The organism is Streptomyces cavernicola, from assembly GCF_029968035.1.
In the GTDB taxonomy this organism is placed as follows: Bacteria; Actinomycetota; Actinomycetes; order Streptomycetales; family Streptomycetaceae; genus Streptomyces; species Streptomyces cavernicola.
In genome coordinates, this window is sequence record NZ_JASCIQ010000030.1 from 1 (window position 1) to 115,343 (window position 115,343).

Sequence of the window (115,343 nt, forward strand, 5' to 3'; positions counted from 1 at the left end):
CGGCCTCGGAATTCAATTCGGGCATGCCGAAATTGACCCCGTAGGGAGATCGCGCTGAGTTTGATGTGCCGCCCTCCCCGAGGGAGTCGCTCCTGGCACACGAAGTGCGCCTGTTGCGTTCTGGCGGAGATGCAAAGCTACTGGAGCGGGGCGCCCCGATGCAAATCGAGGCGCCCCGCTCCCAGTTGGCGCTGCCGCAAGCCTCCAGCGAGGCGAAGGAGGTCAGACCTCCACGACGACCGGAAGGATCATCGGGCGCCGGCGGTAGTTGTCGGAGACCCACTTGCCCAGCGTGCGGCGGACCAGCTGCTGCAGCTGGTGCGGCTCCACGACGCCGTCCTGGGCGGAGCGCTCAAGCGCTTCCCCGATCTTCGGAATGACCTCTCCGAATGCCGAGTCCTCGATACCGGAGCCACGCGCCTGGATGTGCGGGCCGCCCGTGATCTTGCCGGTGGTGGAGTCCACCACGACGAAGACCGAGATGATGCCCTCGTCGCCGAGGATGCGGCGGTCCTTGAGGGAGGACTCGGTGACGTCGCCGACCGAGAGGCCGTCGACGTAGACGTATCCCGCCTGGACCTTGCCGACGATCTTGGCCTTGCCCTTGACGAGGTCGACGACCACGCCGTCCTCGGCGATCACGATGTTCTGGTGCGGCACCCCCGTGAGGGCGCCGAGCTCGGCGTTGGCGCGCAGGTGGCGCCATTCGCCGTGGACCGGCATCAGGTTCTTGGGCTTGCAGATGTTGTAGAAGTACAGCAGCTCGCCCGCCGACGCGTGGCCGGAGACGTGGACCTTGGCGTTGCCCTTGTGGACCACGTTGGCGCCCCAGCGCGTCAGGCCGTTGATCACGCGGTAGACCGCGTTCTCGTTGCCGGGGATCAGGGACGACGCGAGGATCACGGTGTCGCCCTGGACGATGCGGATCTGGTGGTCACGGTTGGCCATGCGGGAGAGCGCGGCCATCGGCTCGCCCTGGGAGCCCGTGCAGACGAGGACCACTTCGTCGTCCGGCAGGTCGTCGAGCGTCTTCACGTCGACGACGAGGCCCGGCGGCACCCGCAGGTAGCCGAGGTCGCGGGCGATGCCCATGTTGCGGACCATGGAGCGGCCGACGAAGGCGACCCTGCGGCCGTACTCGTGGGCGGCGTCGAGGATCTGCTGGATGCGGTGCACATGGCTGGCGAAGCTGGCCACGATGATGCGCTTGCGGGCGCTGCCGAAGACCGAGCGGATCACGTTGGAGATGTCGCGCTCGGGCGGCACGAAGCCGGGGACCTCGGCGTTCGTCGAGTCCGAGAGGAGCAGGTCGATGCCCTCCTCGGCCAGACGCGCGAAGGTGTTCAGGTCCGTGAGGCGGCCGTCGAGCGGCAGCTGGTCCATCTTGAAGTCGCCGGTGTGGACGACCATGCCCGCCGGGGTGCGGACGGCGACCGCGAGGGCGTCCGGGATGGAGTGGTTGACCGCCACGAACTCGCAGTCGAAGGGGCCGATCCGCTCGCGGTGCCCCTCCTTGACCTCGAGGGTGTACGGGCGGATGCGGTGCTCCTGGAGCTTGGCCTCGATCAGGGCGAGGGTCAGCTTGGAGCCGATCAGCGGGATGTCCGGCTTCTCGCGCAGCAGGTACGGGACGGCGCCGATGTGGTCCTCGTGCCCGTGGGTGAGGACGATGCCCTCGATGTCGTCGAGGCGGTCCCGGATGCTGCTGAAGTCCGGCAGGATCAGGTCGATTCCGGGCTGCTCCTCCTCGGGGAAGAGCACTCCGCAGTCGACGATCAGCAGGCGTCCGCCGTACTCGAAGACGGTCATGTTGCGGCCGATCTCGCCGAGGCCGCCGAGCGGGGTGACGCGCAGGCCGCCCTCGGGCAGCTTCGGCGGGGAGCCGAGCTCAGGGTGCGGATGACTCAAAAGACTCTCCTAACCACACGCGCCACGTACCCAGAGGCACGTGGCGCGCATGACATTCGTGCAGGTGCAGTTGTCGTCTGCAGTTCTCGTCTGTGCTGTCTGTGTTGCGTGTGTGGTGCTTGTTGAGTTGTGCGGCTGTTCAGTTGTGAAGTCTGTTGATCAGAGCTGTACCCCGCCGGCGGCGAGGTCGATCTTGAGCTGGTGCGCTTCCTCGTCCGAGAGCTCGACCAGCGGCAGGCGCAGCGGTCCGGCGGGGAGGCCCTGCAGGGTGAGGGCGGTCTTCGTGGTGATGACGCCCTGGGTGCGGAACATGCCCGTGAAGACCGGCAGCAGCTTCTGGTGGATCTCGGTCGCCTTGCGTACGTCACCCGAGAGGTGCGCGTCGAGCATGGCACGCAGCTCGGGCGTGACGACGTGGCTGACGACCGAGACGAAGCCGACCGCGCCGACGGAGAGCAGCGGGAGGTTGAGCATGTCGTCGCCGGAGTACCAGGCGAGGCCGCTGCGGGCGATGGCCCAGCTGGCGCGGCCGAGGTCGCCCTTGGCGTCCTTGTTGGCGACGATCCGCGGGTGCTCGGCGAGCGCGACGATCGTCTCGGTGTTGATGGGCACACCGCTGCGGCCGGGGATGTCGTAGAGCATGACGGGCAGCTCGGTGGCGTCCGCGATCGCGGTGAAGTGCCGGTAGAGGCCTTCCTGCGGCGGCTTGTTGTAGTACGGCGTGACGGTGAGGAGGCCGTGTGCGCCGGCCTTCTCGGCGGCGCGGGCGAGTTCGATGCTGTGCCGGGTGTCGTTGGTGCCGACTCCGGCGACGACGTGGGCTCGGTCGCCGACCGCCTCCACCACGGCTCGTACGAGCTCGGTTTTCTCCGCGTCGCTGGTGGTCGGGGACTCGCCGGTGGTGCCGTTGACGATCAGGCCGTCGTTGCCTGCGTCCACCAGGTGAGCGGCGAGTCGCTGCGCGCCGTCGAGGTCGAGTGCGCCGTCCGCCGCGAAGGGCGTGACCATGGCGGTGAGGACCCTCCCGAAGGGGGTTTGCGGAGTCGAGGTCGGAGCCATGGGTAACACGCTACTCGCTGCTCAGTGCGAGGTCCCCCCTCGGGGCACGTGAGCGGCCCTACATAGAGGCGGAAAACAGAGGATCCCGGCACTGCCTGCTCGGGGGTTCAAGCAGTGCCGGGTCCGTTTGATCAGGCTAGATGAACTTCTCGAAATGCCGCAATACGGACACTTCGCACGGCTGACCGTACATCTGTGCCAGCCCCCGAGAGCCCGCACGGAACCGCTGCGGGAAGGACGGCACCTGGGCTGGTCCGTGCCGGGTGCGCAGGCCGAGGAAGTGCGTCAGCGAGCGCGCATCGCACCTCGCGTACGTCGAGGAGAAAGGAGCGACCGGCAGGACCGAGCGGGCGACCTCGCGGGCCACGCCGGCGGCGAGGATCTCCTGTCGGCACGGACACAGGGCCGTTCGGCGGTGCTCTGCAACGTTCTCCGGTGAATTTCCCGATTCGGGGCACCAATGTGGCCTTTTGAACGTCTGAATCGGTAGTAGCGATTCAGTTCGAGACCCGTGTGGTCCCAGAGACAGCAAGGAGCCCCGCCCCTCATGTTCCGTCGGCGCGATTCCGTCCCGTTCGCCTTCATCGCCGAAGCCGACAAGTACCGCAGCAACGTCACTCCCCCGCCCCGTGAACGCGCGACGGCCAGTCAGATCATGGGCCGTTTCCTGATCGGCGCGACGCTGGTCGCAGGCCTCGTGGGCTCGCTGCTCTTCGGGCTGCCCGCGCTCTCCCCGGAGCAGTCGCCCGCGTCCAGCCAGCAGTCCGAAGCAGCAGAGGGACGCTGACCCACCCTCAGCACCTCGCGGCCCGGGGCGGCACGACGCGGCCGAACTCCCCGAGGGTGGCCGCCCGTCCGCCCCTCTGGGTAGCCTCACCGGGCACACAGCCCAACGCGTGCTTCGAGTGAGGACCAGTCGTGCCCCTGCCCTTCCTGACGGCCGACCGCGCTTTTGACGAAGCGCCGGACGACGTCGCGCTGCCGTACGACGACCGCGACATGTGGCGCCGCCCCTACCGGCCCGGCCCATGGCGCGTCGCCGCCGCCGCGCTGCTGCTGCTGCTCGCCTCGTACGTCCTGTTCGCCGCGGTGATCATCGCGTTCGCCGGGGAGACGCCCGGCGCGTTCGGGTGCGGGGTCGGCGGGGCGCTCATCGTCGCCGCGGCGGTGCGGATCCTGCGCATCGGGACGTGGGTCAGCGCGCGCGGGGTGCGCCAGGTCGGGTTCTTCCGTACGCGTACGGTCCCGTGGGCGCAGGTCGTCGCCGTGCGCACCGCGCAGCAGCCGGTGCGGTGGCTCGGCCTGCCGCGGACCGTGCAGGGGCAGGCGCTCCTGCTCGTCTGCCGGGGCGGCGAGACGCTGGCGGCCCCGCTGCTCACCGACCGGAGCGCGGACTTCCTCTCGCGCCGCGAGGCCTTCGACCGGGCCGCGGACTCGGTGGAGGCGTGGGCGGACGAGTACCGCGCCGTCGCGTAGCGCCGTAGAACGACACAACCCCCGCCCCTGCCCGATGAGTTCGGGTCAGGGGCGGGGGTGTTTCACGGCCGGGGCCGGTCACTTCCCGTCGTGCAGGGCGATCGCGCGCTGCATGGCCTTGCGGGCCCGCGGGGTGTCCCGGGCGTCGTGGTAGGCGACCGCCAGACGGAACCAGCAGCGCCAGTCGTCCGGCGAGTCCTCCGTCTCCGCGCGGCGCTTGGCGAAGACCTCGTCCGCCGAGTCGCGGTCGACCCGGCCGCTGGGCAGCCGCTTGAGCTCGTCGACCGGGAGGCCGCCCTCCGCTTCGAGCTCGGCGGCCAGCGCGTCGGCCTTACGGGCGAACTGCGTGGTCTTCCAGAGGAACCACACACCGATCAGCGGCAGGACGAGGACGGCGACGCCGAACGTGACGGTGATCGCCGTGCCTTGGCGTATCAGCAGCACCCCGCGGCTGCCGACCAGGACGAAGTAGACGACCAGGGCGGCGGCCAGGGCGAAGTACGTGATCTTTGCGCGCATCGGAGTATCGACCGGTCCGTCAGCTGTCGAGGTCGAGGAAGTGCTCCAGGCCGAAGGTCAGGCCCGGGGTGTCCACGACGCGGCGCACACCGAGCAGGATGCCCGGCATGAAGCTCTTGTGGTGCAGCGAGTCGTGGCGGATCGTCAGCGTCTCGCCCTCACCGCCGAGCAGCACCTCCTGGTGGGCGAGGAGCCCTCGAAGGCGCACCGAGTGCACCGGCACACCGTCGACGTCCGCGCCGCGGGCGCCGTCGAGGGCCGTGGAAGTGGCGTCGGGCTGCGGCGCGCAGCCTGCCTTCTCCCGGGCCGCGGCGATCAGCTGGGCCGTGCGGTGCGCGGTGCCGCTCGGGGCGTCCGCCTTGTTCGGGTGGTGCAGCTCGATGACCTCGGCCGACTCGAAGAAGCGGGCCGCCTTCTGGGCGAACTGCATGGTCAGGACCGCGCCGATGGAGAAGTTCGGGGCGATCAGGACGCCGGTGGAGGGCGAGGCCTCCAGCCAGCCGCGCAGCTGCGCGAGGCGCTCCTCGGTCCAGCCGGTCGTGCCGACGACGCCGTGGATGCCGTTGGACACGCAGTACTCGAGGTTGCCGAGGACCGCGTCCGGGTGCGTCAGGTCGACGGCGACCTGGGCGCCGGCCTCGGCGAGGGTCTCGATCTTGTCGTCGCGGTCGAGGGCGGCGACCAGTTCCATGTCCTCGGCGGCCTCGACGGACCGGGCCGCCTCGGAGCCGATCCGCCCCTTGGCGCCGAGGACCGCCACGCGCAGCTTGCTCATGTGCTTGATTCCTTACGGGAGTTGAGAGCCTGACGCCCTTACGCGACCGCTTCGCGGAGCCGGGCCGTCTGCTTGTCCTTGAGCGGGCCGATGACGGACAGCGAGGGGCGCTGTCCCAGGATGTCGCGTGCCACCTCCCGCACCTCGTCCGGGGTGACCGCGGCTATCCGGGCCAGCATGTCGTCCACGGACATGTGGTCGCCCCAGCACAGCTCGCTCTTGCCGATGCGGTTCATCAGCGCGCCGGTGTCCTCCAGGCCGAGGACCGTGGAACCGGCGAGCTGGCCGATGGCCCGGCCGATCTCGTCGTCGGAGAGGCCGTGCTCGGCGACCTGGTCCAGCTCGTCGCGGCAGATCCGCAGCACGTCGTGCACCTGGCTCGGGCGGCAGCCCGCGTACACGCCGAACAGGCCGCAGTCGGCATAGCCCGAGGTGTACGAGTACACGCTGTAGGCCAGGCCGCGCTTCTCGCGGACCTCCTGGAAGAGGCGGGACGACATGCCGCCGCCCAGCGCCGTGTTGAGGACGCCGAGGGCCCAGCGGCGCTCGTCGGTGCGGGCCAGGCCGGGCATGCCGAGGACGACGTGCGCCTGCTCGGTCTTGCGGTTGACCACGTCGAGTCCGCCCGCGGTGCGGATGGCGCGGCGGCCGTCGCGGGGCGCGATCGGCGTCGCGTCCAGGTCCTTGAGGGCGCCGGCCTTCTCGAAGGCGGCGCGGACCTGGCGTACGACCTTGTTGTGGTCGACGTTGCCCGCGGCCGCGACCACCAGGTGGCGGGGGTCGTAGTGCTTCTTGTAGAAGCGGCGGATACGGGGCGCGTCCAGGCCGTTGACCGTGTCGACGGTGCCGAGGACCGGGCGGCCGAGCGGGGTGTCGCCGAGCATGGTGTGCGCGAACAGGTCGTGCACGCAGTCGCCCGGGTCGTCCTCGGTCATCGCGATCTCTTCGAGGATGGCGCCGCGCTCGACGTCGACGTCCTCCTGCTCGATCAGCGAGCCGGTGAGCATGTCGCACACCACGTCGATCGCGAGCGGCAGGTCGGTGTCGAGCACGCGCGCGTAGTAGCAGGTGAACTCCTTCGCCGTGAAGGCGTTCATCTCGCCGCCCACCGCGTCGATCGCGGCGGAGATGTCCAGGGCGGTGCGCTTCTTGGTGCCCTTGAAGAGGAGGTGTTCCAGGTAGTGCGTGGCGCCGTTCAGGGACGGCGTCTCGTCGCGCGATCCGACGTTCGCCCAGATCCCGAAGGTCGCGGAGCGCACGGAGGGCAGGGTCTCGGTGACGACGCGCAGGCCGCCCGGCAGGGTCGTGCGGCGCACGGTGCCGATGCCGTCCTTGCCCTTGAGCAGGGTTTGAGTACGGGCGACGGCCCGCCTCTCCGAAGAGGGGCGGGCCGTCGTCGTGGTGCTACGGGACGTCACTTGGCGGCGTCGTCCTTCTTGTCGTCGGCCTTGTCCGCGTCGCCCTCTTCACCCTCGATGACGGGGATCAGGGAGAGCTTGCCGCGGGAGTCGATCTCGGCGATCTCGACCTGGACCTTCTGGCCCACACCGAGGACGTCCTCGACGTTCTCCACGCGCTTGCCGCCGGCGAGCTTGCGGATCTGCGAGATGTGCAGCAGACCGTCCTTGCCCGGCAGCAGGGAGACGAACGCACCGAAGGTCGTCGTCTTCACGACGGTGCCCAGGTAGCGCTCGCCGACCTCCGGCATGGTCGGGTTGGCGATGCCGTTGATCGTGGCGCGGGCGGCCTCGGCGGCCGGACCGTCGGCGGCGCCGATGTAGATCGTGCCGTCGTCCTCGATCGTGATGTCGGCGCCGGTGTCCTCCTGGATCTGGTTGATCATCTTGCCCTTCGGGCCGATGACCTCACCGATCTTGTCCACCGGGATCTTGACGGTGATGATCCGCGGCGCGTTCGGGGACATCTCGTCCGGAACGTCGATCGCCTCGGTCATCACGTCGAGGATGTGCAGACGGGCGTCACGGGCCTGCTTGAGGGCCGCGGCCAGGACGGAGGCCGGGATGCCGTCCAGCTTGGTGTCGAGCTGGAGGGCGGTCACGAACTCCTTCGTACCGGCGACCTTGAAGTCCATGTCGCCGAAGGCGTCCTCCGCACCGAGGATGTCGGTGAGGGTGACGTAGTGCGTCTCGCCGTCGATCTCCTGCGAGATCAGACCCATGGCGATACCGGCGACGGCGGCCTTCAGCGGCACACCGGCGTTCAGCAGCGACATGGTGGAGGCGCAGACCGAGCCCATGGACGTCGAGCCGTTGGAGCCGAGGGCCTCGGACACCTGACGGATCGCGTACGGGAACTCCTCGCGCGTCGGCAGGACCGGCACGAGGGCGCGCTCGGCGAGGGCGCCGTGGCCGATCTCGCGGCGCTTCGGGGAGCCGACGCGGCCGGTCTCACCGGTGGAGTACGGCGGGAAGTTGTAGTTGTGCATGTAGCGCTTGCGGGTCACCGGGGAGAGGGTGTCCAGCTGCTGCTCCATGCGCAGCATGTTCAGCGTGGTGACGCCCAGGATCTGGGTCTCGCCGCGCTCGAACAGGGCGGAGCCGTGCACGCGCGGGATGGCCTCGACCTCGGCGGCCAGGGTGCGGATGTCGGTGACACCGCGGCCGTCGATGCGCTTCTTCTCCTTGATGACGCGCTCACGGACCAGGGTCTTGGTCAGCGAGCGGTACGCGGCGGAGATCTCCTTCTCGCGGCCCTCGAACTCCGGCAGGAGCTTCTCGCCGGCGAGCGCCTTGACGCGGTCCAGCTCGGTCTCGCGCTCCTGCTTGCCGGCGATGGTGAGCGCCTGGGCGAGCTCGGGCTTGACGGCGGCGGTGAGCGCCTCCAGGACGTCGTCCTCGTAGTCGAGGAAGATCGGGAACTCGCCGGTCGGCTTGGCGGCCTTGGCGGCCAGCTCCGACTGGGCCTTGCAGAGCACCTTGATGAAGGGCTTCGCGGCCTCGAGACCGGCGGCGACGATCTCCTCGGTCGGGGCGGCGGCGCCGCCCTTGACGAGCTCGATGGTCTTCTCGGTGGCCTCGGCCTCGACCATCATGATCGCAACGTCGCCGTCCTCCAGGACGCGACCGGCGACGACCATGTCGAAGACGGCGTCCTCGAGCTCGGTGTGCGTCGGGAACGCGACCCACTGGCCCTTGATGAGCGCCACGCGCGTGCCGCCGATCGGGCCCGAGAAGGGCAGGCCGGCCAGCTGCGTGGAGCAGGAGGCGGCGTTGATGGCGACCACGTCGTAGAGGTGGTCGGGGTTGAGGGCCATGACCGTCTCGACGACCTGGATCTCGTTGCGCAGGCCCTTCTTGAAGGACGGGCGCAGCGGGCGGTCGATCAGACGGCAGGTCAGGATCGCGTCCTCGGAGGGACGGCCCTCACGGCGGAAGAACGAGCCGGGGATCTTGCCGGCCGCGTACTGCCGCTCCTCGACGTCCACCGTGAGCGGGAAGAAGTCGAGCTGGTCCTTGGGCTTCTTGGACGCGGTGGTGGCCGAGAGGACCATCGTGTCGTCGTCCAGGTAGGCCACGGCGGAGCCGGCGGCCTGACGGGCCAGGCGGCCGGTCTCGAAGCGGACGGTGCGGGTGCCGAAGGTGCCGTTGTCGATGACGGCCTCGGCGTAGTGGGTCTCGTTCTCCACTAGCGATCTCTCCGTTTGCTTGTCGTTCCGGGGTCTGCTGACTTCCGGAACTGTCGTCTTTTGTCCGCGTCGCCCGTGTGGCGAAGGGACGGGGTGGAGAAGCGCCTTGAGTGCGGGCCGGTCTTCGATCGAAGCACCCGGGGATTGCACTTCGTTTTCCCGGGGGCCACTACCGAGGACCGGCGTCGGCGGAGGTCGCCTCTCCTCGTGCGTATCGTCTTGTTCTGCGTGTTCCGCGGTATTGCGCGGTGTCCGGTACGGGCTGTGCCGCGCGGGACGCTCCGTCATGCGTGACGTACGTCTCGTACGACGTTCCGCGACCAGAGTACAAAGCCGTCGTGCTCTGTGCGCACGTACAGCAAAGGGAGCGGCCCCCTAAGCGTGGGAACCGCTCCCTTCACGGCGTCTTACTTGGCGCCCGCCGCACCGCGGCGGATGCCGAGGCGCTCGACGAGGGCGCGGAAGCGCGTGATGTCCTTCTTGGCCAGGTACTGAAGCAGGCGGCGACGCTGGCCGACCAGGATCAGCAGGCCACGACGGGAGTGGTGGTCGTGCTTGTGGGTCTTCAGGTGCTCGGTCAGGTCCGAGATGCGGCGCGAGAGCAGGGCGACCTGGACCTCGGGGGAGCCGGTGTCACCCTCCTTGGTGGCGAACTCGGCCATGATCTGCTTCTTCGTGGCGGTGTCGAGGGACACGCGAACTCCTCATGTGTCTGGTTGGTGCCACCGAGTGCCCCTGGTCTACATCTCAGGGGAGCTTCCGTGACTCGGGAGGCGGGATCCGCCGGTCGCTGTCTCCAGTGCTTCTGAGGGCTCCGGGGACGCGTACACAAACGGCCGCTACACAGACTAGCAGTCGGTCTGCGGGGGCTTTACCACGGGCGATCGGGGCCGACCGTCATGCGCTTCTTCTGTAGTGCCGGTTTTCTGTCCGCAGTGCCGGTTTTCCTGTCGGGCCCGGATACGCCGCAGGGGCCCGGGAAGTCCCGGGCCCCTGCGGCTCACTCGTTCTGGTGATGCGGCGGCGCTAGATCCCTCCGCGCATCTTCGCGTAGACGTCGAGGACGGCCAGGCAGAGCGGGACGAGGGAGAGCAGGACCAGCGAGTCGGCGAGGTCGAGCATCCGCCCCCAGAACGGGGAGAGGCCCTTCTGCGGAACGATCAGGGCGATCGCGATCAGCAGCAGCGCACCGGCCAGGACGCAGGCGCCGAGCCACAGGGTGCGCAGGTCGACCGGGCCGGAGTCACCGGTGTAGAGGTCCTTCAGCATCTCCAGCGGCGGCGAGATCGCGAGGCCGAGGATCAGCAGGGCGATGGTGACGACGCCGGAGACCAGCAGGCAGGTGACCTGCGCGGTGTAGCGGAACAGCCGGGCGCGGAGCATCGCGGCGAGGCCGACGACCAGGGCGACCAGCTGGGCCCAGCCGCTGTCGCTGAAGCCGAGGACGGCACCGGCGGAGCCGACGATGACGATGGCGCAACCGCCGACCATGCCGAGCAGGAGCTCGTGGCCGCGGCTGGTCTGGGCGACGATGCGCTGGACGTCGACGGCCTCGAGGCTGCCCTCCTGGCCCTCGCGGCGGGCGCGGGCCAGGTCCTCCGGCGAGCGGAAGCCGATCGGCAGCTTGGCGAACCGGGCGGACCAGCCGGGCAGGAAGCCGATCACGGCGACGGCCACGACGGCGGTGCCGGCGGCGATCTCGCGCGGCTCGGCCTTGGTGAGGATGCCGACGAACGCGGCGAGCGTGCCGATGACGGCGGCGAGCGCCGCGGCGACGAACGGTGCGTCACCCTGCGGCAGCAGCATGATCAGCACGATGGAGAAGATCAGTACGACCACGCAGCCGACCAGGAACTGGAGCTTCCCCGGCCCCTCTCCTTCACCCTGCGGAAGGATGCCGGAACCCGCGATCAGTGCGTGTGGAAGTGATGCGATGCCGAGTGCGACCGCGGCGCCCCGGTCGTCGTAGACCCGCCCCCGTACTCCCGCGATGGCGGTCAGCGCGATGGCGACGATGCCCGCGACGATGCCCTGCAGGCCGTTCATGTCGTGGCGCATGGGATCCGCGAACCACAGCACGAAGCCGAGCATCGTCAGGAGCAGTACGCCCGAGACGAGTCCTGCGACGCGCATGAGGTTGTCGTTCCACCCGCGCAGATCCTGCTTGACCGCCGCGGCCACCGCGTCCACCACGTCGTCGTGGACGGCCGGCGGCAGCGAATCGGCGAACGGCCGCAGCAGCAGCACCTCGCCGTCGCGCACGCGGTGCTCGAGGAGCGAACGGCTCGCGTCGAGCACGTCGCCGTCGCGGCGCACCAGGTGGTAGCCGGCGAGGGCGTTGTCGTCGTGGGCCATGCCCGAGAGCCGCACGATCTCCGGATAGATGTCCTGGATCGGCAGGTCCTCGGGCAGCGCCACATCGATACGACTGTCCGGCGCTGCGACGGTGACCCGGCAGAAACCTGTCGATGTGCCCGTGCTCACCTGGTAGTTCCCCCTGTATACAAGGCCCTTGACTTACGTCTTTACGCCGCGCGTAGCACGGCGGAGCGCCACCCTACCCTCAGGCCTGGGGGGTGCCTGCCCCGCCTCCCTCATTTCTCCTCGCACCCTTGCCGCATCTCCACCCCTCCTGGCTGCCTGGGTGTCAGAGCTTGACAGTAGGATCGGCGTTCACGCGGACGAGAAGCACGTCGCCGCTCAACGGGGGGCGTCGGTGCATGGACGTATCAACCACGAAGGATGAGTGCATCGGTGAGCGTCGTCATCATCAAACGGCAGCCGCGGATTCAGCTGCCTGCCGTCCCGGAGGGGGAGGTCAAGCTCGAATCGCCACCCGAGATTCCTCGGGAGGGCGACGACAGCATGTTGATGAACATGCTGCCGATGATGGGCATGCTGGGCTCCGTCGCCTTCTTCTTCACGGCCGGCCAGTCGTACATGAAGGTGGTCGGCGGCCTGATGCTGGCCTCGACCCTGGCCATGCTCGTCGCCCAGTTCGTCAAGGCCCGCCAGCAGGGCGGCGGCGCGGGAATGGCGCAGGACCGGCGTGACTACTTCCGGTACCTGGAGCAGGTCCGCAAGGACGTGCACAAGACCGCCGAACTCCAGCGGCGTACGCAGCTGTTCCAGCACCCGGACCCGGACCAGCTCTGGGCCGTGGCCGCGGACGGCAAGCGGATCTGGGAGCGCCGCCCGACGGACAACGACTTCGCGTCGGTCCGCATGGGCCTGGGCAGCCAGCAGTTGAACACTCCGCTGGTCGCGCCGGAGACGGCGCCCAAGGAGGAGCTGGAGCCGCTGACCGCCGCGGCGATGAAGGCCTTCCTGGACGCCCACGGCTCGATCGCCGACCTGCCGGTCGCCGTCTCGCTGCGCGCCTTCTACCACGTGGCGCTCTGCGGCGACACGGACACGGTCTACGGCAACGCCCGCGCGGCGGTTGCCCAGTTGACCACCCTGCACTCCCCCGAGGACCTGCTCGTCGCCGTGGTGGCGCACCCCTCGGCGGCGAAGGACTGGGACTGGATCAAGTGGCTCCCGCACGTCCAGCACCCGAAGCAGAAGGACGGCGCGGGCTCGGCCCGGCTGCTCTTCGACGACCTCGGCGAGCTGGAGCAGGCGCTCGAGGACCAGCTCGGCGACCGCCCCCGCTGGAACCGTGACGCGAACCCGGTGTACGACCAGCCGCACCTCGTCGTCATCCTCGACGGCGGCACCGTCCCGCCCGACTCCGAACTCGCGGGCGCCGAGGGCCTCCAGGGCGTGACCTTCCTGGAGATCGCCCCCGGCGAGCTGGAGGACGAGCTGCGCGGCGGCCTGACCGCGTACCTGAAGCCGGAGCGGCTGCAGCTCTTCGTCGGCCACGAGTCGGCGTACAGCGGCACGCCCGACGTGCTGAGCCTGGAGCAGGCCGAGGCGCTCGCCCGGCAGCTGGCCGCGTTCCGCGTCGGCAGCGCCGAAGAGGGCGAACCGCTGCTCGCCAACCTGGACTTCACCGACCTCATGGGCATCGGCGACGCCGGTTCGGTGGACGTCTCGCGCACCTGGCGGCCGCGTACGCAGCACGAGCGCCTGCGCGTGCCGATCGGTGTCGGCCAGGCCGGCGAGCCGGTCATGCTCGACCTCAAGGAGGCGGCGCAGGAAGGCATGGGCCCGCACGGCCTGTGCGTCGGCGCCACCGGTTCCGGTAAGTCCGAGGTGCTGCGCACCCTGGTGCTCGGCCTGTCGGTGACGCACTCCTCGGAGACGCTGAACTTCATCCTCGCGGACTTCAAGGGTGGTGCGACCTTCGCCGGTATGGCGGACATGCCGCACACCGCGGCCGTGATCACCAACCTCGCCGACGACCTCACGCTGATCGACCGCATGCGCGACTCGATCACCGGTGAGATGCAGCGCCGCCAGGAACTGCTGCGCACGGCGGGCAACTTCGCCAACCTGACGGACTACGAGAAGGCGCGTGCCGCGGGCGCCGCCCTCGAGCCGATGCCTTCGCTGGTGATCGTGCTCGACGAGTTCTCCGAACTCCTCACGGCGAAGCCGGACTTCATCGACATGTTCATCCAGATCGGCCGCATCGGCCGATCCCTGGGTGTGCACCTGCTGCTCGCCTCGCAGCGCCTCGAAGAGGGCAAGCTGCGCGGTCTCGACACGTACCTCTCGTACCGCATCGGTCTGCGGACCTTCTCGGCCGCCGAGTCGCGTACGGCGATCGGTGTGCCGGACGCGTACCACCTGCCGTCGATCCCGGGTTCGGGTTATCTGCGGTACGACACCGACACCATGGTCCGTTTCAAGGCGGCCTATGTGTCCGGTCCGTACCACGGCGAGGGTCCCTCGCGCGTGCACCGTTCGACGCAGCTGCGGCCCGCGCTGTTCAAGGCCGGGCACGTGGAGCTGCCGCCGCAGCCGGTGATCGAGGAGCCGGAGCCGGACAACCGCGTGGACGACGCCCTCGCGGACACCGTGCTCGACGTGATCGTCAGCAAGATGGTCGGCCAGGGCCCGCCGGCGCACCAGGTGTGGCTGCCGCCGCTGGAGGAGGCGCCGTCCCTGGAGCAGCTGCTTCCGGCCCTGGCGATCACGCCCGAACGCGGCCTGACCGCACCGGAATACACGGCCCTCGGCCGGCTCAACGTCCCGGTCGGCCTCGTCGACAAGCCCTTCGAGCAGCGCCGTGACGTCCTGTACCGGGACTTCTCCGGCGGCGCCGGTCACGGTCTGTTCGTGGGTGGTCCGCAGTCCGGCAAGTCGACGCTGCTGCGCTCGATGATCACCTCGTTCGCGCTCACCCACACCCCCAGCGAAGTGCAGTTCTACTGCCTGGACTTCGGTGGTGGCGGTCTCATCGCGATGGAGGACCTGGTCCACGTCGGCGGTGTCGCCAACCGACTCGACGCCGAGAAGGTGCGGCGTACGGTCAGCGAGGTCGAGGGCATCCTCAACGCCCGCGAAGAGTACTTCCGTACGAACAACATCGACTCGGTCCAGACGTACCGCCAGCGCCGGGCCTCGGGGCAGCTGCCCGACCAGCCCTGGGGCGACGTCTTCCTGATCATCGACGGTTGGGGGACGTTCAAGACGGACTACGAGGCCCTCGAGGCGTCCATCACCGACATGGCGATGCGCGGTCTCGGCTTCGGTGTCCACGTGATCATCACGGCGAGCCGGTACACCGAGGTGCGGCCCGCGCTCAAGGACATGCTGCAGAACCGCATCGAGCTGCGCCTCGGTGACCCCACCGAGTCGGAGATCGATCGCAAGGTCGCGCAGAACGTCCCGGCGGCCGTCCCCGGCCGTGGTCTGAGCCAGGACAAGCTGCACTTCATGACGGCGCTGCCGCGCGTGGACGGCTCCTCGGAGACCGAGGACCTCGCGGACGCCACCTCGGTCGTGATCAACGCGATCAACGAGAACTGGCAGGGCGCCCCCGCCCCCGCGGTGCGGCTGCTTCCGCGCCAGCTGGACGCGGACCGGCTGCCCAAGGGCTTCGAGCACCCGGAGCGCGGCATCGCCTTCGGCATCGACGAGTCCCAACTGGCCCCGGTCTTCGTGGACTTCGAGTCCGACCCGCACTTCGTCATCTTCGGCGAGAGCGAGTCCGGCAAGTCCGCGCTCATCCGGCTGCTCATCAAGCAGATCTGCGAGCGGTACCAGCCGGACCAGGCGAAGATCGTCATCGGTGACTACCGCCGTGCGCACCTCGAGGGTGTGCCGGAGTCGCACCTGTCGCGCTACTGCGCCTCGGCGCCGGCGCTCACCGAGACCCTGGAGGGTCTGGCGGGCTCGCTCAGCCGCCGTATGCCGGGTCCGGACGTCACGCCCGAGCAGCTGCGCAACCGCAGTTGGTACAGCAGCCCGGACGCGTTCGTCATCATCGACGACTACGACCTGGTGGCCACGGGCATGAACCCGCTCCAGCCGCTGCTCGAGTACCTGCCGTTCGCGCGTGACGTCGGTCTGCGCGTGATCATCGCGCGCCAGTCCGGCGGCGCCAGCCGCTCGCTGTACGAGCCGGTGATGCAGCGCATCCGTGAGCTCGGCGCGCAGGGTGTGGTCCTGTCCGGCGACCGCGTCGAGGGCCAGCTCCTCGGCAACATCACGCCGACCCAGCTCCCGCCCGGCCGTGGTTTCTTCCACACGCGCCGTCGTGGTGGGCAGATGGTCCAGACCGGCTGGCTGCCCTCGCGGTTCTGAGGTTCAGTCGTACGACGTCGAAGGGGCGGCACCCATTGCGGGTGCCGCCCCTTCGGGGTTTCCGGCGCCGGGCACCGGGCCGGTCTCAGAAGAGGCCGTGCCACATCTGGTCGACCACCGTGGCCCACCAGTTGTCGGGTTCCACGGCGCGCGCGTCGATCGCGGCGAGCCTCGTCTGGAACTCCTCGACGCCGGCGCCCGCCTGGTACGGGTCCATGCCCACCATGCCGTTGCGGGTGGCGACGAGCAGGGCGAGAGAGCGTACGAACGCCGACACCGAGGTGTTGACCAGGCGGCCCGAGCCGGACTTGGGGCTGGCCGCCCACACCAGGCCCTTCCACTCCTCGGCGCCCAAGCACTGCACGGTGATCTCGGCCCAGCCGTCGGTGCCGATCCGCACATGCCCGGCGAGCGTGGCGAGCACCGCCTCCGGCAACTGCGCCCCGTGGTCGCGCAGATGGCTCGCCGCGTCCTGCACCAGGTCGCTCTCCTTGGGCGCGCCGAAGAAGAACGGCACGTCGGCCGGGAGGCCCGCGACCAGGAGGGTGCTGCGCGTCGCCGCGGGCAGGTCGAGCCCGGCGAGCTCCTCGGGCGTGAACCGCCGTACACCGCCGGTTCGGTCGAAGAGCTTGTCGAGGTGGCGGCCGAGCGCCTCGTCGGCGACGGGCACGGCGGGCCGTACGTGGGCGGGCAGCGGGGTGCGGTGCGGGCGCGGCGGCGGTGCGTGACCGGTGATGGCGTACAACGTCTCCACGTGCTCGACGAGTCGGGCGGCGCCGTCGCTGCGCTCCTGGGCGAAGAGCCCGTACTCGTGCGTCGAGGAGAACTCGGCGCTCGGCAGCGCGCCGGAGAGCAGCAGCTCGCCGGTGTAACCGCCGGGCAGCAGGCTGGGGTTGAGGTCGGTGTGCACGGCGATGACATTCTGCGGCGGGATGTTCAGGCGCAGCAGTTCTGCGTAGCAGCGCGTCTCCGCGGGCGCGAGGCCCGGCCCGGAGGTGCGGAGCAGCGAGGTCTCCTCGCCGGTGGCCGGGTCGACGTACGTGAACACGGCGGTGTTGCCGGGGCCGGTCACGGGGCGCTCGCGCGGGGGTGCGGGGTGGTTCATCTGCGGTGCGTCAGGCTCCGGTTCGTCCTCGGCGTCCGTCTCGGCGTGCTTCTCCTCGTACAGGCGGACCACCTCGTCCACGGGGAGGGCGGGCCAGGTGGAGAGTTCGCCGGTGCGGCGGTCCACGACCGCGGTGGCCGCGTCGACCTCGGCGGGCGGACGGCGCTCGCCGGTCACCGGGTCGCGCTCCTCGGGTGGCGGCGCGGCCCACACGACCCAGCCGAGCGAGAACTCGTGCATACGGACGTCACGGCGCAGCCCGGTCGGCGCATCGCCGTTGAGCCAGCCGTCGGCCGCGGCACGTGCCTGCTCCTGTGTGGTCTCGCGCTGGGGGGTCACGCGGGGGGCTCCTTGGGGCGAAGTCTGTCCGGGAGAGTGCGTTGTGCAGGTTTCTGTGATGCTTCGTACGGTCCTGCCCGCAGCGCGGACGTAAGGCTGCTGTGGGTTGATGTGACGCTTCCGTGTCAACTGCCCGTTGACCTTAATCGACCACTGCGGTCCGGTGCGCACGAGCGATACGCTGGATCGGCGACAGCCAAACGCGAGTCATGGGGGAGCAGTTGTGAGCGGTTTCCGCGCGGATGCCAAGGTCCTCAAGGACGAGGGCTTCAACATGTTCGAGGTCGGACAGGACTGGGGCAAGGCCGCGAAGGCCCTCCAGGACGGCCTCACCGCCCTGGAGAAGGGCGACACTCCCCCGTGGGGCGACGACGACCTGGGCGAGAAGTTCGGCGTGGTCTACGAGGGCCTGCGGGACGGCATGTTCGAGTCGATGAACAGCCTGGCCGAGCGGCTGGCCGGCATCGGTATCAAGTTCACCGAGATGGGCATGCGGCACGAGAAGGGCGAGCAGGCCGAGGAGGAGTCGTACGCCCAGCTCACCTCGCAGCACGACGCTTCCGGTGGAGCAGGCGCCAGGGGCATGCAGTCGGTCTGAGGTGAACCACCCCCGAGGGGGTGGGTTTTGTCCGTGTTGTGGCACATGGACTGGAACAGCCCTCACAGGACGGCCCGTTGGAGCCGTCCTGTGACATTCGGGCCCGGACGGTGTCACTGCTGATGGTTAGGCTTTGACCACCGCTGTACGGCGTGCGACCGGCTTGGCATGTCCAACCGAGGTCCACGGGCGGTCGTCGCGATTCGGGGGTGTGTTGCAGTGTCGATGATGTTGCCGGACGAGCTCGAGTGGGTCCTCGAGATGCTCGGCTTCACCTGGCCCACCGCCGACGAGGACAAACTCGTCCAATGCGCGGAAGTCTGGGAGAAGTTCGCACAGGACGTCACCGACCTCCGCGCCAACGCCACCACCAGCGCCTCCACCGTCATGGCCAACAACGCCGGCGACGCCATCGACAAATTCAAAAAGAACTACGACAAATTCGACAACGGCGGCGACGGCTACCTCCAGGACGCAGCCCAAGCAGCAACCATCATCGGCTTCTGCCTCCGCGGCGCAGCCATGCTCGTCATCACCTGCAAAATCGCCGTCATCGTCCAACTCATCGCCCTCGCCGTACAGATCATCGCCGCCGCCGCAGCATCCGTCGTCACCTTCGGACTCTCCAACGCCGCCAGCATGGCCGCCACCGCCATCACCCGCGTCACCGTCCGACAAATCCTCGACACCCTCAAAGACGCCCTCGTCGAAGCCATCATCGAGTGCATGAAAGAACCGGCGGTCTCCGCACTCGAAGCGATGATCACCGACCTCACCCGCCAATCCGTCAACATCGGCTTCGGCGCCCAGTCCGGCATCGACGTCTCCGCCACCGTCAAAGCCGGCGCCGAAGGCGGCTGGGAAGCCATCAAACAAACCCCCCAGACCTTCCTCGAAAGCGTCCGCGACAGCGTCGGCAGCAAAGCCGGCGGAAGCATCCGCAGTGGCGCGGAGAGCTATGCGAACAGCGGGCCGCTGGGCGACGGGAGTTCCTCGCTGCCGGGCACGGACTCGAACTCCCCGGCAGCTGACGACTCGTCCGACTCTCCGTCGAACCCGTCGGACCCGTCGAATCCGGACTCCTCGAACTCCGACTCGACGAGCAACGACGGCCCCAGCGTCAGCAGCACAGTCTCGGCGGACATCGGCAACGACGGCCCGTCCGGCCCGGACATCGGCAACGGCCCCAACCTCTCCAACGGCCCCTCGCTGGGCGACTTCGACGACAGCTCCGGCTCGGACAACTCCCCGTCGACCGGCCCGTCCTCCGACTCATCGGGCAACGGGGGCCCCACCAACGGCAACTCCAACCCGGGCGGCATCACCTCGCCCAACCCGTCGTCCGGTCCGACCCCGTCGCCGTCCAACACGACTCCGTCCGACGGCAACGGCCGGTCCATCGGCACGCAGGTGGACAGCCTCGCCGCGTCCGCGCCGACCGCCACCAACTCGACTCCCCCGCCCACGACTTCGGACAACCCGGGCCCCTCGCGCGGCGACGGCAATCACTCCATGCCGACGGCCCCGAACTCGCCGTCGAACAACGACCCGGGCGCGCGCAACAACCCCTCACACCAAGGCGGTTCGTCCAACTCCGGCGGTGGTACGGCCACCTCCCCGAACCCGTCGTCCTCGGCCCCGCCGCGCAACAACCCGTCGACGCCCGGCACTTCTCCGGGCGGCCCGCCGCCCTCGTCGCCGAACCCCTCGAACCCCGGTCCGGGCTCGACCCCGCGGCCGAACCCGGGCGAAGGCTCGGGCAGCACGCCGGGCGGGCGGCCCTCCGTACCTCAGCAGGCGGGACCGGTGCATGTCGCGCCGAACCCCTCGACACCGCACCACTCGCAGGGCAACTCACCCGGCCATTCGCCGGGCAATTCCCCCGGCCACTCGCCGAGCAACCCGGGCACACCCAACGCCCCGGGCCAGCAGGCCGCGCCGAACACGCCCCCGCAGAGCCCGGCGAACAACCCGCCGCAGCAGGCCGCCCCGGTGGTCGCGGTGCACACGGTGACGACCACGCCCGCGCCCACCCCCACCCCCACGCCGGACGCCACGAACGCCAGCCAGCAGTCCGGCGCGAACAACAACGACAGCGCGAACAAGGACGAGGCGTCCGAGCCGACGCCCGCCTCGTCGACCCGCGACAACACCCCGCCCGGCGGCGTCAACGACCCGTCCCGCAGGGAGCAGAACGCGCTGGAGAACTCCGTCCCGCGCGACGAGAACGGCGACCCGACGCGTCCGCCGAACCCGAACGACGGCAACTGGGTCGAGCGCATCAACGGCGACGGCAGGGACGCCCCGGGCCGCAACAACAACTGTGTCGACACGGCCCTGTCCACGGTCGACACCTACGCAGGCAACCCGACCGCGGCCGGCGCCCGCACACCCGACCCGGACGCGGACGGCAACCCGTCCGACCGGGGCGAGCGCGGCGGCCGCGACCGCATCGAGAACACCCTCGGCGCCCGCTTCAACGACATGGGCAACGGGCGGGACGCGTACAACCGCCTGGAGAACACCCTCCGCAACAGCGGCCACGGCTCCCAGGCCGTGATCATCACCCAGGACGCCAACGGCCGCGCCCACGCCTGGAACGCCGTCAACCACAACGGCAAGATCACGTACATCGACTCCCAGACGGGCCAGCGCAGCCCGAACCCGCTGCACAGCGGCAAGAACGGGGTCTTCGCGATCCCGCTGGACTCGGACCGGCGGCCGGTGGCGGCGGGCCAGGACGCCACACGCGGTGGCGCCACCCGCCCGGACCGCGACGGCGCGGCCTCGCCCGCGGCCGGGCGGCAGGCACCCGCGGAGCCGGCGGGCAGCGGCGACAAGAACAAGAAGGACGAGGACAAGAAGGACGAGGGGCAGGGCGAGAAGAAGGCCAAAAAGCCGGCGAAGACGGAGGCCGAGAAGGCCGCCGAACGAGCCAGGGCCAAGGAAGTGGCCGGTACGGCCTACGACCCCGATCGCGCCGAGGGCCAGCCGGGATACGGCGAGCGCCAGCCCGGGGACAACTCGCACACCCACTACGACATGCTCACGGACACGTCGCAGAACCGACTGCGTGTGACGAACGACGTGGAGCAGGTCAGCCTCGGCCCGGTGGTCGAGCGTCTGAAGGAGTGGGCGGAACCGGGCAAGGAGGGGCAGGAGCCGCCGCTGCTGAACGCCATGCGCGAGTCGGCCGACGGACGCATCAGCCAGCAGCGGCTGAACGAGATCCTGAAGCCCGGATTCGCCGAGATGAGCCGGGAGGAGAAGATGGCCACCGTCGCGGCCATCGCGCGTCTGAGCAGCTCCTTCCACGACGCCCATGCGGTCGACGAGTCCGGTGGAGCGGACCTGCACTCCCGGCACAACCCCAAGCGCGGCGATCGCGTCGACCCGGCCTCCCTGGCCCGTGAGTACGCGGCCGTTCAGAACATGCTGGACCGGGACGCGGATCCGGAGGACGCCAAGGAGCTGCGGAAGGAGAAGCGCAAGTTCACCTCCCTCTGGAACGAGCACATCGGCGACCCGAAAATGATCGAGAACCGGGAGAAGGGCAAGACCCCGGAACAGATCGCAGAAATGCAGGAGCACCGCCGGCTCATGCGCCCCGACTTCTCAGGGAAGAATTACGCAGTGTTGGAAGTCGTGGAGCACAAGGAGGACGGCTCCACGGAAACTCACTACGTCATCGACTCCTCGGTCCCGCCCAACAGCGACGATCTGGGCACGGACCATTCCGAACCGGTTCTCGGCGAGGCGTTCCGCCAGCTCGACCAGGACAGGTACTCGACATCCGCGATGTACACCGAGTTCGAGCCCTGCGGGGACAAGACGCACCCGGCCTCGGCCAACTGCTCGGATTATCTGGTCCATGAATTCGAGCGGCCCGCTGACCAGGAGCGGCGGCACTACCACGAGAAGTCCGAGGAGGAGCGCGCCGTCCCCGAGGGCAAGAAGAACAAGACGACGATCTATTACGCCGCCGGGTACCGGCTGGGTGACATGGATCCCGGGGCCCTGCAGAACCTGCCTGAGGACGAGGCCGAGCGGGCCGCGGAAATCGAGCGGCTCAGGCAGGAAGCCAAGGACAAGCGCGACGAAGACATGCACCGGTTCCGCGGGGAGCTGCTGCGGGTCTGGATGAGGGCTGCCGAGAACGCGGGCGTAAGCTGACCCGCCCTCTCGGACTGAACGGAGTGATGAGCAGTGCTCGCTGCAGAGGCAGAGCGTCGGATCATGGAATGGCTGACAGATCCGAGCCCGCAGAGCGCGGTGCTTCCGCTGCGAGGAGCCCTTGGCTCGGGTAAGTCGGCGGTCCTGCACCGGGTGCACGAGCGCCGACAGGCGAGCATCTATCTCGACTGCCGTGGAATTACGGCGGAAGAGGCGGCGCTCCGCATCCTGTCGGAATTGGGCCTCGACATCGCACGCGCCCGGGGCCGCTATCCGCTCTCCGACGCGCTCGCGAAGCTCCGTACGAACACGGTTGTGCTGTTGGCCAATGTGCAGTGGGCCGGCGAGCTGTTCTCCTCCACCGAACCCAGGCAGATCGCCGGGCCGTTGGTGACCGAGCTCGCCGTCCAGAGCCGGGGACGGCTGCGTGTGGTCATCGAGGCGGACGAGCCGCACGGACGGGTGGCCACCGACCGCGCCGGCTCCATCGTTCTGGATCCCGAGCCCGAGGACGGCGCCGCTCTCGGCGCCGACACCGATGCGGGTCTCGCTCAGACCGTCGCGGACCATACGCAGCTCCGCGCTCTGGCAGCGGCCGAGCTGCGCGAGATCCCCCTCTCCGTCTGGGGTTTCCTCGTGGAGAGTCTGGGCGGCCGGCGGAGTGAGGAGGAGCTGCGCCGGAGCCTGGACCTGCTGCCCCGACTGCTGGCCTCGGGTAGCTCGCCCGACGGCGAGCTGCTGGTTCGGTTCAGGTCGGACGCCCAGAAGCAACTCGTCAGGACTGCCGCTCCGTGCACTCCGGCTGAGCAGCGGTCCATGGCCCAGGCGCTGTTGGCCACGGTGGCTGGGCAGCGGGAGCCAGCCGCAGATCCGGCTGCCGACACGGCAGCGGTCGTGTCGTACGCGGAGCAGGCGCTGGCTGTGCATGCCGCCCTCGGCGGTTCCCTGCCGCAGCTCATCGACGATGAGAGCACGCTGGTCGTCCATTCCGCCCGGCGCTCTCTGCTGCAAGGAATCTCGCTCGCCTGGCCGGACGGTGTGCCGCTGGGAGGCACCGCCGCCGACGCGCACTATCTGGACGTCTCCGGGGTCGCACCCGTGTCGAGAGCCGAGTGGCTCGCGTGGCTGCATTGGGCGGCCGTCAACAGGGGGCGCGACGCCTGGGCCGCCGAGCTGTCCGCCGGTGACGTGGACCTGCCGTGGCGCACGGTCTGGTCGCGCTGGCGTCCCTACGGGGTCTTCGGCCCCCGGACCGAGGACGTCGGCGCCGTGGACTATGTGGAGATCGGCCACTACGGCGACACTCCTGTCACGGTGACTCAGCAGGAACTCCCGCCGTACGACGACACCGGTACCACGGACGGCTCGGACTCCGAGGACTCCGAGGACTTCGCGGACTTCGCGGGCTCCGAGGACTCCGAGGACCTGGCACCGGACGAGCGTCATCTCGAGCGGGTGTGGCGTCTGTCCGACGGCGAGGAACTGACAGAGCCCTCGGTCGTGCACGTGTTCCTGGACGACGACGGGGAAGTGGACCGAACCATCGGAAGTCGCGTCTCTCTCGACGAGGACATCGCGCCGGCTTCAGTCGCGGACCGCCTGCGCCCTCGTCTCCCGAAGAGCGTGACGGGCAAGGAGTACGCGGGAGCCGCGCGGTGGGTGGCGAACGGCGCAGGAGGAGTGTTCGCCCTCGACGTCCTTCGCCCGGCGGAACTCTCGGAGAACCCTCCTGGCTGGCCCGCCCCGCTGGTTCCACCGCTCCGCAGAACCGAGGTGTGGCCGCGTCCCGACGCGGTGGCCGAAGGCGGCCCCGCACTGGCCTCCTGGCTGGCCGCCGTCTTCGCTCCCGACGCGCTCCGACGGGTCTCCCCCGATGCCCTGCCCGACGGCCTGACGGACGCCGGGGCCCGTACCGCACTCACCGAGGTGGGCTTCCCTCGGCTCGGTGGGGACCGGCCGGCCTTCCTCTCCACCGTGGCCGTGGACGAAGGCCTGGAGCCGGTCGGCGGGCCCGGCCGCACGGATTCGGCTTATCTGCTGGGGAGTTGGCTGGGCGAGCCGGTCCTTCTGGACGGCGGATCCGGCCGAGTGCTGCTCTCGTCCGTGGCGGGCAAGGACCTGCTGGGAGAGAACCTCGCCGAGTTCACCACTCTGGTCGCGCTGTACCGCGCGCTGCGCCTGAGCTCGTTCCCGACGAGAGCCGAGGAGCGCGACGCACGACGCAGCGTCAAGGCCTGGGCCCTGGAGATCGCGCCGGAAGCAGCGGCCTCGCGCAGCTGGCAGGCGGCACTCGACGGAGACCTGGACGTCCCGGAGTCGCTGTGAGCCCACCGCCGCGGCCGCCCCGGACACGCCGACCATAAGATCAACGCCGACCACATACGCATCCGTACCGGAGCAGAACGGGAAGTCATGACCGGTTCGACCGACGGCCACGCCCCACACCCCTATGTGGGAGGTCGTGCCGCCGCCCTCCGCGCCCTGGCGGCCTGGCGGATGGAGTGGCCGGGCACACCCCGCGTCACTGTGCTCACCGGCGCTGCGGGCAGCGGGCGTTCACGGCTGCTCACCGGCTTCCTCATGCTGTGCGACCCGGACTTCCGCGAGCAGCTGCCGCTGGACGAGATGGATCCGTCCACCGTCCCGCCGAAGATGCCGGCCCCGGTCGTCCCCAGCCCGGCGGGCCGGACGGCGGCACAGCTTCTGTGGCTGCTCGCCGACCACCTGGACATACGCGCCACGGCCACCGCGGAGGTCTTCGCGGAACTGGCCGCCTCCACGGAGACACACACGGTGATCGTGCCGGATGTGGACCGGTCCGGGCCCCTGCGTGCCGTCGACGAAGCCGGCCGGCTCGTCCGCGACGTCCTGAAGCCCCTGGCCGGGGTGGAGAATGTACGCGTCCTCGTCGACCTGCCTCGCCCTCTCGCCCGGGAGCTCGCAGCAGGGCTGGCGCCCGGCGCGGTCAAGGTCATCGACCTGGACGAGCCCCAGTGGGCCGACCCCGAGGGGCTGGCGCTGCATGCCGAGGCCGCCCTGAGCCCGCAGTGCGGCGCCCCGGACCTCCCCTTCACCACGGACCCGGCCGCCCGCCGGGCCCTGGCCTCCGCTCTTGCCCAGCGGGCCGGCAACGCTCTGGTGGTCCAACTCGCCGCCCACTGCATCCTGATGGCGCCCGAGGGCTTCGACCCCGCGGACGAAGAACAGCTGCCGAGCAGCGTGGGCGAGGCCATGGACCTGCACGCCCGTCGGCTCGGTGTGGAACCGGGCACTCTGCGGTCGATGCTGACGCCGCTCGCCCTCGCCGAAGGTCCCGGCCTGCCGGTCGAGTTCTGGGCGCGGCTGGCCGGCTCGGTGGCGGGACAGGACATGACGCAGACCATCGCGCAGGGCATGGCGCTCGCAGGACCGTTCGTGGAGGCCGCCGAGTCCGACGACGTCACCGTGCTGCGGCTGTTCCACCCCGCGATCGGCGAGGAGGTCCGCAGCGGCCTCGCGAACGTCCGCAGTGCGCAGACTCAGATCGCGATGGCGCTGCTCGAATCCGTTCCCGAGCAGAACTGGGGCAAGGCCGGCGCCTACGTCCGCGACCACATCGCGGGGCACACACTGGCGGCCGGACTGCTGCCCCAACTCCTCACGGACCCGGGGCTGTTCGTCCATGCCGATCCGATCGCCCTGCGCGCGGCCGTCGAAGCCGTCCCGTTCGAGGAACTGGGCGCCCCAGCCCGTACGTACCTGCGCATCGCTCCCCTGTTCACTCGTGCCGAGGTGCCGGCTTCGCTGCGGGCCGCTCTGCTCGAGACGGCCTTCGTCGAGGACGGCCTGATCGAATACGCCGCAGCCGTACGCACGCTGGGTTTCGAGCTGCCGTGGCAGACCTTGTGGAGCACGCCGACGGCCGGCGTGCGTTCCGTGGCGGTCGGCAGCGTCCAGTCCGGCGAGACGCCGGTGCCGGTCGCCCTGCTCGGTGTCGCCTCGGACACGGTGGACGGCGACACGGCGGACGGCGGCTCCCCGGTCTCGCAGTCCGACGTGGACACTGCGCGGATTTTGCCTGTTCTGCACCATCTCGAACAGGCGGAACAGCTCACCGAGGTCGCTCCCGAGCTGTTCCGGCGCCCTTCCGAGGAAGCCCTGACCACCGCTCCGCTGGCGCTCAGCCGGGGCGCCGACTATCTACGCGTCTGGGACCGGGAGAGCGAGGAGGTCGTGGCAGCGCTGATCTCCGACGTTCCCTTCACGGCTGCCGACCTCTCCCCCGACGGCGTGCTGGTCCTCGCCACCCGGCGCGGGGTCAAAGCCCTCCGGATCCGTCCCGGCGCCACGGCGATAGTCTCGTAGGCGCTCCCATGACGACGAACGCAGATCTCCCTCCCCCGCACCACCGAGCATCCGAAGGAGCCCCCGTGACCAGCACGGAGCAGGCACTTGCCCTTGCCGACAGTTGGCTGAACCCTGCCGGCTCGGACGCTCCGCGCCGCGAGGTCAAGATGCATGAGTTCGACCTCGGCTGGGTGGTGTGGGCCGCGCCCGCTCCCCTGGAGCGCGACCCCGAGTCCGGGGAGCGCCGTCCCCCGTCTGAGCTGGGCGACGCCTGCGGGGTCGTGGACCGCGGTACGTGCGAGCTCACCGTCTGGCCTTCTGTGCCGGTCGACGAGGTCGTGCGGATGTACCGGCAGAAGCACGGCGAGGCCTCCGCGGACGAGGCACGCCCCTGCGCCGGCCCCGGCAACACGGCCGTCTTCACGTACACGGCCCCGGACGGCAGCGACGAGACGATGCTCTTCCGCAAGTCCGCCCCGGGGCTGCCACCCGCGGAGCACCAGGCCGCGGCCGAGCTGCGCCGGCTCGGCGTCCCCGCGGAGAGCGTCACCTCGATCCACACGGACCTGCACCCGAGCCTGCTCCCGGGTGGATACACGGCCGAGCTGCTGCACTCGTTCCGCAACGCCCGCCTGTCCTGCAGCCAGAGCTACGGCTCCCGCCCCGAGGCCCGCGCCGAAGGCATCGCCGCCCTGGTCGACCAGGTCGAGCAGACCCACCGCATGGCCGGCCGGCAGCCCCCGCCCCGCCCTCACCGCCTCCCCGTCCCGACACAGGTGACGCCGGCCGTCCCGCTCTCCGACGAGGCACTCGGCGAGCACCTGGTCGCCGTCTTCGGGCACGACGGCGTACGTCGTTACGCGCCCGAGGCGGTCGCCGCGAGCCGTCTGCCGGACGTCACGAAGGCCACGCTCGCGGAGGCCGGGCTGCCCGCGGACCTGCCGCTGTTCTTCACCGCGGACAACCCCGAAGTACCGTCTGCGGGCGGCCTGTTCACCGATGTACCGACGAACCTGCGCGAGCGTCGCAGCCCCGCGGGCGAGGAGAAGCTCGCCGTCCTCGGGCACCTGTTCCGGATCGGGTTCGACGGTGTCGCCGTCATCGCCGTCCAGGTCCTGCCCGGCTCGACCGAGCCCAACGGCCTGGGTGCGATCTGGGCCATCGATCCCGTCACGGCGGACGCGCGCTACGTCAGCATCTCCCTGTCCGCGTACGTTCGTTCACTCGCCCTGCTCGCCGAGACCCGGCAGCGGATGGTGGGGATGAACCCGTACGAGGCGGGGGCGGCGGTCGCCGAGTTGCAGCAGCAGCTCGCGGCGATCGACGCGACGGCGCAGGCGAACGCCGAGACGTGGTGGTCGCTGATCGTCGAGCAGATGTGGCACGGGTTGTTCTGAGGCCCCCTCAAGGGTGCCGGGGGGAGCGTCGGGTTCTGCCGGGTGAGCGGGCGGCTCGCGCGCCGAACGCGAGGCAACCATGGGCGAGTTGGGGCACTGGCTGTCCGACCCTTCCCCTGGCACCCCCTTGAAGCAGTCCTGTGACACACACGGCCTGCCGCGCCCAGGGCGCGCTCGGTAGGGTTTGCCTGCCGCTGGCTTGGACCGGCCCTTGGTGACGACGGGGGCTTCGCGGTGGACGGTGATCGTCGCGATTCGGGGGTGTGTTGCAGTGTCGATGATGTTGCCGGACGAGCTCGAGTGGGTCCTCGAGATGCTCGGCTTCACCTGGCCCACCGCCGACGAGGACAAACTCGTCCAATGCGCGGAAGTCTGGGAGAAGTTCGCACAGGACGTCACCGACCTCCGCGCCAACGCCACCACCAGCGCCTCCACCGTCATGGCCAACAACGCCGGCGACGCCATCGACAAATTCAAAAAGAACTACGACAAATTCGACAACGGCGGCGACGGCTACCTCCAGGACGCAGCCCAAGCAGCAACCATCATCGGCTTCTGCCTCCGCGGCGCAGCCATGCTCGTCATCACCTGCAAAATCGCCGTCATCGTCCAACTCATCGCCCTCGCCGTACAGATCATCGCCGCCGCCGCAGCATCCGTCGTCACCTTCGGACTCTCCAACGCCGCCAGCATGGCCGCCACCGCCATCACCCGCGTCACCGTCCGACAAATCCTCGACACCCTCAAAGACGCCCTCGTCGAAGCCATCATCGAGTGCATGAAAGAACCGGCGGTCTCCGCACTCGAAGCGATGATCACCGACCTCACCCGCCAATCCGTCAACATCGGCTTCGGCGCCCAGTCCGGCATCGACGTCTCCGCCACCGTCAAAGCCGGCGCCGAAGGCGGCTGGGAAGCCATCAAACAAACCCCCCAGACCTTCCTCGAAAGCGTCCGCGACAGCGTCGGCAGCAAAGCCGGCGGATCTGCGCGCAGCGGGGCCGACAACTACGCGAGCAACGGCCCCCTCGGCAACAACTCCTCGCCGTCCGGCGGCGATTCGGGTACGGGGAACAATTCCGGTACGGGGAGCGACTCGGGCTCAGGGAACAACTCGGGTTCTGGAAGCGACTCAGGCTCCGGGAACAACTCAAACTCCAACTCGAATTCGACCGCGAACTCCTCCGACTCGTCGTCGAACTCGAATTCCAGCAACTCAAGCAACTCCAACAGCTCCAACAGCTCCACCCCGAACGTCGGCAACAGCCCGAGCTCCGACTCCGGCCCGAGCCAGTACACCGCCCCCACGCGCAGCGACAGCCCCGGCCTCAGCGACTTCGACGATCCGGCGCCGAACAACAGCCCGTCGCCCAGCCCCTCGCCGTCGCCGAGCACCTCCGACAGCGGCGGCAACTCCGGAGGTTCGACGCCGAGCGGCGGCAACTCCAACCCGGGCGGCATCTCCTCGCCCAACCCGACGTCCGCGCCCAGCCCCTCCCCCTCCAGCAGCTCGCCGTCCACGAGCAGCGGGGGCTCCATCGGCACACAGGTCGACGGCCTCGCGGCGTCCGCACCGACCGCCACCAACTCGGCTCCCTCGCCCACGACTTCGGAGCCCTCGACCTCCGCGCCGCGCGGTGACGGTGGCGGTAGCAGTAGCGGCGGCGCCATGCCCAGCTCGCCGACGCCTCCCTCGACGGGCGGTAACGCGGGGGCCCGTACGAGTACGAGTTCCGGCGGCACCTCGCCCTCGGGCGGCGCCGGCGCGCCGACGAGCCCGAACACCTCCTCGTCCGCCCCGCCACAGAGCACTCCGTCCACGACGCCGGGCACGTCCACCCCGTCCGCCGGCGGCCCGGCCTCCTCGCCGAGCCCTACGTCCTCGGGCCCCGCCTCCACTCCGCGTACGACACCGAACGACAGCTCGAACTCCGGCACCCCGGGCGGCCGTCCCTCGACACCCTCGACCCCGTCCGTGCCGCAGCAGAGCTCACCGGCCACGAGCACGCCTTCGTCGACCTCGCCCTCGTCGAGCACGCCTTCGTCGACCTCACCCTCGTCGAGTACGCCCTCGTCGAGTACGCCAGGCTCCAGCACGCCGAGTTCGAGCACGCCGTCGTCCGGCAACCCCGGTACCAGCACGCCGAGTTCGAGCACGCCCGGGTCCAACACCCCCGGTACCAGCACGCCGAACTCCAGCAACCCTGGTTCCAGTACGCCGAACTCCAGCACGCCGGGAACCACCACCAACTCCGCGACGACCCCCACCGCGAGCGGTCCGACCACGACGCCGAGTCACACGCCCGGCGCCTCCACCCCCGGCACGCAGCAGTCACCGCCGCCGTCCAACTCGTCCAACACGCCCGGCATGTCCACCCCGACGAGCACCCCCACCGCGACGAGCACGCCCGGCCCCACCACCGCACCGCCCGGCCCCCGCACGCCGACGACACCGAGCACGCCCAGCACGCCCAGTACGCCCAGTACGCCCAACAGCAATGACCGGCCGAACTCCAACGACCGGCCAGGTCAGCAGCCCAGCAACAGCCAGCAGCAAGCGTCCACCCCCACACCCACCCGACCGCCGCAGCCGGCCGCCCCGAGCACACCTCCCTCCCCCGCCGGCCCAAGCAACCCCGCGGGCAACACCACCCCGAACGACACCTCGCCCACGCCCAAGTCCCCAGGGATGCCGGCCCAGTCGAACGACCCCGACTCCCCCGACAACGCCCCGGACAAGGCGGACCCCTCCGACCCCGCCGACGAGGCGAAGGACAAGTCGGACGACGAGAACGCGCAGAACGACCCGGCCAAGGACGACGAGGGCAAGAAGCCCGAGCCCGACCCGAACAGCCTGCACTCCATCCGCGACGACCTCGACCACGCGCCAGGCGGTCTCCGCCCGGTAGACCCGGCCGACCAGCAAGCTCTGGAGGACGCCGTCCCGCGGAACGAGGACGGTACGCCGCAGCGCCACCCGGACCCCTTCAAGGGCTGGTCCCAGCTCCAGAACGACGGCGGCAACGAGGTCCCCGGTCGCGGCAACAACTGTGCCGACTGCTCACGCTCGTTCCTCGAGACCTGGTACGGCAACCCCCAGGTCTCCGCGCCACGCACCCTCGACCCGGGCCCCGACGGCAAGATCGACCTGCTGAGTCCCGAGGACAACGCCAACGACAACCAGATCCGCTGGTCCGGCGCCCCGCACACGTACGCCGGCCCCGCAAGCGACCCCGACACGCCTCGGCGGATCGAGCACGAACTCCTGCAGGCGGGCCCCGGATCCGCCTCGATCGTGCAGGTCGCCTGGCCGGGCGGCGGCGGCCACGCGTTCAACGCGGTGAACCACAACGGGAAGATCGTCTGGGTCGACACCCAGACCGGCGAGGTCAGCCACGACCCGATCCACATCCCGAACGCGACCCACGCCTGGCACATCCCGCTGGACCCGGACGGCAACCCGCTGCACCCCGCGAAGCCGGACGCCACGAACAACGACTCCGGGAACGACACTCAGCAGAACAGCCAACAGAACAACACCCATACGCAGACCGAGCAGAACTCGCAGGCGCAGCAGAACACCCAGACCCAGCACACCCCCACCCAGCAGCCCGATCAGGCCCAACAGCCGGACCAGAGCCAGCAGTCCGACCCGGCCGCGCCGGACCCCACGGACCCCACGGACCCCACGGACAACGGCGACTCGACGCCGTCGAACGCTACCCCGAATACGGATCCGGCTTCCGACCCGGCCACCACCCCGCCCACGAACAAGCCGGACGACGACACCACGGCCGCGGTCCCGACGAAGCCGGACGGAACCACCCCCGACCAGTCGTCGAACCCGGACCGGACGACGCCGAACGACAAGACCGCTCCGGACCGGGACACCGCCCAGGAGTCCAAGCCCGACTCCAGGCCGGACTCCGACCCGCGGGCCACCCCCTCCATCCCGCACCAGCAGACGGCCACGGACCCACGCACCGGCGACCCGAGCCCGAGCGACCCCCGCACACAAGACCCGCGTACACAGGACCCGCGTACACAGGACCCCCGCACGACTGATCCCCGCAGGGACGACGACACCCGCCCGGAGACCAAGGGCCCGAGCAAGGACCCGAACCCCCAGGACCCGAACCGGCCGGACGACCGCACGCCCCCTCGGGACGACGCGCAGCCCCACACCGAACCCGACACGCAGCTGGACCCCGACGCCGGCACCCCGGACAAGTCCCCGGACGACGCCGCCGACACCGAGCCGGCCCAGCTCAACACCGACTCGACCGTCCCGACCCGCGAGAGCCTCCCGCAGGGCAGGACCGCGGACGCCACCCGCCACATCGAGGACGCGGTCCAGAACAAGAAGCCGCTGTACGGAGACATCAGCCCGGCCAACAACACGACTCCGCCCCCGCCCCCGGCACCGGAGCGACCGACCGGCCCCGCCGAGCCCTCGGGCACGAGCGACGATCCGAACGAGCGGGCAAGGCAACGGGCAGGCGACCTACAGAAGCTTGCGTGGGCGAATTCAAATAAGCCCGAGCACAAGAAATGGTTCAGCGACTTCTACAAGGAGAACGGCTACCGCATCCGCGTCAAGAAGCTGTGCGACGACGGCTTCCCCGCACCCCAACTGCATCCGGCTGATCCACCGAACCGCTGGATGCTGGCGAGCGACGTCCCAGAACCCGAGCAGGAGTCGTACACCGACTGGAAGCCGAACCAGCGGGACAAGACGAAACTTACCGACGACCAGCAGCAGCGCCTGGAGAAGGCCGCCGAGGACCGCCGGAAAGCCATCATCGCTGACAAGGTCCCCCACGACGAACGAGACGCCGCCAAGAAGGCGCGCGACAAGAACCCGACACCCGAGAACCAGAAAAGGTTCGAAGAGGCGGACGCGAAGCACAGCCCGCTGCATGCCGCGAGGGGGGAGAGGAGCGAGGAGTACGGCGACACCGTCGCCGAATTCCACGCCATGCCGGACAACTTCCCCGACGCCACCCGTGTCGACAACAGGGCACGAGGCAACAACCGCTTCGACCAGATCTGGGAAAATCCCGGGCCTCCCCCCGAGCTCGTCGTCGTAGAAGCCAAGGGGTCCACCGAGGCGGGTCTCGGTGAGCGCCGTGGACTGCCCGACCCGGACCGGAGCTCCGACCAGTCCAACACCCCGGGAGCCGACCAACAGCAGCCCGACGGCGCGAACAACGACGAAAACGGCAATGACGACTCGGCCTCGCAGGACGAGCCGCGTTCCAGCATCCCGAGGGTCAAGCAGGGTACGCGCGCGTACTTTGAGACGATCGTGCACGAGATGCAGGTACGCGGAGACGCCAACCTGTTGAAGGCGAAGAACGCCGACGAAGTGCGGGCGGCCAGGGATGAGTTGGCGCTGGCGCAACGACTGCGTGATTCCCTGGACGGCGTGGAAGGCGCAGCAAAGATCCGTTACATGCTCGTCAAGGGAAAGCCGGACGGCGCGACGCACGACGGGTACGAGATGAGCGAGTTCGACATTCGCAAGGCCGAGGAGAAGCAGCGTGACAACAATTCCACGTCATGAGTTCCCGACGCGGAACTTGGCAATCCTGCTGGAGATCAAGGACGAGCGCTTCAAGAAGGGAATCAGCGCTCTGGAACGAGAGCCCTTGTCGTTCTCGAACGAGGTGCTGTCCGGAGTCAGCCGGATGGGCGCGCACTGCGGGATGAGCCCGGACGGCAGCGACCTGGCCGCCTGGGAAGCCACCGTCGCCGCCCTGCAGGTCAGCTCTGCGCTCTTCGTCTCCGCCCAGGGCGAAGCGGGCTCCTTCGAGTACCTCATCGATCACGAAGTCCGGAACCTCCGGTACGGCGCGGGCCCTCGCGCCTACGCCGGCCACTGGGTCACCGCGTTCTACCTCGCTGCGATCTGCCGCGAGCCCAAACGCATGTGGCAGCTCTCCCAGGTCCCCGTCAGCCTGCTCCGCCAGGCCGAAGGCGACTACGACCAGTACATGTACGACTGGGTCGAGGCCCTCCAGGCGTACCGCCTCGACCAGGCAGACTTCGGCGACAAGCTCGTGACCGCCGTCGAGAACACCGACCCCGCACGCCTGCGCCACGCACCCCGCGAGAACGTCCTCAAGATCAACTATCCGCCCATGAACCTCTTGGCCCAGATCGCCAAACGCGACGAAGACACCTTCAACGTCGAACTCGCCAAGGCCCTCGAATGGCACAAGGAATTCTGGAGCAGCTATGAGGAACGGTCCCTGGACTCTGAAGGCTGGATCGCCCTGGGCCCGCTAGCCATGGCCTGCCTCGCCAAGGACGCCGGATTCACCATCACCGTCGAGTCCGAATACCTCCCCTCCGCCCTCCTCGACGGCGACTGGGTCAACGAATTCCCCACCTGAGCAACCGGGTCCAGGCACCCCAACTGCCGGCCCGACCGACCGCCCCGGAAAGTGAAATTCCCATGACCTCCACAACCCCGGACCCGAACCAGAACCCGCAAACCCCTCCCACCACCCCCGAGGAGGCGCTCGCCATCTTCCACAGCCGTTATGCCGAGCCGAAGCTGGCCGACGGTTCGCCCGCCGAACTCGGCGTGCACGAATTCGACGAGGGTTTCCTCATCTACCCCGTTCTGCCTCCCGTGGAAGAGCCCGTGGACGGACCGCCGCGACCGGCGGAGCCCGGCGGCGGCAAGATCGTGGTGTCGAAGGAGACGGGTAAGTCGTACGGCATTCCCAACTTCCCGACCGAGCAGGCGATCGCGCTCTACAAGAAGAACCGCGCCCGCGAGCGCGAACGCAATTCCTGACCCTCCCGCGCGCGAAAACGTGCACGGAGAACGCGCACGGAGAACACGCACGGGAAGCACGCGCCGAGAACACGCGCGGAGAATGCGGGCCGCTTCGCATCGACGAGTCGACGGGACGAAGACCATGACCGGTGTCGCCACCCTTGCCGGCCCCAGCCGGGCCGAGCACGCACCGCACCCCTACATCGGGGGACGGGCCGCCGTGCTGCGCGCCCTCGCCTCCTGGCGGTCGGGGCGGCCCGACGCTGCCCGTGTCGTTCTGCTCACCGGCAGCCCCGGCAGCGGCCGTTCGCATCTGCTGACGGGTTTCCTGATGCTGTGCGATCCGGAGTTCCGGGGGCGCATCGCCCTCGCTGACCTCGACCCGTCGACGGTGCCGCCGGACCTGCCGGCACCCGCGGTCCCCGGCGCGGCCGGCCTGACCGCGGCCCAGCTCACCTGGCTGATCGCCGAGCACTACGGCCTCGGCGCCGGCACGACCGACGGGGTGTACGCCGAACTCGCCGCCCGGCCGGGCCCGTTCACCGTGGTCGTGCCGGACGTGGACCGCGCCGGCCCGGTCCGCACCGCCCACGAACCCGACCGGGTCGTACGGGAGGCACTGCGTCCGCTCGCCGCCGTCGAGCAGGTGCGCCTGCTCGCCGACGTGCCGAAACACGCGGCCGCCGAGCTCGCCGCCGAACTCAACGCCCAGCTGCCCCCGGGCGCCGTGCAGGTCATCGACCTCGACGAGCCGCAGTGGGCCGACCCGCAGGGCACCGCCCGTCAGGCCGAGGCCCTCCTCGCGCAGTCCGGCGCCGCCCGGCCCGAGCTTGCCGCCGCCGTCGCCCGCCGCGCCGGCGGCAGTCCCCTGGTCGTGGAACTCGCGGTCGCCGGGCTAGCGGCCGCCGCCTCCGGAACCGTCGGCGAAGCGGCGCTGCCCACAAGCGTCGACGAGGCCCTCGACTCCCATGCGTACCGCCAGGGTGCGGACCCGCAGACGCTGCGCCACCTCCTCGCCCCGCTCGCGCTCGCCGAGGGCGACGGCATGCCGGTGGACCTGTGGGCCCGGCTCGTCGGCGTCGTCGCCGGGCAGGACATGAGCGCGGCCATCGCGGCCGCTCCGGCGCTCATCGGCCCGTTCGTCCAGTCCCGGCAGGAGTACGGCGCCGGCGACACCCCGACCCGCACCCTCGTGCAGCTCGCGCACCCCGCCGTCGCCGATGCCGTCCGGGGCGGTCTGCGCAGTGTGCGCGCCGTGCAGTCGCAGGTCGCCATGGCCCTGCTCGAAGCCGTGCCAGGGCAGGACTGGGGCCAGGCCGATCCGTACGTACGCGACCACATCGCGGGCCACACGCTGGAGGCGGGGCTGCTGCCTCAACTCCTCACGGACCCGGGCCTGTTCGTGCACGCCGCGCCGACGGGGCTGCGCGCCGCCGTGGAGGCGGTGCCGCCGGAGCAACTGGGCGAGCCGGCGCGCACGTATCTGCGCACGGTGCCGCTGCTCACCCGCACCCGTGCGGGCGCGCGGGCCCGTGCCGCGCTCCTGGAGAGCGCGTTCGTCGAGGACGGGCTCATGGACTACGCCGCGGCCGTGCACCGCCTCGGCATTCCGCTGCCCTGGCAGACGCTGTGGAACATCCGGCTGTCCGGGATCAGCGACGTACGCCTGGCGGGACTGGTGCAGCGCGACGCTCCGCCCGTGCCCGTCGCGGCGCTCACCGTCCCGGCGGAGACCCCGGGCGCACGCCCCCTGGGCGCGGCATCGGGCGACGCCGGGGACGCGCTCCTCGTGTACGACCTGACGCATGCGACAGCCGTACCGGGCGCCGGCCCCGAGCATCTCGTGCCGCACTCCGAGGCCGACCGAGCCCTGTCCCCGCTGTTCCTGAGCCGCGCCAAGGACCAGGTGCGCATCTGGAGCCGGGAGCACAACAGCGTCGTCGCGTCCCTGCCCTCCGGGGAGCCGTTCACGGGCGCGGACCTCTCCCCCGACGGCTTCCTGCTGGTCGCAACGGAGCACGGGGCCAGGGCACTTCGGGTCCGTGCGCTCGACGCGTGACGACGCGGGCCGCACGGACGAGCGCGCATAGCTGCGTACGACACGACCAGGGCCTCGGGCCGCCGGAACGAACCGGTGACCCGAGGCCCAGTGCAGCTCAGTACGTAACAGCTTGTACGTAGGGCTCAGTACAGCGAGAACCCCCCGCTGTGGCGGCCCCCCTGCCCCTTCTTGGGGCGCTCGTCCTCGGTGCGGCTGGGCCGGCCCTCGCCGGGGCGGGAGTCGGAGCCCGCGCCGGAGTCCCCGGCCCCCTCGTCGTTCCGTAGCCGGTCTCGCTCCTCGTCCGACGCGGACTCCCACTGGCCGCGCAGCTTCGCGAAGTCTCCGCCGCCGAAGACCCGGGCGCCCGACGGATCGTCCACGATGTCGCGGATCGATACCTGCCCGGAAAGCAGCTTCTTCGCCATGTCCTTGAGCTCGGGGCTCGCGCCGGGCAGGTCCCTGACCTGGCGGAGCGAGGCGTTCAGGGAGCTCTGCTGCTCCGGTTCGAGCGCTTCGTCCCACACTCCCCGCTCGTCGGCGGAAGGACCTTGCGGGTTGCGCGGGTTCGGGGAGTTGTCGCCGTGCCTGGCCATGTCGCTGCTCCTCACTCTCGTCCCGTGCAGTATCTCGCGTACGCCCGTGTGATAGGCAGTCGGTACGGAAAGGTGGCAGCACTGTGACGCACGCACTCGGCCGCCTCGGCGGCGCGGTCTTCCTGATCCTCGGACTGCTGTTGAGCGGTTACTCGACGTACGAGGGCGTGTACGCGGCGGGCTTGGCCGGTACGGCGGGGACGTTGAAGGTGACGTCGTGCGAGTCCAAGTTCCTGCACAACGCGTCCCGGCGCAGCCGCCGCGGCACCGACAACGTCCGCTGCCACGGCACGTTCGCACCGGCCGCGGGGAACGGCCCCCGGGACTCCCAGGCGTACGTCGACACCCGCCGCGGCTACCCGGAAGGTGCGCTCCTGGACGTCCAGCAGGGCGGCCCCGCGCTCTCCCTCACCCACCTCGGCGAGGACCGCGACTACGTCGCCACGGACGCCGGGCGCGCCCTGCGCTGGTTCTCGGGCACGCTCGGCGGGCTCGTCCTCATCGGCCTCGGTGTCTTCTGCACGGCCACCGGGTACGCGCCGTTCGGCCGCAGCGAGATCACGTACGAGAGCGCCTGGGAGCGGGCCGGCCGGAGCCCGCTGCGCCGGACGGTGATCGGGTTCCTGGCGGTCGGCCTGGTGGGGGCGGGGCTGTGCTGGCTGGCGAGCCTGTTCGCCTGAGCCTGAGGCCATTCCCTGTCCGTGGAGGTGCGTGGAGCCCTTCCCGTTCAGCCCGTTCATCAGCGCCCCCGGCGCCGACGATCCACCGTCCCCAACTCGGCCACACCGCCCGGCCCTTGAGCCCGGCCCTGGACCTCGTCCAGGACAGCGCGCGCGTCGAAAGGCGTCAGGAACCGCACGGGGCGGCGGCTTCCGGCCACAGGCTAGACGGTGAGCGACTCGGCGTTCCGCACCCCGGTGCACGTACCGCGCACGGCGAGATGTCCCGGCCCTGTCCCGGCGTACGGTCCGCGGCCGAGGCGGTATGCGGCCCGCCGACTCGTCCCGCAGCGCCTCCGCCGCGGGTGTGCTGGGGGCCGTGCCGAGCTTCGGGATCCTGGCCGCCCCGAACTCCGCGCCCGCAGCCCCGATCCGTCACCGCGTCGGAGAACGGGCGCCGACCCGTGACCAGGGCGACGAGGTCGAGCAGCCCGGCTCGGGGTACGGCTCAACTCCCGCCGCTGCCACGGCACCCCGCGGGGAGGCCTCCGACGCCGGCCCGTCCGGGGCGCCCCCGAGAAGCCCGGTACGCGGGGCCGTGTGCATGGCTGGGGCGGCGGGGCCGTGTGCATGGCTGGGGCGGAACCGCGCCAAGCACCCCGCCTGCCCCGTCGGCCCCGCCGGCTCAGTTGGCCCGAGCCCGCAGAGCCGCCTCGTCCGCGTCCGCGCGCTTCATGCCGATCACGGTGCCGAACACAAGCAGCCCGACCGACCCCACGATGCCGAAGATCAACCGGCCCGGCAGGGCCATCGGCACGGCGAGGAGGACGAGCAGTACGGCCCAGACGCCCATGGCGAGCGCCACGAGCCGGGGCAGGCTGAGCAGCCAGCCCGCGTCCAGGTCCAACGGCCGTGCCGTGTACGAGCGGTCGACCGGGACCCCGGCAGCCGCGGTGGCCGCGCCACCCACACGCTGCGCCGTCTCCGGGGCGAGCGCGCCGTGCACGTACCAGCCGTCGTCGCTGACGAAGACGGCGCCGACACGGTTCGGGCCCTTTTTGCCGCCGGTGTGGTTGCGGTCGGGGTGCCAGATCAGGTGCCCCGCCGCCCCGTCCGCTGACCGCGCCAGGCCGACGGCGGACGTGTGCGCGTGGAACGCGATCTGCCCCGCGTCGGACGCGAGCGTCAGCGTCCAGGGGCTGTTCGCTCCCTTGGCCGCCCCGGCGATCCGGGTACGGAGCACGGACTCGTCGCCTTGCAGTTCGCGCGGGTGCTGCTCGTCGCGCCGCGTCGTGACGGTGACACTCACCAGCGTGAAGATGACCAGGCCGAGCACAATCGAGGCGAGGATGCCGGTCCACTCCTTGTCGAGCACGCGGCCGTCCAACTCGCGCTCCACAAGCGCGCGTTCGTTGTCGCCGATGGCACCGAGCTCCGGCTGCTCGGGGGCGTATGCGACGAACGCGCGCTGGCCCGCTCCGCATTCGTCAACCCACTCCGAGCGGAACTCGGCCCGCGTGCCGGGACCGTTCCCGTCGGCCGAAGGCAGAGTGACCGTCGAGGTGCAGAAGAACGTACTGCCGGTCTTGTGCTCGTCCTCGACGACGTTGCGCACGGACTCCACTCGCAGTTCGCGCACCACGTACCCGGCCTCCACCAGGTCGGCGGCCTTCCCCTCGAACACCGGGCTGCCGACGCCGAGCGCGAGCGGCGCGACCGACACCAGAATCCCGGCGAAGGTCGACAGCACCTCACGCCTGCGCACCCGGCCGAGCCCTGCGAGCCCGCCGGGCAGCGCCCCGCCGCGCTCGGCGGGCACGGAGGCCGCCCGGATCAGCCCCCGGTGCACGTCCGGCCGTTCCGGTTCGCCTGCCGCACGGCGTACGAAGAGCCCGTACGCGACGCAGCAGGCCACGACGAGCGCCGCCGCCAGGACGAGAATGTCCCGCAGCTGCGAGGTCTGCAGGAAGAACCAGGAGCTGAGCAGCACGACGAGGGCGACCACGGCCGACCAGCCGAGCGGCGCCCCCTGCCGCACGGCGGCCGCCTGCTTGGGGTTCGACGCCGACTCGAGGTTCGACATGGACTGGGATCCGTTCACCCGAAATCATCCACCAGGCTCGTGTTCTTGCTGTGCTCCCGCAGTTTGTCAGCGGTCTTCTGCTGCCCCTCTGCCAGGTCGTCCTCTTTGTCGTCGGCTTCCTTCATGTGGTTGCCGGCGACGCCGAACTCCTGGCCGATGCGGCTGCCCGTCGTCTCGTCGCGGACGGTCTCGCGCTGTTCGTCGGTGAGCTGGTCGGGGGTGCTGTCCCCACTGCCTTCACCGCTGCCTTCACCGCTGCCGCCGTCGGAACCGGAGGAGCCGTCACCGCTGTTGTCGCCTCCGGTGCCGCCTGAGCCAGCGGATTCGCCCGAGCCACTCGAACCGCTCGAACCCGTGCCACCGGAGCCGCTGTCGCCGCTTCCGCCGCCCGAGGAGGTGCCTCCACCGCCCCCTGAACCACCGGTGGAACCGGAGCCGTCACCCGAACCCGTACCGCCGGACCCACCGGACCCGCCTTCGCCACCCGACCCACCAGACGACCCACCAGACCCGCCTTCACCGGACGACCCGCCGGAACCCCCAGAGCCTCCGTCGCCGCCCGACCCGCCGGAACCGCCGTCTCCGGGCGCCCCGTCCGCGCCACCGCTGGGCCCGTGGGTGACACCGCCGCCGACGCCGCCGCCCGCACCGCCGGCCGCGGCCCCGATCAGCGCCTGCGACCAGTCGAACTTGTCGTCGCTGTCGGCCCACGGACCAGACGCGTTGGCCGCATCGCCCAGGAGGCTGCCGGAGGCACCACCCGCGGCGCCGATGCCGATCGACTCCCCGATGCCTCCGCCGAGCCGCCCGCCGAGAGCGAGGTCAGCGACCTTGCCCATACCCGCTCCGGCGACACCGCCGACGAGGTTGTTCTCCCACTCGGGCCCCTTGCCGCTGAGCATGCTGGTGGCGACGCCGTTGCCGAACTCAATGGCCGTACGCCCAGCGAACGGGGCGCCGTAGTGCGAGGCGAACTTCAGGATCTTGCTGGAACCGCTGTAACTCCGCAGCTTCTGGAACCACTTGGCGATCGTGGCCAGAAGGCGGCCGAGCCGGGCCGCAGCCGCCGTGGCCTGCCCCGCGAGCCGCGCAGCGTTGGCGGCGCCCGCAGCAGCGGAGAACCCGAGTGTGATGAATGAGGTGGCGACGGAGACGCCGATCGTGACGCCGATCTCCAGATAGATCTGGTGGATCTCGTCGTTGATCTCCTCGATCTTGTCGGCTGCCTGGTTCAGCCCCTTCTGGGCCTCGTCGAACGAGGGCTGAGCATCCTCGACCGACTTCTTGACCTCGTGCCAGTGCAGCAGAAAGGCGTCGGCGGCAGGCCCATACCACTGGCTGCCGGTCGCCTCTCGTACGGCCTTGTCCATGTGCACGACGAACCGGTCCAGGGCATCGCCCATGTTGCCCCAGGCCTTCGCGGCCTCGCGCAACACCTCAGGCTCGCCACCGGGGTTGACCAGTTCGAGGCCGGCCTCGTAGACCTTCTCGGCAACCGACTCGTCGCTCACTGGCCGCCTCCCTTGAACTGCTCCTCGATCGCCCGATCGGCGCCGACAGTGTTACGGGAGTTCTTGTCGAGGTTGTCGGCGATGTCGTAGGCGTGCTGCTGCAGCCCCTCGATCGCCTTGGTCATCTGCTCCGCCAACTCGATGTAGGCGGAGGTGATTTCCTCGGACTCGGTCAGAAACCCGAACCCGTCATGGATGGCCTCGCTGTCCGTCTTCGGTTTGAACTTCGCCAACTCCTCGCCCAGGAGGTCCGCTTCACGCGAGAAGGCGCCGCTCAGCTTTTCCAACGCCGAGTGGCCGATGTAGAACTCGTCCGACACTTGTGTGGATCCCTACGTCCCGATGTTCCGCACATGGATTTCACACCGCGAAGGCACAGCAGACGGGAACGCACCACCGCCCCCACCCACGGCACGACGCGACGAGTCCGCCAAACTAGCGTGCAGAGCAGGGGATTTGACCATTGCGTTACCAACGGCAGCAGACCCACCGCGACCGGCGCAAGATCTCCACAGCACTTGCGGGAGCGCGCAAGGACAAGCGGCACGAAGAGGTCGCTACGGGACACTGTCGCGGCACCAGGCGCACAAAGGTACGCACGCGGACACGCGAAAGGGCCCGGGAGACTCCCGAGCCCTTTCCTCGAACCTCGACCGCCCAGGCGCTACCTAGCGCTGCTGCCCGTACGGCCCGCCCTGCTGCGGCGCCTGACCGGGCGGCGCCGGATAGGCCTGCCCGGGTGCGGCGTTCGGATACTGCTGCTGCCCCGGGTACCCCGAAGGACCACCCGGACCACCGGGCCCGCCGTTACCGGGACCACCGTTGCCCCGGTTACCGCGGCTACGGAGCACAGCGAAGATGACACCGACGACGATCAGCACGGCGACACCGATGCCCACGCCGATCAACAACCCGCTGGACGACGAAGACTTCTTCTTCTTGCCCGCGCTCTCCTTGGACGAGGAGTCATCCCCCTCAGCCGGCGCTCCCTTGGACTCAGTCCCAGACGGCGCCTTGGCCAGGGGCCCTTCCTTGGGACCCTTGGGGATGTCCATCCGCATCGCCGTCCCCGGACGCGCGATGCCGTAGCCGAGCGTCTCCTTGTCCGGAGCATTCCCCAGGTAGTCAGCCGACTTGACCATGCGGTTGATGATCTGGCCAGCGGTCAGGTCGGGGAACTTGGAGCGGAGGAGGGCGGCGATGGCGGAGACGTAGGCGGTGGCGTCGGAGGTACCGCTTACAATGCTGTACCCACTGCGCGTCTTCGTCCTCGCACTCGTGATATCCACGCCCGGGGCAGCGAGCGTAACCCCCTTCCCCGTATTGGCGTTACTCCAGGGCTTCAGGTTCTTGTCCACGGCTGTAACAGCTACAACCCCGGGAAGCGCGGCGGGGTAATGCACTGTGCCGCCATCGTTTCCTACACCAGCAACAACAACGACATCGTTGGCCTGCGCGTAGGCAATAGCTTTCGCCCCTCGGGTACCCGGCGTTGCACCCGTATCAACGAAGGAAAGGTTGATGACTTCCACGCCCTGGTCGACGGCGTAGCGAACAGCCTCGGGCCAGTATTCGCTCATCGCCTTGCCATCATCTGCCTTCACAGGGAGAATCTTGGCCTTCGGCGCGAGCCCCATCACACCTGATGCACGACCGGGGCCATGCCCATGGCCAGCGATTAGGCTAGCCATGCCAGTACCGTGGCCGTCTGGGTCGTTGTGAGGCTGGCTCCCCGGCGTTGAAAAGTCCTTCCCCGGCAGCACCTGGCCGGTGAGATCCGGGTGAGACGCATCGACCCCCGAGTCCACAACTGCGACAGTCACTCCCTCACCCTGTGACGTCTTCCAGACGTCCTCAGCGTCATAAACCGTGAGCGGCCATTGCTTGTCGCGGACCTCGTCTGCTGACGCCAGCGGCGCTGAAGTGAGGAGCAAGGCTCCTGTCAGTGCCGCGACTCCCGTCGTGGACCAGACTCGCTTGACTCCCAATTTCCTTGCTCCTCACTCAACTGCGACTGGTTTCGCCAGCTTCTAGGGGAACCGGCGAAGGTTCTCTGCTGGCTCGCTCAGTGCCTACTCGATGTTCTTAGGCACGTTCCTCTTGCGGTTCTCTTCCGAGACCCACGTCTCCTCGTCCTCGACAAGGTAGTCGGGGCGATCGCTGCCCTCGTTGCCCTCACCACGGCGACCACCACGGCCACCCATGGCACCGCCCATACCGCCGGCCATGCCGCCCGTGCGCTGCGAGCCACCACGGCTGCCGTGCAGACCGGCACCGCCAGTTGCGGCGCCCTTGCCGGTGATGCCCTTGGCAGCTCCAACGACACCACCGCGTGCCTTCGCGAGAGCACCGCGACCACCACCGGCTGCACCACGGCCGCCGGCACCAGCGCCCATGCCGCCACCCATGCCGCCCATACCGGCACGACCTGCCGCTCCACGGTTGGCTCCAGCGCCGCCACCAGCGAACCCACCGCGTCCACCAGCACCGGGGCCACCCCCGCGAGCTCCCGCGAGACCGCCACCGCCAGCGGGCGGAACGAATCCACCACCAGTGCCACCACCGGTTCCGCCGCCACCGCCGGGCAGGCCAACTCCACCGCCTCCAGGCAGCGACGTCTTACCCCCCGTCAGGCCAGGCGAGACGCTGTCGGTGTTGGTGCCGACCGGGAGCTGAGTTCCTCCAGTGATCCCCTTGGGGCCTGGGACCGTAGGCGCAGCACCAACACCCTTAGGGGGTCCTGCAGTCCACGGCTTGGGGCCCGTACCAGCCGCACCCGGACCACTTCCACCAGGGCCGGAGGGCGTGACCGGCGGGGGCATCGGACCACCCGGGTCCGGCGGAGAGAACGGGTCCTTGGGGTCTGATCCGCCGTCAACCCGCCCGCTGTACGACTTGTAGTTGAACGCCAGCTGCTCCATGATCGCCACGCCCTGCAGCTGAGCTTCCTTACCTGCGGAAAGCGAGTCTGCGTTGGCCTTGGCTGCAGCGTCCGTGCTGGCGCCCTTCTTGATGTCTTCGAGGAGCTGCTCGTCACTGCGCTCGTCGTCCCACATCTTGTCCCAGGCCCTGTCCCAGAAGCCGGGCTCCTCAACTTCGCGCATCTTCTCGCGCGAAGTCCGCAGATCCTTCTGGACCGCATCCATGTTGTCGGAGTTGTGCTTGGCCCAGAGCGCGCCGTTCTGGATCTTGTTCTGGATTTCCCCAGCCTTACGCGCGAAGGAGTTGGCCGCCTCGCCCTGCCAGTGCTCCAGGACGTCCTCGACGGCCTTCTTCATCAAGCCGGCGACACTGTCGCCGGACGGCGCACCGCCGGCTTCGCCGCCGGAGAGGATCTCGTGGACCTTCTTCCAGTGCTGGCTGACCTCGTAGATGCGATCCGGGTCCGCGTCCAGAATCATGGAACGCAGATCCGGAATGCTCATCTTCATGAACGGTGTGTCGAGCTGGGAGCGGTCCGGTCCGCCCATTCCGCCGTTGGGCTGCTCCTCGAGCTTCTCGTCGTGCTTCTCCTGAATGCGCTGTTGGCGCGCTTCCTCCATCTGCCTCATTTGCTCAGGCGTCATGTAGTTGCCGCCGTACCCGTAGGCCATCTCAGAACATCCCCTCCGTCAGTGATCGGTTCCTGAAGTTCGCTTAGTTCGCCGCGCCCTTGGCAGGACCGTCACCAGCGTCGTAGCGACCCTTCTCGGCGTGCTCCTGCTCGGTGTACTTGTCCTTCACCTTCGAAGCACTCTTACCGAATTCATCGATCAACTCATGAAGGCCCTTGATGATCTTCTCGATCCGGGCCTTCTCCTCGGCGTGAGCCTTGTGCAGTTGATTCGACTCCAGGAACTTGTCGCTACCGAAGGCAGTGCTAGGAATATCCGTCTCGTACTTGGCCTTAGAGTTGGCCGAGTCCATGTTGCTGAGCAGCCCGTTGAGCTTCCTGATGACGTCATCAAGAGCGCTCAGATCAACCCGCATCCCGTTGCTCATACCCCGTGTCCTCTCCCCAGTTTTCCAAAGTTCTTCGCGCCATCGGATTCCGTATCCATATGGCCTGACTCAGTCAAAAGGCCCTGATTCGCCCTGAACAGGCCGGTTCGCCCTAATCAGTTCCAAGCCCCCCAGCCTTCTTCCGTCGCCAGTCCCGGACAGCGATTCCGCTGCCGCCCGCGACGAAGACCAACAACAAGCCCGCACCCAGTACGTAGATCGCGATCCGCCGGTCACGCTCCGCCGGAGTCTCTCCCATGGTGACCCGCATCGGGGTCACCTGGCCAGAACCCGCCTGCTGCGGGGCTTCGGGCTTGGGGGTCTCGCCGGGTTCGGTGCTGTTGGACAGGGCCGCGAGCGGGTCCACAACTCCCCAGCCCACATAGCGGTTCGGCTCCGCGGTGGGGCGTTGGGCGGTCTCCTGCATGCGGGCGATGATCTGCTTGCTGTTCCACTCCGGGTAGCGGTCCTTCATCAGGGCAGCCACACCTGCGACGTACGGGGCAGCGAAGCTGGTTCCCTGGTCGGTGCACTGGCCGCCCTTGGGGACCGTGGAGACCATGTCTACGCCGGGGGCCGCGATGTCGACGAAGTCGCCGGCCTGCGAGAAGAAGGCCCGCTCGTCGTTGCGGTCCGAGGCGGCGACCGCGACAACGCCGTCGTACGAGGCGGGGTACGTCTTCTTCGACAGGCCGTCCACGCCCGCGTTGCCCGCGGCCGCGACGACGATGATGCCGGCGTCGACCGCCTCCTGGATGGCGATGCGCAGCGCCTCCGGATCCCTGCGGCCCTGCGTGTCGGAGGAGATGTTGATGATCTGGACACGTTGCTCGACGGCGTAGTTGATCGCCGCGACCATGGTGTCCGAATTGCCGTTCTTGACCTTGCCGTTCTTGCCCGCCGCCCCGGTGTAGCGGATCGGCAGGATCTTCGCATCGGGGGCGAGGCCCATGAACCCCGAATTCGGCACCTTCTTGGCCGCGATGATCCCCGCGACCTTGGTGCCGTGGCCCTGCAGGTCCTGGGTTCCGTCAGCGCGGCCGCCGACGAAGTCCTTGCCCTTGGAGGCCATCTGGCCGGCCAACTGCTTGTTGTCGTCGTCCACGCCGGTGTCGATCACGGCGACCGTGACGCCCTTGCCGGTGGCCTTGTCCTTCAGCTGGTCCATGATGATCCGCTGAAGCGACCACGGGGTGGACGCGATGTTCTTGCCGCCGAACTTGCACTCGGAGCTCGAGTCGAGACTGAATGCGGGATCGTCCGAGCGGGAATCAGCGAACGCCGACGGGGCAGTGGCGAGGCACATCCCGGTGACCGTGAGTACGCCAACAGCCCGCTGCAGTGCGCGGGTTCCACTCGTACGCGTACGGGGTGTCAGGACCCCCATGCTCAGGACCCCCAGGGATGGCTTGTCAATAACTGGTGCGGTGATGCGGTCTTGCTGGTCTGCATTGCTGTGCAGTTGCGTTCCGGTGAGTTCAACTCAGCGTCGGAAACACCGGGTTGCCCACAGATGAACGGGCCCGGCCCGGGTGCCGAGGCGAGTTCGGCCCAGTCCGCGCTTCTCGCGCCGACCGGGCCTCCCTCAACGCCTCGGATCACACCGACTCAGGCCCACTGCGGGCTGCGGGCGGCTCAGCCCCAGGTGTTGGCGTTCTGCTTCTCAGTGGCCTGGTAGTTCTCGGCCGAGCTCTGCAGCGCGCCCGCGATCTTCATCAGGGTCTGGTGCAGGTCAGCGGCAGTCTGGTCCCACTCGCGCTGCTTGCGCTGGTAACCCTCCTGCGCTTCACCTTCCCAGGACTGCGCGACGTTCTTGACCGCGGCCTCGATGTCGTCGAGCTGCTGCTTGATGCGGCCGGCGGTGGAGCGGACGTCGGTCGCAGCGTTGGTGATCGTTGCGTAATTGACGAGAATGGACATCGTCTAACCCCTTCAGGGAGTTTGCGGAAGTGTGGTGGTGAGGCGAGCTGGTGTCACGTGTGCGCTCGGGGAGATCCCGAACTGCCGCACGGGACTGCTCTATCGAGCGACGATCAGCCGAAGTCCGACATGATCTTGCTGATCTCGGAGTTCTGCTGCTCTTCCGACGCGGTGTAGTTGCTCCGCGTGGAGTCCACGGCTTCCTTGATGTCCTGCAGGATGTCGCTCATACGCTTGGCGTCCTGGTTCCACCGCTCCTGGAGGGAGCGGTACGACTTGGCCGCCTGGCCCTCCCAGCCGCCCGCGATCTGGTCGATCACGCCGTTGAGGCGACGGACCTCGCCCTGGATCTGACCGTTCGCCGTGTTGATGTCGTTCGAGAGCTTGGCGAGCTGATCTTCTGTTACCCGAAACTGGCCGGCCATGGTGAACCTTCCCCCATGTCGTTGTGGACCGAGAAGCCCGTACCGCTTCTCGGGTTTGAGGCGTCACTTCTGTCTAAACATCTATGAGCGCTGACAGCACTCTATCGCCCGCCACTGACACATTCATCGACAGCGGCGATCAGTTACAGACTTCACACAGTCGAGAGACGGAGCCGTGATTGAACACGGCCAACTCCGGGCAGGCGCAGGCCATTTGGGCCTCCGCACGGAGCCGGCCGTGCCCTTCGGACGTCACTGACTCTGGGCCTGCTTGGCGCTTCCGGTGTCCAGCGTCGGCCCCTTGGGGATGAACTGGGCCCAGCCCTGCGGGACGTAGCGCTTGTCCTTGACCTTCTCGTAGCCGAGGCGGGTACGGGCCTTGTCGGTCTCGGAGGGCCCCTCGCCCTCCTTGAGGCCAGTGCCCTCCTCGCCGGTCTTGTCCGAGGCGTTGTCGTTGCCCGCGGGCAGCGAGTAGCGCAGGCCGGTGTCCGTGAGCAGGTACGTGTGGCCACCGCCGCCGGCTCGTCCGGTGATCTCCTGGAAGAGCAGGCCGGAGCCGGAGGAGACGTACGCGTTCAGGGAGTCGCTGAGGACCTTCCTCGGGTACTCCTTGCCTGCCCAGGCGCCGAGGTTGGGCTTCTTGGCGGCGGTGTTGAAGGTGCCGTCGAACAGGCTGCACGAGGTGTCGTTCACCTCGCCGGGGGCGCCCTCCGTGGCGTTGACCTGCTTCGGCACGTCGCGGGGCCAGCTCTCGCCGATGCCGAGCGGCTCGGCGGCGCCGCCGTTGGCGGTGTTCACGTCGTTCGAGGAGACCTCGACGTCGACGGGCTTGGTGCCCTGGTACGCCGCCTCGGCCGACGGAGAGGCCTTGAGGACAGCGGCCATGAACGGGGTGATCGAGGCCACCCGGTCCCTGAGAACCACGTAGTTCAGTTCGCCTGCGGCGTCAGCGACCTTGAGGATCGTGCCGACCCTGGCCGCCTCGTCGGGCAGCCCCTGAACCCCGGTGGGCGCACCCGCCTGCGGAATGGTCGGGAAGGTGATCTGGCCGCCGTCGTTGAGCGTCGCGAGCCACTCCCCGCTCACCTTCCGCGGAACGTTGGTGCCGCCGATCACGGCCGAGCGCAGGTTCTGCGTCAGCGTCTTGTCCGCGTTGACGTTGTCGCTGCCGAGGCGGAACACCGTGCCGTTGCCGTCCACCAGGAAGCGCAGGCCGTTCGGCGCCTCGACGTACAGCGCCTCGCTGGAGTCGACCTTGCCCTTGCCCTTGACGGCCTTGGCGTCCTCCGCGTTCATGACGAACACCGCGCGGTCGGGGGCTGCGCCGCCGCCCGCGGCCGGACGCTCGCAGACCGCCCAGGTCTTCGCCTTCTCGGCGTCCTCCTTGGCCGGCAGACGGTCCGGCGCGTAAGGAATGCCGATGGTCGATCCGTGCCGGATGTTGCTCTTGTCGATCTCCTTGCCCGGCACCTCGAGGACCGTGCCCTTGCCCTTCTCGAGCAGGAGCTTCGCGGAGGCGTAGTTGAGGACCGGGTGCAGGACCTTCTCGCCCGTCTCCTTGTCCTTCAGGACTACGTACCTGGTCGTCGAGTCCTTGTCCACGATGACGTGCTCGCCGACCGTGTCCCAGCCCTTCGGCGCCGCAGGCTTGATGACCCCCCAGGCGATGAACCCCACCACGAGGATCACACCGACCGCCAGGCTCGGCATCACGGTGCGCACCGGTCGCGGTGCGCCTTCCTCCGACCCCCCGGGCTCCGGTGCCAGGAAAGCCGCGACAGTGCGCTTGCGCGCGAATGTATAGGCGGCGAGCTCATCCCGACGCTTTGCCATGTGTCCCAGCTCTCCCGTTTCTCCCGTTTTGCCATGCTCAGTCGTTGCCCCCCGACCGGTCCCGGCAGCATCAGCGCGCGCACAAGGGCCGGTTGAGCACAACAGGGCACCTACTATGCACTGCGCCACGGGGCCGCGGTCCACCAGGTTCGGTGTGCGCGTCCGCTCTGTACCGGAAGTTCACAGAGCCGCCCCACTTCCCTGTCCTGGCCCCCGTGTCGCCGAGAGGTCATCAACGGGTAGCGTGACCTCCCACACGAACACAGGGCACCGCAGCGCACGGCGGTCGCAACGGCGACGAGCAACGAACAGCCCGCCGTGCCACCGAGCGAACCGATGCCACATTGCGAAAGGGATGTCCCGGGGGATGACCAGCGCTACGAGCAGTCGGCGCGGACGCCGCGCACAGCAGCAGCCGAGGGGCGGAGGCCGGGGAAGGCCCACTCAGGCACCGACTCCCGCAGCGACCGGATCCGCGACGTCCGCCGCGCCCCGTACCCTGCCGCGCCCCGGCGGACTCGGTCCGCTGCGCCTGCAGCAGCTAGTCCTGGTCGAGCTGGCCGCCGCGATCATGGTGGCCGCGTGGGTGACCGAGCGGTGGCTGCTCGCCCCCGCGGGCGCCGTCGCCGCGCTCCTCGTCCTCCTCGCGATCCTGCGCCGCCACCACCGCCCGCTGCCGGAGTGGTACGAGACGGCGCGCGCGCTCAAGCAGCGCCAGCGCGAGGCCAAGTCGCCCGTCCCGCCGGGCACCGACCCGATGCTGGCGCCCGCCGTCGAGTGCGACGCGGCGCTGCGCACGTACAGCTTCGTGTCCCGGGACGACCGGTCGATCGGCATGATCGGCGACGGCTCGTTCCTGACGGCCGTGCTCTTCGTGCAGCCCAGCGACGAGCCGCTGCGGCCCGAAATGGCCAACCGCCAGCTGCCGTTGCAGCTGATCCAGGACGCCCTGGAGGTGGACGGCATCCAGCTGGCCTCCGCCCAGGTCGTCCAGCACACCCAGCCCGCGCCCGCCCCGCACCTGCCGCAGCAGTCGGTCGCCGCGCGGTCGTACGGCCCGCTGCAGGCCCAGTCCGGCTCGCCCGCGCTGCGCCTCACCTGGGTCGCCCTGAAGCTCGACCCCGAGCTGTGCCCGGAGGCCGTCGAGGCCCGCGGCGGCGGTGTGCCCGGCGCCCAGCGCGCCCTGCTGCGTACCGCCGACCAGCTCGCGAGCCGCCTCGCCGGCGCCGGTTTCGAGGCGACGATCCTCGACGAGAACGAGCTGGTGAACGCGCTCGCCACGTCCAGCTGCCTGAACCCGCGCGCCAACTCCCAGCGCAACAACGACAGTCGGTCGAACCAGCGCCGCACGGTCGAGGCCGTCCGCACCTGGCGCGTGGACGACCGCTGGCACACCACGTACTGGATCTCCCGCTGGCCGCAGCTCGGTCAGGGCGGGGTGGGCCTGCCGCAGCTGGTGACGCGCTTCACCTCGCTGCCGGTGCTCGCGACCACGTTCAGCACCACCCTGAGCAGGGCGGGCAACCGCGGCATCGCGATCGCGGGCCACGTCCGCATCACCGGCCGCGGTGAGAACGAACTGGACCAGGCGCGCCGCGAGTTGGAGCGCGCCGCCGGCGCCTCCAAGGTCGGCCTGGTGCGGCTCGACCGCGAACAGGTCCCCGGCGCCCTCGCCACCCTGCCGCTCGGAGGTACGTCCTGATGTCCTACCCCACCCCGACCATGAACCAGGGACAGCAGCGCCAGGGCGGGCCCGAGCGCCGGCCCGCGCACGTCGCGTCGCCGACCGACACCGGCATGATCCCGCTGCTGCAGCAGCCGGAGGCGCCGCAGCAGCCGACCCAACGGCGCATCTTCAGCCCGGGGTTCGGCCTGCGCGGCCCGCGCCGCAACCGGCACGTGGTGACGTCCGACGAGATCGCCGCGATCAGCATGCCGATCGGCGACGACGGCGTGATCATCGGCACGGACACCGAGAACACGCCCGCCGTGCTCGGCCTGGCCCGCCCCACCCCCTTCGACGTCTGCGTCGTCGGCGGTCTGTGGATGGCCCAGGTACTCGCACTGCGCTCCGCCGCGACCGGCGCGCGCGTGGCGGTCGAGACGGGCCGCCCGCAGGTCTGGGCGCAGTTGGCGCAGGCGGCCGGCGGCGGCCAGCAGTGCGTGACGGTGTACCCGGTGGGCCGCGTGCCCGCGCAGGGCCCTTCGGTGTCCAGCCCGGTCGTGCTGATCCGTGACTGTGGTGTCCGCCCGCCGCGCGGCCGGGTGACCTCGCTGCCCTGGCAGGCCGTCGTGACCGTGCTGCCGTACGTCAGTGAGCACGCGCCGCGTTGGCTCTCGCAGGCGCAGTTGGTCGGCATCCAGCGCATCTCGCCGCAGGAGACCGAGGTCGTACGCGAGACCCTCGGTGTGCCGGCGGACCACCTGCAGCTGCTGCCGACGCTCTCGGACAACGTGGCCCTGTGGTGCACCCGCAAGCACCGCAAGTACGTGATGACCGAGCCGACCGAAGCGGAGAACGGTCTGCTCGGCGCTGCCCGACGTATGGACTGACCCTTCGGCGAAGTCCCGCAACCGGATTGTGATGTTCGGTCGTGGGGCCTTCGCCGGGGCGATCGGCCCACTGAAGTGCCTCTCCGGCCGGCGTTCGACGTCCGGCCGGATTGCGTCTTTCGGTGGCCGATCCGATGCCCTTGGATGCTCGGAAGTCCGTCCGGACGGGCCGAGAATCCCCCAACCCGCCCGGATGTTCCGTGCTTCCGGGCACCTGGGTCCGATCCTCGGGACTCGAGGCCAGGCCCTGTCCGGGGACCCGGGGAGAGTGGTCAACCGCACGAGCGGCGGAGACGGAGCGCACACAAGGGCGCTTTCCCGTACCGCGGTGCGAGTGATTAGGCTCTTCTGGTGATGCGGTTGCGTCGCAGACGCGTGGGACGCGCCACCCCATCCGCCCGACCGCGACGTACGCATTCAGCAGCAGTGGCTGACCAGGAGGCAAGCAGTGAACAGGGATCGGTCCGACTACCGAGGCGGCCAGTCCCCTGACGGGGAAGACCGTGAACTCGACCTCACGGGCGAGTTCGAGATCGTCTACGAGCCTCCTTCTTGGTACGACCAGGGATCGCGCGGCAACACCGAGCCGGCCTCGCCGCCGCCTCCCACCGGCCAGCCGCTCGGCCAGCAGGGGCCGAACCAGGGCCCGCCGCAGCCCCCGGTCCAGGAGCAGCCGCAGCAGGGGTACGCGCCGGGCGCACCGCAGGGGACGGGTGGCGCACCCGGCGCCGGCTACCCGCAGCAGACGCCTCAGCAGATGCCGCAGCAGGACGCCTCCGGTGGCTACGGCTACCCGCAGCAGGCCCCGATGCAGCCCAACACCGCGGGCGGTTACGGCTACCCGCAGCACGCCCAGCCCGCACAGCCCGCCCAGGACGCCTCCGGCGGTTACGGCTACCCGCAGCAGGCCGCCCCCGTCGCGCCGCAGGCCGCCGCATCGCAGTACCCCGCACAGCCGCAGCAGTCCGCGCCCCAGCAGGCGGCGGCGCCGCAGACCGGCCAGGACACGTCGGGCGGTTACGGCTACCCGCAGCAGACGCAGGGCGCGACGGGTGGTTACGGCTACCCGCAGTCCGGGAACGAGCCCGCGCACTCACCGTCGGTCGACGCCTCCCCCGCGCCGTCCGTGGACGCCTCGCCCGCTCCCCCGGCGCCCACTCCCGCCGCTCCGGCACCGGCTGCTCCGGCCCCTGAGGCTCCGGCTCCGGACGCGAGCGCTCCGGCCGCCAACTCGCCTGCCGCGCCCGGCTTCCCGGTGCTGCGGCCCGTGGACGACGAGGACAGCGGTACGACGTCGGCCCCCGCTGCCGCCGAGGGCGCGGAGGCGTCCGACGCCGAGGCGGAGCAGCCGGAGCAGGCGGAGCAGCCCGTAGAGCTCAACTACGCGGCTGCGGACGCCGAGGCGGCCGCGCTGTTCGGCTCGGACGACGACGAGCCCGCCGCGTCGTCGGACGAGGAGCCCGAGCAGGAACAGGCCGCCGCCGAGGGTGAGGCCGGCGCGTCGTCCGACGCCGCCGAAGCGCCGCAGGCTCCTGAGGCCACTGCGCCGGCCGAGGCGCCGCAGGTCCCGCAGGCGCCCCAGGCTCCGCAGGCCCCGCAGGCTCCGCAGGCCCCTCAGCAGCAGCTGCCTCCGCTGCCGCAGGGCTACCAGCCCGCGCAGCCCGAGCAGGCCGGTCAGCAGCAGCCCGCTCAGCAGCCGCAGGACCCGCAGGCCGCGGCCGCCGCAGCGGCACAGGCCGCCCAGGCCCAGCAGGCCCAGGCGGCACAGCAGGCGCAGCAGGGCGGTTACGGCTACCCGCAGCAGCAGGGTCAGCCGGGTCAGCAGCCCCAACAGGCCGCTGGGCAGGGCGGGTTCGGCGCCGGGCAGCCGATGCCGCAACAGCAGGGCCAGCACCCCGGCGCCCAGCCGATGCCGCAGCAGGACCAGGCCGCGCAGGCGCACGCCGCCCAGCAGGCCGCCCAGGCTCAGCAGGCGTACGCCGCACAGCAGGCACAGCAGGCGCAGCAGGCACAGCAGGCCGCCCAGGCCCAGGCAGCACAGCAGGCACAGCAGGGCGGTTACGGCTACCCGCAGCAGCAGGTCCAGCCGGGTCAGCAGCAGGGCTACGGCTACCCGCAGCAGGGCCAGCAGCCCCAGGGTCAGCAGCCGCACCCGCAGGCCCACCCTCAGCAGGGCCAGGCTCCGCAGCAGGGCCAGGCTCCGCAGCAGGGCCAGGCTCCGCAGCAGGGTCAGCAGCCCGGCCAGCAGATGCCTCAGCAGGGACAGCAGCCGCACCCCCAGCAGCAGGCCCCTCAGCAGCAGCACCAGCAGCAGGCCCCGCAGGGCTGGTCGCAGGGCGGTCAGGCCGGTCAGGCCGGGCCCGGTGCGCAGCAGCCGCAGCCGCAGGCCGCGCCCGGCACGCCGCTGGGTTACAACGCGGCGGTCGAGCTGTCCTCGGACCGACTGCTCCGCAACCAGCCCAAGCAGCGCAAGAACAACGCGGGCCCGTCCCGGTTCAAGCTGGGCGCGAAGAAGGAAGAGGCCGAGCGGCAGCGGAAGTTGGAGCTGATCCGTACGCCGGTGATGTCCTGCTACCGGATCGCGGTCATCTCCCTCAAGGGCGGCGTCGGCAAGACCACGACGACGATGGCGCTCGGCGCGACGCTGGCCTCGGAGCGGCAGGACAAGATCCTCGCGATCGACGCCAACCCGGACGCGGGCACCCTCGGCCGCCGTGTGCGGCGCGAGACCGGTGCGACCATCCGCGACCTGGTGCAGGCGATCCCGCAGCTGAACAGCTACATGGACATCCGCCGCTTCACCTCGCAGGCGCCCTCCGGTCTGGAGATCATCGCCAACGACGTGGACCCGGCCGTCTCGACCACGTTCAACGACCAGGACTACCGCTCGGCGCTCGACGTCCTCGGCCGTCAGTACCCGATCATCCTGACCGACTCGGGTACGGGTCTGCTGTACTCCGCGATGCGCGGAGTGCTCGACCTGGCCGACCAGTTGATCATCATCTCGACCCCGTCGGTGGACGGCGCGAGCTCCGCGTCGACGACGCTCGACTGGCTGTCGGCGCACGGCTTCGCCGACCTGGTGCAGCGCTCCATCACGGTGATCTCGGGTGTCCGCGAGACCGGCAAGATGATCAAGGTGGACGACATCGTGGCGCACTTCGAGACGCGCTGCCGCGCCGTCCAGGTGGTGCCGTTCGACGAGCACCTCGCGGCGGGCGCCGAGGTCGACCTCAACATGATGCGTCCGAAGACCCGCGAGGCGTACTTCAACCTGGCGTCCCTGGTCACCGAGGACCTCGCCCGGACCGCGCAGAACCAGGGGTACGCCGGCCAGCAGCAGATGCAGCAGGGCTACCCGCAACAGCAGCAGGCCCCGCAACAGGGTTACCCCCAGCAGGGCGCTCCGCAGCAGGGTCAGGGCTGGCAGCAGCAGGGCCAGCAGCCCCCGCAGGGCCAGGGCTGGACGCAACAGCCCCAGCAGGGACAGCAGCCGCCGCAGGGTCAGCAGCAGGGCGGTGCGGTGCCGCCTGGCTGGACCCAGTAACAGCGGCAACACCCGTACGAGCGAAAGGGGTCGGCGTCTTCGGACGCCGACCCCTTTCGTGTACGCACGAAAGCCTCGGTGCTATTTCAGGTCGAACTCGCCGTCCCGCGCGCCGAGTACGAACGCGCGCCACTCCGCCTCGGTGTAACGCAGCACCGTCTCGGGCTCCTTGGAGTTGCGCATGGCGACGGCGCCGCCGTCGAGATAGGCGATCTCGACCTTCTCGTCCTCGGGTCCGCCCGGGGCGCTGTGCCATTCGACGCCGCTGATGTCCAGGGCGTACAGCGCGTCCTTCTCCGCCTCTTTGCGTGCCTTGAGGGCCGCCTGCGCTTCCTCTTGCCGCTGCTCCGTCGACATCAGGATCTCTCCGTTCCACTGGCCTGACCCACTGTGGGGACTCTACCGTCGGTCATGGTCCTTCGGGGGTGTCTTCAGAGGGCTGTACCAATGTCGGTCACGGGCCCAACTCGACGCCATAACAGGGGTGTTCCCGCAGGCCAGAGAGGGTTCATTCGCCGTTGACATGTTTAGACCACCGCTGATAGACACACACCTTCTCCAACTGAGCTGTTCCCGCTTGTCATTCAGTACGTCCCGCAGTACGTCCGCCTTTCTGAGCGAGCAACTACGCGAGGTCAACTGCCCATGGACACAAGAGTTCAGCACGTATCCGACGTACCAGCGAGAAGAAGACCGCGTCGTCGCGTCCGCGTCCTGCTCGGCTCCGGGGTCGCCGCGCTGACCCTCACCGCCGGTCTCGCCTCGCCCCTCAATCCGGCGCCGGAAGAGGCCGAGGCGTCGAGCACCGCCAAGAAGGAGACGCTGACGGTCGCGGTGGCGCAGAGCGTCGACTCGCTGAGCCCGTTCCTCGCCCAGCGCCTCGTCAGTACGAGCATCCACCGCCTGATGTACGAGTACCTGACGAACTACGACCCGAAGGACGCCCGCACGGTGCCGGGTCTGGCCACGAAGTGGGAGCCGTCCGCGGACAAGCTCACCTGGACGTACACGATCCGCGACAACTCGAAGTGGTCCGACGGGAAGCAGGCCACCGCCGAGGACGCGGCGTGGACGTTCAACAAGATCATGACGGACGAGGGCGCCGCCACGATCAACGCGAGCTATGTCTCCAACTTCAAGAAGGTGACGGCTCCTTCGCCGGAGAAACTCGTCATCGAGCTGAAGAAGCCGCAGGCGACGATGACGGCCATCGACGTCCCGATCGTGCCCAAGCACGAGTGGGAGAAGGTCAAGGACTTCGGGAAGTTCAACAACGACGAGAAATTCCCGATCGTCGGCAACGGCCCCTTCATCCTGACCGACTACAAGAAGGACAAGTTCGTCAAGCTCGCGCCGAACCGGAAGTTCTGGCGCGGCGCCCCGAAGTTCGACGAGCTGGTCTTCAAGACGTACAAGGACCAGGACGCGGCCGTGGCCGCCCTGAAGAAGGGCGAGGTGTCCTTCGTCGCCGGGCAGCCCTCGCTGACTCCGGCGCAGGCCGCGGAGTTGAAGAACGTCCCGAACGTGAAGGTGAATGACGCGCCGGGCCGCCGCTTCTTCGCGCTCGCCACGAATCCGGGCGCCAAGACGAAGAGCGGCAAGAAGTTCGGCGACGGGCATCCGGCGCTGCTCGACCAGAAGGTGCGCCAGGCCCTTTTCCTGGCCGTCGACCGCAAGACCATCGTCGACAAGGTCTTCCAGGGCCACGCGGTCGAGGGCGAGGGGTATATCCCGCCGCGTTTCTCGGACTACTTCTGGAAGCCGGCCGCGGACCAGAAACTCGCGCACGACCCGAAGAAGGCGGCCCGACTCCTCGACGAGGCGGGCTACAAGAAGAACGGCGACGGAAAGCGAGTGGGCAAGGACGGAAAGCCGCTCGACTTCCGCATTCTGTGCCACGCCACCGACCCGATGGACAAGTCGATCGGCAATTACCTGAAGGAGTGGTGGGGCGAGCTCGGCATCGGTCTTGAGGTGCAGTGCCTCGACAACGTCACCGACCCCTGGTACGCGGGCGAGTACGACCTGGCCTTCGACGGCTGGTCCGTCAACCCGGACCCGGACTACGTGTTGTCGCTGCACATCTGCGACGCGCTGCCGTCCAAGCCGGGCGCCACGTCCCCGACGGACAACTTCATCTGCGACAAGAAGTACGACGAGCTGTACAAGAAGCAGCAGGCCGAGTACGACCCGGCCAAGCGCCAGGACCTGGTCAAGCAGATGCAGTCGCGGCTCTACGACACCGGGTACATGAACATCCTCGCGTACCCGAACGCTGTCGAGGCGTACCGCACGGACCAGATCAAGTCGATCACCACGATGCCCTCGGACGCGGGCAACATCTATGGCCAGGACGGCTATTGGGGCTGGTGGTCGGCGGTTCCGGCGGATGAGGAGGCCGGCTCGGACGACGGCACGTCGGCGGGTGTGGTGATCGGGATCGCGGCGGGCGCCGTCGTGCTCATCGCCGCCGGGGCGTTCGTGGCGCTGCGCCGCCGCGCCACCGCCGAAGAACGCGAATAGGGGCAGCCGCTACATGACCGACGCCTCCACCGGCACCACCGCGCTCGCGGACCCCGACGGCCCGGCTCCGGCCGGGCCGTCGGCCCGCGGGCCGCGCGGCCGCGACGCCGTCGCCTATCTGCGCTACGGGGCGGGCAAACTGCTCGGCGCGGCCGTGTCGTTGTTCGCCGTGCTCGTGACGAGTTTCTTCCTGTTCCGGATCATCCCCGGCGACCCGGTCCGTACGATCACGCACGGCCGGGCCGTCTCCGAGGAGCAACTGCAGGCGCTGCGCCGCCAGTTCGGCATCGACAAGCCGCTGTGGGAGCAGTTCACGCAGTACTGCGGCCAGGCGCTGCAGGGCGACTTCGGCAACTCGTACCAACTCCACGACCCTGTCGGCGAGTTGATCTGGAACCGGCTCCCGGCGACGCTGCTCCTGACCGGCACGGCCTTCGTCCTGTACTCGCTGATCGGCGTGTGGCTCGGCACCCGCTCCGCGTGGCGCAACGGCGGGCTCGGCGACCGCTTCAACACGGGCCTGTCGCTGACCCTCTACTCGGTCCCGTCGTTCTGGCTGGGCCTGATGCTGATCAACGTGTTCGCGGTCGGCGTCGGCTTCGTCCCCGGCATGTTCCCGACGGGCCTGATGGAGACCGGCGACGGTTCGACGGGCCTCGCACACGCCCTGGACGTGGCGCACCACATGGTCCTGCCGGTCGTCACACTGGTCGCGGTGGGGTACGCGCAGACGCTGCTCGTGATGCGCTCCTCGCTGCTCGACGAGATGGGCAGCGACTATCTGACGACGGCCCGCGCGAAGGGGCTCAGGGACACCCTCGTACGCCGCCGCCACGCCGTGCCCAACGCGCTCCTGCCCACGGTGACGCTGCTTTTCGTGAACCTCGGGCATGTGGTCGCGGGCCAGATCCTCGTCGAGACGGTCTTCTCCTGGCCGGGCCTCGGCGGCCTCTTCTACGAAGCCCTGTCGATCCCCGATCTCCCGCTCCTGCAGGGCCTGTTCTTCGTGTTCGCGGCCGGTGTGATCCTGATGAACACCCTGGCCGACCTGATCTATCCGCTGCTCGACCCCCGGGTGGGCCGATGACCACGACCGACACCGACACGCGTACGAAGGACACCCCCGCGAAGAGCCCGCGCGCCCTCGCCCGGGACCGCAGACGCCGCTCGGCGGCCCGCTTCTGGCGGCAGTACCGCACGCACCGCGCGGGCCTGTTCGGGCTCGCCGCCCTCGCCCTGTTCGTGCTGCTCGCGGTGTTCGCCCCGCTGCTCGTCGGCGCGGACGTGCAGAGCGTGACGAAGGCGCCGGGCCTGCCGCTCGAAGCCCCCGGCTCGGAGTTCCCGCTCGGCACCGACAAGGACGGCCGGAGCATGCTCGGCCTGCTGATCTGGGGCGCGCGGTTCTCGCTCACGGTCGGCTTCCTCGCGGCGGCGCTGTCCGTCGCGATCGGCACCCTGATCGGCATCACGGCCGGCCACTACAAGGGCTGGTACGCGACCGTCGTCATGCGGATCACGGACTGGTTCCTGGTGATGCCGACGCTGGTCCTGGCGATCGCCCTGGCCAGTGTCCTGTCCCGCTCGATCTGGACGATCATCCTGGCGATCGGCGTGACGACCTGGCCGACCACGGCCCGTCTCGTCCGCGCCCAGACCCTCGCCGTGGAGTCCCGCCCGTACATCGAACGCGCGAAGGCGCTCGGCGGCGGGCACAGCCACATCATGACCCGGCACGTGCTGCCGAACGTGATGCCGCTGGTCCTCGCCCAGACCACCCTGGTGATCTCCTCGGCGGTCCTGACCGAGGCCACCCTCGCGTTCCTCGGCCTCGGCGACCCGACGGTCACGTCGTGGGGCGGCCTGCTGCAGGACGCCCGCGACTCGGGTGCGACGACGAAGTGGTGGTACGTGATGCCGCCCGGTATCGCCATCGCCCTGGTGGCGCTGTCCTTCACGCTCTGCGGCCGCGCCGTCGAGTCCGTGCTCAACCCGAGGCTGGGGGCGTCCCGTTGACCGCCGCACCACTGCTCGACGTCAGGGACCTCACGGTCACGTACGGCACCGGGGCCGCCGCCGTCCGCGGCGTGGACCTCACCCTGGACGCCGGCCAGAAGCTCGGCATAGCGGGCGAGTCCGGCTGCGGCAAGTCGACGCTCGCCCTGGCCCTGCTCCGGCTGCTCCCGGCCGGGGCGAAGCTCTCCGGGGAGATCCTGCTCGACGGCGAGGACGTCCTCGCCATGAAGTGGGGCCGCCTGCGGGCGGTGCGGTGGGCGGGCGCGTCCATCGTGTTCCAGGGCGCGATGCACTCCCTGAACGCGGTGCACCGCATCGGCGACCAGATCGCCGAGCCGATGCTGATCCACTCCACGGCGCCACCCTCGGGCGTACGGAAGAGGGTCGCCGAGCTCCTGGAGCATGTGGGCCTGCCCGCGTCCCGCGCCTCCTCGTACCCGCATGAGCTGTCCGGCGGGCAGCGGCAGCGCGTGATGATCGCGATGGCGCTCGCCTGCGACCCGCGCCTCATCGTCGCCGACGAGCCCACGACGGCCCTGGACGTGATGATCCAGGCCCAGATCCTGCGCCTGATCGAGCAGTTGGTGGCGGAGCAGGGCGTCGGCCTGATCATGATCAGCCACGATCTGGCGGTCCTCGCCGACACCTGCGACCGGCTCGCGGTGATGTACGCGGGCCGCGTCGTGGAGCAGGGCCCGGCGTCGGAGGTCTACTCCGCCGCCCGCCACCCGTACGCCAAGGCCCTCTCGGCTGCGTTCCCCCGCATCGGCGACCCCGCCTCCCGCCACGCCCCCCAGGGCCTCCCCGGCGACCCCCCGGACCCCTCGGCCCTCCCGTCCGGCTGCACGTTCCACCCGCGCTGCCCGGTGGCCGTCGAGGCTTGCTCGGTGGAGGACCAGGAGCTACGGGGCGAGGCCGACTGGAAGGCAGCGTGCCTCCATGCGTGATCCCAGCCCGGGACTACCGCCCCCACGCCCCACCCGGGGGCTGCCGCCCCTCAGCCCCGCTCCGGGGCTCCGCCCCGCGCCCCGGCCGTCGTTTCTCTGCCGCGCCATCGTGGCTGATCGCGCAGTTCCCCGCGCCCCTGTGGGGCGCCCCCAGCCCGCCCCACCACCACGACCAACACGCCCCACCCCCGCTGTGCGCAACACCCACCGCCCCGCCGCTGCGGGCAGCACTTTCCGTCCCACCGCTGTGGGCAGCTGGTCCGCCAGGGGCGATGGGGGTGCCCCCTGCTCGAACGAAGTTGAGAGCTCGGGGGAGGGTGGGCACAGCGCCACGGTGCCGAGCAACTGAAGGACGGACGATGACCGAGTCAACCCTGCTCAGCGCAACCGACCTGAAGGTCACCTTCACCGGAAGACGCGGCAGCGGAAGCGCCCGAGCCGTGGACGGCGTCAACCTCACCCTCGGCAAGGGCGAAATCGTAGCCCTGGTAGGCGAATCCGGCTGCGGCAAGACGACCCTGGCCCGCACCCTCCTCGGCCTGGAGAAGCCGACCGCAGGCCAAGTCACCTTCGACGGCGCCCCGTTGAGCTACGACAGCCGCTCCCTCAAGGCGTACCGCAACCGCGTCCAGCTCGTCCTGCAGGACCCCAGCGGCTCCCTCAACCCACGCCACACCGTGTACGAGGCCGTCGCCGAGGGCCTGCGCGTGCACGGATACGCGGGCGACGAGCAGGCGAAGGTCGCGGAGGCCCTGTCGCGGGCCGGCCTGCGCCCGCCGGAGCGGTTCTTCCAGCGCTATCCGCACGAGCTCTCCGGCGGCCAGCGCCAGCGCGTCGTCATCGCCGGGGCGCTCGTCCTCGACCCGGAACTGATCGTCGCGGACGAGCCGGTGGCGTCCCTGGACGCGTCGGTGCGCGGCGAGATCCTCGCGCTGCTGCTCTCGCTGCGCCAGGACCTCGGCCTGTCCGCGCTGGTCGTCACGCACGACCTGGGCCTCGCCTGGAACATCGCGGACCGCGTCGCGGTGATGTATCTGGGCCGGGTCGTGGAGACGGGCACGGTGGAGGAGGTGCTCACCGCACCCCAACACCCCTACACCCAGGCCCTGTTGTCGGTCCTTCCTGAGGCGCCCGGGGAGCCGGTCGTCCTGACCGGCGAGCCGCCGGACCCGACGCGCATCCCCGGCGGCTGCCGCTTCCACGCCCGCTGCCAGGTCCTCGCCGCGGGCGAGGCCGAGCGCGCGGGCGTCGCGGACGCCTGCCGTACGAAGGACCTGCCGGTCCTCTCCGCGGAGCACCGGACGCAGGCCGCGTGCCACTGGGCGGAGCGCCGGGTCAGCCCGCAGGCCCCGGGGGCCGCTCCAGCTTCTTGAAGCGGAACTCCCCGGACGGCAGGAGCTCCACAGGGGGGGGTGGGCCTCAGGCCGCCCGCTCAAGCAGCTCACGGCACCGCTTCACGTCGTCGGCGATGGCCACGAGGAGCCCGTCGATGGAGTCGAAGGTCTGCTGGCCGCGCACGAACGCCAGGAAGTCGACGGCGACGTGCTGCCCGTACAGGTCGAGGCCGACGCGGTCGATCGCGTACGCCTCGACCGTGCGCGTCGTGCCGTCGAACTGCGGGTTGGTGCCGACCGAGATCGCGGCGGGCATGGTCTCGCCGTCGGCGTGCAGCCAGCCCGCGTACACCCCGTCGGCGGGGATCGCGGTGTGCGGCAGGGTCTCCACGTTGGCGGTGGGGAAGCCCAGCTCACGCCCGCGCTGCGCGCCGCGCACCACCACGCCCTCGACGCGGTGCGGCCGGCCGAGGATCTCCGCGGCCCCTTCGACATCGCCCTCGGCGACCAGGCGCCGGGTCAACGTGGACGAGAACGGCGCACCGCCGCCCGCCTCACCGCTCACGAACAGATCGACGAGCTCGACCTCGTAGTCGTACGTGCCGCCCAGCTCGGCGAGGAGCGCGACATCGCCGGCGGCCTTGTGCCCGTACCGGAAGTTGGGTCCCTCGACGACCACGCAGGCGTGCAGCTGGTCGACGAGGACCTTCGCGACGAAGTCCGCGGGCGCGAGCCGGGAGAACTCGGCGGTGAACGGCAGGATGAGCAGCGCGTCGACGCCGAGCTCGGCCATCAGCTCGGCCCGCCGGTGGTGCGGGGCGAGCAGCGGCGGGTGGCTGCCGGGGCGCACGACCTCGCTGGGGTGCGGGTCGAAAGTGACGACGACCGCGGGTACGCCGAGCTCTCGGGCACGCTCCACGGCACGCCCGATGATCAGCTGGTGCCCGCGGTGCACCCCGTCGTAGGAACCGATGGTGACGACGCTGCGCCCCCAGTCCTCGGGGATGTCCTCCAAGCCACGCCAGCGCTGCACGGTGTTTGCTCCTCGCCGAACCCGATTACGTCCTGTTGATTGCGCAGGTCTAAGAGTGCCATGTCGCATCCCGCACCCTCGCATCGGCCGCCGTTCCATCCCGGGGCTGCACCCCGCCCCCTGCTCCGGGGCTGCGCCCGGCCCCTGTTCCGGCGCTGCACCCCGGCTCCGGTTCCGGGGCTGCCGCCCCAGACCCCGGGCTGGGCTGCGCCCCGTCCCCGGCCACCTTTCGACTGCTGCGCCGTCGTGGCTGGTCGCGCAGTTCCCCGCGCCCCTATCGGGGCACCTTCGCAGCCCCAGTCCGCAAGAGATCCAGCCCCCCGTCAGCTGAGGAGCGGGGGTAAATCCAGCCCCTCCGGCGTTTGAGGAGCGGGGGTCCGGGGGCGGAGCCCCCGCAGCCGACGGCAGTCTTTCGGGAAGGGGCGGGGAGGGGATGAGAACGGGGTCCGGGGCGGAGCCCCGCGGCGGGGGCCGGGGGGCGGCAGCCCCGGGAAGCGGGGCCCGGGGCCGCAGGCCCCGAGTTGTCCGCTGAGGACTTTCGGGAAGGGGCGGGGAGGGGATGAGAACGGGGTCCGGGGCGGAGCCCCGCGGCGGGGAGACTCAGCTGGGCGCGCCCAGCCGACGCTGCGGAACGCACTCCGGAAGAACCGCCCGCACCTCCTCCACCCCCTCGGGCCGAACCTCCAGAAACCCCCGTACAACCTCCGCGACCCGCCCCGCGAGCCCGAGCTGCGAAAGCTCGGCCAATGCCCGCAGCACCTCCCCGCACACCGGCCCCGGCTCCAGCAACCGCTCCTGGAACGCCACGAGCACCGGCTCCGGATGCGTACCGACAGCGACGGCCAACGCACTGGCCGGCAGCTGCGGGTCCCCCGCCGCGAACCGCCGCAGCGCGAGCGGCAGATGACGGTCGCGGGTCTCCGGGTCCCGCACGAGCAGCGCGAGCGCCGCCCCGTGCAGCGCGCAGTCGGCGGGCCGGGCGAGCAACGCGAGCGCGGCGTACCGCAACAGCGCCCGATCGACCTCGGCCCGCACATGCGGCGCGGTCCGCAGCGCGCACGCGGCGGCCGCGACCCGCCGGTCGGCGCGCGCGTCGTGCGTCCACCGGTCCACGGCCCGGCACACGGCCGACGGCTCCTCCTCGGCGAGCGCGGCGAGCAGCTCGTCGCCGCGCCGGTGCGAGCAGTCGACGAGCGCCTCGGTGAGGCCGTCGATGGAGCGGTGCCGGTGTGTGTGCAGCAGCGCCTGCGCGGCCCGCGCGACGGTCGCGTCCGGTGCCGCATGCAGCGCCCGCTCGTCGGTGAACCACTTGGTCAACAGCGGCTGTACGGTGCCGGGCGCCTCGCTCAGCCACTCTCCGACGGCGTCCAGGAACCGGTCGCCCGTACCTTCCGCGCCCGGCTCCGGGTCGGCCACGACGAGCCGCCGCAACAGGTCCATCCGGTCCGCGTCGGGCAGCCCGAGCGTGCACCAGAAGTCCGGCCCGAACACCTCGAACCCACCCCCCGGCAGCCCGCCCCCGACACCACCTCCGACGCCACTTCCGACTCCGCGCCGCGCGATCCGCTCGGCGAGCAGCCGCAGTACACCGAGGTACGGCCGGGCGTCCGGCACTCGCCGCAGTACGTCGGACAGCAGGTGCAGGGCCCACCAGGCGGCGTCGGCCCGCTGCCGGCCGGTGGCCCACGCCGCGTCCGCCCGCCCGACGGCCTGCCCGAAGGCCGGAGCCCGGCCCCCCATACGATCCGTACGATCCGTACGGTCCGCGAGGTCGAAGTCGTCCAGGGCCTCCGTCAACTCGACGAGCCTGCCGCCGAGTTGAGCGCTCCCCTGCTGCCGACCGAGCAGCAGCAGCGCCTCGACGACGGGCCCGATCCGGTGCCGGGGCACGGGCAGCGGCCGCCGGTCACCGCTGCCGCCGCCGCCCCGCCACCGGTGCACGAGCGAGTGCAGCGCCCCGTCGAGGTCGAGGTGCGCGCCCTGGATCCAGTCGGCCAGCTCCTCGTGCGCGAACCGGTACCCGCCCCCGGCCGGCACGAGCAGCCGCTCGGTGAGCACGGCCGAGGCGAGCCCGCCGGCCCACGGGAAGACCGTCTCGAACGACGCCCGGTCCAGCTCCCCCTGCCCCGGCCCGAGGCACCGTCTGGCCGCATCGTGCACGCGACCGGCGACCTGCGCCGCGAGCCGCCGCACGGCCGTGCCGCGTACGTGGTGGGGGGCGGCGAGCCGCACGGCGACCCGCAGACACATCAGGTCGAGGTACGCGCCCAGGATCTCGTCCCTGTCGGGCCTCCCCTCCGGCTCACCGGCGGCCGCGGCCCGCACCTCGGCGAGCAGCCGCAGGGCCAGCGGATGCGCGGCGTCGGCCTCCGTCACGGCGCCGTCGGGAATCCCGTACGCCCCCCGCGCCCGCGCCGCCTGCTCCGTATCGAGCGACCCGAGCAGCACACAGGCCGGCAGCCCACGGCCACCGACCGCACGCAAACGAGAACCGGCACCCGCACCCTCACCGGAAGCAGCACCCGCACCCTCACCCGAAGCGGCACCCGCACCCGAAGCCCGCCCCGCCGGATCCACCCACACACACCGCTCCGCCGCCACCGGCGACTCCGCCGCACCCCCCAACTCCCCGACAACACCCGCCCGTTCAGCCCTGCCCGCCCCGTACAACTCCCCCTCGGGGAACAGCCGCCCCGCCTGCTCCCAGTACTCGCTGCGGCAGGCCACGACCAGCTGCGTGCCCGTGCTGCGCAGCCACGCCGCGCTGCCTCTCGTCCACTCGGCGAGGCGGTGCGCCAGGACGGGCGGCATCTCCTCCGGGGAGTCGAGCAGGATCAGCAGCGGCCGCCCCGCATCCCGTACGAGCCGGGTCACCTGCTCCACCGAGATGTCCCCGAGCGCACCCGGCCGCCCGGCCCGCCCGCCTCCCCTGCCAACGGCCTCCCGGCCGTCCGCTTCCCGCTCCCGCCCGCCCTCCATCGACGCCGCCACGATCCGCCCGGCCTCGTCGAGGGCCCGAGCCACGGCGTCCGCCACCGACGCGTCGTCCGCCCAGAGGCCCGCCCCGCGCAGCCACAGCGTGGGGGCCGGTGCCGCACCCCGCGCCCGCCGCCGGGCGAGGGCCGCGAGTTCCGTCGTACGTCCGCTCCCGGGCGCACCGACCAGCGCGAGGACCGAGGCCGCGCCCTCCCCGCCGGCCAGGAACCGCGTGAACTCCCCTTCCACATCGGGCCGTTCGACGATCCGCTCCTCCTCGCGCGGCCCGTCCGAGCCGAGCGACGTCGCGGTGAGCTGCAGCACTCCGGCGAGGTTCAGATCCGTTCCGTACGCGGGCACGGTCGCCGCATTGCGCGCGAGCAGCTCGGCCAGCGGCCCGCCCGGATCGGCGGCCGCGGCTCGCCGCAGCGGCACCGCGAACCCCGGCGCCCGATGCACCGCGACCTCGTCCGCCGCACCCCCGAAACCGGACTCGCCGAAACCGGACCCACCCCAGCCGAACTCGCCGAGACCGGACGCCCCCGAGCCGTACGCCTCCGGCAGCAGCCGCGTGCCGAGCACCCCGAGCACCGTCCCGGTACCCGCGTAGAGGACGGGCCCGCCAGCCGCTCCCCCGCCCGCCCGCAGCGCGTCGCTGCCGTCCGTGCCGACCGCCAACTCCAGTGTGCCGGGCAGCAGATGACGGTGTCCGCCCGCCGTGTACGTCACCCGCGTCCCGCTGCCGAGGACCCGCGCCTGCCGCCAGCCGTGCGCCGCGATCGTCACGTACGCCCCGGTCCCGACCGTCTCCCGCACGGACACCGGCAACGGCCGCACGTCGAGCCCGAGCCCCTCCGTGCGCAGCAGCGCAAGACCGACCGCGGGCAGCGGCACGACCCGGTCGGCGTCGACGAGGCAGCGCTGGTCGCCGTGCGCGTGCAGTACGAGCCGCTCCTGGCCGTCGACCGCTTCGTGGCTGGTGATCACCGTGCCGAGCTCGTCCGCCGCGAACCCGGCCCCTCTGGGCCGCCCGGCCAGGTCGCAGATCCGCACCAGCCCTTGCTCACAGCCGGACCGGGAGTCCTGTGCCGCCATTCGTCGAACCTCCCCAGAGCCGCGTTCCGACCGTAGGTCGACCGTGATCAGCGGCGCAGGAGATCAATCGGATGCGCCCCCTCGCACCCCCCGTATTCACCCCGCGCGCCTACTCGTTGGAGTGAAACGCCCAAGCCCTCCCAAGCCCTCCCAGGCACTGCCCAAGCACTGCCCAGGCACGACGAAGGGCGGGCCCGAAAACCGAACCCGCCCCACCTCACCGCTCAGCCTCAGCCTCAGCCGAACACAGCCAGACTCTTCGCCTTCCCGCCCTGCCCCTCGACGAGGGCGACGAACCGCCCGTCCGGGTCGAAGACGGCGACCGGCTGCTGCGAGCCGTACTCGTCGGGCAGTTCGAGCCGCACCCCGTTGAGGAGCAGCCTTGCCCGCTTCGCGTCCACGTCCCAGCGAGGGAACGCGGCCGCGGCCGCGTCGGCGACCGGCATCACGACCAGCTCCTCCTGGAGCTGGTCGATGGTCCGCGCCGCATCCAGCTTGTACGGGCCGACCCGAGTGCGCCGCAGCGCCGTCAGATGCCCGCCGACGCCCAGATCGGCCCCGAGGTCACGGGCCAGGGCGCGGATGTACGTACCGGAGGAGCACACCACCGAGACGACCAGGTCGAGCACGGGCGTCCCGTCCTCGGCGACCGCGTCCCGCACGTCGTACACCGCGAACGACGAGACCGTCACCGGCCGTGCCGGGATCTCGAAGTCCTCGCCCTCACGGGCCCGCTTGTACGAGCGCTTGCCGTCGATCTTGATCGCGCTGACCTTGGACGGCACCTGCATGATGTCGCCGGTCAGCTTGGCGATCGCCGCGTCGATGGCGTCCCGCTTCACCTGGGACGCGTCGGTGGACGAGGTGATCTCGCCCTCGGCGTCGTCGGTGACGGTGTTCTGACCGAGCCGGACCGTGCCCAGGTACTCCTTCTCCGTCAGCGCGAGATGGCCGAGGAGCTTGGTGGCCCGCTGCACGCCGAGCACGAGGACGCCCGTCGCCATCGGGTCGAGCGTGCCGGCGTGCCCGACCTTGCGGGTCCTGGCGATGCCGCGCATCTTGGCGACGACGTCGTGCGAGGTGAAGCCGGACGGCTTGTCGACGATGATCAGGCCGTCCGGCGTCGGGTCGCCCCCGCCCCTGTTGTTCTGCTTGCTCATGCGGAGGCGTCGCCCGCCTCGTCGTCGTCTTCGCCCGGCTTGCGGTACGGGTCCGCCTCACCGGCGTACGCGGCGCCCGAGGACGCGTCACGCACCGCCTGGTCGGAGGCGCGTGCCTTGTCGAGGAGGTCCTCGATGGTCTTCGCGTTCTCCGGCAGCGCGTCCGCGACGAACGTCAGAGTCGGGGTGAACTTCACCCCGGCCGCCGCGCCCACCGCGCTGCGCAGCACGCCCTTGGCGCTCTCCAGACCGCGAGCGGCGTTCTCCCGCTCCTCGTCGTCGCCGTAGACCGTGTAGAAGACGGTCGCCTCCCGCAGGTCACCGGTGACCCGGGTGTCGGTGATCGTCACATGCGAACCGAGGCGCGGGTCCTTGATTCCGCGCTGCAGCTTCTCGGCGACCACCTCTCGGATGAGGTCCGCCAGCTTCTTCGCCCGCGCGTTGTCGGCCACTGGTCCGTCTCCCTTTTGCTTGCTTTTCCTACGTGCCGTACGTGCCCTACGTTTCGGCACACATGCCATGGTGCGTCTGCGTCAGTCGTCGTCGCCGTGCAGCCGCCGACGCACCGACAGCAGCTCCACCTCGGGCCGGGCGGCCATCAACCGCTCGCACCGGTCCAGGACGTCCGACAGATGCCGCGAGTCCCCCGACACCATCGCCACTCCGATCTCCGCCCTGCGGTAGAGATCCTGATCCCCGACCTCCGCCACGCTCACGGCGAATTTCCGGTGCAGCTCGGCGACGATGGGGCGGACCACGGAACGCTTCTCCTTCAGGGACCGTACGTCGCCGAGGAGCAGATCGAAGGACAGAGTCCCCACATACATGTGTTGTCCGGATGACCCGCCGGTACGGGATGGAGGGCCCTGCAACGCTTGGCAGGGACATCCAAACCGTACACGGAACGGCCGGGGCCGATCGACGGAAATTCTCCCGTCGACCGGCCCCGGCTCGTTGCTCGATCAGCCGCGCGGCTTCTCGCGCATCTCGTACGTCGCGATGACGTCGTCGATCTTGATGTCGTTGAAGTTTCCGAGGTTGATACCGCCCTCGAAGCCTTCGCGGATCTCGGTGACGTCGTCCTTGAAGCGGCGCAGACCGGTGATCGTGAGGTTCTCGGCGATGACCTTGCCGTCGCGGAGGAGGCGCGCCTTGGTGTTGCGCTTGACCTCTCCGGAGCGGACCAGGACACCGGCGATGTTGCCCAGCTTGGACGAGCGGAAGATCTCGCGGATCTCCGCCGTGCCGAGCTCGACCTCTTCGTACTCCGGCTTGAGCATGCCCTTGAGGGCCGCCTCGATCTCCTCGATCGCCTGGTAGATGACCGAGTAGTACCGGACGTCCACACCCTCGCGCTCGGCCATCTGCGTGGCACGCCCGGCGGCGCGCACGTTGAAGCCGATCACGATGGCGTCGGAGCCCATCGCCAGGTCGATGTCCGACTCGGTGACGGCACCCACACCGCGGTGCAGGACGCGGATGTCGACCTCTTCGCCGACGTCCAGCTGCAGCAGCGAGGACTCGAGGGCCTCGACCGAACCGGACGCATCGCCCTTGATGATGAGGTTGAGCTGCTCGACCTCGCCGGCCTTGAGCACCTTGTCGAGGTCCTCGAGGGACACCCGGCGGGTGCGCTTGGCGAACGCGGCGTTGCGCTCACGGGCGGCGCGCTTCTCGGCGATCTGACGCGCGGTGCGGTCTTCGTCGACAACGAGGAAGTTGTCGCCGGCGCCCGGCACGTTGGTCAGACCGAGGACCAGGACCGGCGTCGAGGGCTCAGCGACCTCGACGTTCTCGCCCTTGTCGTCGAGCATCGCGCGGACACGGCCGTACGCGTCACCGGCGACGAGGGTGTCACCGACGCGCAGCGTGCCTCGCTGGACCAGGACGGTGGCAACCGCACCGCGGCCCTTGTCGAGGTGCGCCTCGATCGCGATGCCCTGCGCGTCCTGCTCCGGGTTGGCCCGCAGGTCGAGCGAGGCGTCGGCGGTGAGGACGACGGCCTCGAGCAGCGAGTCGATGTTCTGACCCTGCTTGGCGGAGATGTCGACGAACATCGTGTCGCCGCCGTACTCCTCGGCCACGAGGCCGTACTCGGTCAGCTGACCGCGCACCTTGGTCGGGTCGGCACCCTCGACGTCGATCTTGTTGACCGCGACCACGATCGGCACGTCGGCCGCCTTGGCGTGGTTCAGCGCCTCGATCGTCTGCGGCATCACACCGTCGTTGGCCGCCACCACGAGGATCGCGATGTCGGTGGACTTCGCACCACGGGCACGCATGGCGGTGAACGCCTCGTGACCGGGGGTGTCGATGAAGGTGATGCGACGGTCGTCGCCGTTGACCTCGGTCGCGACCTGGTAGGCACCGATGTGCTGGGTGATGCCACCGGCCTCGCCCGCGACGACGTTCGTCTTGCGAATGGCGTCGAGGAGGCGGGTCTTACCGTGGTCGACGTGACCCATGACGGTCACTACCGGCGGACGGGAGACCAGCGCGGCCTCGCCGCCCTCGTCCTCGCCCCACTCCAGGTCGAAGGACTCGAGCAGCTCGCGGTCCTCCTCCTCGGGGCTGACGATCTGAACGGTGTAGTTCATCTCGTCACCGAGGAGCGTCAGCGTCTCGTCGGACACCGACTGCGTGGCCGTGACCATCTCGCCGAGGTTCATCATCACCGCGACGAGCGACGCCGGGTTGGCGTTGATCTTCTCGGCGAAGTCGGTGAGCGAGGCACCGCGCGACAGGCGAACGGTCTCGCCGTTGCCGCGAGGCAGCATCACGCCGCCGACCGACGGGGCCTGCATGGCCTCGTACTCCTGGCGCCTCTGCCGCTTCGACTTGCGACCGCGACGCGCGGGACCGCCGGGACGGCCGAAGGCGCCCTGCGTGCCACCACGGCCACCCGGACCACCGGGACGACCGCCGAAGCCGGGACGGCCACCGCCGCCGCCGAAGCCGCCGGGACGACCGCCGCCGCCACCGCCGCCGGGACGACCGGCGAAGCCGCCGCCACCGCCACCGGGACCGCCGGGACGACCGGCGAAGCCGGGACGACCGCCGCCGCCACCGCCGGGACGACCGCCGCCACCGGGACCACGGCCACCGGGGCCGCCGCCGGGACGGGGACCGGCCGCGGGACGCTGCGGCATCATGCCCGGGTTCGGACGGTTACCGCCGCCGGGACGCGGGCCCGCGGCGCCGCCGCCCTGCGGACGAGGCATGCCGCCCGGGGTCGGACGGGCGCCGCCCTGACCCTGCGGACGGGGACCACCCTGGCCGCCGCCCTGACCCTGCGGACGCGGGCCGCCGGGGGCGCCGGGGCCACCCGGACGCGGAGCGCCGCCCGGACGGGGCGCCTGCGGGCGCGCCATGCCGGTGGAGCCACCAGAGGTGAAGGGGTTGTTACCCGGACGCGGACCTGCGGGACGACCGCCGGGACGCGGGGCGCGCTCGCCACCGGGACGCGGGGCACGCTCGCCGCCGGGACGGGCCTGACCCTGACCGCCCTGACCGGGGGCCGGACGGCCGCCGGGCTTGGGGGCGCCGGGACGCGGGGCGCGCTCGGCACGCTCGCCGCCCGGCTTGGGGCCCTGCGCAGCGGCCGGGGGCGCGCTGAACTCGGGCTGAGCCGGGGCCGCCGGGGCGGGCTTGGGCGCCGCCGCGGGCTTCGGACCGGGCGTGGGACGCGGGCCCGGAGTCGGCGCGGGCGCCGCGGGCTTCTCGGCCGCGGCCGGCTTGGGGGCCGGTGCGGGCTTGGGGGCGGCAGGCTTGGCGGCCTGCGCGGGGGACGGTGCCGACGGCTTCGCGGGGGCAGCCTTGCGCGGCGCGGGCTTGGCGGGCTTGCCGCCACCTGCACCACCGGACTGCAGCGCGTCAGTCAGCTTTCGAACAACGGGCGCCTCGATCGTCGAAGACGCCGAACGGACGAATTCACCGAGTTCTTGGAGCTTGGCCATGACGACCTTGCTCTCTACGCCGAACTCCTTGGCGAGTTCGTATACCCGGACCTTAGCCACTTCGCTCCTTTTAGGTCCGGGTTACCGCCGGACCGTCGCTACTTCATGGGCGTACTCATCGCGTACTCATCGAGTGCTCATCGCAATCTCGACCTACTTCCAACTCGCGAGGTACCAGCACCGCACGGCGGTTCCGTGCGCGCACGTTCTTACGGTTTCGCCTGCTCGACATACCGGCTGAGATCCGTGGTGTCGAGCGGACCACGGACGCGGTACGACCGGAGGAACGCTCGGCGGCGGACCGCCATGTCCAGACAGACCAGGGCGGGGTGTACGTACGCACCCCGGCCGGGCAGCGTACCGCGAGGGTCGGGGACGAGGCGGACTCCTTTTTCGGAACCCTCTGCGCCTTCGTCCTCAGCCATCACGATCCGCAGCAGATCGGTCTTGGCCGCTCGCTCCCGGCAGCCCACACAGGTTCGCTCTGGGCATGCTCCGGCATGCGTCCGGCCAGACACGCTTAAGTCTACCTCCCCGCACCGACCTCACCCCTTTGGGGGAAAAATCGAACGGTCGTCGTCTTGATCTCGGCGGAACCCGGCGTGATCCAGCCACACCGGGTTCCCCTCGCCCTGTTCCGGGCTCCGGCTCAGCCCTGGTCCTGCGGCTGCTCCGTGTCCGGGCGGATGTCGATGCGCCAGCCGGTGAGGCGGGCGGCGAGGCGGGCGTTCTGCCCCTCCTTGCCGATGGCGAGCGACAGTTGGTAGTCCGGCACGGTCACCCGGGCCGAGCGCGCGGCGAGGTCCACGATCTCGACCTTGCTGACCCGCGCCGGGGACAGGGCGTTGGCCACCATGTCCGCCGGGTCGTCGGACCAGTCGACGATGTCGATCTTCTCGCCGTTGAGCTCTGCCATGACATTGCGCACACGGCCGCCCATCGGGCCGATGCAGGCGCCCTTGGCGTTCAGACCGGACCGGGTCGAGCGGACCGCGATCTTGGTGCGGTGGCCGGCCTCACGGGCGATGGCGGCGATCTCCACCGAGCCGTCCGCGATCTCCGGCACCTCGAGCGAGAACAGCTTCTTCACGAGGTTCGGATGCGTACGCGAAAGAGTCACCGACGGACCGCGCACGCCCTTGACGGCACGCACCACGTACGACCGCAGGCGCATGCCGTGCTCGTACGTCTCACCGGGGACCTGCTCCTGCACCGGCAGGATCGCCTCGAGCTTGCCGATGTCGACCAGGACGTTCTTCGGGTCGCGGCCCTGCTGGACGACACCGGTGACGATGTCGCCCTCGCGCCCGGCGTACTCGCCGAGCGTCGCGTCGTCCTCGGCGTCGCGCAGGCGCTGCAGGATGACCTGCTTCGCCGTCGTCGCCGCGATCCGGCCGAAGCCGGACGGGGTGTCGTCGAACTCGCGGGCCTCCTGGCCCTCTTCGAGCTCGGCGGCCTCCTCCTTCGCCCAGACCGTCACGTGCCCGCTGTGGCGGTCGAGCTGCACGCGCGCGTGGCGGCGGCTTCCCTCGGTGCGGTGATAGGCGATGAGGAGGGCCGACTCGATCGCCTCGACGAGCAGGTCGAAGGAGATCTCCTTCTCCCGGACCAGACCCCGCAGGGCACTCATGTCGATGTCCACGACTACGCCTCCTCTGTGTTCTCAGTGTTGTCGGCGGGCTTGTTCTTGCGGTTGAACTCGATCTCCACGCGCGCCTTGGCGATGTCGGCGAAGGCGAGGCGGCGGGCGGTGGGCTTGCGCCCCTTCACGCCGGGCACCTCGAGGTCGAGGCCCTCGTCGTCGACCTTCAGGATCCGCGCGATCAGCTCGCCGCCGCCGGCCTCGGCGGTCAGCTGGAACTTCACGAGGCGGTCCACGGCGCGGACGTAGTGGCGGTGCTGGGCGAGCGGCCGGTCGGCACCGGGCGAGGTCACTTCGAGGACGTACTCGCCGTCGCCCATGGCGTCCGCGTCGTCCAGCTTCTCGGAGAGCTCCCGGCTCAGCTCGGCGCAGGTGTCGAGCGAGACACCGCTGTCCGAGTCCACGACCACACGCAGGACACGGCGCTTGCCGGCCGGGGTCACGGTGATCTCTTCGAGATCCAGTTCCTTGGAGGTGACGAGCGGTTCAAGCAGGTCCCGCAGCCTCTCGCTCTGGGTGGTGCTCATCCGGGTGACTCCTCGGCCGCGTGTGCTGTTGTGGTTTGCCGTTCAGGTCTGCGTGTCAGGTCAAAGCGTATCCGGTCGCACAGGGTGTTGCCGTCCACCCGGTCGGTCCGACGGTACGGTGATCACGGGCGTGCCCGCTGGACGCGGAACACCTTCTCTTCTAGCCGTACGAGCCTCATGAGGACGTCTGCCGTGCCCTTCATCTTGCCGTCGCGCGCCGGGAGTGACCGGCCGATTCCCCTTGGACCGAGGCGCAGGGCGGTGCTCGTCTCGGCCGCCGGCGCGGTGCTCCTCGCGGGCTGCACGGACGACGGCGCCGACGCGTCCGGCAAGCGTTCCGGGGCGGTCGAGCAGGCACGCGCGCGGGCGGCCGAGGACAGCGCCGAGTTGCTGAATCGATACGACGCCGTGATCGCCGCCCACCCCGCGCTCGCCGACCGGCTGCACCCGCTGCGCGCCGAAGTGGCGGAGCACGCGAAGGCCTTCGGGGGCTCGGGCGAGCGGCGGGCGGCCGCGCCTTCGGGCTCACCCTCGGCATCGCCGAAGGCGCCCGAGGTACCGGCGGACGAGAAGGGCGCGCTTGCCCAACTTGCCGATGCGGAGCGGCAGTTGGCGGACGGTCGGCGCACCGGCCTGGCCGATGTGCCGGGCGAGCAGGCCAGGCTGTTCGCCTCCGTCGCGGCCGCCGGGGACGCGCACGCGTATCTGCTGAGCGAGGCGGGCCGATGACTGCGAAGGACACGGATCAGCGCATCGAGTCGTACCAGGCGGCGCTGCGCGCGGAGCACGCCGCGATCTACGGCTACGGCGTGGTCGGCGGCAGGATTCGCGAGGGCCGCAGGGACGAGGCGCGTTCCGCGTACGACGCGCACCGGGCCCGCCGCGACGAACTGCAGCGCACCGTGCGCGACCTGGGCGGCAAGCCCGCACAGGCGGAGGCCGCGTACGCGCTGCCGTTCCCGGTGCCGGACTCCCCCGCGGCGGCCCGCCTCGCGGCGCACCTGGAGGACCGGGTGGCCGGGGTGTACGCGGACGTCGTACGGGCCACGGAGGGTGCGCGGCGCCGGGCGGCGGCGGACGCGCTGCGTGAGGCAGCGGTGCGGGCGGTGCGCTGGCGCGGCGGGAGCGTAGCCTTCCCTGGGCTCGCCGAGCGGCATGAGCCCGCTTCGGCTGCTGCGACACCGCAGACCTGAGCCGAGCCGTACCAGAGCAGTCCGCAAGGCCGGAAGGATGCACGCGCGTATGTCGCCCATGTCTTTTGAACCGCCGCAGCGTCTCGTCAGGGCGCTGGGCGAGGCGACGTACGAGGACCCCACCGCCGTGCGGGCCTGGCTGGCGGAGCTGCCCGTACTGCTCGAACGGGCCGTTGAGCGGCTGGAGTTGACGGTCGAGCGGGTGCTCGTGCCGGGTGGCCGTTCCAGTCTCGTGGCCCTGGTCCGGCGGGCCGACGGCACGCCCGCGACGTTGAAGCTGGCCGCGCCCGGCTCCCGCCCGGAGGCGGAGGCGGCGGCGTTGGCGTGCTGGGACGGCTGGGGGGCGTGCAGGCTGCTGCAGGGGCCGGTGGCGGGCGACGGTGCGCTGCTGTTGGAGCGGCTGCAGCCGGAGGTGTCGCTGCGGTCCCTGCCGGAGACGAAGGCGCTCCTGGAGGCGGCGGGGACGGTGCGCCGGCTGTGGGTGGAGCCGCCCGCGGGGCAGGTCTTCGAGACGGTCGCGGAGCGGTCCGCGCGCCTCGCGTCGGCCGTCCGGCCGGCCGACGAGGCGATGCGCCCGCTGGTCGACGCGGCGCTCGCGGCGCGGGACGAGCTGGTCGCCGCGGAGGCCGAACTGCTGCTCCTGCACGGGGACTTCAGGCAGGGCAAGGTCCTCGCGGGCGAGCGCACGCCGTGGCTCGCGGTGGGCCCGCATCCGCTGGTGGGCGAGCGGGCGTACGACCTGGCGGGCCTGGTGCTCGACCGGCTCGACGACCTGGTGGCGGCCAGCGCGGGCGCGGCGACGGGGCGGCGGCGGGTTTCGAAGCTGGCGGATTCGCTGGAGGTGGACCAGGAGCGGGTCCGGAGCTGGACGCTCTTCCGCGCCGTCACCTCCGGCACAGCAGCCCTCCACGCCGGCCGCCGCCCCCAGGCGGAGGTCCTGCTGGAGTTCGCGTCCTGGCTGTGAGGCGGGTGCGGGTGGGGTGCCTGCGGCGGGCTTTTCTCCCCGCCCCGCCCCTTCCCGAAACCGGGGGCTCTGTCCCCGGACCCCCGCTCCTCAAACGCCGGAGGGGCTAATTCTCAGCCCCTCCGGCGTATTTGGGTACGTCAGCCGACGATCTTCGCGATCGCCTCCGCCACCGGCAGCTCCTCGCGCTCGCCCGTGCGGCGGTCCTTGAGCTCGACGACGCCTTCGGCGGTGCGGCGGCCCGCGACCAGGATGGTGGGGACGCCGAAGAGTTCCGCGTCGGTGAACTTGACGCCCGGGGAGACGCCCGCGCGGTCGTCGACCAGGACGCGGACGCCGGCCTCGGCGAGCTGCTCGGAGACCGAGAGGGCGAGCTCCGTCTGGGCGGCCTTGCCGGCGGCGACCACGTGCACGTCGGCCGGGGCGACCTCCTTCGGCCAGACCAGGCCCTTGTCGTCGGCGTGCTGCTCGGCGAGTGCGGCGACGGCGCGGGAGACGCCGACTCCGTACGAGCCCATGGTCACGCGGACGGGCTTGCCGTTCTGGCCGAGGACGTCGAGCTGGAAGGCGTCGGCGTACTTGCGGCCGAGCTGGAAGATGTGGCCGATCTCGATGGCGCGGTCGAGCACCAGGCCGGTGCCGCAGTTGGGGCAGGGGTCGCCCTCCTGGACGACCACGACGTCGACGTACTCGTCGACCTCGAAGTCACGGCCCGCGACGACGTTCCTGGCGTGCACGCCGTCCTTGTTGGCGCCGGTGATCCAGGCCGTGCCGGGGGCGATGCGCGGGTCGGCGAGGAACGTGACCTTCTCCAGGCCCTGCGGGCCGACATAGCCCTTGACCAGGTCGGCGCGCTCCTCGAAGTCCTCGGGGCCGACCAGCTCGACGGCGGCCGGGGCGAAGTGGGCCTCGACCTTGTCCATGTCGACCTCGCGGTCGCCGGGGACGCCCACGCCGATGATCTCGCCGTCGACCTTCACGAGCAGGTTCTTCAGCGTGGCGGAGGCCGGGACCTGCATGTACGCGGCGAGCGTCTCGATGGTCGGGGTGTCCGGCGTGGGCACCTCTTCGAGGGCGGGCACGGAGGAGCCGTCGACCGGCTTCAGCTCGACGGAGACGGCCTCGGTGTTGGCCGCGTAGTCGCAGGCCGGGCAGTCGGCGAAGGTGTCCTCGCCGGCGGCGGCCGGGGCGAGGAACTCCTCGGACTTGGAGCCGCCCATGGCGCCCGCGGTGGCGGCGCAGATGCGGTAGTCGAGGCCGAGGCGCTCGAAGATCCGCTGGTAGGCGGCGCGGTGCAGGGCGTACGACTCGGCGAGGCCCTCGTCGGCGGTGTCGAAGGAGTACGAGTCCTTCATCGTGAACTCGCGGCCGCGCAGGATGCCGGCGCGGGGGCGGGCCTCGTCGCGGTACTTGGTCTGGATCTGGTAGAGGATCACCGGCAGGTCCTTGTAGGACGTGCACTGGTCCTTGACGAGGAGGGTGAAGATCTCCTCGTGGGTGGGGCCGAGGAGGTAGTCGCCGCCCCTGCGGTCGTTGAGGCGGAACAGCTCGGCGCCGTACTCCTCCCAGCGGCCGGTCGCCTCGTAGGGCTCCTTGGGCAGGAGGGCGGGGAGCAGGACCTCCTGGGCGCCGATGGCGTCCATCTCCTCGCGGACGATGCGCTCGACGTTGGCGAGGACCTTCTTGCCGAGCGGCAGCCAGGACCAGACGCCGGCGGCGGTGCGGCGCACGAAGCCGCCGCGGACGAGCAGCTTGTGGCTGAGGACCTCGGCGTCCGCCGGGTCGTCGCGCAGTGTCTTGACCATCAATCGGGACATGCGCTGGACCTGGGCTGCCATGGTGATCTCCTGCTGGGGAAAGCGTCGAATGCTCAGGAGGTTAGCCGGGGCACGGGCGGGTTCGGAAATCCATATCCGTGAGCCCTGTTCCTGCGATGCCCTTGCGCGGGTCAGCGGCGGCGCAGCGGCAGGGGTGCGCCCATCACCGCGTACGGCCTGGGGGCGCTGGGGAAGACGACGTTGCGGGCGAGGTCGGTGTAGCCGAGGGAGCGGTAGAGGCCGCGGGCGGGGCTGTCGGTGTCGATCGCGGAGAGGATCGAGCGGGGCTGGGCGGCGGCGTCGGTGAGGGTGGTGATGAGGGTGCGTCCGATGCCGCGGTACTGGTGGCGCGGGTGGACGTGGAGTTCGGTGATGACGAAGGAGTCGTCGAGCCAGAAGTCGGTGCCCTGGGCGCGCAGATAGGGCTCGACGACGCTGGACCACCAGTGGGCGCGGTCGTTGGGCATGCCGTAGACGAAGCCGACGAGGCGGCCCTCGGGGGTGGTGGCGCCGAGGGCGCGGGCGCCGGGGTAGGTGACGTGCCGCAGCACGATCTGGCGGCGTACGGCGATCTCGTCGTCGCCGAGCCCGAAGGCGAGGGCCTGCACGGCGAGGGCCTCGTCCACGTGGGCGGCGAGGTCGAGGGGCCCGATCGCGACGTCGTCAGTCATGCCGGAACCCTACTTCGCTGCGCAGGGCTCCCCCAGAGGTTCAGACAGAGCTTCGGAGAGAGGTTCGGGCAGCGCTTCGGGCAGAGGTTCTGGCGGGGCTCAGAACAGCACGCTCATGAACGAGCCGACCTCGGTGAAGCCGACATGGCGGTACGAGGCGCGGGCGGCGGTGTTGAAGTCGTTGACGTACAGGCTGACGATCGGGGCGACGTCCGCGAGGGCGTACCGCACGACGGCGGCCATGCCCTGCACGGAGAGGCCCTTGCCGCGGTGCTCGGGGGCGACCCAGACGCCCTGGATCTGGCAGGCCTCGGGGGTGGCGGCGCCGATCTCGGCCTTGAAGACGACCTGCCCGGTGGCGGGGTCGAGGCGGGCGAACGACCGCCCGGCGCCGACGAGTTCGGCGACCCGGGCCTGGTAGAGGAGCCCGCCGTCCCCGGCTAGCGGGGAGACGCCGACCTCCTCGGTGAACATGGCCACGCACGCCGGCATGATCACGTCCATCTCGTCCTTGCGGATCCGGCGGACGTACGGGTCGGGCTCGACGTCGTCGGGGAGCCGGTCGGTGACCATGAGGGGCTGGTGGCCGCGGATCTCGCGGGCGGGGCCCCAGTGCGGTTCGAGGAGCCGCCAGAGCTGGGCGGTGGGTTCGGCGGGGCCGACGATGGAGGAGCAGCGGCGGCCGGCCCGGCGGGCGCGCTCGGCGAAGGCGCGGACGGCGTCGGGACCCGCGCAGATCGGGACGAGGTTGGCGCCCGCGTAGCAGAGTGAGCGGAGCCTGCCGTCGGCGTACCAGCCCCACATCTCGCCGCCGAGGCGCCAGGGGTCGAGGCCCGCGACGCGGACGCGCGAGGTGACGAAGGCGTTGTTGACCGGCTCGCGCCCGAGGACGTCCAGGGCGGCGTCCAGATCTGCGGGGCCGAGCACCCTGGTGGTCGTCTGGGTCAACACGTTCGCTGGGGCCTCACCGTGAAGTTGCCGATCTCCGCACTGTACCTGGCATGACTGAACCCCGTCCCGGCGAGCTGACGGGACAGGGTTCAGGGGTTCAGGTCGTACGGGGGGGCTGGGTCAGCCGGCGACCGAGACCTCGGGCTCGCCGGAGAGCACGCCGTCCTTCTCCATCTGCTCGGCGATCTTCATCGCCTCCTCGATGAGGGTCTCCACGATCTTCGACTCGGGGACGGTCTTGATGACCTCGCCCTTGACGAAGATCTGGCCCTTGCCGTTGCCGGAGGCGACGCCGAGGTCGGCCTCGCGGGCCTCGCCGGGGCCGTTGACGACGCAGCCCATGACGGCGACGCGCAGCGGGACCTCCATGCCGTCGAGGCCGGCGGTGACCTCTTCGGCGAGCTTGTAGACGTCGACCTGGGCGCGGCCGCAGGACGGGCAGGAGACGATCTCCAGGCGGCGCGGCTTGAGGTTGAGGGACTCCAGGATGGAGTTGCCGACCTTGATCTCCTCGACCGGCGGGGCCGACAGGGAGACGCGGATGGTGTCGCCGATGCCCTCGGAGAGCAGCGCGCCGAATGCGACGGCGGACTTGATGGTGCCCTGGAAGGCGGGGCCGGCCTCGGTGACGCCGAGGTGCAGCGGGTAGTCGCACTGGGCGGCGAGCTGGCGGTAGGCGTTGACCATCACGACCGGGTCGTTGTGCTTAACCGAGATCTTGATGTCGCGGAAGCCGTGCTCCTCGAAGAGGGAGGCCTCCCAGAGGGCGGACTCGACGAGCGCCTCGGGGGTGGCCTTGCCGTACTTCTGCAGCAGGCGGCGGTCCAGGGAGCCGGCGTTGACGCCGATGCGGATCGGGGTGCCCGCGTCGCCGGCGGCCTTGGCGATCTCCTTGACCTTGTCGTCGAACTGCTTGATGTTGCCGGGGTTGACGCGGACCGCGGCGCAGCCGGCGTCGATGGCGGCGAACACGTACTTCGGCTGGAAGTGGATGTCGGCGATGACCGGGATCTGCGACTTCTTCGCGATCACCGGCAGCGCGTCGGCGTCGTCCTGCGTCGGGCAGGCCACGCGGACGATCTGGCAGCCGGAGGCGGTGAGCTCGGCGATCTGCTGGAGCGTGGCGCCGATGTCGGACGTACGGGTGGTGGTCATCGACTGCACCGACACCGGGGCGTCGCCGCCGACAGCGACCGTGCCGACCTGGATCTGCCGGGACTTGCGCCGTTCGGCGAGCTTGGTCGGTACGGACGGCATTCCCAGAGAAATAGCAGTCATCTGCTGTGCAACCCCAAGGTGTGGATCAGGTGGGCCGATGGGGGCGATCGTGCCCCGCGCTCGGCGGGCTCCGGCTGTCGAGATTACGGCACTGGCGGGGGCCGGGGCACATCGCACCGCGCGGACCACCTCACGCGGACGGCCGGGCACGAAGTGTGCCCGGCCGTTGTGCACCGTGTGCTGACGCGTGGTGGCGCGCTGGGGTCAGGAGATTCTGACCGGGTTAACGACGTCGGCGATCAGCACCAGAATGGTGAAGCAGACGAAGATCCCGGCCACCACATAGGCGACGGGCATCAGCTTCGCCACGTCGAACGGTCCGGGGTCGGGCCGCTTCAGGAGCTTGGCGAAGCCGCGCCGCAGCGACTCCCACACGGCGCCCGCGATGTGGCCGCCGTCCAGCGGCAGCAGCGGGAGCATGTTGAACAGGAACAGGGAGAGGTTGAAGCCCGCGACGAGGAACAGCATCATCGCGATCTGGTTCTCCGGCGGGATGTCCAGGGTGAACACCTCGCCGCCGACGCGGGCCGCGCCGACCACGCCCATCGGGGAGTCCTGCTTGCGCTCGCCGTCGCCGAAGGCCGCGTCCCACAGGTCGGGGACCTTCGACGGGAGGGCGATGAGGGACTCGACGCCGTTCTCCATCATGTCGCCCATGCGGGCCACGGACTCGCCGAAGGACTGCTCGACGATGCCGGAGGCCGGGGTGAAGCCGAGGAAACCGGCGGTGACGTACTCGCCCTCGACGTAGCCGCCCTCGCCGTCGGTCTTGCTGACCTTGTTCTCGATCAGGTCGGCCTTGAGGACCTTGCGGACGCCGTCGCGCTCGACCGTGATGGTGGCCGGGCCGGTGGTGTCGCGGATGCGGTCCTGCAGGACGGACCACTCGGAGACTGGCCTGCCGTCGAACGCCACGATGGTGTCGCCCGGTTCGAGGCCTGCGGCCTTGGCGGGGGCGGGCTTGTCGCCCTTCTCGCAGGTGGAGCGGTTCTCGCTCTGGGCGATGACGCAGTCGGAGACCTTGCTGACCGTGGTGGTGGTCTCGTTCCAGCCGAAGGTCATCAGGACGCCGAGGAAGATCGCGACGGCCAGGATGAGGTTCATGAACGGCCCGGCGAACATCACGATGACGCGCTTCCACGGCTTGCGCGTGTAGAACAGCCGCTTCTCGTCGCCGGGTTGGAGCTCCTCGAAGGCGGCCGAGCGGGCGTCCTCGATCATGCCGCGCCAGGGCGAGGTGGAGCGGGCCTCCATCCGTCCGTCGGGGCCCGGCGGGAACATCCCGATCATGCGGATGTAGCCGCCGAGGGGGACGGCCTTGATGCCGTACTCGGTCTCGCCCTTCTTGCGCGACCAGAGGGTCGGGCCGAAGCCGACCATGTACTGGGGCACGCGGATGCCGAACAACTTGGCCGTCGACAGATGTCCCAGCTCGTGCCAGGCGATCGAGAAGAGCAGCCCGATCACGAAGACCACTATGCCGAGGATCATCATCAGGGTCGTCATGCACGAGCCTCCGCGGTCGCCTTGGCGGACAGTTCACGGGCCCGGGTGCGGGCCCAGGCGTCCGCTTCGAGGACGTCCGACACCGTGAGCGAGGTTCCCGTACGGGGCGTGCCGTGCTCGGCGACGACCCGGGTGACGGTCTCCATGATGCCGAGGTAGGGCAGCTTCCCGTTGAGGAAGGCGTCCACGCACTCCTCGTTGGCGGCGTTGAACACGGCCGGGGCGGTGGAGCCGAGCTCGCCGACGTGCCGGGCCAGGTTCACCGCCGGGAAGGCCTCGTCGTCCAGCGGGAAGAACTCCCAGCTGGAGGCCTTGGTCCAGTCGAAGGCGGGGGCCGCGTCCGGGACCCGCTCGGGCCAGCCGACGCCGATGGCGATCGGGCCGCGCATGTCCGGCGGGGTGGCCTGGGCGAGCGTGGAGCCGTCGGTGAACTCGACCATGGAGTGCACGTACGACTGGGGGTGGACGACGACCTCGATGCGGTCGAAGGGGATGTCGTAGAGGAGGTGCGCCTCGATGACCTCCAGGCCCTTGTTGACCAGGGTCGAGCTGTTGACTGTGATCACCGGGCCCATGGCCCAGGTCGGGTGCGCGAGCGCGTCCTCGGGCGTGACGTCGGCGAGCTGGTCCTTCGTACGGCCGCGGAAGGGGCCGCCGGAGGCGGTGACGACGAGCTTGCGGACGTCGGCGCGGGTGCCGGAGGCCAGGGCCTGGAAGAGCGCGGCGTGCTCGGAGTCGACCGGGATGATCTGGCCGGGCTTCGCGATGGCCTTGACCAGCGGGCCGCCGACGATCAGCGACTCCTTGTTGGCGAGGGCGAGCGTGCGGCCCGCCTCCAGGGCGGCCAGGGTCGGGGCGAGGCCGATGGAGCCGGTGATGCCGTTGAGGACGGTGTGGCAGTCCGATGCGGCGACCTGGGTGGCGGCGTCCGGTCCCGCGAGGATCTCGGGGAGCGGTTCGCCGGGGCCGTACTGGGCGGCGAGCGCCTCGCGCAGGGCGGGCGCCGCGTCCTCGCGGGCGACCGCGACGGTGCGCACGCGCAGCCGTCTGGCCTGTTCGGCGAGCAGCCCCACGCGTCCGCCGGCGGCGGACAGTGCGGTCACGCGGAAGCGGTCGGGATTGCGCAGGACCAGGTCTACGGCCTGGGTGCCGATGGATCCCGTCGAGCCCAGGACGACGATGTCCCGGGGGCCGTCATCCGTCACCGGGTCGAAGACCAGATGCGGATCGGCGAGAGGCGTTGGACTGTCGCTCATGCACCCATTGTTGCGTGGGTTCTTGTGGATCCGGACAGGGTGCCCTCTGAGTCGGCGCGTAGGGGTTGCTGTTTCGTCGCCGGGTGCGGCCCGTCGTGGGCCGGTCGCGCAGTTCCCCGCGCCCCTGAAGGCCTGCGGCTGCGCCGCGCCTTCCCGGGCCGCACCCGGCGACGAAATCGAACCCCCGCGGCGGGGTGCGGCTCAGCGGATCGGCCGGTGGACGTTCTCCCTCTTCGTGGGGCCCGGGGTCGCCTCGGCGATCCAGGGGCCCTCGCCGCTCGGGTCGACGACGCCCTCCTCCAGCCAGGCGTACGTGCCGGACAGGACGCCGCGTACGACCTTGCGGTCCAGGTCGTCGGTGTTGGCCCAGAGGCGGCCGAAGAGCTCCTCGACGCGCAGCCGGGACTGGCGGCAGAAGGCGTCGGCGAGCTGGTACGCCTCGCGGCCGTGGTCGTCGGTGGTGCGGAGGAGCTCCGCGCGGACGCAGGCGGCGCTCATCGCGAAGAGCTCCGCGCCGATGTCGACGATCCGGCCGAGGAAGCCCTGCTTGGTCTCCATCCGGCCCTGCCAGCGGGACATGGCGTAGAAGGTGGAGCGGGCGAGTTTGCGCGAGGTGCGTTCCACGTACCGCAGGTGGGCGGCGAGGTCCGGGTGGCCCGCCGGGTGGAAGTCGCCGTAGGCGAGCGGGAGTTGGCCGGGGCCCGCGACGAGTTTCGGCAGCCAGCGGGCGTAGAAGCCGCCGGCGCGGGCACCGGCCTTGGCCTTGTCGCCGAGGGTCTTGTCGGGGTCGATGAGGTCGCCGGCGGCCTTGAGGTGGGCGTCGACGGCCTCGCGGGCGATCAGCAGGTGCATGATCTCGGTGGAGCCCTCGAAGATCCGGTTGATGCGCAGGTCGCGCAGGACCTGCTCGGCGGGGACGGCGCGTTCGCCGCGGGCGGCGAGCGAATCGGCGGTCTCGAAGCCGCGGCCGCCGCGGATCTGCACCAACTCGTCGGCCATCAGGCAGCCCATCTCGGAGCCGTAGAGCTTGGCGAGGGCTGCCTCGATGCGGATGTCGTTGCGGTTCTCGTCGGCCATCTGCGAGGAGAGGTCGAGGACGGCCTCCAGGGCGAAGGTGGTGGCCGCGATGAAGGAGATCTTGCTGCCGACGGCCTCGTGCAGGGCGATCGGGCGGCCCCACTGCTCGCGTTCGGCGGACCACTCGCGGGCGATCTTCAGGCACCACTTGCCGGCGCCGACGCACATCGCGGGCAGCGAGAGGCGCCCGGTGTTGAGGGTGGTGAGGGCGATCTTCAGGCCTGCGCCCTCGGGGCCGATGCGGCGCTCGGCGGGGACGCGTACGCGGTGGAAGCGGGTGACGCCGTTCTCCAGGCCGCGCAGGCCCATGAAGGCGTTGCGGTTCTCCACGGTGACACCCTCGGCGGCGGCCTCGACGAGGAACGCGGTAATGCCGCCGGGATGCCCCTCGGACTTCGGGACGCGGGCCATGACGACGAGCAGGTCGGCGACGACGCCGTTGGTGGTCCACAGCTTCACGCCGTCCAGGACGTAGCCGTCCCCCTCCGGTACCGCGGTGGTGGCGAGGCGGGCCGGGTCGGAGCCGACGTCCGGCTCGGTGAGCAGGAACGCGGAGATGTCGGTGGTGGCGAGGCGCGGCAGGAACGTGTCCTTCTGCTCCTGGCTGCCGAAGAGCTTCAGCGGCTGGGGCGCGCCGATGGACTGGTGCGCAGAGAGCAGCGCGCCGAGCGAGGGGTTGGCGGAGCCGACGAGGGCGAGGGCCTTGTTGTAGTAGACCTGCGTGAGGCCGAGGCCGCCGTACTTGGTGTCGATCTTCATGCCGAGGGCGCCGAGCTCCTTGAGCCCCTTGATCACCTCGTCGGGGATGCGCGCCTCACGGTCGATGAGCGCGCCGTCGACCTTGGTCTCGCAGAACTCGCGCAGCCGCGCCAGGAACGCCTCACCGCGCCGGGTGTCCTCGTCGGCGGGCAGCGGGTGCGGGTGGATGAGGTCGAGCCGGAACCGGCCGAGGAACAGCTCCTTGGCGAAGCTCGGCTTGCGCCACTCCTGTTCCCTGGCCGCCTCGGCGACCTGCCGCGCCTCCCGCTCGGAGACCTTCGGCTCCCTGGACTCCCTGGACGTCCCTGCCGACATGTAGGGCTCACCTCGCCGCGCATCGGGGGTTCTCACCGGCGGATCGGACCGACCGGTGCTACGTGCTCGTATCTACCCGAATACGAAGATCCCCACCAGGCCGGGCGTCGCGTTCGGCGCAACACCCGCCCGCGACGGCGTGCGGCTCGCATGCGGAGGCGGCCGGAACCCCGCACAGGTTCCGGCCGCCTCTTTGGGGTCGTACGCGCTTACAGCTCCAGGCCGGTCAGGACCAGGACGCGCTCGTACGTGTAGTCCGCCATGGCGTGCGCGACGCCCTCGCGGCCGACGCCGGACTTCTTCACGCCGCCGTACGGCATCTGGTCGGCGCGGTAGGACGGCACGTCGCCGACGATCACGCCGCCGACCTCCAGGGCGCGGTGGGCGCGGAAGGCGCGCTGCACGTCGTGCGTGAACACACCTGCCTGCAGGCCGTACTTGGAGTCGTTGACGGCCTCGAAGGCGGCCTGCTCGCCGTCGACCTTGGTGACGGTGAGGACCGGGCCGAAGACCTCCTCGGTGGCGAGGGTGGCGTCGGCGGGGACGTCGGCGAGGACGGTCGGGGCGTACGAGGCGCCCTCGCGCTTGCCGCCGGCCAGGAGGGTCGCGCCCGCGGCGACGGCCTCGTCCACCCAGGTCTCGACGCGCTTGGCGGCGTTCTCGTCGACCAGCGGGCCGACCTCGGTGGCCGCGTCCGACGGGTCGCCGGTGACCTGCGCCTCGACGGCGGCGACGATGCGGGGCAGCAGCCGGTCGTAGACGGAGGCGTCGGCGATCACGCGCTGCACGGAGATGCAGGACTGGCCGCCCTGGTAGTTCGAGAAGGTCGCGATGCGGCTCGCGGCCCAGTCGAGGTCGGCGTCGGAGGAGAAGTCGTCGAGGACGACCGCTGCGCCGTTGCCGCCCAGCTCCAGGGTGATGTGCTTGCGCGGCGCCGAGTCCATGATCGCGTAGCCGACCTTCTCGGAGCCGGTGAAGGAGATGACCGGCAGGCGCTCGTCCTGGACCAGGGCCGGCATCTTCTCGTTGGCGACCGGGAGGACCGAGACGGAGCCCTCGGGCAGGTCCGTCTCGGCGAGCAGCTCACCGAGGATCAGGCCGGAGAGCGGGGTGGACGGGGCGGGCTTCAGGATGATCGGGGCACCGGCGGCGATGGCCGGGGCGACCTTGTGCGCGCACAGGTTCAGCGGGAAGTTGAACGGCGCGATGCCGAGGACCACGCCGCGCGGGAAGCGGCGGGTGAGGGCGAGCCGGCCCTGGCCGCCCGCGTCGGTGTCCAGGCGCTGGGCGTCGCCGCCGTTGAAGCGGCGGGCCTCCTCGGCCGCGAAGCGGAACACGGAGACGGCGCGGCCGACCTCGCCGCGGGCCCACTTGATCGGCTTGCCGTTCTCGGCGGAGATCAGCTGGGCGATCTCCTCGGTGCGCTCGGTCAGGCGCTTGGTGACGTGGTCGAGGGCTGCGGCCCGCACGTGGGCGGGGGTCGCGGAGAGCGCCTCGCGCGCGGCGTACGCGGCGGCGACGGCCTCTTCGACCTGGGCGTCGGTCGGGACGCTCACGCGGCCGACGGTGCGGCCGTCCCAGGGCGAGGTGACGTCGAAGGTGGAGTCGCCGGTGGCCTGGCGGCCGGCGAGCCAGAAGGCAGTGGTGTCGGTCATGGTGCCCGGCCCTTCCGCGGTGGTGTGTCTGGGGGTTTCGCCCTTCACGGTAGGGCCGTCCGCGCGAAGTTCGTCTTGTACGAGGTGGAGGGGTTGAGGCGGGGTGGGTGCCGGAGTGGCAGGGGTGCGGGGTTGCATTCTCCCCACCCCGCCCCTTCCCGAAAGTCCTGCGGACAGCCCCGGGGCTCCGCCCCGGACCCCGGGGTTGTTGTTCGTCTGCGGCACCGCTGTGGCTGGTCGCGCAGTTCCCCGCGCCCCTGTCGGGGCTGTTTTTCAGGGGCGCGGGGAACTGCGCGAGCAACCACGATGGCGCCGCAGCCGAACGATGTCCCAGCGGGGCAGGGGCCGCCGGGGGCCTGGGGCGCAGCCCCGGTGTCTTTTAGGGGCGCGGGGAACTGCGCGACCGGCCACGACGGCGCAGCACCCGAACGACGACCCGGGGGGGCGGGGCAGGGGCTGCCGGGGGCCTGGGGCGGGGCCCCGGTGGGGTCAGTCGGTGGGCATTGACGTGGCCTTGAGGGCGAGCCACAGCTCCATGCGGGCGTCCGGGTCGTCCAGGGATCGCCCCAGGATCTCCTCCACCCGCCGCATCCGGTAGCGCAACGTATGCCGATGGACGCCGAGGTCCGCCGCCGCCGCGTCCCACTGGCCGTGCCGGGAGAGCCAGGCCCGCAGGGACGCCACCAGGTCACCGCGGCCCGTCGCGTCGTGCTCGCGCAGCGCCCGCAGCATGCCGTCGGCGAAGGCCCGTACCGCGTCGTCGGCGAGGAGGGGGAGGACCGAGCCGGCGGCGAGCTCCTCGTGCTCGACCAGGGTGCGGCCGCGGCGGCGGGCGACGGAGAGGGCCTGCTCGGCCTGCTTGTAGGCGGTGGCGGCGGCGATGGGCCCGGCCGGCGCGGACAGGCCGACCACCAACTGCTCGCCGTCGGCGGCCGGTTGCTCGCGGCCCTCGGCGCGGGCGGCGTCGGTGACGGCGGCCAGCTGCAGGCAGGCGGTGGACGCGGCGCCGCCGTCGGCGAAGAGCAGCACGAGCCGGTCGCCGCCGTCGGGCACGACGAGGACGGCCTCGCCGGCGCGTGCGGCCGCGGCCTCGACGACGTCCGTGAGGTCGGCGAGCGGGTCGTGCCCGGCGACCGCGGGGGCGTTGCCGCCGCGCGCGTGGGCCGGGGCCGTCTCGGCGATGAGGAGCCGGAACGGGGCGTCGAGCAGCCCGCCGTACAGCTCGCCCGCGACGGTGCGGGCGTGGTCGGGCTCCCCGGCGAGCAGCATCCGCAACACGGCGGCGCCGAGGCGCTGTTCGGCGGAGTGCAGCGAGCGGGAGCGCTCGGTGGTGAGGGTGAGCAGGGCGATCGCGGAGTGCACCGCGTACCGCTCGGTGGTGCCGAGCGCGGCCGCGGTGCCGACGGCGAGCGCGGTGCGGGGGCGGCGGCCCGCGCCCAGGGAGTGCAGTTCGACGCGGTCGTCGGCACCGCCGATCAGGGCGCTCGCGGGGGCCGGCCGGTCGCGGAGCCGCTCGACGTCGGCGGTGAGCCGGGCGGCGCGGCGGGCGGCCCACTCGGGTGCGGTGGCGACGACGGAGCCGGAGGCGTCGTAGAGCGCGGCCCAGCCGTCGACCTGCGAGGCGAGCGCGTCGAGCACGCCCTCGGGGCCGCTGCTGAGGGCCTGCCGGGTGAGCTCGCGCTGGGCGGCGAAGCCGTCGGTGACGGAGCGGTACTGTTCGGCGGCGATGGCCGCCGAGACCTCCTTGACGATGGCGAGGAACGGGGTGCGGCGCGGGACTTCGAGCAGCGGCAGGTGCTCCGCCTCCGCCGCGTCGACGAGGGCCTCGGGGATCTCGTCGTAGTGCACGCCGACCGCGAAGCCGAGGCCGATGACGCCCGCGCCGACGAGCCGCTGGACGTAGCGGCGCATGGCCTGCGGGTCCTCGGCGTCCAGCTTGAGGGCGGTGATGAGCAGGAGCTCGCCGCCCTCCATGTAGGGCACGGGGTCGGTGAGTTCGCTGGCGTGCGCCCAGCGCACGGGGGTGTCCAGACGGTCCTCGCCGGCGCGCACGGTGAGCTTGAGCTTGGAGTGCTGGACTAGCGAGGCGAGCGTGGGCGGCATGGGACCTTCACGGCTTCCGGGTCGGTAAGGCTCAGGGAGGCACCGCTCGGGATCGAACGGGATCTAAAGGGATCATTTGGCCGCCCCGTATGAACGGCTCGTATCAATTCTGCCTCACCGTATGGAAGCCACGTGGTGATTCCGTGTGCGCCCTTGCTCGTGCCGGTACGGGCGTACTAGCGCCGGGCGCCTGCTCAGCCGCGCAGGTCGACCAACAACGGCGGGGCCAGGTCGCCGCCGACCGTCGTCAAGGAGAGCACAGCGTGGCCGGGCGGCACCGAGTGGGCCAGGTCGGAGGCGGACCAGCGCTCGCGCTCGACCTCGCGGACCGTGACGGCGTCGGTCGTGACGGCCTTGCCGGTGACGAGCTTGCGCAGCGCGTGCAGGGCGCGGGCCATCGGCTGGTCGGCGTAGACGGTGTGCTGGGCGACCTCCCGGGTCTCCACCCGCTCGGTGCCCCAGGCCTCGGCGAACCTCCGGCCGTCCCACGTGGTCACGCCGGGGAACGCCATCCGGCAGCCGACCGCCGCGTACAGCGGTCCCTGCAGGGACTCCGGTACGTCGCCGACGGTGCGCAGGCCGAGGACGACGCCCGCGTGCGCGGAGCGCAGCCGCTGCACGGCGGTGACGCTCTCCGCGGTGAGGGTCCGCGCCGCGTCGTCCAGGACCAGGCAGGCGAAGTGCGTACGGTCCGACCGGTCCCGTGCGATGTGGCAGAACTGCGCGAGGAGCAGCCGGGCCAGCAGCCGTCCGGCCTCCTCGTGGGCGCGCTCGGGCAGGTCGACGCGGACCCGCAGCGGGTGGTGGGCCACCGCCTGCATGCCGAAGGGCCGCTCCCCCGCGGCACTCGCGCCGGTGCCTCCGTCCGCGCCTTCGCCGCCGTCGAAGAACCCGGCGAAGGCGGGCCGGTCGAGCAGCGAGAGACGCTCGGCCAGGGCCGGGCACGGGTCGCCGGGCGTGCCCGACTGCCGGGCGCGGGCGTCGAGTTCACGGTGCATCTCGGCGTGCGCGGCGCCCGTGCCCAGCTCGGCCCTGAGCGCGTCGAGCGCGGCCGGCTCGCCTTCGAGGAGCGCGCGCAGGACGCGTACGGCGGGGAAGCGGCCGTGCGCCGCGCGATACGGGCCGAGGAGCTGGGCCAGAGCGGTGGCCGCCCGCCGCGCGTCGACGCCGTCGAGGTCGCCGACCAGACCCTCGGCGAGGAAGCCCGCGGCCTCGTCCGGGTCGGCGCAGCCGGCGTACAAGTCGAGGCCGTACGCGGAGTCCGGGTCGCCCGGCCGGATCACCACGTCGTAGGCGTCGTCGGGGCCGAGTCGCGTGCCCGCGGCGCAGACGGCGACGACCGCGGCCCGCCCGGTGAGCGCCTGCAGCGCGAGCGCCTCGGTGACCGGCCGCACCAGGCGCTCGGTCTTGCCCGCGCCGGACGGGCCGACGGCGAGCAGCGAGGTGCCGAGCACGGCGGGGTCGAGGGCCGCCTGGACGCCCCGGAACTTGTACGGATTGCGGTCGTTCTCGGCGATCCGGCCGATCCTGACCTGGTCGACGAGCAGGTCGTGGGCGGCACTGCGGGCGGACAGGTCACGGCTGCCGGACGGATGCGCCCAGGCCGCGGCCCCGTGCCGTACGACGGTGTCGGCGAAGGCGGCCCGCGCGCCCGGATCGCCCGCGGTCGCGGCCCAGGCGTGCGTGACGCGGGCGCAGTCGACGTCGTTCATACGGCCGCCGAGGAGCTCGGCGGCGAGCAGGTCGGCGGCCTTGTGGTGTCCTGCGGCGCGCAGCTCGGGCCAGGTGGCGGGGGCGGCGGCCGGGCGGGGCGGGGGCTGCACGGCCCGGGGCTTCCGGCCGCCCCGCAGCGCCGTCCACCAGGCGCCGATGCGGGCGAAGGGCCACAGCACGGCGAGGGTGATCAGCGCGTACACGACGTAGGTGAGCACGGGGCCGGACATGAACACCTCGTAGCCGCCGCTGATCAGGGCGACCAGCGAGAGGACCGGCCCGACGACGGGCAGGGGGTCGAGGCCGAGGCCGAAGGCCTCCGGCCAGACGAGGGCGAGGACTCCGGTGGCGGCCACGGCGGCGATCAGGGCACGGGAGGGCTGCGGCCGGCGCATCACGAAGTACCGGACGGCCTCGCTCCAGGTGCTGAGCCGTACAGCGGCGGCGACGACGAGGCCGAACGCGACGCCGCCGTAGACGCTCAGCGCCTCCTGCCCCTGCCAGCCCCGCGGGGCGACGGTGCCGCTGTACCACCACTCCTCCGGGGTGAACAGCTTCACCGGCAGCCACAGGTAGGGGACGCTGCCGCTGGACAGCACCGCCCAGAGCACCAGGCCGAGGAACGTCGGAATCAGCAGGCCGATGACCAGGCGCCGCTTGACCTCCCCGTCGTCCTGCTCGGGCCCCTTCGGCCGGTACCCGAACCGCCAGATTCCGGGCTCCGCCTCCGGCCGCGGCGTCGCCAGCCAGCCGGCGACGGGCGACGACGGGTTGGCGGACTCAGGGGGCGCGGAGGCTTCGGGCGCTCGACGCGGCATCGGCGGAGCTGCGGACGGAGCGCCAGGCGGTGCCGCAGGCGGAGCGGCGGACGGAGCGGCAGGCGGTGCCGCGGGCGGGCTCGGCGGTGCAGCCTGCTGCTTCCCGTCGTGTGCCTCGTACGTGCCCTCGCGGTCCATGGCCCGTGCCCCCTGCTGCTTCCGCTCCGACCTGCGGGTCGACGTCTTTGTCCGGGCTCAATCTAGTGCCCCGCCAAGGCAGTTCACCGGTCGCGCGACTTCCTGTCCGGGAGGGGACGGTCTCCCCCGGCCGCGCTCCCATGTGTCCAACTCGGACAACGGGGGCCCCGCACCTCACCCCGATGGAGCATGCCCGCTCGCGTCCGGCGCACCTAATCTGCGAAGAAAGCCCCCATGAACCGGCCGAACCGGACCCTTCCCGGCGTGCCGTACCCCCCAGAACCAGGAGCCCCGCATGACCGCCATTCCGCAGGAGCGCCGCCTCGTCACCGCGATCCCCGGCCCGAAGTCGCAGGAGCTGCAGGCCCGCCGTACGTCCGTGGTCGCCGGCGGCGTGGGCTCCGTCCTTCCGGTGTTCACCGCGCGCGCGGGCGGCGGCATCATCGAGGACGTCGACGGCAACCGCATGATCGACTTCGGCTCCGGCATCGCCGTGACCTCCGTCGGCGCCTCCGCCGAGGCCGTCGTGCGCCGCGCCTCCGCGCAGCTCGCCGACTTCACCCACACCTGCTTCATGGTCACGCCGTACGAGGGGTACGTCGAGGTCGCCGAGGCCCTCGCCGAGCTGACGCCGGGCGACCACGCCAAGAAGTCCGCGCTGTTCAACTCGGGCGCCGAGGCCGTCGAGAACGCCGTGAAGATCGCCCGCGCCTACACCAAGCGCCAGGCCGTCGTCGTCTTCGACCACGGCTACCACGGCCGCACCAACCTCACCATGGCGCTGACCAGCAAGAACATGCCGTACAAGAACGGCTTCGGCCCGTTCGCGCCCGAGGTCTACCGGGTGCCCGTGGCGTACGGCTACCGCTGGCCGACCGGTGCGGAGAACTGCGGCGCCGAGGCGTCCGCGCAGGCCATCGACCAGATCAACAAGCAGATCGGCGCCGACAACGTCGCCGCGATCATCATCGAGCCGGTGCTCGGCGAGGGCGGCTTCATCGAGCCGGCCAAGGGCTTCCTGCCCGCCATCGCGCAGTTCGCGAAGGACAACGGCATCGTCTTCGTCGCCGACGAGATCCAGTCCGGCTTCTGCCGCACCGGCCAGTGGTTCGCCTGTGAGGACGAGGGCATCGTCCCCGACCTGATCACCACCGCCAAGGGCATCGCGGGCGGTCTGCCGCTCGCCGCCGTCACCGGCCGCGCCGAGATCATGGACGCCGCGCACGCGGGCGGCCTCGGCGGCACCTACGGCGGCAACCCGGTGGCCTGCGCCGGTGCGCTCGGCTCCATCGAGACGATGAAGGAGCTCGACCTCAACGGCAAGGCCAAGCGCATCGAGGAGGTCATGAAGGGCCGCCTGACCGCGATGCAGGAGAAGTTCCCGATCATCGGCGACATCCGCGGCCGCGGCGCCATGATCGCCATCGAGCTGGTCAAGGCTGATTCTCCTGAAGGCGCGGCCACCAAGGAGCCGAACCCGGAGGCCGCCGGCGCGCTCGCCAAGGCCTGCCACGCGGAGGGCGTGCTCGTCCTCACCTGCGGCACCTACGGCAACGTGCTGCGCTTCCTGCCGCCGCTGGTCATCGGCGAGGACCTGCTGAACGAGGGCCTGGACGTCATCGAGCAGTCCTTCGCGCAGATCTGAGATTCCCGCTTCGGGAACCCCGGTTCGAGGGGCGCGGCAGAGCCTGTGAAGAAGCTGTGGGAGGCGGGTGGCGGGATGCTCCGCCACCTGTCGGAGCCGCTCCCCTCTGCCGTACGTTCTTCGCAGATGAGAGAAACACCCCGCCCACAGGAGACTGTGGGCGACACCGGGACGGAGCCTCCCAAGCCTCGCCCCGGTCGCGCCCTGGCGCACACCCCCGGGGCCTCCGGCTCCGGAACTCCTCACCGATCGGACAGCCGCCCGCCCCAAACCCCCCGGGGCGTGCGGCACACCGGTCCCCACGGCCGCCCCGGAACCACCCCCCCTGTTCCCGGGCGGCCGACCCCTTTCCTGAAGTTCCCGCAACTCCTCGCCGTCCTGGCCGTGTTGAGCCTCTCCTTCGGTCTTCTCAGCTGGCAGATCGCCGCGTACGGACCGCTGCGCGCCGCCGACGAACGGCTCGGGCGTCTCGTGCGGCACAGTGGATTCCCGGACGGCCCGGCCGAACTCCTCGCCGACCTCGGCAACGTGATGGTCGCGCCCGTCGTCCTCGCCGCGGCCGCCGGGTACGCGGCCGTGCGCGCCCGGCGTGCCGGCGAGGCGCGCTGGTGGGTCGCCCCGCTGGGCGCGGTGCTCGCCCTGGCCGCCGTACCGCTGCTCGTCGCGCCCCTCAAGGCGCTCTTCGCGCGCCCCGGTCCGCCCGGCATGGCCGGCTCGGACTCCGCCGGCTTCTACCCGTCGGGCCACGCGGCCACCGCCGTCGTCGCGTACGGGGCGGCCGCGCTGCTCCTGCTGCCGTGGCTGCGCACGACCCGGCTACGGGGCCAACTCCTGGCCGCCACCGGGGTGTTGACGGCCGCCGTCGGCTTCGGCCTGGTGCGGCGCGGCTACCACTGGCCGCTCGATGTCCTCGCGAGCTGGCTCCTCGGCGGCATGCTCCTCGTCGCCCTGGTCCTGGCGGCGAGACGGCTCCGGCGTACCGCCGTACGGCGGCAGTAGCCTCAGCCGAAGTACGCCTCGAAGTTCTTCGAGAACTCCTCGTTGTTGTGCCGGTCCCAGTTGATCGACCAGGTCATCAGTCCGCGCAGCTGCGGCCAGGCGCCGTGGGGCCGGTACGAGCCGCAACTGCCGCCCTTCGTCAGGCAGTCGAGGGCGTTGTTCACCTCGGCCGTGGAGACATGGCCGTTGCCCGCGTTGACGGAGGCCGGCATGCCGATGGCGACCTTCTCCGGCGGCAGCGCGGGGAACACGTTCGCCGGGTCGCCCGCGACGGGGAACCCGGTGAGCAGCATGTCCGTCATGGCGATGTGGAAGTCGGCGCCGCCCATGGAGTGGTACTGGCCGTCGAGCCCCATGATCGGCCCGGAGTTGTAGTCCTGGACGTGCAGCAGCGTCAGCTCGTCCCGCAGGGCGTGGATCACCGGCAGGTACGCGCCCGCCCGCGGGTCCTGGCCGCCCCACTCGCCGGTGCCGTAGTACTGGTGGCCCAGCTGCACGAAGAACGTCTCCGGGGCCATGGTGAGCGTGAAGCCGTCCCCGTACCGGGACTTGAGGGTCTTCACGGCGGAGATCAGGTTGACGATCACCGCGGACTTCGGGTTCTTGAAGTCGGTGTCGTCGGCGTCGAGGGAGAGGGAGTGGCCCTCGAAGTCGATGTCCAGGCCGTCCAGGCCGTACTCGTCGATGATCGCGGAGACCGAGGAGACGAACGCGTCGCGGGCCGCGGTGGTGGTCAGCCGCACCTGGCCGTTCTGGCCGCCGATGGAGATCAGGACCTTCTTGCCCGCCGCCTGCTTGGCCTTGATCGCGGCCTTGAACTCGTCCTCGCTCTCCACGTTCGGGCACTCGCTCTGCGGGCACAGCTCGAAGCGGATGTCGCCCGAAGTGGGCGAGGTGGGTTCGCCGAAGGCCAGGTCGATGACGTCCCAGCTGTCGGGCACGTCGGCCAGGCGCGTGTAGCCCGAGCCGTTGGCGAAGCTCGCGTGCAGATAGCCGACGAGGGCATGCTCGGGCAGCGCCGCCTGCGGCGCAACGGCCGCGCGGGCGGCCAGCGTCGTCGTCAGTCCGGCCGCGGCCAGGGCCACGGCCGCGCACACGGCGAGGAGCGCCGCGCGTAAGCGGGATCGGGCGTGCGATCGGGAGCGGTCCACAACTGCCTCCGTACAGGGGGGATTTGGAGGGGCATCCGAAGCGGTGGAGCGCCGCACAATTTGGTCCAGACCAATCAACTTGTCAAGAGTTCCGGTCGCCGCCTCTCGCCAGCTGCGCCGCCGCCTCGTGCATGGCCAGTTCGAGCAGCGCCGGGTCGTTGAGCGTGCCCGAGCCGTCCGGTGGGACCAGCCAGCGCACCCCGCCGGTCGCCCGGCCCGGATACGGCACGACGATCCAGGTGCCGTGGCCCGCGCCGCGCACCCCCGTGCCGATCCAGCGGCTCACCGTGCCCTCGGGCACGAAGAAGCCCATCCGGGAGTCGCCGAAGTCGGCCAGCACCGGGCCCGGCCGGTCGATGCAACGGTTCAGCACGTCGAGGGTCGGATAGCCGAGCTCCCCCGGCAGGATCAGCACGTCCCAGAGCTTGCCCGCCGGAAGCAGCGCCACCCCGAGGGGGTTGCGCTCCCACTCCCAGCGGCACGCCTCCGGGTTCGGAGCCACCGAGACCAGCCACTCCACTGCCGACTTCGCCCCCGCACCAGTCATGGCAGGGCCTCCCTTTCGTTCGCGCGCGATGCGTTCACGAGAGAGAGGCCGTTCAGCCGCCGCCATTACGCGGGTTTTGAAAATTAGTTGACAAAAACCGGAACCGCCGCGGGAAACGGCCCTGACCTGGGCGTTTCCACGCGGCGATGGCGAGACGGCAGCGAGCTCCAGAGTCAGCTGTCGAAGCCGAGGCCCAGTCGGTCCATGGTGCGCAGCCACAGATTGCGGTGCCCCGCGTGGCTGTCCGCACGGGCAAGGGACCACTTCGTGAGCCCGATCCCCGCCCAGGCGAACGGCTCCGGCGGGAACGGCAGCGGCTTCGTACGCACCATCTCCAGGGAGGTCCGCTCGGTGCGCTCGCCCGCGAGCAGGTCGAGCATCACGTCCGCGCCGAACCGCGTCGCGCCCACGCCGAGCCCGGTGTAGCCGGCCGCGTACGCCACCCGCCCCTTGTGCGCCGTGCCGAAGAACGCCGAGAACCGTGAACACGTGTCAATGGCGCCGCCCCAGGCATGGCTGAAGCGCACGCCCGCCAACTGCGGGAAGCAGTCGAAGAAGTGGCCCGCGAGCCGGGCGTACGTCTCGGGCCTGTGGTCGAGTTCGGCGCTGAGCTTCCCGCCGTACGGGTAGATCGCGTCGTAGCCGCCCCACAGGATGCGCTGGTCGGCGGTGAGCCGGAAGTAGTGGAACTGGTTGGCCGAGTCGCCGAGGCCCTGGCGGTTCTTCCAGCCGACCGCGGCGAGCTGCTCCTGGTTGAGCGGCTCGGTGGTCAGGACGTAGTCGTAGACCGGGACGGTGAGCGGGCGGACGCGCTTGACCAGGGACGGGAAGACGTTCGTGGCGAGCGCGACACGTCGGGCGAGGACCTTGCCGTACGGGGTGCGCACGGCCATGCCCGTGCCGTTCGCGACCAGGGCGGTGGCCGGGGTGTTCTCGTACACGCGCACGCCCAGGCGCAGGCAGGCGGACTTGAGGCCCCAGGCCAGCTTGGCCGGGTTCAGCATGGCGACGCCGCGCCGGTCGTGCAGGCCGCCGTGGAAGGTCGGCGAGTCGACCTGCTCGCGCACCGCGTCCCGGTCGAGGAGCTCCACGCCGTCGGCGAGGCCGAGTCGGCTCATCTCGCCGTACAGCTCGGTGAGCTCCTCGACCTGGTGGGGTGCGGTGGCGACGTCGATCTCGCCGGTGCGCTCGAAGTCGCAGTCGATGCCGTGGCGGGCGAGCGCCGCCTCGATCTCGTCGAGGTTGCGGGCCCCGAGCTTCTCCAGCTTCGGCAACTCGCCGGGCCAGCGGGCCAGTCCGTTGCCGAAGCCGTGGGTGAGGGAAGCGGCGCAGAAGCCGCCGTTGCGGCCGGACGCGGCCCAGCCCGCCTCGCGGGCCTCGATCAGGACGACCTCGCGGTCGGGGTCGCGTTCCTTGGCGAGGAGCGCGGTCCACAGTCCGCTGTAGCCGCCGCCGACGACGAGCAGCTCGCACCGCTCGCCGCCGGTCAGGGCCGGCTGGGCCGCCGGCCTCGCGGGGTCGTCCAGCCAGTACGGGGCCGGCTTGACGCCCGCGAGGGTGTCCAGGACTTCTGCACTGCTCATGGCACTTGGGGCCATGGCTTCCAACTCCCTTGAGGAATAAGAGACTTACGCGGATTTCTGTGTGCGCCGGTTGCCGAGGAGCATGCCGACGAGGACGCAGGTCACGGCCACGGCGAACATCGCCGTGCCGATGACGTTGATCTGCACGGGGGTGCCGCGCTGCGCCGAGCCCCAGACGAACATCGGGAAGGTCACGGTCGAGCCGGCGGTGAAGTTGGTGATGATGAAGTCGTCGAAGGAGAGCGCGAAGGCGAGCAGCGCACCCGCCGCGATACCGGGCGCGGCGATCGGCAGCGTCACCCGTACGAAGGTCTGCACGGGTCCCGCGTACAGGTCGCGGGCGGCCTCCTCCAGGCGCGGGTCCATCGACATCACGCGGGCCTTGACCGCCGTCACGACGAAGCTCAGGCAGAACATGATGTGCGCGATGAGGATGGTCCAGAAGCCCAGCTGCGCGCCCATGTTGAGGAAGAGCGTGAGCAGCGAGGCGGCCATGACGACCTCGGGCATGGCCATCGGCAGGAAGATCAGCGAGTTGATCGCGCCGCGTGCCCGGAAGCGGTAGCGGACCAGGGCGAAGGCGATCAGCGTGCCGAGCACGGTCGCGCCGATCGTGGCCCACAGGGCGATCTGCAGCGACAGCGCGAGCGAGCCGCACAGGTCGGCCACGCCGCACGGGTCCTGCCAGGCGTGGGTGTCGAACTCCTGCCAGGAGTAGTTGAAGCGGCCCTTGGGCTTGTTGAAGGAGAAGACCAGGACGACGAGGTTCGGCAGGATCAGGAAGCCGAGCGTCAACAGTCCCGCGAGGACGACGAGATGGCGCCGTATCCAGGTGATTGCAGCCATCAGACCAGGTCCTCCGTCCCGGACTTGCGGATGTAGAAGGTGACCATCAGGAGGATCGCCGCCATGAGGATGAAGGAGAGCGCGGCCGCCGTCGGATAGTCGAGGACGGTGAGGAACTGCGACTGGATGACGTTGCCGACCATCTTCTCGCTGGTGGAGCCGAGGAGTTGGGCGTTGACGTAGTCGCCGCTCGCCGGGATGAAGGTGAGCAGCGTGCCCGAGACGACGCCCGGCATGGACAGCGGGAACGTGACCCGCCGGAACGTGGTGGCGGGCTTGGCGTACAGATCGCCGGCCGCCTCGTGCAGGCGCGGGTCGATCCGCTCCAGGGAGGTGTAGAGCGGAAGCACCATGAACGGCAAGAAGTTGTACGTGAGTCCGCAGACCACGGCGAGCGGGGTGGCGAGGATGCGGTCGCCCTCGGTCATGCCGAGCCAGCTGGTGACGTCCAGGACGTGCAGCGAGTTGAGGATGCCGACGACCGGGCCGCCGTCGGCGAGGATCGTCTTCCAGGCGAGGGTGCGGATCAGGAAGCTGGTGAAGAACGGCGCGATCACCAGGATCAGGACCAGGTTGCGCCAGCGGCCCGCGCGGAACGCGATCAGATACGCGAGCGGGTAGCCGAGCAGCAGGCAGAAGATCGTGGCGAGCCCCGCGTACAGGATCGACGTGAGGAACTGCGGCCAGTACTCGGCGAGCGCGTTCCAGTAGGTCGCGAAGTGCCAGGTGACCTTGTACCCGGCCTCGAGTGACCCCGTCTGCACGGAGGTCGAGGCCTGGTAGACCATCGGCAGCGCGAAGAAGACGAGCAGCCACAGGATGCCGGGGAGCAGCAGCCAGTACGGGGTGAGCTTGCGGCGCTGCCTGCGCGGGGCCGGGGTCTCCGGTTCAGGGGCGGCGGGTGGCGCCTCGGTGAGCGTCGTCATGCGGCGGCCCCTTCGGCCGCGTCCGTCTCGACCGTCTCCACGCCCGCGTCGATGTCCTGCGCCGCGTCCAGGCCGAAGGTGTGGTCCGGGTTCCAGTGCAGGACGACCTCGGCGCCGGGGGCGAGCCGCCCGTCGCGCTCGACGTTCTGCACGTACACCTCCAGGCCCTCGCAGACCGGGGAGTCGATGACGTACTGCGTGGAGACTCCGATGAAGCTGGTGGCTGCCACGCGGCCGGTGAGGCGGTTGCGGCCCTCGGTGATCTCCCTCGCGTCGTCGGCGTGCGCGAGGGAGATCTTCTCCGGGCGGATACCGACCAGGACCTTGTCGCCGGTGCCGGTCGGCGCGGAACAGCGCGCGGCCGGCAGGGACAGCTTTCCGTCGCCCGCCTTGAGCGCGAGCGTGCCGCCGCTCGATGCGGCGATCTCGGCCTCGATGAGGTTGGAGCTGCCGAGGAAGTTGGCGACGAACGTGGTCTGCGGGTTCTCGTACAGGTCGGCGGGCGCGCCCAGTTGCTCGACCCGGCCCGCGTTCATCACGGCGACCTGGTCGGCCATCGTCATGGCCTCCTCCTGGTCGTGCGTGACGTGCACGAAGGTGATGCCGACCTCGGTCTGGATGCGCTTCAGCTCCAGCTGCATCTGGCGGCGCAGCTTGAGGTCGAGGGCGCCGAGCGGCTCGTCGAGGAGCAGCACGCGCGGGTGGTTGATCAGGGCGCGGGCCACGGCGACGCGCTGCTGCTGGCCGCCGGAGAGCTGGTGCGGCTTGTGCTTCGCCTTGTCGCCGAGCTGCACCAGGTCGAGCATCTCGCCGACCTGCTTCTTCACCGACTTGACGCCGCGCCGGCGCAGGCCGAAGGCGACGTTCTCGTAGATGTCGAGGTGCGGGAAGAGCGCGTACGACTGGAAGACGGTGTTCACCGGGCGCTTGTACGGGGGCAGCCCGGTGACGTCCTGCTCGCCGAGGTGGACCGTGCCGGTGGTCGGGTCCTCAAGTCCCGCGATCATGCGGAGCGTTGTGGTCTTGCCGCAGCCGGAGGCGCCGAGCAGGGCGAAGAACGAGCCTTCGGGGATGGTCAGGTCGAGCGGGTGCACGGCCGTGAACGAGCCGTAGGTCTTGCCGATGCCGGAGAGGCGGACGTCGCCGCGCGTCGTGTCGTCAGTCATGTTTCCTACCGGAGAAAGTCGAAGAGTTGCAGGGCCGGCCGTCGAGGGGGGGTCACGCGCCGGTGAGCTTGGCGAACTTGGCCTCGTACGCGGTCTCCTCCTTGGGAGTGAGCGCACGGAAATTGTTCGACTTCTCGGACATCTCCTTGTCCGGGACGATCAGCGGGTCGTTCGCCGCCTCCTCGGAGATCTTGGCGAGCTCTTCCTTCACCCCGGCGACCGGGCAGACGTAGTTGATCCACGCGGCGAGCTCGGCGGCGATCTCCGGCTGGTAGTAGTGGTCGATCAGCCGCTCCGCGTTCTCCTTGTGCCGCGCCTTGTTGGGCACGAGGAGCACGTCGGTGCCGGTGATGTAGCCGCTGTCGGGGATGTGGAACTTCACGTCCGGGTTGTCGGCCTGGAGCTGTACGACGTCTCCGGCCCAGGCGAGGCAGGCGGCGAGGTCGCCCTTGGTCAGGTCGGAGGTGTAGTCGTTGCCGGTGAAGCGGCGGATCTGCCGTTTGTCGACGGCCTTCTGCAGGCGGGCGGCGGCCGCGTCGAAGTCGTCCGTGGTGAACTTCTCCGGGTCCTTGCCCATGTCGAGCATCGTCATGCCCATGGTGTCGCGCATCTCGGAGAGGATGCCGACCTTCCCCTTGAGCTTGGGGTCGTCGAGCAGCTGGGAGACCGAGGTGACCTCGCGGCCGCCGGTGGCCTTCGTGTTGTACGCGACGACCACGGCGATGCCGGCCCACGGGTAGGTGTAGGCCCGGCCCGGGTCCCACTCCACGTCGCGGAACTGCGGGGCCAGATTGGCGTACGCGTGGGGCAGGTTGGCGACGTCGAGCTTCTGCGCCCAGCCGAAGCGGACCAGGCGGGCGGCGAGCCAGTCGGTGACGCAGATCAGGTCGCGGCCGGTGTCCTGGCCGGCGGCGAGCTGCGGCTTGATCTTGCCGAAGAACTCGTTGTTGTCGTTGACGTCCTCGGCGTACTCGACCTTGATGCCGGTCCTCTTGGTGAACGCCTCAAGGGTGGGACGGCGGTTCTTGTCGTCCTCGGCGACGTCCATGTACTCGGTCCAGTTGGAGAAGTTGACGCGCTTCTCCTTGTCCGAGAAGTCCTCGGCGCTCGCGCCGCCCTGGCTCTGCGCCGCGGGCGGGATGCCGCAGCCGGAGAGGGCGCCGAGGCCGCCGAGGGTGAGCGCGCCGCCACCGCCGGCACGCAGCAGGCCGCGCCGGGTGAGGGCCGACCTTCCGTTCCTCATGCTGCGCCGCATAGCGGCCAGTTGGGCCTTGGACAGGCTGTCGGGCTCGTACTGCTCCATGCGTGTGGGTGCCCTTTCGGCGATGGCTGGCCTGACGGGAGGGCGCGGCGGCCGGTGGGGGATGCCGGCCGCCGCGCGGGAAGGGGCGCGGTGGGGGTGCTGGGCGGGGCCTCCGCAGCACCGCCTAGGCGCGGTCCCCGAAGACGGTGCGGTGCCAGTCCTTCCTGGCGACCGCGGTGTTGTCGTACATCACGTGCTTGATCTGCGTGTACTCCTCGAAGGAGTAGGCGGACATGTCCTTTCCGAAGCCGGAGGCCTTGTAGCCGCCGTGCGGCATCTCGCTGAGGATCGGGATGTGGTCGTTGACCCACACGCAGCCCGCCTTGATGGCGCGGGTGGCGAGCCCGGCCCGGAACACGTCCCGGGTCCAGGCGGAGGCGGCGAGTCCGTAGGGGGTGTCGTTGGCGAGCCGGATGCCCTCGTCGTCGGAGTCGAAGGGCAGCACGACGAGGACGGGCCCGAAGATCTCGGCCTGCACGATCTCGCTGTCCTGCGCGGCGTCGGCGATCAGGGTCGGCCGGTAGTACGCGCCCTCGGCGAGGCCGTTGTTCTTGGGGGCCTCGCCACCGGTGACGATCCGGGCGTAGCCGCGGGCCCGGTCGACGAAGGCGGCGACACGGTCGCGCTGGGCGTGCGAGATCAGCGGGCCGAGGTCGGTGGACTCGTCGAAGGGGTCGCCGAGCCGCACGGTCGCCATCAGGTCGGCGACTCCGCTCACGAAGGCGTCGTACAGCGGCCGTTGGACGTACGCGCGGGTCGCGGCGGTGCAGTCCTGGCCGGTGTTGATCAGCGCCCCGGCGACCGCGCCGTGCACGGCGGCCTCCAGGTCGGCGTCGTCGAAGACCACGAACGGGGCCTTGCCGCCGAGTTCGAGGTGCAGCCGCTTGACGGTGCTCGTGGCGATCTCGGCGACGCGCTTGCCGACCGCGGTCGACCCGGTGAAGGAGGTCATGGCGACGTCCGGGTGCCCGACGAGATGCTCACCGGCGTCCCGTCCGGCCCCGCTGACGATATTCACGACCCCGTCCGGAATGCCCGCCTCCGTGGCGGCCTCGGCGAACAACAGCGAGGTGAGCGGGGTGAGTTCGGCGGGCTTCAGGACGATCGTGTTGCCCGCGGCGATCGCCGGGAGCACCTTCCAGGCGGCCATCTGGAGCGGGTAGTTCCAGGGCGCGATGGAGCCGACGACACCGATCGGCTCCCGGCGTACGTACGAGGTGTGGTCGGCGGAGTACTCCCCCGCGGACTGCCCCTGCAGATGCCGGGCCGCGCCTGCGAAGAACGCGGTGTTGTCGATGCTGCCCGGGACGTCGAACTCCCGGCTGAGCTTGATCGGCTTGCCGCACTGCAGCGACTCGGCCTGTGCGAACTCCTCGGCCCGCGCGGCCAGGACGCCCGCGAAGCGGTGCAGGGCGTCGGAGCGCTCGCCGGGGGTGGCGCCCGACCAGCCGGGGAAGGCCTCGGCGGCCGCGGCGACGGCGGCGTCCACGTCGGCCGTGCCGGCGAGTTCGTAGTCGTACGCCTCCGTGCCCGTGGCCGGGTCGACGACGGCGTGCCTGCGGCCCGAGGAGCCGGGGGCGAGCCGCCCGGCGATGTACTGCGCACCGTCCGCGAAGCGGTCCCGTGCGGGGAAGGGGGTGGAGAGGGGGGCTGCCTGAGTATCGGCCTGGGGGGTGGCCTGGGGGGTGGAGTTCGTTTCGCTGTTGCTGATGTGGCCCATCACGCGCTCTTCCGTAGCTCCAGCTCGAATTGACTGCTGATCCTGACAGAGGGGGGACTCCTCGCCAAGGGATTCCGTTGTTTCTGTTTGGTTACGCGACGGAATCGGTCGACCAGGTGTCGAGCCGCCTCGAAAATCCGAGGACGGATTGTCAGTGGCGCCTGACACACTCGCATGTATGAACGAGGGGAACGCGCAGCACTTGGACGATCCGCACTTGGACGATCCGCACTTGGACGATCCGCACTTGAACGCCCAGCACCTGGACGAGACCGAACCGCTGACCCGGCTGACGGAACGCATCGCGCGCGGCGAGCGCGTGAAGTTCCTGCACTTCTGGGGTCACGCACCGCGCAAGGACGGCCGCATAGGCGCGAGTTGCCTCAGCCAGTGGTGGCCGGCGCCGTTCACTGTGGACGGCGTGCGGTACGCCACGGCGGAGCACTGGATGATGGCCGAGAAGGCCCGCCTCTTCGACGACGCGGAGGCGGAGCGGAAGGCGCTCGCGGCGACGTCGCCCGCGGCGGCCAAGAAGGCGGGGCGCCTGGTCCGTGGTTTCGACGAACAGCGGTGGGAGCGCGAGCGGTTCGGCATCGTCGTCGAGGGCAGCGTCCACAAGTTCGCCGCCGACGAGGCCTTGCGGGAGTTCCTGCTCGGCACGGGCGAGCGAGTCCTGGTCGAGGCCAGCCCCATGGACCGCATCTGGGGCATAGGCCTCGCGGCGGACGACCCCCGGGCCGACGACCCGCCCCGCTGGCGCGGCACGAACCTGCTCGGCTTCGCCCTGATGGAGGCCAGACAGCGCCTACGCCCCTGAGCGAGGCCTCCGGCCCGGTTCCTTCCCCGCCCCGCCCCTTCCCGGCTGTGTCAATTTGCGGCTGCCGCCGCGTGGCTGCCGTCGGCTACGGGGGCCAGCCCCGGACCCCCGCTCCTCAAACGCCGGAGGGGCTGATTTCGGGGTGCCCTACAGGGGCGCGGGGAGCTGCGCGACCAGCCACAACGGCGCGGCAGACGAACAACGACGGGGCCGGGGGCCGGAGTTCGGGGCAGAGCCCCGTCAGGGGCGCGGGGAACTGCGCGACCAGCCACGACGGCGCGGCAGACGAACAACGACGGGGCCGGGGCCCGGGGTTCGGGACGGAGCCCCGTCAGGGGCGCGGGGAACTGCGCGACCAGCCACAACGGCACAGCAGACGAACAACCACCGGGTCCGGGGTCCGGGGCGGAGCCCCGAACCGGCCGGGGTCCGGGGCGGAGCCCCGGGAGCTGTCCGGCGAGGACTTCGGGAAGGGGCGGGGTGGGGAACAACTCACCCCAGCTGACGCACGCCCCCCACCGGCGCCGACGCCGACGCCGACGCCGACGCCGAAATCCCGTCATAAGGATTCGGATCGTCGGACGAGTCGTTCGCGGCAGCGACGATCACCACCACCAGGAACACCACCCCGAGCACAAGCCCGACGATCCCGCAGATCAACCCCGCCAGCGCCTGCCCAGGGTTCGTGGCCTCGCCACGCCCCGCCTTGGCCCGCCCCAGCGCACCGAAGATGATCGCGAGGATGCCGAGGATGATCGCCACCGGCCAGAAGCAGAAGATCGCCGCGGAGATGATGCCGAGCACCATCGCCGTGACGCCGAGCCCGTTGCTCGGCTGCGGCGGCATCTGCGCCCAGCCGTACCCGGCGGAGCCGGAGTACCCCGGATAGCCCGGGTAGCCGGGGTGCGCGCCCGCGGGCGCCGCGTACGGCGAGGCGGGCTGCCCCGGCCCCTCCGGCGAGACGGGCGGCGGAGGCACCGCATCACCACCCGCCGCATACCCGTACCCCGGCACAGCCGGCGCGACAGGTGCAGCGGGGGCAGCCGGCGCAGCGGGTGCGGCAGGCGGCACGTCCTGCCCCGCACCCGGCATCGAAGCGACGGTCCGCTGGTCGTGCACCGGACCCGCCGAACCCCCGCGCCCGGCGTCGTCCGCGGGCGGCGCCCACGGGTCTCGCGCCACCGCTTCCGGCTCGAACTCCTGCTTGCCGAGCGACACTTCAGGCTTGTCGAGCGACACTTCGGGCTTGCCTAGCGACACCTCGGGCGCGGCGTCGGCGGGCTGCGTTCCCCCATCGGCCGGAGCGGCCTGAGCGGCCGGCGGCGCCCACGGGTCGCGCGACACGGGCTCGCCCGGGGTCTGCCGTGCTTCGTCGGACATGGGCGATCCCCTCATTCGTACGTTCGGTCATGCTAAGGCCATGGACCCGCCGGGCGGGCGGCCTCCTACGATGATCCCCGATCCACCGATCAGCCGATCACCCGCGCCCCTTCGAGCGGCGCCGTTCCCGGGGAGGAACTCCATGTCAGATCTGCCCGCGTTCATCGCAGGCCTGCCCAAGGCCGAGCTGCACGTCCACCACGTCGGCTCCGCCTCCCCGCGCATCGTCGCCGAACTCGCCGCCATGCACCCGGACTCCAAGGTTCCCACCGACCCGGAGGCGCTCGCGGACTACTTCACGTTCACGGACTTCGCGCACTTCGTCCAGGTGTACCTGTCGGTGGTCGACCTGATCCGCACGCCCGAGGACGTCCGGCTGCTCACGTACGAGGTGGCCCGTGACATGGCGCGCCAGCAGATCCGGTACGCGGAGCTGACGATCACGCCGTTCAGCTCGACCCGGCGCGGCATCGACGAGCGGGCTTTCATGGACGCGATCGAGGATGCCCGCAAGGCCGCCGAGACCGAGTTCGGGACCGTGCTCCGCTGGTGCTTCGACATCCCCGGCGAGGCCGGGCTCGAGTCCGCCGAGGAGACCGTCCGGCTCGCCACCGACGACCGGCTGCGCCCGGAGGGCCTGGTCTCGTTCGGCCTCGGCGGCCCCGAGATCGGCGTACCGCGCCCGCAGTTCAAGCCGTACTTCGACCGGGCGATCGCCGCCGGTCTGCGCAGCGTGCCGCACGCGGGCGAGACCACCGGGCCGCAGACCGTCTGGGACGCGCTGGTCGAGCTGCGCGCCGAGCGCATCGGGCACGGTACGAGCTCCGCCCAGGACCCGGCGCTCCTGCGCCACCTCGCCGAGCACCGCATCCCGCTGGAGGTCTGCCCCACCTCCAACCTCGCGACCCGCGCGGTCCCCGACCTGGACCAGCACCCGATCAAGCAGATGGTCGCGGCCGGCGTGCAGGTCACGATCAACTCCGACGACCCGCCGATGTTCGGCACGGACCTCAACAACGAGTACGGGGTCGCCGCCCGCCTCCTCGACCTGGACGAGCGGGGCCTCGCGGAGCTCGCCAAGAACGCCGTGACCGCGTCGTTCCTGGACGAGGGCGGCAAGGCGAAGCTGGCCGCGGAGATCGACACGTACACGGCGAACTGGCTGGCTCCGTAAGACGCGCGAGGCCCCGGCAACGGCACGCGAGGCCCTCGCGAAGGCGCGCGAGGGCCTCTCAGGGATCGCGGACCGGTCTCCCGGCTCGACCCGGTGATCACGCCTGGTGACAATGGGCGCATGCAGACCCTCACCGTCGTGGCCCACCGGGGCGACCCGTACCGGGCCCGCGAGAACACCCTGCCCTCACTGCGCTCCGCCTTCGCCGCGGGCGCCGACGCCGTGGAGATCGACGTACGCCTGACGCGCGACGGCGTGCCCGTGCTGCTGCACGACGAGACGCTGAGCCGGCTCTGGGGCCACGAGCGTCCGCTCGCGCAGCTCTCCGCGGCGGAGGTGCGCGGCCTCACCGGCGGCGGCGTGCCCACGCTCGCCGAGGCCCTCGCCGCGACCCCGGACCGACGCCTGCTCATCGACCTGCCCGACGCCTCGGCGAGGACGGTGCGCACGGTGGTCGGCACCGTCCACGACTGCGGCGCGGCCGACCGCGTGTACTACTGCGCGGGCGCGCGGGCCATGCTGCGGGTGCGCGAGGCCGACCCGGCCGCGGAGATCGCGCTGACCTGGTCCACGCTCGCCCCGGTCCGCCCGGCGGTGATCGAGGAGGTGCGGCCGCGCTGGCTCAACTACCGCTTCGGGCTGCTGAGTCGGGAGCTGGTCGCCCGCATCCACAAGGACGGCCTGCTCGTCTCCGCGTGGACGCCGGACACCCGCCGGTCGATGCGCCGGATGCTGGACGCCGGGGTCGACTCGGTGACCACGAACCGCGTGGACGTCCTGACGTCCCTCCGCGGCCCGACCCGCACCCCTTAGGGAACGCCTTCGGACAACACCCCCACGCACAGCGGGAGTTGAGCTGGGGTCGCTCCAGGGTTCGTCCCTTCCTCGACGGCACGGTGCAGGCGCGGAGCAGCACCACGGGAACATCCACTACCTCGTCCTCGCGATACTGATCGAGGAGGTCACCGGCGAAACGTACGAACACCAGGCGGAGACAAGGGTGTTCAGGCCGGTCGGCATGGGGCGCACCTCGTTCCCCGAGGGCGCGGAACCGTACATGCCGGGCCTTGACGCGGACGCGGCGGGCAATGGACACCTTGTCCGCCGCCCGCCGCGTCCGTGGTTCAGAACGTCGGCGACGCTCAGCCGAGCGACGTCATGACGTGCTTCACGCGCGTGTAGTCGTCGAAGCCGTACGCCGAGAGGTCCTTGCCGTAGCCGGACTTCTTGAAGCCGCCGTGCGGCATCTCCGCGACCAGCGGGATGTGGGTGTTGATCCAGACGCAGCCGAAGTCGAGGACCTTGGACATGCGCATGGCGCGCGCGTGGTCCTTGGTCCACACCGAGGAGGCGAGGGCGTACTCGACGCCGTTCGCGTACGCGACGGCCTGGTCCTCGTCGCGGAAGGACTGGACGGTGATGACCGGGCCGAAGACCTCGTTCTGGACGATCTCGTCGTCCTGCTTGAGGCCGGAGACGACGGTCGGGGCGTAGAAGTAGCCCTTGTCGCCGACGCGCTGGCCGCCCGCCTCGACCTTGGCGTGCGCGGGCAGCCGGTCGATGAAGCCCTCGACCTGCGCGAGCTGGTTCGGGTTGTTCAGCGGGCCGTACAGGACGTCCTCGTCGTCGGGCATGCCGGTCTTGGTGTCGGCGGCGGCCTTGGCGAGGGCGGTCACGAACTCGTCGTGGATGGACTCGTGGACGAGGACGCGGGTCGCGGCCGTGCAGTCCTGGCCGGCGTTGAAGAAGCCGGCCTCGGAGATGCCGCCGACGGCCTCGGCGATGTCGGCGTCCTCGAAGACCACGACGGGCGCCTTGCCGCCGAGCTCCAGGTGGACCCGCTTGAGGTCCTTGGCGGCGGACTCGGCTACCTGCATGCCGGCGCGCACGGAGCCGGTGATGGAGGCCATCGCCGGGGTCTTGTGCTCGACCATCATGCGGCCGGTCTCGCGGTCGCCGGTGACGACGTTGAAGACGCCCTTCGGCACGATGCCGCCGATGATCTCGGCCATCAGGACGGTCGACGCGGGGGTCGTGTCCGAGGGCTTGAGGACGACCGTGTTGCCCGCGGCGAGCGCCGGGGCGAACTTCCAGACGGCCATCATCATCGGGTAGTTCCACGGCGCGACCTGCGCGCAGACGCCGATCGGCTCGCGGCGGATGATGGAGGTCAGGCCCTCCATGTACTCACCGGCGGAGCGGCCCTCCAGCATCCGGGCGGCGCCCGCGAAGAACCGGATCTGGTCGATCATCGCCGGGATCTCTTCGGTGCGGGTCAGCCCGATGGGCTTGCCGCAGTTCTCCGACTCTGCCGCGATGAGCTCCTCCTGGCGCTCCTCGAAGGCGTCGGCGATCTTCAGGAGTGCCTTCTGGCGCTCGGCGGGCACGAGGTCGCGCCAGGCCGGGAAGGCCTTCTCGGCGGCGGCCATGGCGGCATCGACGTCGGCCTGGGCGGAGAGCGGAGCGGTGGCATACGCCTCGCCGGTAGCCGGGTTGACCACCTCGGTGGTCCGCCCGTCCGCGGCGTCCCGGAACTCTCCGTCGATGTAGTTGCGCAGACGACGCAGCTCGGTGGTCACTGCGGCCTCCTCAGAGGGTTGGTCTTGAGCGGATCTGTCGGTCGTGAGCGCCCCGCCCGGAACGCTATGTCCGAGGGGTGAGACACCCAGGCCTACCCTAACGTTCCTACCCACGCTTTCGACATACCCAACGCCCCACAACTACGAAATCAGTGGGCTCAGACTCGCAAGACAACGAATTTCATCGGTTTGGACTTGCGGGACAGACGACACGTCGTGCACAGTGAGGACGTGGCCAGTCGAAGCGCAGACTCCCCCAGGACCGGAAACGGCTCTCCCTCCGTGGACGCCGTCTCCCTCGCCATCATCGAGCAGTTGCAGGAGGACGGGCGCCGCCCGTACGCCGCGATCGGCAAGGCCGTGGGCCTGTCCGAAGCGGCCGTACGCCAGCGCGTCCAGAAACTGCTCGACCAAGGCGTGATGCAGATCGTCGCCGTCACCGACCCGCTCACCGTGGGCTTCCGGCGGCAGGCGATGGTCGGCATCAACGTCGAGGGCGATACGGACCCGGTGGCGGAAGCCCTGACGGCCATGCCCGAAGTCGAGTACATCGTGATCACCGCTGGATCCTTCGACCTGATGGTCGAGGTCGTCTGCGAGGACGACGACCAGCTGCTCGACGTGATCCAGAAACGCATCCGGACCCTCCCCGGCGTGCGCTCCACCGAGAGCTTCGTCTACCTCAAGCTCAAGAAGCAGACCTACATGTGGGGAACCCGATAGCCGTGAGCCAGGACCTCAGCCGAACCGCGTACGACCACCTGTGGATGCACTTCACCCGCATGTCCTCGTACGAGAACGCCCCCGTCCCCACCATCGTCCGGGGTGAGGGCACCAACATCTACGACGACAAGGGCAAGCGCTACATCGACGGCCTCGCCGGCCTGTTCGTGGTCAACGCCGGCCACGGCCGCGTCGAGCTCGCCGAGACCGCGTACAAGCAGGCGCAGGAGCTCGCCTTCTTCCCGGTCTGGTCGTACGCCCACCCCAAGGCCGTGGAGCTCGCCGAGCGCCTCGCGAACTACGCGCCGGGCGACCTCAACAAGGTCTTCTTCACCACCGGCGGCGGCGAGGCCGTCGAGACCGCCTGGAAGCTCGCCAAGCAGTACTTCAAGCTGCAGGGCAAGCACACCAAGTACAAGGTCATCTCGCGTGCGGTCGCCTACCACGGCACCCCGCAGGGCGCCCTGTCCATCACCGGCCTGCCCGGCCTGAAGGCCCCCTTCGAGCCGCTGGTCCCCGGCGCGCACAAGGTGCCGAACACCAACATCTACCGCGCCCCGATCCACGGCGACGACCCGGAGGCCTTCGGCCGCTGGGCCGCCGACCAGATCGAGCAGCAGATCCTCTTCGAGGGCCCCGAGACCGTCGCGGCCGTCTTCCTGGAGCCGGTGCAGAACGCCGGCGGCTGCTTCCCGCCGCCGCCCGGCTACTTCCAGCGCGTCCGCGAGATCTGCGACCAGTACGACGTGCTGCTCGTCTCGGACGAGACGATCTGCGCCTTCGGCCGCCTCGGCACGATGTTCGCCTGCGATAAGTTCGGCTACGTCCCGGACATGATCACCTGCGCCAAGGGCATGACCTCGGGCTACTCCCCGATCGGCGCCTGCATCATCTCCGACCGCCTGGCGGAGCCGTTCTACAAGGGTGACAACACCTTCCTGCACGGCTACACCTTCGGCGGCCACCCGGTCTCCTCGGCCGTGGCGCTCAGCAACTTCGACATCTTCGAGCGCGAGGGCCTCAACCAGCACGTCCTGGACAACGAGGCCAACTTCCACAACACGCTCAGCAAGCTGCACGACCTGCCGATCGTCGGCGACGTCCGCGGCAACGGCTTCTTCTACGGCATCGAGCTCGTGAAGGACAAGGCCACCAAGGAGTCCTTCAACGAGGAGGAGACCGAGCGCGTCCTGTACGGCTTCCTCTCCAAGGCGCTGTACGACGCCGGCCTGTACTGCCGTGCCGACGACCGCGGAGACCCGGTCATCCAGCTGGCGCCGCCGCTGATCGCGGACCAGTCGACGTTCGACGAGATCGAGCAGATCCTGCGCAACGTCCTCACGGAGGCGTGGACCAAGCTGTAAGGACTACAGCTGCAAGACCCCTGCAGCTGTGCGGTGGGACAGCAACATGGCCGCACAGCTGCAGGACCCGCGCGTACCGCGCACCACCCCACGGCCCGGGTGCCCCGTTCGAGTGAGAACGGGTGCCCCCGGGCCGTGTGCTGTCCGTACTGTCCTGATATGTCCCTACGGTTCCTGTGACTTCCTGTGACCGATCGGCCCAGTGACTCGTTCCCCCGTACGGGGGACGGCACCGCACTGATCCACGTGCGACTTCAACGCCCTTCGTAACCGAACCGAGGTGTATCGCCATGGTGGCCCCACCGGACAACGACGTGCTGTGGGCACGCACCCTGCACTTCTCGCGCAACGGCACCCCCGCCCTCACCGGCGTCTCCGTCGGCGTGCGCGAGCAGGAGATCCTCGCCGTCGGCGGCCCGCGGGGCAGCGGCAAGACGACCCTGCTGCGGTGCCTCTCCGGGCAGCTCGTCGCCCAGCAGGGCGAGGTCTGGTTCAACTCGACGCCCGTGCACACCATGGGCCCCCTGGTCCGCGAACGGCTGCGCCGCGACAAGTTCGGCTGGATCGACCCGCAGCCGCGCCTCGTCCCCGAACTCACCGCGTGGGAGAACGCCGCCCTGCCGCTGATGCTGGACGGCGTCGGCAACCGCGCCGCCCGCAAGGCCGCCCTGGAGTGGCTCGACCGGCTCGACATCGGCAACCTCGCCCGCAAGCGCCCGCACGCACTCAGCCACGCCGAGCGCCAACGCGTCGCCGTGGCAAGGGCGTTGGTGAACCAGCCGACCGTCCTCTTCGCCGACGAGCCGACCGCGCCGCTGCACCGGGCCGACCGCGCGCACATCCTGCGCACCCTCACCACGGCGGCCCGCTCGCACGGCATCACCGTCGTCCTCGCCACCCACGACGCCGACGTCGCGGCCTTCGCCGACCGCAGCGTCAGCCTCCTGGACGGCCGCCTCGTCAACACCGTCCCGCTCCCCGCGGACGCCCAGGCGGAAGGCGCGGCGTGCTCGCTCTCCGTCTAGCCCGCGGCGCCCACCCGCTCGTCCTGCTCCGCCGGCTCGCGGTCGCCGCCGCCTCCGCCGGCACCGGCTTCCTGCTGCTGTGCGCCCTGGGGTACGCGCTCGGCCACCCGCGGGCCGCCGACTCGTCCGCGCTGCGGCTCGCCTGGAGCGCCGTGCCGCTCGCCGCGACCGTGTACCTCGCGGTGGCCGTCGCCCGTACCGACCCGGCGACCCGGCCGCGCTCCGCGCTCTCCGCCGTCGGCCTCGGCCCGGCCCGCCTGATGCTGCTCTCCGCCATCTCCACGGCGATCTCCTGCACGCTCGGCTCGATGGTGGCGCTGCTGTTCTTCCTGCATCTGCGGGGCGACATCAGCGGCCTCCCCCTGGACGGCGCGGCGGCCGAACTCCTCGGCGCGGGACGGCCGTTGCCGCTCGCCGCGGTCTGCACGCTGCTCCTGGTCGTGCCGGTCGCCGGAACCGTCGCGGGCGCGCTCGCTCTGCGGCCTCAGGTGGCCAAGTCCGTTGGGCGGAAGGGGAGTTCGCAGGCAGCTGATCCGAAGGGGCCCAGGTCCAACGCCGACGGGGGCGGTGAAGGGGCCGGGCCCGCCGACACCACCCCCGTCGGCGCCGCCGCCGGGGACGAGCCCGCGCCGCCCGCGCCCCAGCCCGCCGGGCTGCCCTGGGGTGTGGCCCTGATGGCGGTCGGCCTCGCGGTCGAGACGTACGCGGCGCGCGAGGCCGGCGCGTCCGGCTTCCCGCTGCCGGGCCGCCTCGCCACCTCGTCGGCGGCCGTGCTCGGCGGCTGGGCGATCACCGCGCTCGGCCTCGCCGTCGCCGGGCCCGCGCTCACGTACCTGTGCGGGAAGCTCCTGCAGGCGGCCAGGCCCGGCGCCGCCCGGCTGCTCGCGGGGCGCGCGCTGCAGGAGGAGTCCCGGCGCATCGGCCGCCCGCTCGGCGTGGTCTGCGCGGTCGCCTCGGCCGGCATCGCGGCCCTCAGCCTGTACGGCGGGCCCGCGCCGCGCATCGGTCCGCTCACGGTG

Annotated in this window: 84 protein-coding genes and 4 pseudogenes (1 of these 88 running past the window's edge); 35 read left to right on the plus strand and 53 right to left on the minus strand. The window is 70.8% G+C overall.

Going from position 1 to position 115,343, the window contains the following annotated elements; all coding sequences use genetic code 11:
- Window positions 1-222: 222 nt before the first annotated feature.
- The 3 genes and pseudogenes from QIS96_RS25565 to QIS96_RS25575 all read right to left on the minus strand — a co-directional run.
- Window positions 223-1,908 (minus strand): ribonuclease J, encoded by a 1,686-nt coding sequence (locus QIS96_RS25565; protein ID WP_282545089.1) that lies wholly within the window; start codon window positions 1,906-1,908, stop codon window positions 223-225.
- Window positions 1,909-2,067: 159 nt separating this feature from the next.
- Window positions 2,068-2,967 carry a 4-hydroxy-tetrahydrodipicolinate synthase gene (gene dapA, locus QIS96_RS25570; RefSeq protein ID WP_282545090.1) on the minus strand — a complete coding sequence of 300 codons (900 nt, stop codon included), beginning with the start codon at window positions 2,965-2,967 and terminating at the stop codon, window positions 2,068-2,070.
- A gap of 223 nt (window positions 2,968-3,190) precedes the next feature.
- A pseudogene (locus QIS96_RS25575) lies at window positions 3,191-3,355 on the minus strand (FAD-dependent thymidylate synthase); the annotation flags it as partial.
- Between the two features lie 159 nt (window positions 3,356-3,514).
- On the opposite strand from QIS96_RS25575, the gene QIS96_RS25580 reads away from it, so the two are divergent.
- Together QIS96_RS25580 and QIS96_RS25585 are read left to right on the plus strand one after the other, a co-directional pair.
- Window positions 3,515-3,754: a hypothetical protein gene (locus QIS96_RS25580; RefSeq protein ID WP_282545091.1), complete on the plus strand. Its 240-nt coding sequence runs from the start codon at window positions 3,515-3,517 to the stop codon at window positions 3,752-3,754.
- A 131-nt stretch (window positions 3,755-3,885) separates the two neighbouring features.
- Complete coding sequence (locus QIS96_RS25585; protein ID WP_282545092.1) at window positions 3,886-4,443, plus strand: PH domain-containing protein; 558 nt, start codon at window positions 3,886-3,888, stop codon at window positions 4,441-4,443.
- A gap of 78 nt (window positions 4,444-4,521) precedes the next feature.
- On the opposite strand, the gene QIS96_RS25590 is transcribed toward QIS96_RS25585, so the two are convergent.
- The 6 genes from QIS96_RS25590 to eccD form a co-directional block, all read right to left on the minus strand.
- Window positions 4,522-4,962 carry a tetratricopeptide repeat protein gene (locus tag QIS96_RS25590; RefSeq protein ID WP_282545093.1) on the minus strand — a complete coding sequence of 147 codons (441 nt, stop codon included), beginning with the start codon at window positions 4,960-4,962 and terminating at the stop codon, window positions 4,522-4,524.
- A 19-nt stretch (window positions 4,963-4,981) separates the two neighbouring features.
- A complete protein-coding gene (dapB, locus tag QIS96_RS25595) occupies window positions 4,982-5,737 on the minus strand; it encodes a 4-hydroxy-tetrahydrodipicolinate reductase (protein WP_282545094.1) in 756 nt (251 codons plus the stop codon).
- A 38-nt stretch (window positions 5,738-5,775) separates the two neighbouring features.
- Window positions 5,776-7,155, minus strand: a complete 1,380-nt coding sequence (locus QIS96_RS25600; RefSeq protein WP_282545095.1) for a M16 family metallopeptidase — start codon at window positions 7,153-7,155, stop codon at window positions 5,776-5,778.
- A complete protein-coding gene (locus QIS96_RS25605; protein ID WP_282545096.1) occupies window positions 7,152-9,383 on the minus strand; it encodes a polyribonucleotide nucleotidyltransferase in 2,232 nt (743 codons plus the stop codon). Before QIS96_RS25605 ends, QIS96_RS25600 begins: the two co-directional genes overlap by 4 nt.
- A 407-nt stretch (window positions 9,384-9,790) precedes the next feature.
- Window positions 9,791-10,078 (minus strand): 30S ribosomal protein S15, encoded by a 288-nt coding sequence (gene rpsO / locus QIS96_RS25610; RefSeq protein ID WP_282516991.1) that lies wholly within the window; start codon window positions 10,076-10,078, stop codon window positions 9,791-9,793.
- Between the two features lie 331 nt (window positions 10,079-10,409).
- Complete coding sequence (eccD, locus tag QIS96_RS25615) at window positions 10,410-11,867, minus strand: type VII secretion integral membrane protein EccD (RefSeq protein WP_282545097.1); 1,458 nt, start codon at window positions 11,865-11,867, stop codon at window positions 10,410-10,412.
- A 270-nt stretch (window positions 11,868-12,137) separates the two neighbouring features.
- On the opposite strand from eccD, the gene eccCa reads away from it, so the two are divergent.
- Window positions 12,138-16,082 carry a type VII secretion protein EccCa gene (gene eccCa, locus QIS96_RS25620; RefSeq protein WP_282545098.1) on the plus strand — a complete coding sequence of 1,315 codons (3,945 nt, stop codon included), beginning with the start codon at window positions 12,138-12,140 and terminating at the stop codon, window positions 16,080-16,082.
- An 85-nt stretch (window positions 16,083-16,167) separates the two neighbouring features.
- Here eccCa and QIS96_RS25625 read toward each other — a convergent pair whose 3' ends face one another.
- Window positions 16,168-17,526 (minus strand): SUKH-4 family immunity protein, encoded by a 1,359-nt coding sequence (locus QIS96_RS25625; protein WP_282545099.1) that lies wholly within the window; start codon window positions 17,524-17,526, stop codon window positions 16,168-16,170.
- Between the two features lie 223 nt (window positions 17,527-17,749).
- On the opposite strand from QIS96_RS25625, the gene QIS96_RS25630 reads away from it, so the two are divergent.
- From QIS96_RS25630 to QIS96_RS37990, 6 genes and pseudogenes are all read left to right on the plus strand, one after another.
- Entirely contained in the window at window positions 17,750-18,124 is a 375-nt protein-coding gene (locus QIS96_RS25630; protein WP_282545100.1) for a hypothetical protein, read from the plus strand.
- Between the two features lie 225 nt (window positions 18,125-18,349).
- Entirely contained in the window at window positions 18,350-22,297 is a 3,948-nt protein-coding gene (locus QIS96_RS25635) for a toxin glutamine deamidase domain-containing protein (RefSeq protein ID WP_282545170.1), read from the plus strand.
- 63 nt (window positions 22,298-22,360) lie between these two features.
- A complete protein-coding gene (locus tag QIS96_RS25640) occupies window positions 22,361-24,622 on the plus strand; it encodes an SUKH-4 family immunity protein (protein ID WP_282545101.1) in 2,262 nt (753 codons plus the stop codon).
- A gap of 87 nt (window positions 24,623-24,709) precedes the next feature.
- Entirely contained in the window at window positions 24,710-26,641 is a 1,932-nt protein-coding gene (locus QIS96_RS25645) for an ATP-binding protein (protein WP_282545102.1), read from the plus strand.
- A gap of 65 nt (window positions 26,642-26,706) precedes the next feature.
- Entirely contained in the window at window positions 26,707-28,020 is a 1,314-nt protein-coding gene (locus tag QIS96_RS25650; protein WP_282545103.1) for an SUKH-4 family immunity protein, read from the plus strand.
- 313 nt (window positions 28,021-28,333) lie between these two features.
- A pseudogene (locus QIS96_RS37990) lies at window positions 28,334-28,678 on the plus strand (WXG100-like domain-containing protein); the annotation flags it as partial.
- Window positions 28,679-29,028: 350 nt separating this feature from the next.
- Here QIS96_RS37990 and QIS96_RS25660 read toward each other — a convergent pair.
- Complete coding sequence (locus tag QIS96_RS25660; protein ID WP_282545105.1) at window positions 29,029-30,306, minus strand: hypothetical protein; 1,278 nt, start codon at window positions 30,304-30,306, stop codon at window positions 29,029-29,031.
- Window positions 30,307-30,315: 9 nt separating this feature from the next.
- Window positions 30,316-30,519 carry a hypothetical protein gene (locus QIS96_RS25665; RefSeq protein WP_282545106.1) on the minus strand — a complete coding sequence of 68 codons (204 nt, stop codon included), beginning with the start codon at window positions 30,517-30,519 and terminating at the stop codon, window positions 30,316-30,318.
- Between the two features lie 190 nt (window positions 30,520-30,709).
- Here QIS96_RS25665 and QIS96_RS25670 point away from each other — a divergent pair, with 190 nt between their 5' ends.
- The 4 genes from QIS96_RS25670 (at window position 30,710) to QIS96_RS25685 (ending at window position 36,869) form a co-directional block, all read left to right on the plus strand.
- Window positions 30,710-33,586, plus strand: a complete 2,877-nt coding sequence (locus tag QIS96_RS25670; RefSeq protein ID WP_282545107.1) for a toxin glutamine deamidase domain-containing protein — start codon at window positions 30,710-30,712, stop codon at window positions 33,584-33,586.
- Window positions 33,587-33,602: 16 nt separating this feature from the next.
- Window positions 33,603-34,418 (plus strand): immunity 49 family protein, encoded by an 816-nt coding sequence (locus QIS96_RS25675; RefSeq protein ID WP_282545108.1) that lies wholly within the window; start codon window positions 33,603-33,605, stop codon window positions 34,416-34,418.
- Between the two features lie 62 nt (window positions 34,419-34,480).
- Entirely contained in the window at window positions 34,481-34,828 is a 348-nt protein-coding gene (locus QIS96_RS25680; RefSeq protein ID WP_282545109.1) for a hypothetical protein, read from the plus strand.
- A gap of 124 nt (window positions 34,829-34,952) precedes the next feature.
- Window positions 34,953-36,869: an ATP-binding protein gene (locus QIS96_RS25685; RefSeq protein WP_282545110.1), complete on the plus strand. Its 1,917-nt coding sequence runs from the start codon at window positions 34,953-34,955 to the stop codon at window positions 36,867-36,869.
- Between the two features lie 125 nt (window positions 36,870-36,994).
- Here QIS96_RS25685 and QIS96_RS25690 read toward each other — a convergent pair whose 3' ends face one another.
- Window positions 36,995-37,444: a hypothetical protein gene (locus QIS96_RS25690; RefSeq protein ID WP_282545111.1), complete on the minus strand. Its 450-nt coding sequence runs from the start codon at window positions 37,442-37,444 to the stop codon at window positions 36,995-36,997.
- 83 nt (window positions 37,445-37,527) lie between these two features.
- On the opposite strand from QIS96_RS25690, the gene QIS96_RS25695 reads away from it, so the two are divergent.
- Window positions 37,528-38,124 carry a hypothetical protein gene (locus tag QIS96_RS25695; protein WP_282545112.1) on the plus strand — a complete coding sequence of 199 codons (597 nt, stop codon included), beginning with the start codon at window positions 37,528-37,530 and terminating at the stop codon, window positions 38,122-38,124.
- Between the two features lie 664 nt (window positions 38,125-38,788).
- Here QIS96_RS25695 and QIS96_RS25700 read toward each other — a convergent pair.
- The 10 genes from QIS96_RS25700 to eccB form a co-directional block, all read right to left on the minus strand.
- On the minus strand, window positions 38,789-40,186 hold the full coding sequence (locus QIS96_RS25700; protein ID WP_282545113.1) for a hypothetical protein: 1,398 nt from the start codon (window positions 40,184-40,186) through the stop codon (window positions 38,789-38,791).
- 14 nt (window positions 40,187-40,200) lie between these two features.
- Window positions 40,201-41,697, minus strand: coding sequence for a WXG100 family type VII secretion target (locus QIS96_RS25705; RefSeq protein ID WP_282545114.1), 1,497 nt, complete (start codon window positions 41,695-41,697; stop codon window positions 40,201-40,203).
- A complete protein-coding gene (locus QIS96_RS25710) occupies window positions 41,694-42,017 on the minus strand; it encodes a hypothetical protein (RefSeq protein WP_282545115.1) in 324 nt (107 codons plus the stop codon). Before QIS96_RS25710 ends, QIS96_RS25705 begins: the two co-directional genes overlap by 4 nt.
- Before the next feature lie 348 nt (window positions 42,018-42,365).
- Window positions 42,366-43,685: a type VII secretion-associated serine protease mycosin gene (gene mycP, locus QIS96_RS25715; protein ID WP_349017414.1), complete on the minus strand. Its 1,320-nt coding sequence runs from the start codon at window positions 43,683-43,685 to the stop codon at window positions 42,366-42,368.
- Between the two features lie 84 nt (window positions 43,686-43,769).
- Window positions 43,770-45,290, minus strand: coding sequence for a single stranded DNA-binding domain-containing protein (locus QIS96_RS25720; RefSeq protein ID WP_282545117.1), 1,521 nt, complete (start codon window positions 45,288-45,290; stop codon window positions 43,770-43,772).
- Between the two features lie 43 nt (window positions 45,291-45,333).
- On the minus strand, window positions 45,334-45,678 hold the full coding sequence (locus QIS96_RS25725; protein WP_282545118.1) for a hypothetical protein: 345 nt from the start codon (window positions 45,676-45,678) through the stop codon (window positions 45,334-45,336).
- A 112-nt stretch (window positions 45,679-45,790) separates the two neighbouring features.
- On the minus strand, window positions 45,791-46,984 hold the full coding sequence (mycP, locus tag QIS96_RS25730) for a type VII secretion-associated serine protease mycosin (protein ID WP_282545119.1): 1,194 nt from the start codon (window positions 46,982-46,984) through the stop codon (window positions 45,791-45,793).
- Window positions 46,985-47,313: 329 nt separating this feature from the next.
- Window positions 47,314-47,598, minus strand: coding sequence for a WXG100 family type VII secretion target (locus tag QIS96_RS25735; protein WP_282545120.1), 285 nt, complete (start codon window positions 47,596-47,598; stop codon window positions 47,314-47,316).
- A 113-nt stretch (window positions 47,599-47,711) separates the two neighbouring features.
- The gene (locus QIS96_RS25740) at window positions 47,712-48,023 is read right to left on the minus strand and encodes a WXG100 family type VII secretion target (RefSeq protein ID WP_282545121.1); all 312 of its coding nucleotides are present in this window, start codon (window positions 48,021-48,023) and stop codon (window positions 47,712-47,714) included.
- Window positions 48,024-48,275: 252 nt separating this feature from the next.
- Window positions 48,276-49,856 carry a type VII secretion protein EccB gene (eccB, locus tag QIS96_RS25745; protein ID WP_282545122.1) on the minus strand — a complete coding sequence of 527 codons (1,581 nt, stop codon included), beginning with the start codon at window positions 49,854-49,856 and terminating at the stop codon, window positions 48,276-48,278.
- 367 nt (window positions 49,857-50,223) lie between these two features.
- On the opposite strand from eccB, the gene eccE reads away from it, so the two are divergent.
- The 3 genes from eccE (at window position 50,224) to QIS96_RS25760 (ending at window position 55,956) form a co-directional block, all read left to right on the plus strand.
- Window positions 50,224-51,558, plus strand: coding sequence for a type VII secretion protein EccE (gene eccE, locus QIS96_RS25750; RefSeq protein ID WP_282545123.1), 1,335 nt, complete (start codon window positions 50,224-50,226; stop codon window positions 51,556-51,558).
- Entirely contained in the window at window positions 51,558-52,409 is an 852-nt protein-coding gene (locus QIS96_RS25755) for a hypothetical protein (protein WP_282545124.1), read from the plus strand. Before eccE ends, QIS96_RS25755 begins: the two co-directional genes overlap by 1 nt.
- Window positions 52,410-52,857: 448 nt before the next feature.
- Complete coding sequence (locus QIS96_RS25760) at window positions 52,858-55,956, plus strand: SCO5717 family growth-regulating ATPase (RefSeq protein ID WP_282545125.1); 3,099 nt, start codon at window positions 52,858-52,860, stop codon at window positions 55,954-55,956.
- 81 nt (window positions 55,957-56,037) lie between these two features.
- Here the strand turns inward: QIS96_RS25760 and QIS96_RS25765 are convergent, their stop codons facing one another.
- Window positions 56,038-56,313, minus strand: a complete 276-nt coding sequence (locus QIS96_RS25765; RefSeq protein WP_282545126.1) for a DUF397 domain-containing protein — start codon at window positions 56,311-56,313, stop codon at window positions 56,038-56,040.
- 288 nt (window positions 56,314-56,601) lie between these two features.
- On the opposite strand from QIS96_RS25765, the gene QIS96_RS25770 reads away from it, so the two are divergent.
- The 5 genes from QIS96_RS25770 (at window position 56,602) to QIS96_RS25790 (ending at window position 62,812) form a co-directional block, all read left to right on the plus strand.
- On the plus strand, window positions 56,602-58,479 hold the full coding sequence (locus tag QIS96_RS25770) for an ABC transporter substrate-binding protein (protein WP_282545127.1): 1,878 nt from the start codon (window positions 56,602-56,604) through the stop codon (window positions 58,477-58,479).
- A gap of 13 nt (window positions 58,480-58,492) precedes the next feature.
- Window positions 58,493-59,566: an ABC transporter permease gene (locus QIS96_RS25775; protein WP_282545128.1), complete on the plus strand. Its 1,074-nt coding sequence runs from the start codon at window positions 58,493-58,495 to the stop codon at window positions 59,564-59,566.
- Window positions 59,563-60,492: an ABC transporter permease gene (locus QIS96_RS25780; protein ID WP_282545129.1), complete on the plus strand. Its 930-nt coding sequence runs from the start codon at window positions 59,563-59,565 to the stop codon at window positions 60,490-60,492. The genes QIS96_RS25775 and QIS96_RS25780 overlap by 4 nt, the downstream gene beginning before the upstream one ends.
- On the plus strand, window positions 60,438-61,439 hold the full coding sequence (locus QIS96_RS25785) for an ABC transporter ATP-binding protein (protein WP_408907253.1): 1,002 nt from the start codon (window positions 60,438-60,440) through the stop codon (window positions 61,437-61,439). Before QIS96_RS25780 ends, QIS96_RS25785 begins: the two co-directional genes overlap by 55 nt.
- A gap of 359 nt (window positions 61,440-61,798) precedes the next feature.
- A complete protein-coding gene (locus tag QIS96_RS25790) occupies window positions 61,799-62,812 on the plus strand; it encodes an ABC transporter ATP-binding protein (RefSeq protein ID WP_282545131.1) in 1,014 nt (337 codons plus the stop codon).
- Window positions 62,813-62,858: 46 nt separating this feature from the next.
- Here the strand turns inward: QIS96_RS25790 and QIS96_RS25795 are convergent, their stop codons facing one another.
- The 9 genes from QIS96_RS25795 to rimP all read right to left on the minus strand — a co-directional run bounded on the left by QIS96_RS25795 (window position 62,859) and on the right by rimP (window position 75,162).
- On the minus strand, window positions 62,859-63,806 hold the full coding sequence (locus QIS96_RS25795; RefSeq protein ID WP_282545132.1) for a bifunctional riboflavin kinase/FAD synthetase: 948 nt from the start codon (window positions 63,804-63,806) through the stop codon (window positions 62,859-62,861).
- 600 nt (window positions 63,807-64,406) lie between these two features.
- On the minus strand, window positions 64,407-67,877 hold the full coding sequence (locus tag QIS96_RS25800) for a serine protease (protein WP_282545133.1): 3,471 nt from the start codon (window positions 67,875-67,877) through the stop codon (window positions 64,407-64,409).
- 236 nt (window positions 67,878-68,113) lie between these two features.
- Window positions 68,114-69,037 (minus strand): tRNA pseudouridine(55) synthase TruB, encoded by a 924-nt coding sequence (gene truB, locus QIS96_RS25805; protein WP_282545134.1) that lies wholly within the window; start codon window positions 69,035-69,037, stop codon window positions 68,114-68,116.
- Window positions 69,034-69,489 (minus strand): 30S ribosome-binding factor RbfA, encoded by a 456-nt coding sequence (gene rbfA / locus QIS96_RS25810; protein WP_282545135.1) that lies wholly within the window; start codon window positions 69,487-69,489, stop codon window positions 69,034-69,036. The genes truB and rbfA overlap by 4 nt, the downstream gene beginning before the upstream one ends.
- Before the next feature lie 81 nt (window positions 69,490-69,570).
- A complete protein-coding gene (locus QIS96_RS25815) occupies window positions 69,571-69,864 on the minus strand; it encodes a DUF503 domain-containing protein (protein WP_282545136.1) in 294 nt (97 codons plus the stop codon).
- A gap of 135 nt (window positions 69,865-69,999) precedes the next feature.
- Window positions 70,000-73,053: a translation initiation factor IF-2 gene (gene infB / locus QIS96_RS25820; RefSeq protein ID WP_282545137.1), complete on the minus strand. Its 3,054-nt coding sequence runs from the start codon at window positions 73,051-73,053 to the stop codon at window positions 70,000-70,002.
- Window positions 73,054-73,202: 149 nt separating this feature from the next.
- Window positions 73,203-73,511, minus strand: coding sequence for a YlxR family protein (locus QIS96_RS25825; protein ID WP_282545138.1), 309 nt, complete (start codon window positions 73,509-73,511; stop codon window positions 73,203-73,205).
- Between the two features lie 131 nt (window positions 73,512-73,642).
- Window positions 73,643-74,635: a transcription termination factor NusA gene (nusA, locus tag QIS96_RS25830; protein WP_282545139.1), complete on the minus strand. Its 993-nt coding sequence runs from the start codon at window positions 74,633-74,635 to the stop codon at window positions 73,643-73,645.
- A gap of 2 nt (window positions 74,636-74,637) precedes the next feature.
- Window positions 74,638-75,162, minus strand: coding sequence for a ribosome maturation factor RimP (gene rimP, locus QIS96_RS25835; RefSeq protein ID WP_282545140.1), 525 nt, complete (start codon window positions 75,160-75,162; stop codon window positions 74,638-74,640).
- Between the two features lie 177 nt (window positions 75,163-75,339).
- Between rimP and QIS96_RS25840 the strand changes: the two genes are divergently transcribed.
- Genes QIS96_RS25840 through QIS96_RS25850 form a run of 3 tightly spaced genes read left to right on the plus strand, consistent with a single transcriptional unit; the run spans window position 75,340 to window position 77,319 of the window.
- Window positions 75,340-75,891 carry a hypothetical protein gene (locus tag QIS96_RS25840; protein ID WP_282545141.1) on the plus strand — a complete coding sequence of 184 codons (552 nt, stop codon included), beginning with the start codon at window positions 75,340-75,342 and terminating at the stop codon, window positions 75,889-75,891.
- Window positions 75,888-76,355: a ferritin-like domain-containing protein gene (locus tag QIS96_RS25845; RefSeq protein WP_282545142.1), complete on the plus strand. Its 468-nt coding sequence runs from the start codon at window positions 75,888-75,890 to the stop codon at window positions 76,353-76,355. Before QIS96_RS25840 ends, QIS96_RS25845 begins: the two co-directional genes overlap by 4 nt.
- Window positions 76,356-76,413: 58 nt before the next feature.
- Window positions 76,414-77,319: an aminoglycoside phosphotransferase family protein gene (locus tag QIS96_RS25850; protein WP_282545171.1), complete on the plus strand. Its 906-nt coding sequence runs from the start codon at window positions 76,414-76,416 to the stop codon at window positions 77,317-77,319.
- A gap of 140 nt (window positions 77,320-77,459) precedes the next feature.
- Here QIS96_RS25850 and QIS96_RS25855 read toward each other — a convergent pair whose 3' ends face one another.
- From QIS96_RS25855 to QIS96_RS25900, 10 genes are all read right to left on the minus strand, one after another.
- The gene (locus QIS96_RS25855) at window positions 77,460-79,157 is read right to left on the minus strand and encodes a proline--tRNA ligase (RefSeq protein ID WP_282545143.1); all 1,698 of its coding nucleotides are present in this window, start codon (window positions 79,155-79,157) and stop codon (window positions 77,460-77,462) included.
- 110 nt (window positions 79,158-79,267) lie between these two features.
- Window positions 79,268-79,807 (minus strand): GNAT family N-acetyltransferase, encoded by a 540-nt coding sequence (locus QIS96_RS25860; protein WP_282545144.1) that lies wholly within the window; start codon window positions 79,805-79,807, stop codon window positions 79,268-79,270.
- Between the two features lie 99 nt (window positions 79,808-79,906).
- Entirely contained in the window at window positions 79,907-80,758 is an 852-nt protein-coding gene (locus QIS96_RS25865) for a GNAT family N-acetyltransferase (protein WP_282545145.1), read from the minus strand.
- 120 nt (window positions 80,759-80,878) lie between these two features.
- A complete protein-coding gene (gene ispG, locus QIS96_RS25870; protein WP_282545146.1) occupies window positions 80,879-82,036 on the minus strand; it encodes a flavodoxin-dependent (E)-4-hydroxy-3-methylbut-2-enyl-diphosphate synthase in 1,158 nt (385 codons plus the stop codon).
- 204 nt (window positions 82,037-82,240) lie between these two features.
- Complete coding sequence (locus QIS96_RS25875; protein WP_282545147.1) at window positions 82,241-83,542, minus strand: M50 family metallopeptidase; 1,302 nt, start codon at window positions 83,540-83,542, stop codon at window positions 82,241-82,243.
- Window positions 83,539-84,798: a 1-deoxy-D-xylulose-5-phosphate reductoisomerase gene (dxr, locus tag QIS96_RS25880; RefSeq protein WP_282545148.1), complete on the minus strand. Its 1,260-nt coding sequence runs from the start codon at window positions 84,796-84,798 to the stop codon at window positions 83,539-83,541. Before dxr ends, QIS96_RS25875 begins: the two co-directional genes overlap by 4 nt.
- A 201-nt stretch (window positions 84,799-84,999) precedes the next feature.
- Entirely contained in the window at window positions 85,000-86,949 is a 1,950-nt protein-coding gene (locus QIS96_RS25885; RefSeq protein WP_282545149.1) for an acyl-CoA dehydrogenase family protein, read from the minus strand.
- A gap of 209 nt (window positions 86,950-87,158) precedes the next feature.
- On the minus strand, window positions 87,159-88,604 hold the full coding sequence (locus tag QIS96_RS25890; protein WP_282545150.1) for an aldehyde dehydrogenase family protein: 1,446 nt from the start codon (window positions 88,602-88,604) through the stop codon (window positions 87,159-87,161).
- A gap of 489 nt (window positions 88,605-89,093) precedes the next feature.
- Complete coding sequence (locus QIS96_RS25895; protein ID WP_282545151.1) at window positions 89,094-90,707, minus strand: PucR family transcriptional regulator; 1,614 nt, start codon at window positions 90,705-90,707, stop codon at window positions 89,094-89,096.
- Window positions 90,708-90,901: 194 nt separating this feature from the next.
- Window positions 90,902-93,376, minus strand: a complete 2,475-nt coding sequence (locus tag QIS96_RS25900; RefSeq protein ID WP_408907252.1) for an ATP/GTP-binding protein — start codon at window positions 93,374-93,376, stop codon at window positions 90,902-90,904.
- Between the two features lie 295 nt (window positions 93,377-93,671).
- Between QIS96_RS25900 and gabT the strand changes: the two genes are divergently transcribed.
- Window positions 93,672-95,021, plus strand: coding sequence for a 4-aminobutyrate--2-oxoglutarate transaminase (gene gabT / locus QIS96_RS25905; RefSeq protein ID WP_282545153.1), 1,350 nt, complete (start codon window positions 93,672-93,674; stop codon window positions 95,019-95,021).
- Window positions 95,022-95,303: 282 nt separating this feature from the next.
- The gene (locus QIS96_RS25910; RefSeq protein WP_282545154.1) at window positions 95,304-96,020 is read left to right on the plus strand and encodes a phosphatase PAP2 family protein; all 717 of its coding nucleotides are present in this window, start codon (window positions 95,304-95,306) and stop codon (window positions 96,018-96,020) included.
- Between the two features lie 2 nt (window positions 96,021-96,022).
- Here the strand turns inward: QIS96_RS25910 and QIS96_RS25915 are convergent.
- The 8 genes and pseudogenes from QIS96_RS25915 to QIS96_RS25950 form a co-directional block, all read right to left on the minus strand.
- A pseudogene (locus QIS96_RS25915) lies at window positions 96,023-97,036 on the minus strand (chitinase); the annotation flags it as partial.
- 217 nt (window positions 97,037-97,253) lie between these two features.
- Entirely contained in the window at window positions 97,254-97,718 is a 465-nt protein-coding gene (locus QIS96_RS25920) for a hypothetical protein (RefSeq protein ID WP_282545155.1), read from the minus strand.
- A 173-nt stretch (window positions 97,719-97,891) separates the two neighbouring features.
- Window positions 97,892-99,316 (minus strand): NAD(P)/FAD-dependent oxidoreductase, encoded by a 1,425-nt coding sequence (locus QIS96_RS25925; protein WP_282545156.1) that lies wholly within the window; start codon window positions 99,314-99,316, stop codon window positions 97,892-97,894.
- Window positions 99,317-99,346: 30 nt separating this feature from the next.
- A complete protein-coding gene (locus QIS96_RS25930) occupies window positions 99,347-100,147 on the minus strand; it encodes an ABC transporter permease (RefSeq protein ID WP_282545157.1) in 801 nt (266 codons plus the stop codon).
- Window positions 100,147-101,073 (minus strand): ABC transporter permease, encoded by a 927-nt coding sequence (locus QIS96_RS25935; protein ID WP_282545158.1) that lies wholly within the window; start codon window positions 101,071-101,073, stop codon window positions 100,147-100,149. Before QIS96_RS25935 ends, QIS96_RS25930 begins: the two co-directional genes overlap by 1 nt.
- Window positions 101,070-102,239 (minus strand): ABC transporter ATP-binding protein, encoded by a 1,170-nt coding sequence (locus QIS96_RS25940; RefSeq protein WP_282545159.1) that lies wholly within the window; start codon window positions 102,237-102,239, stop codon window positions 101,070-101,072. Before QIS96_RS25940 ends, QIS96_RS25935 begins: the two co-directional genes overlap by 4 nt.
- 52 nt (window positions 102,240-102,291) lie before the next feature.
- Entirely contained in the window at window positions 102,292-103,542 is a 1,251-nt protein-coding gene (locus tag QIS96_RS25945) for a polyamine ABC transporter substrate-binding protein (RefSeq protein WP_282545160.1), read from the minus strand.
- A gap of 124 nt (window positions 103,543-103,666) precedes the next feature.
- Window positions 103,667-105,262 carry a gamma-aminobutyraldehyde dehydrogenase gene (locus QIS96_RS25950; RefSeq protein WP_282545161.1) on the minus strand — a complete coding sequence of 532 codons (1,596 nt, stop codon included), beginning with the start codon at window positions 105,260-105,262 and terminating at the stop codon, window positions 103,667-103,669.
- Between the two features lie 178 nt (window positions 105,263-105,440).
- Here QIS96_RS25950 and QIS96_RS25955 point away from each other — a divergent pair, with 178 nt between their 5' ends.
- Window positions 105,441-106,079, plus strand: coding sequence for an NADAR family protein (locus QIS96_RS25955; RefSeq protein WP_282545162.1), 639 nt, complete (start codon window positions 105,441-105,443; stop codon window positions 106,077-106,079).
- A gap of 492 nt (window positions 106,080-106,571) precedes the next feature.
- On the opposite strand, the gene QIS96_RS25960 is transcribed toward QIS96_RS25955, so the two are convergent.
- Window positions 106,572-107,459: a DUF4190 domain-containing protein gene (locus QIS96_RS25960; RefSeq protein WP_282545163.1), complete on the minus strand. Its 888-nt coding sequence runs from the start codon at window positions 107,457-107,459 to the stop codon at window positions 106,572-106,574.
- 96 nt (window positions 107,460-107,555) lie between these two features.
- Here QIS96_RS25960 and QIS96_RS25965 point away from each other — a divergent pair.
- From QIS96_RS25965 to QIS96_RS25975, 3 genes and pseudogenes are all read left to right on the plus strand, one after another.
- Window positions 107,556-108,633 (plus strand): annotated as a pseudogene (locus QIS96_RS25965) (adenosine deaminase).
- A gap of 120 nt (window positions 108,634-108,753) precedes the next feature.
- Entirely contained in the window at window positions 108,754-109,446 is a 693-nt protein-coding gene (locus tag QIS96_RS25970) for a glycerophosphodiester phosphodiesterase (RefSeq protein WP_282545165.1), read from the plus strand.
- A gap of 43 nt (window positions 109,447-109,489) precedes the next feature.
- On the plus strand, window positions 109,490-109,795 hold the full coding sequence (locus tag QIS96_RS25975; protein WP_408907254.1) for a serine hydrolase: 306 nt from the start codon (window positions 109,490-109,492) through the stop codon (window positions 109,793-109,795).
- Here QIS96_RS25975 and QIS96_RS25980 read toward each other — a convergent pair.
- Window positions 109,776-111,212 (minus strand): gamma-aminobutyraldehyde dehydrogenase, encoded by a 1,437-nt coding sequence (locus tag QIS96_RS25980; protein WP_282545166.1) that lies wholly within the window; start codon window positions 111,210-111,212, stop codon window positions 109,776-109,778. The two genes, QIS96_RS25975 and QIS96_RS25980, sit on opposite strands and share 20 nt — an antisense overlap.
- A 231-nt stretch (window positions 111,213-111,443) precedes the next feature.
- Between QIS96_RS25980 and QIS96_RS25985 the strand changes: the two genes are divergently transcribed.
- The 4 genes from QIS96_RS25985 to QIS96_RS26000 all read left to right on the plus strand — a co-directional run.
- A complete protein-coding gene (locus QIS96_RS25985) occupies window positions 111,444-111,935 on the plus strand; it encodes an Lrp/AsnC family transcriptional regulator (protein ID WP_282514828.1) in 492 nt (163 codons plus the stop codon).
- On the plus strand, window positions 111,920-113,299 hold the full coding sequence (locus tag QIS96_RS25990) for an aspartate aminotransferase family protein (protein ID WP_282545167.1): 1,380 nt from the start codon (window positions 111,920-111,922) through the stop codon (window positions 113,297-113,299). The genes QIS96_RS25985 and QIS96_RS25990 overlap by 16 nt, the downstream gene beginning before the upstream one ends.
- Window positions 113,300-113,589: 290 nt before the next feature.
- On the plus strand, window positions 113,590-114,324 hold the full coding sequence (locus QIS96_RS25995) for an ABC transporter ATP-binding protein (protein ID WP_282545168.1): 735 nt from the start codon (window positions 113,590-113,592) through the stop codon (window positions 114,322-114,324).
- Window positions 114,306-115,343, plus strand: the 5' portion of a protein-coding gene (locus tag QIS96_RS26000) for a hypothetical protein (RefSeq protein WP_282545169.1). 225 nt of this gene lie beyond the right edge of the window; only the first 1,038 of its 1,263 coding nucleotides appear in the window; it begins with the start codon at window positions 114,306-114,308; the stop codon falls past the right edge of the window. The genes QIS96_RS25995 and QIS96_RS26000 overlap by 19 nt, the downstream gene beginning before the upstream one ends.

Coding starts and splice junctions, on each gene's coding strand:
- QIS96_RS25850 (WP_282545171.1), top strand. CDS start 76,414: ATGTCTTTTGAACCGCCGCAGCGTCTCGTCAGGGCGCTGGGCGAGGCG.
- QIS96_RS25755 (WP_282545124.1), top strand. CDS start 51,558: ATGTCCTACCCCACCCCGACCATGAACCAGGGACAGCAGCGCCAGGGC.
- mycP (WP_282545119.1), bottom strand. CDS start 46,984: ATGTGCCTCGCCACTGCCCCGTCGGCGTTCGCTGATTCCCGCTCGGAC.
- QIS96_RS25775 (WP_282545128.1), top strand. CDS start 58,493: ATGACCGACGCCTCCACCGGCACCACCGCGCTCGCGGACCCCGACGGC.
- QIS96_RS25885 (WP_282545149.1), bottom strand. CDS start 86,949: ATGTCGGCAGGGACGTCCAGGGAGTCCAGGGAGCCGAAGGTCTCCGAG.
- eccB (WP_282545122.1), bottom strand. CDS start 49,856: ATGGCAAAGCGTCGGGATGAGCTCGCCGCCTATACATTCGCGCGCAAG.
- QIS96_RS25945 (WP_282545160.1), bottom strand. CDS start 103,542: ATGGAGCAGTACGAGCCCGACAGCCTGTCCAAGGCCCAACTGGCCGCT.
- dxr (WP_282545148.1), bottom strand. CDS start 84,798: ATGAGCGACAGTCCAACGCCTCTCGCCGATCCGCATCTGGTCTTCGAC.
- QIS96_RS25690 (WP_282545111.1), bottom strand. CDS start 37,444: ATGGCCAGGCACGGCGACAACTCCCCGAACCCGCGCAACCCGCAAGGT.
- QIS96_RS25725 (WP_282545118.1), bottom strand. CDS start 45,678: ATGAGCAACGGGATGCGGGTTGATCTGAGCGCTCTTGATGACGTCATC.
- QIS96_RS25815 (WP_282545136.1), bottom strand. CDS start 69,864: ATGTATGTGGGGACTCTGTCCTTCGATCTGCTCCTCGGCGACGTACGG.
- QIS96_RS25685 (WP_282545110.1), top strand. CDS start 34,953: ATGACCGGTGTCGCCACCCTTGCCGGCCCCAGCCGGGCCGAGCACGCA.
- QIS96_RS25860 (WP_282545144.1), bottom strand. CDS start 79,807: ATGACTGACGACGTCGCGATCGGGCCCCTCGACCTCGCCGCCCACGTG.
- QIS96_RS25960 (WP_282545163.1), bottom strand. CDS start 107,459: ATGTCCGACGAAGCACGGCAGACCCCGGGCGAGCCCGTGTCGCGCGAC.
- QIS96_RS25855 (WP_282545143.1), bottom strand. CDS start 79,157: ATGGCAGCCCAGGTCCAGCGCATGTCCCGATTGATGGTCAAGACACTG.
- QIS96_RS25950 (WP_282545161.1), bottom strand. CDS start 105,262: ATGGGCCACATCAGCAACAGCGAAACGAACTCCACCCCCCAGGCCACC.
- eccE (WP_282545123.1), top strand. CDS start 50,224: ATGACCAGCGCTACGAGCAGTCGGCGCGGACGCCGCGCACAGCAGCAG.
- QIS96_RS25780 (WP_282545129.1), top strand. CDS start 59,563: ATGACCACGACCGACACCGACACGCGTACGAAGGACACCCCCGCGAAG.
- QIS96_RS25925 (WP_282545156.1), bottom strand. CDS start 99,316: ATGGCCCCAAGTGCCATGAGCAGTGCAGAAGTCCTGGACACCCTCGCG.
- QIS96_RS25700 (WP_282545113.1), bottom strand. CDS start 40,186: ATGTCGAACCTCGAGTCGGCGTCGAACCCCAAGCAGGCGGCCGCCGTG.
- QIS96_RS25895 (WP_282545151.1), bottom strand. CDS start 90,707: ATGCCGCCCACGCTCGCCTCGCTAGTCCAGCACTCCAAGCTCAAGCTC.
- dapB (WP_282545094.1), bottom strand. CDS start 5,737: ATGAGCAAGCTGCGCGTGGCGGTCCTCGGCGCCAAGGGGCGGATCGGC.
- QIS96_RS25580 (WP_282545091.1), top strand. CDS start 3,515: ATGTTCCGTCGGCGCGATTCCGTCCCGTTCGCCTTCATCGCCGAAGCC.
- QIS96_RS25875 (WP_282545147.1), bottom strand. CDS start 83,542: ATGACGACCCTGATGATGATCCTCGGCATAGTGGTCTTCGTGATCGGG.
- QIS96_RS25765 (WP_282545126.1), bottom strand. CDS start 56,313: ATGTCGACGGAGCAGCGGCAAGAGGAAGCGCAGGCGGCCCTCAAGGCA.
- QIS96_RS25645 (WP_282545102.1), top strand. CDS start 24,710: ATGACCGGTTCGACCGACGGCCACGCCCCACACCCCTATGTGGGAGGT.
- QIS96_RS25845 (WP_282545142.1), top strand. CDS start 75,888: ATGACTGCGAAGGACACGGATCAGCGCATCGAGTCGTACCAGGCGGCG.
- QIS96_RS25790 (WP_282545131.1), top strand. CDS start 61,799: ATGACCGAGTCAACCCTGCTCAGCGCAACCGACCTGAAGGTCACCTTC.
- QIS96_RS25770 (WP_282545127.1), top strand. CDS start 56,602: ATGGACACAAGAGTTCAGCACGTATCCGACGTACCAGCGAGAAGAAGA.
- ispG (WP_282545146.1), bottom strand. CDS start 82,036: ATGACTGCTATTTCTCTGGGAATGCCGTCCGTACCGACCAAGCTCGCC.
- QIS96_RS25670 (WP_282545107.1), top strand. CDS start 30,710: ATGCCGGCCCAGTCGAACGACCCCGACTCCCCCGACAACGCCCCGGAC.
- QIS96_RS25840 (WP_282545141.1), top strand. CDS start 75,340: ATGAGGACGTCTGCCGTGCCCTTCATCTTGCCGTCGCGCGCCGGGAGT.
- QIS96_RS25955 (WP_282545162.1), top strand. CDS start 105,441: ATGAACGAGGGGAACGCGCAGCACTTGGACGATCCGCACTTGGACGAT.
- QIS96_RS25920 (WP_282545155.1), bottom strand. CDS start 97,718: ATGACTGGTGCGGGGGCGAAGTCGGCAGTGGAGTGGCTGGTCTCGGTG.
- QIS96_RS25995 (WP_282545168.1), top strand. CDS start 113,590: ATGGTGGCCCCACCGGACAACGACGTGCTGTGGGCACGCACCCTGCAC.
- QIS96_RS25680 (WP_282545109.1), top strand. CDS start 34,481: ATGACCTCCACAACCCCGGACCCGAACCAGAACCCGCAAACCCCTCCC.
- QIS96_RS25970 (WP_282545165.1), top strand. CDS start 108,754: ATGCAGACCCTCACCGTCGTGGCCCACCGGGGCGACCCGTACCGGGCC.
- gabT (WP_282545153.1), top strand. CDS start 93,672: ATGACCGCCATTCCGCAGGAGCGCCGCCTCGTCACCGCGATCCCCGGC.
- truB (WP_282545134.1), bottom strand. CDS start 69,037: ATGAGCAAGCAGAACAACAGGGGCGGGGGCGACCCGACGCCGGACGGC.
- QIS96_RS25900 (WP_408907252.1), bottom strand. CDS start 93,376: ATGGACCGCGAGGGCACGTACGAGGCACACGACGGGAAGCAGCAGGCT.
- QIS96_RS25930 (WP_282545157.1), bottom strand. CDS start 100,147: ATGGCTGCAATCACCTGGATACGGCGCCATCTCGTCGTCCTCGCGGGA.
- QIS96_RS25720 (WP_282545117.1), bottom strand. CDS start 45,290: ATGGCCTACGGGTACGGCGGCAACTACATGACGCCTGAGCAAATGAGG.
- QIS96_RS25940 (WP_282545159.1), bottom strand. CDS start 102,239: ATGACTGACGACACGACGCGCGGCGACGTCCGCCTCTCCGGCATCGGC.
- rimP (WP_282545140.1), bottom strand. CDS start 75,162: ATGAGCACCACCCAGAGCGAGAGGCTGCGGGACCTGCTTGAACCGCTC.
- dapA (WP_282545090.1), bottom strand. CDS start 2,967: ATGGCTCCGACCTCGACTCCGCAAACCCCCTTCGGGAGGGTCCTCACC.
- QIS96_RS25740 (WP_282545121.1), bottom strand. CDS start 48,023: ATGGCCGGCCAGTTTCGGGTAACAGAAGATCAGCTCGCCAAGCTCTCG.
- QIS96_RS25800 (WP_282545133.1), bottom strand. CDS start 67,877: ATGGCGGCACAGGACTCCCGGTCCGGCTGTGAGCAAGGGCTGGTGCGG.
- QIS96_RS25590 (WP_282545093.1), bottom strand. CDS start 4,962: ATGCGCGCAAAGATCACGTACTTCGCCCTGGCCGCCGCCCTGGTCGTC.
- QIS96_RS25935 (WP_282545158.1), bottom strand. CDS start 101,073: ATGACGACGCTCACCGAGGCGCCACCCGCCGCCCCTGAACCGGAGACC.
- QIS96_RS25735 (WP_282545120.1), bottom strand. CDS start 47,598: ATGTCCATTCTCGTCAATTACGCAACGATCACCAACGCTGCGACCGAC.
- QIS96_RS25890 (WP_282545150.1), bottom strand. CDS start 88,604: ATGACCGACACCACTGCCTTCTGGCTCGCCGGCCGCCAGGCCACCGGC.
- QIS96_RS25635 (WP_282545170.1), top strand. CDS start 18,350: ATGATGTTGCCGGACGAGCTCGAGTGGGTCCTCGAGATGCTCGGCTTC.
- QIS96_RS25640 (WP_282545101.1), top strand. CDS start 22,361: ATGGAATGGCTGACAGATCCGAGCCCGCAGAGCGCGGTGCTTCCGCTG.